The following is a 111,390-nucleotide window of genomic DNA, read 5'->3' as shown; positions in this document are numbered from 1 at the left end:
AAGGCGATCACCCGGTACCTGGAGCAGCAGCAGGAACTGCGCGCCTTCGGCGTCCGCAAGTCGCTCGAGCCCGCCTACACCCAGCTCGCCCTCAACGGCGCCGGGGGCATGCTCGCCGACGAGCGGGTCCGCCGGGCCGTCGCGCGGGCCCTGGACCGCGAGGAACTGGCCAAGGTCGTGCTGACCCCGCTCGGCCTGCCCGCCGTGCCGGTCGGCAGCCACCTCGCCCTGTCCGGGCAGGACGCCTACGCCGACGGCAGCGGCGCCCTGGGCGGCCCGGACGTCAAGGAGGCGCAGGCGCTGCTCACCGACGCCGGCTGGGTGGCCGGCGGGCCGGTGAAGGAGCGGAAGCAGGGTGAGAAGGCGGCCGGCGCCGAGCGCGGCAAGGGCGACCAGGAGAAGAAGTCCGACGGCGGCAAGGACGGCGAGTACATCGTCGGCGAGGACGACAACAAGGCCGACGAGCACGAGTCGGCCGAGGAGCGCCGGGAGAAGGGCGACGAGGGCGGCAAGCACCTCGCCCAGGACGGCCGGCAGTACTCCGGCAAGGACCTGAAGCAGGGCGGCGCCCCGGGCGCCTACGCCCCGCGGGGCACCGCCGCCCCGGCCGGCGCCGTGACCGCGCCGCTGGCGAAGGACGGCAAGGCGCTCGACCTGCGCTTCGTGCTTCCCTCAGGACCGGGGTCCCAGACGCTGGACACCGTGGCCGCCCGGATCTCGGCGATGCTGACGAAGGTCGGCATCCGCACGACGATCACCAAGGTCTCCGACGAGAGCTACTTCAAGGACCACATCGCCTCCGGCGACTACGACCTGGCCCTGTACTCGTGGCCCTCCTCCGCCTTCCCCGCCACCGACGCCCGGCCGATCTACGGCAAGCCGATCCCGGCTGCCGACGGCTCGGTGAACATCGAACAGAACTACACCCGGGTCGGCACCGACCAGGTCGACCAGCTCTTCGACCAGGCCGCGTCGACGCTGGACGAGGACGAGGCGCGCGACCTGATCCGCAAGGCGGACTCCCGCATCTGGGCCGCGGCCGCCTCCATCCCGCTCTACCAGCGGCCCGAGCTGGTCGGCGTGCGCAAGGACGTGGTCAACGCGGGCGCGTTCGGCTTCCGGACGCCGGTCTACGAGGACATGGGTTTCCTGAAGAAGGGCGCGAAGATCGCACCCGGCCCGACCGCCACGAAGTGAGGATCCCGGCTGTCCGGCGGGTGGACCGGAGCCCGTCCGGAACGTGAACACGGGCCGTCCGGCACCTGGCCCCGTGGCCCTGCGGAGGCCGTCACCCGCAGGGCCACGTACCATGGGGTGAGGCCGTGGCGTGTCCAGCCCGGCAGGGCCCGCGCATCAGCAAGACGTCCGCGCAGGGCAATCCTCATACTCCGGGAGTACGCCGCAATATGGCCACGCGCCACGACATCCGTAACGTCGCCATCGTCGCCCACGTCGACCACGGCAAGACCACCATCGTCGACGGCATGCTGAAGCAGGCCGGCGCGTTCGCCGCCCACCAGCTCGACCAGGTGGACGACCGGGTCATGGACTCGAACGACCTGGAGCGTGAGAAGGGCATCACGATCCTCGCCAAGAACACGGCGGTGAAGTACCACCCCAAGGACGGTGGGGACCCGATCACGATCAACATCATCGACACCCCCGGCCACGCCGACTTCGGCGGCGAGGTCGAGCGCGGTCTGTCGATGGTCGACGGCGTGGTGCTCCTCGTCGACGCCTCCGAGGGCCCGCTGCCGCAGACCCGCTTCGTGCTGCGCAAGGCCCTCCAGCAGCGCCTGCCCGTCATCCTGTGCATCAACAAGACGGACCGCCCGGACTCCCGGATCGACGAGGTCGTCAACGAGACGTACGACCTGTTCCTCGACCTGGACGCGGACGAGGACCAGATCGAGTTCCCGATCGTCTACGCCTGCGGACGTGACGGCGTCGCCTCGCTGACCAAGCCGGACGACGGCACGGTCCCGGCCGACAGCGACAGCCTGGAGCCGTTCTTCTCGACGATCCTGGAGCACATCCCGGCCCCCACCTACGACGAGGCCGCCCCGCTCCAGGCCCACGTCACCAACCTCGACGCCGACAACTTCCTCGGCCGTATCGCGCTGCTCCGCGTCGAGCAGGGCGAGCTGCGCAAGGGCCAGACCGTCGCGTGGATCAAGCGCGACGGCTCCATCAGCAACGTGCGCATCTCCGAGCTGATGATGACCGAGGCGCTCACCCGCAAGCCCGCCGAGGTGGCCGGCCCCGGTGACATCTGCGCCGTCGCCGGCATCCCGGACATCATGATCGGCGAGACGCTGGCCGACACCGAGAACCCGGTCCCGCTGCCGCTGATCACGGTGGACGAGCCCGCGATCTCGATGACGATCGGCACCAACACCTCGCCGCTGGTCGGCCGGGGCGGCACCGGCAAGGGCGCCGACGCGAAGGCGGCCGTCAAGGACCGCAAGGTCACCGCCCGCCAGGTGAAGGACCGCCTGGACCGCGAGCTGATCGGCAACGTCTCGCTGCGCGTGCTGGACACCGAGCGTCCGGACGCCTGGGAGGTCCAGGGCCGCGGTGAGCTGGCGCTCGCCATCCTGGTCGAGCAGATGCGCCGCGAGGGCTACGAGCTGACCGTCGGCAAGCCGCAGGTCGTCACCAAGGAGGTCGACGGCAAGACCTACGAGCCGGTCGAGCGCATGACGATCGACGTGCCCGAGGAGCACATGGGCGCCGTCACGCAGCTCATGGGCGTGCGCAAGGGCCGGATGGACAACATGTCCAACCACGGCTCGGGCTGGGTCCGCATGGAGTTCGTCGTGCCGTCCCGCGGTCTCATCGGCTTCCGTACCGAGTTCCTCACGCAGACCCGCGGCACGGGCATCGGCCACTCCATCCACGAGGGCTTCGAGCCCTGGTTCGGCACCCTGACGACCCGCAACAACGGCTCCCTGGTCGCCGACCGCTCCGGCGCCGTCACCGCCTTCGCGATGACGAACCTCCAGGAGCGCGGCGTGCTCTTCGTGGACCCGGGCACCGAGGTGTACGAGGGCATGATCGTCGGTGAGAACTCGCGCTCCGACGACATGGACGTGAACATCACCAAGGAGAAGAAGCTCACGAACATGCGGTCCTCGTCGGCCGACTCGTTCGAGGCGATCGTGCCGCCCCGCAAGCTCTCCCTGGAGCAGTCCCTGGAGTTCTGCCGCGACGACGAGTGCGTCGAGGTGACCCCGGAGGCGGTTCGCATCCGCAAGGTGAACCTGGACGCCCGCGAGCGCGCCCGCGCCGCGAGCCGCGCCAAGCACGGCTGACGCCGGCGCCCCGAGCCCACAGAACCCGGCCCTCCGCCTTCCGGAGGGCCGGGCTTTCGGCATGAATGGCGGCACTCCGCGCGGGGAGCGGTTCGGCGACCGGTTCGCCCGGACGGGCACCGGTGACAAGTGTTCGGATAGCGGGGACAAGCGCGTCAAGTTTCGGACATGTAACGAAAAAAAAGTCACGAGCTGTCCGATTTGCCGAGAACCCTTTGGTCGTGTCAAGCGCGCACAGGTGTCGATCTCTGCAATTTTTGCTCAAAATATTGACGGTAGGGAGATCCCTATGTCTTCCGCCCTTGACGCGCGTTGAACGCATTGGCGAAAGTTCCCCCAAACCGCAGAACTCTCCGGTATCTGCGCTGCGCTCAGCTCTCCAACCCCCCGGGGGAAGAACTCACATGTCCAGTCCTGCCAAGGCTGAAGGCTCCGGGCCGTCGGTTGCCCTGGAGCCCGAACTCGAGCCGGCTCCTGCGCCCGCGAAGGGCGAGACCACGCTCGAGGGTCGCTCTCCCGGTCAGTTGATGTGGCAGCGCTTCAAGCGTGACCGTACCGGTGTCATCTGTGCGGCGATAGTGATTTTGTACTTCGTCGTCGGCCTGGCCGCGCCGTTGCTGACGAAGCTCAGCGGGACGGATCCCTACACCCTGTACGGGCAGGACCCGACGTACCAGGACAGCCCGGTCCTCGACGACTTCGGTCTGCCGCTCGGCTACTTCGGCGGCCTGTCCGGTTCGCACTGGTTCGGCGTGGAGCCGCAGTACGGCCGCGACGTGTTCGCGATGCTGGTCTACGGCATGCGCACCTCGCTGTTCATGGCGCTGGGCATCACGGTCCTGATGATGGTCACGGGCGTCATCCTCGGTCTCGTCGGCGGCTACTTCGGCGGCAAGACCGACTACTGGATCGGCCGCGTCACCGACTTCTTCCTCGCCTTCCCGCAGCAGCTGTTCTTCATCGCCTTCATGCCCGTGGTGACCGCGTTCTTCGTGGACCCGCGCGAGGAGACGCCCACGTACCTGCGTGCCGTCGCGATGCTCATCGTGCTCTGGCTCCTCGGCTGGATGGGCATGGCCCGTCTGGTGCGCTCGACCGTGCTGTCCCTGCGCGAGCGTGAGTTCGTCGAGGCCGCCAAGGTCTCCGGCGCCTCGCCCTGGCGGATCGTCCGCAAGGAGATCCTGCCTAACGTGGTGACGCCCATCCTGGTGCAGTTCACGTACACGCTGCCCAGCACCATCCTCACCATCGCGTTCCTGTCCTTCGCCGGTGTCGGCTTCGTCGAGCCGACCCCGGACTGGGGGAAGCTGTTCGCCAACGGTGCCAAGTACACCGAGCAGGACCCGGCGTTCCTCTTCTTCCCCGGTCTCGCCTTGGTGATCTTCGTCCTTGCCTTCAACCTCCTCGGAGACTCGGTACGGGACGCGTTCGACCCCAAGTCCGGGCGGTAGATCGTCCACTTGTGGGGGGATGACTGCCACCCCCGGAGTCGGCCTACCAGCCGCGTCAGGCAGTACTCAGGAATATCAACCGACAGGTAGGTGCATTCGCCTCATGAAGTCGTTCAGCTCGCGCAGAGCGCAGGCCATCGTCGTCGCCCTCGCGGCCGGCTCCCTCGTGCTCACCGGATGCTCCGAGAACAAGGGCTCCGACACCGGCGCGGACTCCAAGAAGGACCAGCAGGAAGCCTCGGTCCAGTCGAAGGCGGTCACCTACGCCGACGCCGCCGGCTCCACCGGCCCGGCCGAGGACATAGCCGGCGCCCAGAGCGGCGGCACCATCACGGTCTACCAGGAGGCGGGCCTCTCGCACCTGGACCCGGGCCAGATCTACGTCTCCGACGCCGGCCAGGTCGCCAACCTGCTCTTCCGCCGCCTGACCCAGTTCAAGGAGGACGACAAGGGCAACGTCTCGGTCGTGGGTGACCTCGCGACCGACTCGGGCAAGTCCTCCGACGGCGGCAAGACCTGGACGTTCACCCTCAAGGACGGCATCAAGGACGCGAAGGGCAACGCCATCACGTCCGCCGACGTCCGCCACTCCGTCGAGCGCCTGTACGCGAAGTTCATCTTCGACGGCCCGACCTACCTGCAGACCTGGCTGAGCGGCGCCAAGTACCGCGACGCGCTGCCCAAGGGCGGCTTCGACGGCAAGCACCTGCCGAAGTCCGTCCTGGACACCCCGGACGACAAGACCGTCGTCTTCCACTTCGACACGCCGCGCCAGGACCTGCCGCAGACCCTGGCCATGGCCGGCTACGCGATCGTCCCGGCCAAGGACGACACGAAGGAGAAGTACGACTCGGCCCCGGTCGCCACCGGTCCGTACAAGGTCCAGACGTACAAGAACGGCAAGTCCCTGGTGCTCGTCAAGAACACCAACTGGGACCCGAAGACCGACTCCGTGCGTCACCAGTACGTGGACGGCTTCAACTTCCAGTTCGGCGTCACCGAGTCGACCCAGACCAAGCGTCTGATCGCCGACCAGGGCAACGACAAGAACGCCATCCAGTTCACCGGCGGCGTCGAGGCCACGCAGATCCAGGACGTCATCAAGACGCCGTCCGTCAACAAGCGCACGGTCAAGGGCTACCAGCCCTACGTCATGCAGCTGACGTTCAACCTGGACCGCGTGAAGGACCTGAAGGTCCGCCAGGCCATCGCCTACGCGGTGAACTCCAAGTCGCTCATCGCCGGTGAGGGTGGTGTCTACGGCGGCGACGTGGCCCCGAACTACTTCGCCCCGACGCTGCCGGGCTACGAGGCCAAGTACGACCCCTACGGCCGTCTGAAGACGCAGCAGGGCAACATCGCGAAGGCCCAGGAGATGCTGAAGGGCGTCCCGGCCGCCGAGAAGAAGGTCGTCTTCGCCTACCCGAACAGCGAGAACGGCCAGAAGCGCAAGGTCGCCATCGAGGACGCGCTGACCAAGGTGGGCTTCAACGTCGTCTCCAAGGAGGTCGACGCCGCGAGCTTCTACGAGCAGATCGGCAAGCTGAAGAACCCGTACGACATGTACATCACCGGCTGGGGCCAGGACTGGCCGTCGCCGTCGACGGTCGTCACCCCGATCTACGACGGTGACCAGGTCGCCGACGGTGCGTCGAACTACTCGCACGTCAACGACCCGAAGGTGCAGGAGCTGATCAAGAAGGCGCTGAACCAGAAGCCCGAGCAGGCCGCGGCCACCTGGAAGGAGGCGCAGCACTACCTGCTGGAGAAGGTCGTGCCGGCGGCTCCGCTGTGGTACACCAAGCAGTTCCAGCTCTCGGGCTCGAACGTGGGCGGTACCCGCTACAGCTCGGTGTCGAGCCTCCTCGACATCAACCACCTGTTCCTGAAGAAGTCGTAACTCTCTACGGCTGAACGCGGGGACGCGCACCAGGCGGAGCGCGTCCCCGCACCTCCGTGAAACCTCCCACTCGTCTCCGCAGAGAGCAGCCCTCCCGCCATGCTTCAGTTCATCCTCCGGCGCACGGTCGGTGCCCTGGTCACCCTGTTCCTCATCGGCGCCGTCACGTTCTTCCTCTTCGTTGCCGCGCCGTCCGATTACGCCTCCCTGGCCTGTGGCAAGGACTGCTCTCCCGCGCGACTGGAGGACATCCGCCAGGCCCTCGGTCTCAACCTCCCGATCGCCCAGCAGTTCTGGGACTTCATGTCGGGCATCTTCGCCGGCCGTGACTTCCCGGCCGGTCACTGCAGCGCTCCGTGCCTCGGCCAGTCGTTCTACTCGGGCGAGATGGTCTGGTCGACGATCCTGGACCGCTTCCCCACCACGCTGACGCTGACCGCCGGCGGTGCGGTCGTCTTCCTCGTGGTCGGCGTGGGAGCCGGCATGATCGCCGCGTACAAGCGCGGCTCCGTGGTCGACAAGGTCGCCACCGGCGCCTCGATGGTGCTCAGCTCGTTCCAGATCTACCTGCTCGGCCCGATCGTCCTGTGGATCTTCGTCTACAGCACGGGCTGGATGGAGAACCCCGCGTACGTCCCCATCACCCAGGACCCCTGGGGCTGGTTCACCGGCATGCTGCTGCCGACCCTGGTGATGGCCACGATCTTCACCGCGCAGTACACCCGTATGGCGCGCTCCTCGATGATCGAGCAGCTCGCCGAGGAGCACGTGCGCACCGCCCGCGCCAAGGGCATGTCGCGCAAGTACGTCTTCTTCCGCTACGCCTGGCGTGGCGCGCTCATCCCGATCGTCACCGTCCTCGGCATCGACCTGAGCAGCATGCTCGGCGGCGCCGTCGTCACCGAGCTGACCTTCTCCCTGCAGGGCATCGGTCGCCTGGCCGTGGACGGCGCGATCCACAAGGACCTCCCCATGACCATGGGCGTCATGCTGTTCGGTGCCTTCTTCATCCTGATCTTCAACATCCTCACCGACATCGCGTACGCCTGGATCGACCCGCGCGTCCGGCTCTCCTAGGAAGAACGAACCACCGTGACCACACTGACCAAGACCGAGGACGCGTCGGCCCCGACCGGTCCGGAGAGCTTCCTCTCGGTGCGCGATCTGAAGGTGCAGTTCTCCACCGAGGACGGCATCGTCAAGGCGGTCGACGGCCTCTCCTTCGACGTCGAGCGCGGCAAGACCCTGGGCATCGTCGGCGAGTCCGGCTCCGGCAAGTCCGTCACCAACCTGACGATCCTGGGCCTGCACAACCCGCGGACCTCCCAGGTCGACGGCGAGATCCTCCTCGACGGCAAGGAACTCGTCACCGCCGGTGAGCGGGAGCTCGAGCGGCTCCGCGGCAACAAGATGGCGATGATCTTCCAGGACCCGCTGACCGCGCTGTCGCCGTTCTACACGGTGGGCCGCCAGCTGTCCGAGCCGTTCATGAAGCACCGCGGCGCCTCCAAGAAGGAGGCCAAGGACCGGGCCATCCAGATGCTGGAGAAGGTCGGCATCCCGCAGCCGAAGGTCCGCTTCGACGACTACCCGCACCAGTTCTCCGGCGGTATGCGCCAGCGTGCCATGATCGCCATGGCGCTGATGTGCGACCCCGAGCTGCTGATCGCCGACGAGCCGACCACCGCGCTCGACGTGACGGTGCAGGCGCAGATCCTCGACCTGCTGAAGGACCTCCAGCAGGAGTTCGGCTCCGCGATCATCTTCATCACCCACGACCTCGGCGTCATCTCGCACATGGCCGACGACCTGCTGGTGATGTACGCGGGCCGGGCCGTGGAGCGCGGCAGCGTCCGCGAGGTGCTGCACGAGCCGAAGCACCCCTACACCTGGGGCCTGCTCAGCTCGATGCCGCGTCTGGACAGCGATCTCGACCAGCACCTGACGCCCATCCCCGGCAGCCCGCCCTCGCTGCTCAACCCGCCCACCGGATGCCGCTTCCACCCGCGCTGCGCGTTCCGGGAAGAGGTGGAGGGCAACCTCTGCTCGGAGGTGCGGCCGCCGCTGGGCGAGGGTCGTGCCGCCGCGTGCCACCTCACGGCGGAGCAGAAGCAGACCATCTTCATCGACAAGATCCAGCCCCGGCTGCGCTAGGGAGAACCGAGACATGAGCGACAACCTCACCCTCCCGGCACAGCAGGGCACCTCCGGCACCCCGGCGGAGGCGCTGCTCGAGGTCAAGGGCCTCACGAAGCACTTCCCGATCTACGGCGGCTTCCCGATCAAGCGGCGGGTCGGCGCGGTGCAGGCCGTCGACGGCATCGACCTGACGGTCGGTGTCGGCGAGAGCGTCGGCCTGGTCGGCGAGTCCGGCTGCGGCAAGTCGACGACGGGCCGGCTGATCACCCGGCTGCTGGAGCCGACCGCCGGCTCGATCACCTACGCCGGGCAGGACATCACGCACGCCTCGCGCCGGCAGATCGCGCCCGTGCGGTCCGAGATCCAGATGATCTTCCAGGACCCGTACTCCTCGCTGAACCCGCGGCAGACCGTCGGCTCGATCATCAAGTCGCCGATGGAGGTCAACGGGATCGAGCCGGAGGGCGGCCGGGAGAAGAAGGTCCGTGAGCTGCTGGAGCTCGTGGGCCTGAACCCGGAGCACTACAACCGCTTCCCGCACGAGTTCTCCGGCGGTCAGCGTCAGCGCATCGGCGTCGCCCGCGCGCTGGCCCTGAACCCGAAGCTGATCGTGGCGGACGAGCCGGTCTCCGCGCTGGACGTGTCCATCCAGGCGCAGGTGGTGAACCTGCTCCAGGAGGTCCAGAAGGAACTGGGCATCGCCTTCCTGTTCATCGCCCACGACCTCGCCGTGGTGCGGCACTTCTCGCAGCGCGTCGCGGTCATGTACCTCGGCAAGATCGTCGAGGTCGGTGACCGCGAGTCGATCTACAACCGGCCGCGCCACCCCTACACGCACGCCCTGCTGTCGGCCGTGCCGGAGGTCGGCGTCGACGGGGACACCGCGGACCGGGAGCGCATCCGGCTCTCCGGCGACGTCCCCTCGCCGATCCACCCGCCGTCCGGCTGCCGCTTCCGCACCCGGTGCTGGAAGGCGCAGGACAAGTGCGCGACGGAGGAGCCGCCGCTGGTGCAGCTCTCCGGCAACCGTGCCGGCCACCTGACGGCCTGCCACTTCCCGGAGGAGCCGACGACCGAGGCCCGCGACGAGGACATCGTCATGGACCCGGCGCTGCTGGCGCTGGAGGAGAGCGACACCCCGGAGGCCTAAGAAACCGCCCGGGCCACGGTGATGATCTCGGGGCCGGCGGGGGTCAGTGGCCCCCGCCGCCAGTCCCCGTAGCGCTCGGCGACGGTCAGTCCGGCCTCGCCGAGGAAGCCGTCAAGGGCGTCGGCGCCGAGGAACCGCAGGGTGCTGTGGCACACCAGCGGCCGGTCCCACCGCGCGCCCGCGTAGGTCTCCGTGAAACCGAGCCGGTCCCCGACGGGGGCCGGCTCGGCGTCGTGCCACACCTTCACGAGGCCGCCGTCCCCGTCGGGGATCTCGTACACCTTCTCCGGCGTCCAGCGCTCCCAGGCGCGGGCCGCCGGATTCCGCGTCTCGAAGACGAACCGGCCGCCCTCGGCGAGCGCCCGCCGGACCCCGCGCAGGCAGGCGCGCACGTCGTCGTCGCCGAGCAGTTCCTGGAAGGCGTGACCGGTCATCACGACCAGGTCGAACGCCCCCTCCCAGCGGTGCGTCGTGAGGTCCCCGAGCACCCACTCACCCGCCGGGTCGGCCCGCCGCGCCTGTACGAGCATGGCTGCGGCCGGATCCAGGCCGGTGAGCCGGCCCCGGTGTCCCGCGTCCCGGGCGGCGCGCAGCAGCCGGCCGGTTCCGCAGCCGACGTCCAGGACCGTCTCCGCCTCCATGACGAGCCCCAGGTAGAAGTCGTCGTCGGGGCCCCAGGCGTTCAACCTGTCGTACAGCGAGGCGAGTTCCATGTCGGCGAATGCGCGATCGACCATGCCGCGAGTCTGCCTGCTGATCCGCCGATCAGTAAGCGGATCGGGGAATCCGCCGCGAGGCGTGAGTTTTATCAGCCTTTTCACGTGATATGTCTGATTGTGTATCACGAGGAGGTGCCGATGCGCCCAACCGGGCACGCCCGACGGGCCGCGGGCGCGCTGGCCCTGGCTCTCGCCGCGACGGCCTGCGGGGGCGGCGTCGGCGGCGCGGGCGGCGCCGGGGTGCTGACCTCCTCCTGGGGCGACCCGCAGAACCCGCTGGAGCCGGCCAACACCAACGAGGTGCAGGGCGGCAAGGTGCTCGACATGATCTTCCGGGGCCTGAAGCGGTACGACCCGAGGACCGGCCAGGCGAAGGACATGCTCGCCGAGAGCATCGAGACCCGGGACTCCACGAACTTCACGGTCAGGGTCAGGGACGGCTGGACCTTCTCCAACGGCGAGAAGGTGACCGCGAGGTCCTTCGTGGACGCCTGGAACTACGGCGCGAGCCTGCGGAACAACCAGAAGAACGCCTACTTCTTCGGCTACATCGCGGGCTACGACAAGGTCCACCCCGACAGCGGCCGGCAGACCGCGGACACCCTGTCGGGCCTCAGCGTCACCGGCCCGCTGACCTTCACCGTCCGGCTCAACCAGAAGTTCTCCAGCTTCCCCGACACCCTCGGCTACGTCGCCTTCGCCCCGCTCCCGAAGGCGTTCTTCACCGACCACGCGGCCTGGGTGAGCAAGCCGGTCGGCAACGGGCCGTACCGGGTCCGTTCGTACACCAAGGGCTCGGCGATGGCCCTGGAGAAGTGGGACGCCTACCCGGGCCCGGACCGGGCCCGCAACGAGGGCGTCAGCCTGCTGGTCTACACGGACAACAACACCGCGTACACCGACGTGCTGGCCGGCAACCTCGACCTGGTCGACGACGTGCCCGCCACCCAGCTCAAGAACGTGCGGACCGACCTCGACGGCCGCTACATCAACACCCCGGCCGGCATCCTGCAGACCCTCGCCTTCCCGTTCTACGACCCCAGGTGGAACACCCCCGGAGCCCGGAAGGTGCGCACGGGCCTGTCCATGGCGATCAACCGCGCGCAGATCACCCGCACCCTCTTCCGCGGCACCCGCACCCCGGCCACCGACTGGACCTCCCCGGTCCTCGGCGCCAAGGGTGGCTACCAGTCCGGCCTGTGCGGCCACGCCTGCGACTACGACCCCGGCGGCGCCAGGAAGCTGATCCGGGAGGGCGGCGGCATCCCCGGCGGACGGCTGAAGATCACCTACAACGCCGACTCGGGCTCCCACAAGCAGTGGGTGGACGCCGTGTGCAACTCCATCAACAACGCCCTCGGCGACGACCGGGCCTGCGTCGGCAACCCGATCGGCACCTTCGCGGACTTCCGCAACCAGATCTCGCGGCACAAGATGCCCGGTCCCTTCCGGGCCGGCTGGCAGATGGACTACCCGTTGATCCAGAACTTCCTGCAGCCGCTGTACTACACGGGAGCCTCCTCCAACGACGGCACGTGGTCGAACAAGCAGTTCGACCGGCTCGTCGACCGGGCCAACGCCGAGACCGACACCGCCCGCTCGGTCGCGCTCTTCCAGCAGGCCGAGGGCGTGGTGCGGGACAACATGGCCGCCATCCCGCTGTGGTACCAGAACGGCAGCGCCGGCTACTCCGCGCGTCTGTCCCACGTCGCGCTCAACCCCTTCAGCGTCCCGGTCTACAACGAGATCAAGGTCGGCTGAGCCGTCATGGGGCGCTACGTGGTGCGGCGGCTGCTGCAGATGGTCCCGGTGTTCATCGGGGCCACGGCGCTGATCTTCCTGATGGTGAACGTCATGGGCGACCCCGTCGCCGGCCTGTGCGGCGAACGGAGCTGCGACCCGGCGACGGCGGCCCAGCTCAAGAGGGAGTTCGGCCTCGACAAGCCGATCCTGCAGCAGTACGGGACCTACATGGTGAACATCTTCACCGGGGACTTCGGGACGGCGTTCAACGGCCAGCCGGTCACCGAGCTGATGGCGGCGGCGTTCCCGGTCACCATCCGGCTGACGATCGTGGCGATCCTCTTCGAGATCGTCGTCGGCATCGCCCTGGGCGTGGTCACGGGGCTGCGGCGCGGCCGGCCCGTCGACACCTCGGTGCTCGTCGTCACGCTCGTGGTCATCGCCGTGCCCACCTTCGTCACCGGTCTGCTGCTCCAGTTGCTGCTGGGCGTCGAGTGGGGCTGGATCAAACCCTCGGTCTCCCCGGCCGCGTCCTTCGACGAGCTGATCGTGCCCGGCCTGGTCCTCGCCTCCGTCTCGCTCGCCTACGTCACCCGGCTGACCCGCACCTCCATCGCCGAGAACAAGCGGGCCGACTACGTGCGCACGGCCGTCGCCAAGGGGCTGCCCCGGCGCCGGGTGATCACCCGGCACCTGCTGCGCAACTCCCTCATCCCCGTGGTCACCTTCATCGGCACCGACATCGGCGCGCTGATGGGCGGCGCCATCGTCACCGAGCGGATCTTCAACATCCACGGCGTCGGCTACCAGCTCTACCAGGGCATCCTGCGGCAGAACACCCAGACGGTCGTCGGCTTCGTGACCGTGCTCGTGCTGGTCTTCCTGGTCGCCAACCTGCTGGTGGACCTCCTGTACGCCGTGCTCGACCCGAGGATCCGCTATGCCTGAACGGCGACCGGAGCAGGACGGTGCGATCGCCGGAACCGGCATGGGAGGCGCCATGGATTTCGCGACCAGTGAGGCGACGACGCTCGAGCCGGCCCCGGGCGGCCCCGGCGCCGGGGGCGCGGCGGACACCGGCCGGCCGCGCTCGCTGTGGTCCGACGCCTGGCGGGAACTGCGCCGCAACCCGGTCTTCCTGCTCTCCGCCCTCGTCATCCTCTTCCTGGTCTTCATCTCCCTGTGGCCCTCGGCGATCGCCCCCGGCAGCCCCCTGAGCTGCGACCTGGCCAAGGCCCAGGACGGTCCCGGCCCCGGCGCCCCCTTCGGGTACGACGGCCAGGGCTGCAACGTCTACACCCGGACCGTGTACGGCGCCCGTACGTCCGTCACGGTCGGCGTCTGCGCCACGCTCGGGGTCGCGCTGCTCGGGTCGGTGCTGGGCGCCCTGGCCGGGTTCTTCGGCGGAGTGTGGGACTCGGTGCTCTCCCGGGGCACCGACATCTTCTTCGCCATCCCGGTCGTCCTCGGCGGTCTGGTCCTGCTGTCCGTGGTCACCAGCAACACGGTCTGGCCGGTCATCGGGTTCATGGTGCTGCTGGGCTGGCCGCAGATCTCCCGCATCGCGCGCGGCTCGGTCATCACCGTCCAGCAGAACGACTACGTCCAGGCGGCCCGCGCCCTCGGCGCCTCCCACTCCCGGATCCTGCTGCGGCACATCGCCCCGAACGCCGTCGCCCCGGTGATCGTCGTCGCGACCATCGCGCTCGGCACGTACATCGCGCTGGAGGCGACCCTGTCCTACCTCGGCGTCGGCCTCAAGCCGCCCAGCGTCTCCTGGGGCATCGACATCTCCGCCGCCTCGCCCTACGTCCGCAACGCCCCGCACGCGCTGCTGTGGCCCGCGGGCGCCCTCGCCGTCACGGTCCTGGCGTTCATCATGCTCGGCGACGCGGTGCGCGACGCCCTCGACCCGAAGCTGAGGTGACCGGCCGCATGCTGCTCGAAGTGCGCGACCTGCACGTGGAGTTCCGGACCCGGGACGGGGTCGCCAAGGCCGTCAACGGGGTGTCGTACGCCGTCGACGCCGGGGAGACCCTGGCGGTGCTCGGCGAGTCCGGCTCGGGGAAGTCGGTGACCGCGCAGGCCGTGATGGGCATCCTCGACACGCCCCCGGGCAGGATCACGGGCGGGGAGATCCTCTTCCAGGGCCGGGACCTGCTGCCGCTGAAGGAGGAGGAGCGGCGCGCCGTCCGGGGCTCGGAGATGGCGATGATCTTCCAGGACGCCCTGTCCGCCCTCAACCCCGTGCTCAGCGTGGGCGACCAGCTCGGCGAGATGTTCGTGGTGCACCGGGGCATGTCGAAGAAGGACGCCCGGGCCGGGGCGGTCGAGCTGATGGACCGGGTGCGCATCCCGGCCGCCGCGCAGCGGGTGCGGGACTACCCGCACCAGTTCTCCGGCGGCATGCGCCAGCGCATCATGATCGCCATGGCGCTGGCCCTGGAGCCCGCGCTCATCATCGCCGACGAGCCCACCACCGCCCTGGACGTCACCGTGCAGGCCCAGGTCATGGAGCTGCTGGCCGAGCTGCGGCGCGAGTACCGGATGGGCCTGATCCTGATCACCCACGACCTGGGGGTCGTCGCGGACGTGGCCGACCGCATCGCGGTCATGTACGCGGGCCGGATCGTGGAGTCGGCCCCCGTGCACGACATCTACAAGGCGCCCGCGCACCCCTACACCCGCGGCCTGCTGGACTCCGTCCCGCGCCTGGACCTCAAGGGCAAGGAGCTGTACGCCATCAAGGGCCTGCCACCGAGCCTGACGCACATCCCGCCCGGCTGCGCCTTCCATCCCCGCTGCCCGATGGCACGGGACGTCTGCCGCACCGACGAGCCCCCGCTGTACCCCGTCTCCGCGGAGCGCGGCAGCGCCTGCCACTTCTGGAGGGAGTGCCTGGATGACCGCGACCACTGAGCCCGTCCTGGAGGTCGGCGGCCTCGTCAAGCACTATCCGCTGACCCGGGGCATCGTCTTCCAGAAGCAGATCGGCGCGGTCAGGGCGGTCGACGGCGTCGACTTCCACCTGGGCCGGGGCGAGACCCTCGGCATCGTCGGCGAGTCGGGCTGCGGCAAGTCGACGGTGGCGAAGATGCTGTGCAACCTGGAACGGCCGACCGCGGGCTCGATCCGGTTCAAGGGCGAGGACATCACCGGGCTGTCGGGCCGGGCCCTGAAGGCCGTCCGCCGCAACATCCAGATGGTCTTCCAGGACCCGTACACCTCGCTCAACCCCCGGATGACGGTGGGGGACATCATCGGGGAGCCGTACGAGATCCACCCGGAGGCGGCCCCCAAGGGCGACCGCAGGCGCCGGGTCCGGGAACTGCTGGACGTCGTCGGTCTCAACCCGGAGCACATCAACCGCTACCCGCACCAGTTCTCCGGCGGCCAGCGCCAGCGCATCGGCATCGCGCGGGGCCTGGCGCTGCGCCCCGAGGTGATCGTCGCCGACGAGCCGGTCTCCGCCCTGGACGTCTCGGTGCAGGCGCAGGTGATCAACCTCCTGGACCGCCTCCAGTCGGAGTTCGACCTCTCCTACGTGTTCATCGCGCACGACCTGTCGATCGTGCGGCACATCTCGGACCGGGTCGGGGTGATGTACCTGGGGCGCATCGTGGAGACCGGCACCGACACCGAGATCTACGAGCATCCGACCCACCCGTACACCCAGGCGCTGCTCTCGGCGGTCCCGGTGCCCGACCCGGACTCCAGGGAGGACCGCGAGCGGATCATCCTGTCCGGCGACGTGCCGTCGCCCACCGACATCCCCTCCGGCTGCCGCTTCCGCACCCGCTGCTGGAAGGCCCGGGAGCGGTGCGCCCGGGAGGTGCCGGCCCTGGCCGTGCCGGAGGCGTTCCGCCCGGGCAGCGGCCCGGCCGCGCACGACTCGGCCTGCCACTTCGCCGAGACGCTGCCCGTGAGGCGCCCCGGCGCCGACGGGACGCGGGAGGCCGGGCAGCCCGCCGGCAACGGCAGCGGGCCGGGATGACATGGCGCATCCCGGCCCGCTCACGGCACCCGCACGGCCGTACGCCGATCAGTCTCGCGCGTGCGTATATCGGCACCGCTTCCGCGAAGTTGCCTGTTCGTTAAGGCGCTTCACGCAGATTCGCCCGGCTGGGGCAGCGAACGGCGCAGGAAGTCGAGCTGCAGGCGCAGCAGGTTCTCCGCGACGGTCTCCTGCGGGGTCATGTGGGTCACCCCGGACAGCGGCAGCACCTCGTGCGGCCGGCCCGCGGCCAGCAGGGCGGAGGACAGCCGCAGGGAGTGGGCGACGACCACGTTGTCGTCCGCCAGGCCGTGGATGACCATCATCGGCCGGTGCGGCTCGGCCGCGTCGACCAGGCCCGCGTCGTCGATCAGAGAGTTGCGGCGGTACACCTCCGGCTGCTCGTCCGGCAGACCGAGGTAGCGCTCCTGGTAGTGGGTGTCGTACAGCCGCAGATCGGTGACCGGCGCGCCCACCACCGCCGCGTGGAAGACGTCCGGGCGGCGCAGCACCGCCAGCGCCGCCAGATAGCCGCCGAAGGACCAGCCCCGGACCGCCACCCGGCCGAGGTCCAGCGGGAAGTCCCCGGCGAGCGCGTGCAGCGCGTCGACCTGGTCCTGGAGCACGACGGCCGCGAGGTCGTCCCGGATCTCCTTCTCCCACGCGGGCGAGCGGCCCGGCGTGCCCCGCCCGTCGGCCACGACCACCGCGAACCCCTGATCGGCGAACCACTGCGAGGTCAGGTGCGCGTTGTGCGCGGCGACCACCCGCTGGCCGTGCGGGCCACCGTAGGGGTCCATGAGCACGGGGAGGGGAGTGTCACCGTGGTAGTCCGTAGGCATAAGCACGGCGCACGGAATTCGGCGTGCGCCCCCCTGGGTGAGCGTCACGCGGGGGGACAAACCGGGATCTTCGGCGTGAGAGGTGACAGTGGCCGTTCGTTTTCCGTCACGCAGCACCTGGACACGGGTCCCCGGACTGTCCAGCGTCGCCGACACCAGCACCGTCACGTCCCCGGCCCGCACGGCCGTGTGCACGCCCGGCTCCTGCGACACGCGCTCCACGCCCAGCTCGTTCACCCGGTAGACATGGATCTCGCCGATCTCCGGCGCCGCGGCCTCCTCGCCCGCCGAGGCCGTGACCAGCACGTCGTCGGCCGTCACGTCGAGGACCGAACGGATGTGCAACTGCGGCCCGGTCAACGGGCGTTCGCCCACGGTCAGCACCCGCGCGCCGCCCTCGTCCGCGATCCGGACGAGCTGCCCGGACGGGCTCCAGCAGGGCACTCCGCCGAACAGTTCCAGCCATGTTGGATCTTCGTCGGCGTGCACCATCCGGGTCGCGCCGGTGTCCGGGTCCACCGCCAGGAAGAGCTGGCTGCGCTGGTCCCTGGACTGCACCAGGATCAGCGGCGCCCCCGCCTCTGACCAGTGCACTCGCGCCAGATACGGATAGCGCCCCCGGTCCCACGCGACCTCCGTGCGCCCCCCGTCGAGGCCCAGGACGAAGAGCCGGACGTCCGCGTTAGGGGTCCCCGCCGCCGGGTACGCGACGTGGTTCGGGTCACGCTCCGGGTGGGCCGGGTCGGCGATCCACCAGCGCCGCACCGGCGTGTCGTCCACCCGCGCCACCAGCAGCCGGTCCGAGGCCGGAGCCCACCAGAAACCCCGGCTGCGGCTCATCTCCTCGGCCGCGATGAACTCCGCGAGCCCGTAGGTCACCTGCTCGGCCTCCGGCTCCGCCAGCGCCCGGTCGCCCTCGCCCTCGGCGCCCGTCACCCGCAGCGCGCCCCGCGCCACGTACGCGATGTGCCGTCCGTCCGGCGACGGCCGCGGATCGATCACCGGCCCCGGGACCTGCAGTTCGCGTGCGGTGCCGGCCCGCAGTTCGGCCGTGAAAAGCCGCCCTGACAAGGCGAAAGCCGCCAACTCCACGGCCGCGTCGGTGGCATGGCCGACGATGCCGGCCCCGCCCTCCCGGCTGCGCTCCCGGCGTGCCCGCTCCTCGGGCGGAAGCTCCTCGGAGGCGCCCTGCAGCAGGGCGGCCGGATCGGCCGCCAGGCGTTCCGAGCCGTCCGCCGGGTCCAGGACCCAGAGCGAATTGGCCCGGTCGGTACCGGAGTTGGAACGAAGGAACGCGACACGCGAACCGTCGGGTGCCACCGCGAACGCACGCGGCGCGCCGAGCGTGAACCGCTGCGTGCGGGCGTGCCGACGGGGGAAGGAGTGAGCCTCGGTCGTCATACCCCGACCATATTGGCCATGCGCCCCCTTGTGCGGCCGTGCGCCGAGCGATGCGCGAGCACGGATAGTTATGATCACTACCGCTGAGTGGGTATGAACCCGCTGGCGTCCGCATGGACTTGCCGTACGGATCGACGCCCGGCATACGACCGGGTCACAACCCCCATAGTCCGAACCCCCCGCGTCCCTGGGATTTTTGGAGGTGAGCCGCCGTGGCACTCTCGATTTCGGCGGTGGTGCTGCTGGCGATCATCGTCTTCTTGCTGATCAAGAAGTCGGGACTGAAGGGCGGTCATGCGGTCATCTGCATGCTGCTCGGGTTCTATCTCGCCTCCTCCACCGTGGCCCCCACGATCAGCGAGCTGACGACCAACGTCGCCAGCATGATCGGCAGCATCAAGTTCTGAGGGCTGCCGACGCCGGACAGCGGCGGCAGCGGCCCGGTCAGCCCTCGACCGCGTACGGCACGAAGCGGGACCAGGCGGCGGGGGCGAAGGCGAGGCGCGGCCCCTCGGCGTCCTTGGAGTCACGGACGTGCACGGTGCGGGGGGCTGTCGCGATCTCCACGCAGGAGTCGCCGTCGGGGCCGTCGCTGTAGCTGCTCTTGAACCACACCGGTTCGGCGTCGCCGGTAGTGGGCTTGCGGATCATGTCGCTCCCAGCAGTTGCTCGATGAGGGCCAGTGACTCCCCGGGCGGAAGAGCCTGGGCTCTGACGGTGCCGTAGCGCAGTTCGAGGATGCGCAGCTCCCTCAGGCTCGAGACCGGCCGCCCGTTGAACATGCCGTCGGCGCGTCCCACCGCCGTTCCGTCCTCGAACTTCAGCAACTCGATCCTGCCGCTCATGCCGGGGTGCGGTGCGCTGTCCAACGGCATCACCTGGAAGGTGACGTTGTTCAGCCGCCCCACGTCCAGCAGGCGTTCGAACTGCTGTCGCCGCACCATTGTGCAACCAACCCTGCGGCGCAGTGTCGCCTCCTCCAGGACGAAGCCCAGGGCGGGGGCGGGTGACCGCTCGAAGATCGACTGCCTGGCCATGCGGGCGGCCACCCGTCGTTCCAGATCCTCCGGTGAGTAGGCGGGAAGCCAGCTCTCCAGCAGCGCCCGAGCGTGCTCCGGTGTCTGCAGCAGGCCAGGGATGCTGCTGCACACGTACACCCCGATCTCGACGGCCCTGTCCTCCATCTCCGCCAGATCCCGCACCTTCTTCGGGTACCGGACCTTCCTCACGTCCTCCTTCATGGCCGCGACGAGGCCCCCGGCGTCCAGCACCTCGTCCGCCGTGTCCAGGAACTCGGGCCGGGGGATCCGCTTGCCGGCCTCGATCTTGTAGACGAGGTCCTCGCCGTAGCCGACCGCCGCCGCGAACTCGCCGGCCCGCATCCCGGCCGCCTCCCGGCGCAGCCGCAACTGCCTCCCCACGGTGGCCACCACGGCGAGCGCCCAGTCGTCGTCCGGATCCACCTCCCACCCCGCCTCATCGGCCTGCGCCGCCCCGGCCCGGACCCGCACCGCCTCACCGTCCACCGACATCCGCGCCCCTCCGTAGTTCCAGTGACCGTGCGCGACGGCGCGATCACTCATCAAGGTAGGGGTGGCCCGGCGCCATGGGGTGCGTGAATCGGGAAAATCGGGAGATCGCCGATGGGGGAGCCGGCTTCCGGACGACGCCGTGCGACGCCTCGTAGGGTGGTCCCATGACGGAACTGCCCGACCGGCGTCTGCTGCTGGTGCACGCGCACCCGGACGACGAGTCGATCAACAACGGCGCGACCATGGCCCGGTACGCGGCCGAGGGCGCCCATGTGACCCTGGTCACCTGCACCCTCGGTGAGCGGGGCGAGGTCATCCCGCCCGAGCTGCGGCACCTGACCGGCGCCGCGCTGGGGGCGCACCGCCGCGGCGAGCTGGCCGCGGCCCTGCGCGAGCTGGGCGTGACGGACTTCCGGCTGCTCGGCGGTGCGGGCCGCTACGGCGACTCGGGGATGATGGGCCTCCCCGACAACGAGGACCCCGGCTGCTTCTGGCAGGCCGACCTGGACACCGCCGCCGGGTCGCTCGTGGAGGTGATCCTGGAGGTCCGCCCGCAGGTCCTCGTCACCTACGACGACGACGGCGGCTACGGCCACCCGGACCACATCCAGGCCCACCGCGTCGCCATGCGCGCCGCCGAGCTGGCGGCCGAGCAGGGGCACCGGATCCAGAAGGTCTACTGGAACCGCGTCCCGCGCTCCGTCGCCGAGGCCGCCTTCGCCCGCCTCCAGGACGAACTTCCCGCGCTGCCGTTCGCAAAGGCCGCCTCCCTGGCCGACGTGCCCGGAGTGGTCGACGACGAGCGGATCACCACCGCCGTCGACGGCTCCGCGCACGCCCCGGCCAAGGCCGCCGCGATGCGTGCCCACGCCACCCAGATCGAGGTGGCCGAGCCCTACTTCGCGCTCTCCAACGAGCTGGCGCAACCGCTGTTCACCACCGAGTACTACGAGTTGGTGCGCGGTACCGCCGAGCCCGGGGAGACCGACCTGTTCGCAGGTGTCACCGGCAACGAGGAGGCGTCATGAGCACCGCCGGACGCGGTTCCGCGCTGGCCCAGCCGCTGCAGCGCCCCCCGGCCGGGCGGATGGCCGCCTACGCCGGGCTGTTCCTGCTCGGCGCGGTCGTCGGCCTCGCCGGGGCCCTGGTCCAGGGCGCCTGGTTCCCCGGCGGCCTGCTGCTCGCCCTCGCGGGCGCGGCCGGGCTCTTCCTCGGCGGCGCGTACGCGCTGCGCGGCCGGGGCGGGGCGGTGGCGCCGGTGGCCGGCTGGATCGTCGCCGTCATCCTGCTCACCGCCAGCCGCCCGGAGGGCGACTTCCTGTTCAGCGCCGGACTGGGCTCCTACCTCTTCCTGTTCGGCGGCATGGCAGTGGCTGTGATCTGCGCCACCCTTGCTCCGGGACGGCAACCCGGCGGCGGCGCTGCCCGACTTGGCAAGTGACGTACCACTTCGCCGTGCGGCGCGCGTGCGAGTCCGGTGTGCATTTCCTCGGCGGTCATGGGATACGCGCCAGAAGTGGCCAGTATGGTGGTGCGCGCCGCCGAACTGCCCGCTGAGGTCGTAACGGGCGGTGGAGCCAACCGGGAGAACCTGCCTTGAGTCGTGAAACTGACACTCCGTCCTCCGGGCCCAACGGGCGCGGCGGAGCCGCATACCCCTCCGGGACGCCTCCGTACGGAACCCCCGTCGCCTCCGAAGCCGGTGCGGACGCGGGCCGTTCGGCCGCGCAGCCGGAGGAACGCAAGACCGAGACCACGCTGACGACCCGGATCCGGATCAACATCCCCGGGTCCCGGCCCATCCCGCCGGTCGTGGTGCGCAAGCCGGTCGGCGACGCCGAGGGCGCCAAGGACGACACTGGTTCCGACCCGCGGCCGGCTCCGGCCGCCCCGGCGCCCGCCGCGGCCGAGAAGCCCGCCGAGCCCGCGCCGCAGGCCGAGGAGAAGACCAGCGACTGGTTCGCGCCCCGCAAGTCGTCCGCGCCCAAGGGCGGTCCGGGCGGCGGCGGCACGAACGGCGCCGGACTGCCCGGCGGTTCGGCGGCGCCGTCCGCACCCGCCGCACCCGCCGCACCGGCCGCCCCGGCCCCGCGGCCGGCCGCCGGCCGCCCCGGCGGTGTGGTCGGCGCCATGGGCGCACCGGGCGGCTCCCGACCCGCCGGCACCAACGGGGCCGGCCTGCCCGGCGCCACCGGCGGCCCGGTGGCCCCGGGCCACGGCGGCGGCACCGGCTCCTTCGACGTGACCGAGGCGCTGGCCGCGGGCTCGCGCGGCGGCGCCCGCCCCGGCGGCGCCGACGAGCCGAGCCGCGACGACCTGCCGTTCTTCTCGGACGGCGGACAGAACGGTCCCGCCGGCGCGGCGGGCGGTGCCGGCGGACCCGGCGGGCCGGGCGGCTTCAACGGCCAGGGCGGCCGCGGACCGAAGGGCCCGGCGGGCCCGACGAGCGGACCGGTCACCGGTGACGGACCGAGGATCCCGCCGCCCGTTCCCAGGAGCGCGCTCAGCGACCTCGACCGCGATCCGGGCGAGTCCTTCGGCGGCTACGGAGACACCGGCAGCCACGCGCTGCCCGGCGACACCGGCAGCCACCCCCGGCCGGGCGACACCGGCAGCCACCCCCGGCCCGGCGACACCGGCAGCCACTCGCTGCCCGGCGGCGCGAACGGCCAGGGCCGGCAGGGCGGCCCGCTGGCCCCCGGCGCCTTCGCCGGTCCCGGCGGCGGCCTCAGCGACGACACCGCGATCCTCACCCCGCAGAAGCCGGCCCCCGAACCGGGCACGCCCGGGTACCGCGCCGCCGGCAACGTCTCCGGGCAGACCGTCACCAGCGGCATCCCGGTCGTCCCGTCCGCCGGGAACTCGCCGTTCGGCCCCGGCGCGCCCACCGACGGACCGGTGCCGCACCAGGCGCCCAAGCTGCCCCACCCGGCCCCGCAGTCCAAGGCGCCCGCCAAGCCGAAGAAGAAGGGCCGCAGCAAGCTGGTGCTGCTCACCGTCGGCGTGGTCGTCGTCGCGGCCGGCGTCTACGGCGCCGGGCTGCTGATGAACCACACCGACGTGCCCAAGGGCACCACCGTGCTCGGCGTCGACATCGGCGGCGGCACCCGCGACGAGGCCGTCAAGAAGCTCGACGACGCCTTCGGCGGGCGCGTGAACAAGCCGCTGAAGCTGGCCGTGGGCGGCAAGACCGTGTCCATCGCGCCCGACAACGCGGGGCTGCAGTTCGACTTCGCGGCCACGGTGAGCGACGCGGCGCAGAGCGACTACAACCCGGTCTCCGTGATCGGCTCCGTCTTCGGGCAGAAGCGCGAGGTCGAGCCGGTCATGCCGGTGGACGAGGAGAAGCTGCAGGCGGCCCTCCAGCAGACCGGCGGCGGCTCCGGCTCCGTGGTCGAGGGCGGCGTCGAGTTCCGCTCCGGCAAGGCCGTCGCCGTCTACGGCAAGGAGGGCAAGGCCATCGACGCGGCCGGCTCGGCCCGGGCGGTCGCCCAGGCCTACCGCGCGCTGGTGGAGACCGATACCGCCACTCCCGTCTCCGTGCCGACCGCCACCAGGCAGCCGACGGTCACCAAGGCCGAGGTCGACCGGGAGATGAAGGAGTTCGCGGAGCCGGCGATGTCGGCCAACGTGACGGTGCGGACCGACGCCCTGCACTCGATCCAGATGAGCCCGCAGAAGTCGCTGTGGAAGTTCCTCCGGGTCGCGGCCACGCCCGACGGCAAACTCACCGACAAGCCGGACCTGGACGCCCTGAAGCAGCTCTACGGCCAGACCTTCGACGGGGTGCTCATCACCCGGGGCAACGGAAAGAAGACGCCGGTCACCCCGCAGGACGTGTACGTCGCCCTGCGCCAGGCGCTGACGAGCCGGACGAACCGGGTCGCGGTCATCGACACGAACCCGAGCTAGCCGGGCGGGAAAGGGGGGCGTCCGCGGGCCGGACGCCCCCCTTCGCCATGTCACCGGAACCCCCGTGGCGTCACCGCAACCGCATGACATCTGTCATCCGGCACCGAGGACCGCCGACACTGCCGGGCCGCCGCCCCCACCGGTCAGCATGGGGACATGACAACGACAGCGGCACCGGCCACCACCACCCCGGTGGTCGGGTTCGACCAGGTGACCAAGACGTACGGGGACGTGCGGGCCGTCGACGGCCTCTCGCTCCGGCTGTACCCGGGGGAGACCGTCGCACTGCTCGGCCCGAACGGCGCCGGCAAGTCCACCACCCTCGACCTCCTGCTCGGGCTCAAGCACCCCGACGGCGGCACGGTCGGCGTGTTCGGCGCCAGCCCGCGCGAGGCCATCGTCGCCGGGCGGGTCGGGGCCATGCTGCAGAGCGGCGGGCTGATGGACGAGGTCACCGTCGCCGAACTGGTGAAGCTGGCCTGCTCCCTGCACCCGAGGCCGTACAAGGCGGCCGACGTCCTCGCCCGCGCGGGCATCGCGCAGATCGCCGACCGCAAGGTCAACAAGCTCTCCGGCGGCCAGGCCCAGCGCGTCCGCTTCGCCCTCGCCACCGCCGGCGACAGCGACCTGATCGTCCTGGACGAGCCCACCACCGGCATGGACGTCTCCGCCCGCCAGGCCTTCTGGGCCACCATGCGCGAGCAGGCCGACCAGGGCCGTACGGTCCTCTTCGCCACCCACTACCTCGAAGAGGCCGACGCCATCGCCGACCGGGTGCTGGTGCTGCACCGGGGCCGGCTCCTCGCCGACGGCACCGCGGCCGAGATCAAGGCGCGCGCCGGAGCCCGCCGGATCTCCTTCGAACTGGAGGGGACCATCGACGAGGCGGCCCTGCGCGGGCTTCCGTTCCTCACGTCCTTCGACGTCTCGGGGCAGACCGTCCGCATCCAGTCGTCCGACGCCGACGCGACCGTCCACGGCCTGTACGGCCTCGGTGTCTACCCCCGCAACCTGGAGGTCGCCGGGCTCGGCCTGGAGCAGGCCTTCGTCGCCATCACGGAGGCCGAGGAGGCCAGGCAGTCATGAACTCGCTGATCAGACTGGAGCTGACCCGCTCCCTGCGGAACAAGAAGTTCCTGTTCTTCTCGGTGCTCTACCCCTCGTTCATCTACCTGATCTTCTCCAGCAGCGCCGGCTCCGGCGAGAAGGTCGGCGCGACCGGCCTGACCGTCGCCACCTACCTGATGGTCTCCATGGCGTCCTTCGGCGCCCTGACCGCCGTCCTCATGGGCAACAGCGAGCGCATCGCCAAGGAGCGCGAGAGCGGCTGGGTGCGGCAGCTCCGGCTGACCCCGCTGCCCGGTCGCGGCTACGTCCTCGCCAAGACCGCGAGCGCGGCCGTGGTGAGCCTGCCGTCCATCATCGTGGTGTTCCTCGTCGCCGCCGCCTTCAAGGACGTGCGCCTGGACGCCTGGCAGTGGCTGGCCCTCACCGGGGTCATCTGGGCGGGCAGCCTGGTCTTCGCGGCGCTCGGCGTCGCCATCGGCTACCTCGCCTCCGGGGACGCGGTCCGCCCGATCACGATGATCGTCTACTTCGGCCTGTCCATCCTCGGCGGCCTGTGGATGCCCTCCACCACCTTCCCGCGGATCCTGCAGGACATCGCCGAGTGGCTGCCGACGCACGCGTACGCTGCACTGGGGCGGGCGATCGAACAGAGCGAGGCCCCGCACACGACGGACATCGCCGTCCTCGCCGTCTACTTCGTCCTCTTCGCGGGCGGCGCGGCCTGGCTGTACCGGAAGGACACGCTGAAGGCGTGAGTGCCATGACGACCGAGGACCGACCGCACGGACCGCGCGGCCCGCGCGGGACGGGGCTGGGGCAGACGCCCCGCAACCGGCGGGAGCTGCTGCGCAAGCTCGTCTGGGTCGGCGTCTGGCTGGTCTTCATGAGCTCGCCGGTCCACGACCTGGCCGCCGGCCACCACACGCCCGCCGGCACCGCGGCCGGCTGGCTCGGCCTGACCGTGTTCGCCGGTGTCTACCTGCTGCTGGTCTTCCGGAACATGGGGCGGCCGATGCGCCGCCCCCTGGTCGCCGGCCTCATCGTCGTCCTCTGCCTGCTGGCCGTCGTGCTGTGCCTCACGCTCGGCGCCGCCTGGCTCGGCCTGTTCTGCTACGTCTCCGTCGCCTGCGGGGCGGCCCTGCCGCTCCGGGCGGCCTACTGGGCGGTCCCGGCGACCGGCGCGGTGATGATGCTGGTCGGCCTGGCCACCGACCTGGAGACGGCCTGGAACCTGGTGCTGGTGGTGGTGCTCATCGGATTCGCGATGACCGGCGTCGTCCAGCTCATCCGCACCACGGTCGAGCTGCGCGAGGCCCGGGCCACCGTCGCCCATCTCGCCGCCAACGAGGAGCGGTTGAGGCTCGCCCGGGACCTGCACGACCTCCTCGGCCACTCGCTGTCCCTGATCACGCTGAAGAGCGAGCTGGCCGGCCGGATGCTGCCCGGGCACCCCGACAAGGCGGCCCAGCAGGTCGCCGACATCGAACAGGTCAGCCGCCAGGCCCTGGTGGACGTCCGGGAGGCCGTCACCGGGTACCGGCGCCCCCGGCTGTCCGCCGAGCTGGCCGGCGCCCAGGTCGCGCTGACCGCGGCCGGGGTGAGCGCCGTGCTGCCCGCCGAGCCGGACCTCGCCGGCGCCGGGGAGGACAGCGAGGCGGCGCTCGCCTGGGCGCTGCGCGAGGCGGTCACCAACGTGGTCCGGCACAGCGGCGCCCGCCGCTGCGTCGTCCAGCTCCTGCACCGCCAGACCCTGGACGGCCCGATGCTCGAACTCTCCGTGGAGGACGACGGGTCCGGCGGCTCCGGCGGCGACCGGGGCAACGGCCTGACCGGCCTGACGGAGCGGCTGGAGAAGGCCGGCGGGATGCTGGAGGCCGGGCGTGCCCGGCAGGGCTTCCGGCTGGTCGCCCGTGTGCCGCTGACGCCCTGAGGGCACGTAGGATCCGGGCATGAGCAGCCCGATCAAGGTCCTCCTCGCCGAGGACCAGTCGATGGTCCGTGAGGCGCTGGCCGCCCTGCTCGGCCTTGAGGACGACATCGAGGTCGTCGCCCAGGTGGCGCGCGGCGACGAGGTGCAGGCGGCCGTCGGCGCGCACGGCGTGGACGTGGCCCTGCTCGACATCGAGATGCCCGGCTGCACCGGCATCGAGGCGGCGGCCCGGGTGCGCCGGGAGTTCCCCGACGTGAAACTCGTCGTGCTCACCACCTTCGGCCGCCCCGGCTACCTGCGCAGCGCGATGGAGGCCGGCGCCGACGCCTTCCTGGTCAAGGACGCGCCGGCCGCCCAACTCGCCGCCGCGGTGCGCAAGGTGCTCGCCGGGGAACGGGTCATCGACCCCACGCTGGCCGCCGCCGCCCTCGCGGAGGGCGCCAACCCCCTCACCGACCGCGAACGCGAGATCCTGCGCGCGGCGGCCGACGGATCCACCAACGCGGAACTCGCGGCGGCCCTGCACCTGTCCCAGGGCACGGTCCGCAACTACCTCTCCACGGCCATCCAGAAACTCGCGGTCCGCAACCGGGCGGAGGCGGTCCGCACGGCCCGTGAGAAGGGCTGGCTCTGAGACCCGGGCCGGGCCCGGCCTCCTAGTTGAGCATCGCCCGGGCGGTCCGGGCCTGGCGGCGCACCCGGTCGGCGGCCGGTTCGTCGACCACCTCGATCAGATGCGCGTACGCGTCCAGCTCCGTGGCGCCCTCCTCGAACTGGCCCCGCTGCACCAGCAGCTGACCGCGCTCGTAGCGCAGCCGGGCCGGATGCGCGGGCAGCAGCAGGCTCAGCTCCACCGCCCACAGCGCGACGTCCGACCGCTCGGGACGGGCGGAGGCCCACGCCCGGATGTTGTTGAGGATGCGCTGCACGACCTCCAGCGGGGGCGCGGGCTCCAGCATCGACGGCTGCAACGGCGCCCCGGTCGCCCCGGCCACCAGCAGCTCGGCGTCCGTACCGGTCAGCACCCGCCCGCCGTCGAACGGATCGGCCAGCACCTGCTCCCGCGCCGTCCCGAACCCGACCACGAAGTGCCCCGGAAGCGCGACCCCGTACACCGGCGCCCCGGCCCGCCGGGCGACCTCCAGCCACACCACCGACAGCAGGATCGGCAGCCCGCGCCGCCGCCGCAGCACCTCGTGCAGCAGCGAGGACTCCAGCCGCTGGTAGTCGGCGGGGACGCCGTGGAACGCCTCGCCCTCGCCCAGGAGCCGGCACACCGCCTCCGCCCACGCCCGCGGCCCGCCCGGCCGGTACGGCAGCCGCCCGGCCAGCCCGTCCAGCTCCTGCTGGGCCGCGTCGATCCCGTCCTCGCCCAGCGAGCCGTCCGCCTCCGCGCCGATCAGCAGGCACAGCGCCGACAGGTCCGGCCGCTCGGACCGGGCCTCGGCGCCGAACCGCCGCCGCAGCTCCGCCGACCGCTCCGGCGGGGGCGGGTACGGGGGCGGGAGTCGAGGGTGCCGCATGTCTGGGTCATGCCCTCCCACGGCGATCGCTACGGCCCTCCGGCGCCACCGGTGTCCGGCAGGCGGTAGTGGTGGTACGCGTGGTGGGGTGCGAGGCCCAGCCGGGCGTACAGCCCCCGGGCCCCCTCGTTGTCGCTCTCCACCTGCAGCCAGGCCGCCGAGGCGCCCTCGTCCAGGGCCCGCCGGGCCAGCGCGGCCATCACCTCGGTGGCGAGACCCTGCCGGCGGCGGGCGGGATCGACTTCCACCGCGGCGAACCCGGCCCAGCGTCCGTCCACCACGCACCGTCCGATGGCCGCCGGAGCCTCGCCGGCGGCGCCGGGCACGGTCGCGAACCACACCGAGGGGCCTTCCCCGCTCCCGGCCCCGCCCGGGCGGGAGGACCCCGACCCCAGCACCCGCAGGGCCGCCTCGCTCACCCCCTTGCGCTGGTACCGGGCGAGCCACGCCTCGTCCGCCTCCCGGGACAGCGCCACCCCGGCTCCCTCCGCGGCGTCCGCGAGCGGCGCCAGCGCCCCGGTCCACAGCTCGGCGGTCACCTCGCGCACCCAGCCGCGCCGCTCCAGCTCCGCGCACAGCAGCTCCTGCGTGCCCTCGGCGCCGGTGGCGGTCTGCACGTAGGCGGGCAGGCCCCGCTCGCCGTACCAGCGCCGCACGGCCTCCAGGGCGGCGTCGAGGCCGAGCCCCGGTTCGCCGAGCGGCAGCACGCTGTTGGCGCGCCGGGTGAACCCCTGGGCCGCGCGCAGCTCCCACTCGCCCAGCCGCTCGCTCTCCACCGGCCGCCACGCCCGGGCGGCGACCCGGGCCAGCTCCGCGTAGGTGGCGGAGGGGCCCCGGCGGCGGGCCGGTGCGGCCGGGATCACCTTGCCCGCGACCAGCGCGGACTCCGCGAACCGGACGTTCCGCCCGTCCCGCGATGTGATCATGAGCACGCCGTCGTCCCATGATGTGAGAACACCGACCGTGTCGGTGAACTTCTCCGGCCCCGTCCCGGGCTCGCTCAAACGCCGTACCGAGACGCGTTTTCCCACGTCAGCAGCGGTGATGCGGACCTCGAGGCGTCCGTGCGCCGAGATTTCCACTGGTCAGTTCACCCCTCCTGTTCGGATCTTGCCCCAGAACGGAGATACTAGGGGCGGGCATCGACGACGCCGCGCTCCCGCGCGCCAGGCGGCGGAGCCTACGGAGGCCCGCCAGCGCCCTATCGAGGAGGAACGACAGCGTGACCTACGTCATCGCGCAGCCTTGTGTCGACGTGAAGGACAAGGCGTGCATCGAGGAGTGCCCGGTCGACTGCATCTACGAGGGCCAGCGGTCCTTGTACATCCACCCGGACGAATGCGTCGACTGTGGTGCCTGTGAGCCGGTCTGCCCGGTTGAGGCGATCTTCTACGAGGACGACACTCCGGAGGAGTGGAAGGACTACTACAAGGCGAACGTCGAGTTCTTCGACGAGCTGGGTTCCCCCGGCGGGGCCAGCAAGCTGGGCCTGATCGAGCGGGACCACCCCTTCATCGCCGCGCTGCCGCCGCAGGCCTAGTGACCCGCTGGGCGGCGGCCCAGCGGCCCGCAGCGCGCCGCCCCGGTCCCGTACGGCCGATCACCTCGATCAGCGCCGTACGGGACCGTGGCGTTCTCCGAAGCAGAAAGTGAGCCAGCACCCGTGTCCGCAGTCTCCGACCGGCTCCCGGCCTTCCCCTGGGACAAGCTGGAGCCGTACAAGAAGACGGCCGCGGCCCACCCCGGCGGCATCGTCGACCTGTCCGTCGGCACGCCGGTCGACCCGGTCCCCGAACTGATCCAGAAGGCGCTGGTCGACGCGGCCGACTCGCCGGGCTACCCGACGGTCTGGGGCACCCCGGCGCTGCGCGACGCGATCACCGGCTGGCTGGAGCGCCGGCTGGGCGCGCGGGACGTCACCCACCGGCACGTCCTGCCGATCGTCGGCTCCAAGGAACTGGTGGCCTGGCTCCCCACCCAGCTCGGCCTGGGCCCGGGCGACAAGGTCGCGTACCCGCGTCTGGCCTATCCGACGTACGAGGTCGGCGCCCGCCTGGCCCGCGCCGGGTACGAGGTCTACGACGACCCGTGCGACCTGGACCCGGCGAACCTCCGGCTGCTGTGGCTCAACTCCCCGTCGAACCCGACCGGCAAGGTCCTGTCCAAGGGCGAGCTGACGGAGATCGTCGCCTGGGCCCGCGCCCACGGCGTGCTCCTGGTCTCCGACGAGTGCTACCTGGAGCTGGGCTGGGAGGCCGACCCGGTGTCGGTCCTGCACCCGGACGTCAACGGCGGCTCCTACGACGGCATCGTGGCCGTCCACTCGCTCTCCAAGCGGTCCAACCTGGCCGGCTACCGCGCCGCGTTCGTCGCGGGCGACCCGGCCGTGCTGGGCCCGCTGCTGGAGATCCGCAAGCACGGCGGCATGATGACCTCGGCGCCGACGCAGGCCGCGGTGGTGGCGGCGCTGGGCGACGACGAGCACGTGCGCGTCCAGCGCGAGCGCTACGCCGCCCGCCGCGCGCTGCTGCGCGAGGCCCTGCTCGGCCACGGCTTCCGCATCGAGCACAGCGAGGCCAGCCTCTACCTGTGGGCGACCCGCGACGAGTCCTGCTGGGACACCGTCGCCCATCTGGCCGGCCTGGGCATCCTGGTCGCGCCCGGCGACTTCTACGGCGAGGCCGGCGACCGGTTCGTGCGCGTGGCCCTCACCGCGACGGACGAGCGGGTGCGCGCGGCCGTGGAGCGCCTGGCGGTTTAGGCCGTCACCGCACACGCGAACGGGGTCCGGGAGCGTTTCCCGGACCCCGTCGGCCGTGCGCCGGTGACGGCGGAGCTCAGCCGCCGAGCGGGAGCTGCGCGGCCGGCAGGGACGACGTCGGCAGCCCGCCCTGGGTCAGCGAGCCTGTGGACAGCCCGCCCGCCGCACCGGTCGCGGTGCGCCCGATGACGCCGCCGGCCGCCCGGGCCGCGTTCCCGGCCGCGTCCTTCGCCGCGGGCGCCGCCTTCTTCACGGTGCCGGCGCCGGTCCTGGCCACGGACGGGCCCGCCTTCTTGACCGCCTTGCCGCCCGTGTTGCCGGCGATGCCGGTGACGTGCTGCGTCGCACCGTCGACGGTGCTGCCGACGTTGGCCGCGCTGTCCAGCGCGGTCAGGCCGCCCAGCTCCGGGGTGGCCACCGGCTGGTTCGTGGCCGCGCCGGCAGAGCCGGCCGCACCGACCCCGGCGGCCGCTCCCGCTGCGACGAGCAGCGCGGCACGGGCGATCCGGCGGGTCAGGGGGAGGGACATGATGCTCCATTCGACGGGAGGAACGGTGGTGAGCCCGGGCCGGGCCCGGACGCCGTGCTTACCGCTCGAGGCCGATGAAGGTTGCGGACGCCGAAGGTAAAGAATGCGCAACGCATCGCATTATCGTTTGTGGATAAAAACGGGCAAAGGTGGCCCCTCGGGGGTGGTGCAGAAACCTTACGGCCCTTGAATCCCAAGGGCCGTCGAAGAGCCGTCCGCCCCCGGCCGCGGACGCGCCCGCCGCGCGGCCGCGCAACCCGGCCGGGGGAGTCCCCGTACTACTGTCCGGCCACGATCCGGACCGACCCCGCGGACTTCTCCGCACCGCCGGCGCCGTCCGCGCCGACCCGGTGCCAGGTGCCGCCGCCGTCCCGCGCGGTCCACTCCCGGTCCGCGTAGGACACCCGCTGGATGTGCAGCGCCGAGGAGTTGGCCACCGCCCAGTGCGCCAGCTGCCAGCCCCGCTCGCGCTCCCGCTCGCCCGTCGCGCCCGCGGCCCCCCGCGCGCTCTCGGACACCGGCACGGTCACCGTCCGCCCGTGCGCGGTCGCCGTCACGCTCGGCGACGGCGACGGCGAGGGCACCGGCGTACCGCCCACCACGGCGTTCGTCTCCTGTAGCGCGTCCCGCCCGAAGTCCCGTACCAGCGCCGCCCGTACCGCGTCCGGGCCCGTCGCCCGCGCGGTGCGCTCCGGGCGGCCGGCGCACGTCAGCGAGGCCGCCGCGCGGCCGGTCAGCGCGGCCGCCAGCAGCTCGGCGTCCGGCTCGTGCTTGGCGTACGCCTCCGGGTAGCCGCTGCGCTGCACCCGCTGCGCGGCCACCGTCAGCGGCAGGCCGGCGTAGTCCGGCACCTTGGCCAGGTGGGCGTAGAAGATGCCCGCCGCGTAGGCCGGGTCCATGATCTGCCGCTCGGTGCCCCAGCCCTGCGAGGGCCGCTGCTGGAACAGGCCGATGGAGTCGCGGTCGCCGTGTTCGAGGTTGCGCAGGCCCGACTCCTGGAGGGCGGTCGCCAGCGCGATGGTTATGGCCCGCTCCGGCATGTTCCGCCCGGTGCCCACGGCGGCGATCGTCGCCGCGTTCACCGCCTGCTCGGGCGTGAACTCGTACGACGGCCCGTCGTCGCCGGCGGCGACCACCCTGCAGCCGCGGGCGCCCGGACCGCCGGTGACGTACTGCACCACGAGGTAGGCGGCGACGCCGCACAGGACCAACAGCGCGGCGCCGAAACGCAGGAGGCGGCCGCGACGCTTGGGACGGGTGGGGGACGGCTCTGGCACGCGTACAAGGTACTGGAGGCCCTACCGCCCCGGGCGGCGGGTTCCGCACAGCGCGGCGCGGACCCGTCCCGAGGCCATGGCCTAGGGTCGGGACCATGGCCGACACCTCGCTTGACCTCACGCTGGACGCCGCCGAGCTCACCGCCCGGCTCGTGGACTTCCCGTCCGAGAGCGGCACCGAGAAGCCCCTCGCGGACGCCATCGAGGCCGCCCTGCGCGCCCTTCCGCACCTGACGGTCGACCGCCACGGCAACAACGTGATCGCGCGCACCGATCTGGGCCGCGCGGAGCGGGTCGTGCTGGCCGGCCACATCGACACCGTTCCCATCGCCGACAACGTGCCGTCCCGGCTCGACGAGGACGGCGTGCTGTGGGGCTGCGGCACCTGCGACATGAAGTCGGGCGTGGCGGTGCAGTTGCGCATCGCGGCGACGGTCCCCGCCCCCAACCGCGACCTGACCTTCGTCTTCTACGACAACGAGGAGGTCGCCGCCGAGCTCAACGGCCTGCGGCACGTCGCCGAGGCCCACCCGGACTGGCTGCGCGGCGACTTCGCGGTCCTGCTGGAGCCCTCCGACGCCCAGGTCGAGGGCGGCTGCCAGGGCACGCTGCGGGTGCTGCTGAAGACCCGGGGCGAGCGGGCTCACTCGGCGCGCGGCTGGATGGGCTCCAACGCCATCCACGCGGCCGCCCCGATCCTGGCCCGGCTCGCCTCCTACGAGCCGCGGTGGCCGGTCATCGACGGCCTGGAGTACCGGGAGGGCCTCAACGCCGTGGGGATATCCGGGGGAGTGGCGGGCAACGTCATCCCCGACGAGTGCGTGGTGACGGTCAACTTCCGCTACGCCCCCGACCGCACCGAGGAGGAGGCGGTCGAGCACGTCCGCGAGGTGTTCGCGGACTGCGGGGTGGAGGAGTTCGTGATCGACGACCACAGCCCCGGCGCGCTGCCCGGCCTCTCCCACCCGGCCGCCGCGGCCTTCATCGAGGCGGTGGGCGGCACCCCGCAGCCCAAATACGGCTGGACGGACGTCTCCCGCTTCTCCTCGCTCGGCGTGCCCGCCGTCAACTACGGCCCCGGCAACCCGCACCTGGCACACAAGCGGGACGAGCGGGTAGAAGTGGCCAAGATCCTCGCGGGCGAGGAGCGGCTGCGGTCCTGGCTCACCGCGTAGCGGGGGCCACCGGGCGCCGCACGCCGGACATGCTCACGTCCCCCGTCCGAAACCCGCGTGGATCTAGGCTGGGGCCGTACTACCCGCAAGCGGAGGGAGCGCACATGGCGACCGGCAACCCCCTGGGGAAGAAGCAGCCGCCGGACGAGCAGCGGCTCGGACCGGTCCTCCGACGGCGGGACAAGGTGACGGCCAGCACGACCGACCAGCGGCTGCTGGACGAGCGCGCCCCCGCCGACTGGGTCCACACCGACCCCTGGCGGGTGCTGCGGATCCAGTCGGAGTTCGTCGAGGGCTTCGGCACGCTGGCCGAACTCCCGCCCGCGATCAGCGTGTTCGGCTCCGCCCGGACACCGGTGGACTCCGCGGAGTACGACGCGGGCGTGCGGCTCGGCCGCGGGCTGGTCGAGGCCGGCTGGGCGGTGATCACCGGCGGCGGCCCGGGCGCCATGGAGGCGGCCAACAAGGGCGCCTGCGAGGCCGGCGGCACCTCGGTCGGGCTGGGCATCGAGCTGCCCTTCGAGCAGGGACTGAACCCCTACGTCGACATCGGCCTGAACTTCCGCTACTTCTTCGTCCGCAAGATGATGTTCGTCAAGTACGCGCAGGGCTTCGTGGTGCTGCCGGGCGGCCTGGGCACCCTGGACGAGTTCTTCGAGGCCCTCACGCTGGTCCAGACCCAGAAGGTGACCCGCTTCCCGATCGTGCTGTTCGGCACCGAGTACTGGGGCGGGCTGGTGTCCTGGCTGAAGAACACGCTGGTGGCCCAGGGGAAGGCGACCGAGAAGGACCTGCTGCTGTTCCACGTGACCGACGAGGTCGAGGAAGCGGTGGCGCTGGTGTCCAAGGAGGCGGGGCGCTAGGCGCTGTGCCGGGGAGTGGCCGGGGCCGGGGCTGAGCCCCGGCCCCGCTTGCGCTCCGCCCTCGGCTACGCCAGGCCGCGGCGGGCCACCGCAGGGGGGCGGTGGCCGGCGATGGACGCGACCATGTCCAGCACCTGGCGGGTCTCGGCGACCTCGTGCACGCGGTACACCTGCGCCCCCAACCACGCCGACACCGCGGTCGTCGCCAGCGTGCCGATCAGCCGTTCCTTCACCGGCCGGTCCAGCGTCTCGCCCACGAAGTCCTTGTTGGACAGCGACACCAGCACGGGCCACCCCGTGGCGACCATCTCGTCCAGCCGCCGCGTCGCCTCCAGGCTGTGCCGCGTGTTCTTGCCGAAGTCGTGTCCGGGATCGATCAGCACCGACTCGCGGGGCACCCCGAGGGCGACGGCGCGCTCCGCCAGCCCCAGGGTCACCTCCAGGACGTCGGCCACGACGTCGTCATAGGCCACCCGGTGCGGGCGGGTCCGGGGCTCGGCCCCGCCCGCGTGCGTGCACACCAGCCCCGCGCCGTGCCGCGCGGCGACCTCCGCGAGGGCGGGGTCGACGCCGCCCCACGCGTCGTTCAGCAGGTCCGCGCCCGCCTCGCACACCGCCTCGCCGACCTCGGCCCGCCAGGTGTCCACGCTGATGACCACGTCGGGGAAGCGGCGGCGTACCTCGGCGACGAAGCCCACCGTCCGGCGTGCCTCCTCCTCGGCCGTGACCTCCTCGCCCGGCCCCGCCTTCACCCCGCCGATGTCGACGATCGCGGCGCCCTCGGCCACCGCCCGCTCCACACGGGCGAGGGCCGCCTCGTCCTGGAAGGTGGCCCCCTGGTCGTAGAAGGAGTCCGGGGTCCGGTTCACGATCGCCATGATCACGGGCTCGTGCGGCCCGAATTCCCGCTTCCCCAGCCTGAGCATCCCCTGTGACCTCTCCTCGTACGTGCCTCGGTACAGCCGCCTGCGACCCTAACCGCCCCGCTCGCATGGCACGATCGGAGCCTGACAGATTCGTCTTCCGGCACAGCGTCCGGTACCGAGCGTGGGGACCCCTGGCGATGCTGATGTTCTTGTTCCTGGTCGTCGCCCTGGCCGTCGTGGTGGCCGCGGTGACACTCGCCGTGGTCAGCGGCGGCGAGCGCGGCCCGTTGCCGGAGGCCGCCCCGGAGCGGCTGCGGGACCCCCTGCCCCCGGACCGCCCGGTCGGCGGCCAGGACGTGGAGAACCTGCGCTTCCCGCTCGCGCCGCGCGGCTACCGCATGTCCGACGTGGACGACGCCCTCGGCCGGCTCGCCGCCGAACTCGCCGAGCGGGACGCCCGGATCGCCGACCTGGAGTCCGCGCTGGCCGGCGCCCGCGCCGCCGCGCACACCCGGCTGGACAAGCCGGGCCAGGGGGACCAGCGATGACCGCCGGAGCCGCCCTGGCCGGGCCCGACGGCAGGGCACGCTGCCCGTGGGCCCTGTCCGCCGAGGACTACGTCTCGTACCACGACGAGGAGTGGGGCCGGCCGGTCCACGGCGACGACGCCCTCTTCGAGCGGGTCAGCCTGGAGGCCTTCCAGTCGGGCCTCTCCTGGATCACGATCCTGCGCCGCCGCCCGGGCTTCCGCGCCGCGTTCGCGGGCTTCCACATCGAGAAGGTCGCCGCGTTCACGGACGAGGACCGCGCGCGGCTGCTGGCCGACCCGGGCATCATCCGCAACCGCGCCAAGATCGACGCGACGCTCTCCAACGCGCGCGTGCTCGCCGGCTGGGCCGAGGGCGAGCTGGACGAGCTGATCTGGTCGCACGCCCCCGACCCGGCGGGCCGCCCGGTGCCGCGGACCCTGGCCGACGTCGCCGCCGTCACCCCCGAGTCCACGGCCCTGTCCAAGGCGCTGAAGAGGCGGGGCCTGAAGTTCGTCGGCCCCACGACGGCGTACGCGCTGATGCAGGCCTGCGGCCTGGTCGACGACCACCTGGAGGGGTGCGTCAGCCGCACCTCTCCGGTGGTCCGGCCGCTCGGTTAGGTCGTGTCCGCGAAGTCGCGTCGTTCGCCCGTGACGCATACGCGACTTTGCGGACCCGGCCTAGCGGGTCAGCGGCCCAGGTACTTCGGCTTCTCCTTGTTCACGAAGGCCTGGACCGCGATCGCGTGGTCCTCGGAGCTGCCCGCGCGGGTCTGCAGCTCGTCCTCCTTGTCCAGGGTCTCGGCGAGGGAGTGCGTCAGGCCGTAGGCCACCGCCTCCTTGATCGCCGAGTACGCCACCGTCGGGCCCTCGGCCAGGGCCCGGGCCACCTTCTCGGCCTCGGTCCGCAGCTCGGCGGCCGGCACCAGCCGGTTGGCGATGCCCAGCTCCAGGGCCTCCTGCGCGCTGATGTTGCGCGGGAAGAGCAGCAGGTCGGTGGCGCGGCCCGGGCCGACCACCCGGGGCAGCGTCCAGGAGATGCCCGAGTCGGCGGTGAGCGCGACGCCGGCGAACGAGGTGTTGAAGGCCGCGGTGTCGGCCACCACCCGGTAGTCGGCGGCCAGCGCGAAGCCGAAGCCGGCCCCGGCGGCGACCCCGTTCACCGCGGCGACCACCGGCTTCGCCGCCGCGGTCAGCGCCCGCACGATCGGGTTGTAGTGCTCCCGGACCGTGGTCATCGTCTGCCCGGACCCGGTCTCGCGGTCCGTCATCAGCAGCCCGATGTGCTCCTTGAGGTCCTGGCCCACGCAGAACGCCCGGTCCCCGGCCGCGGTCAGCAGGATCGCCCGCACGGCGTCGTCCCCGGCCGCGGATTCCGCCGCCTCCCGGAGGGCGACCTTGGTCGCGACGTTCAGCGCGTTCATCGCCTCCGGGCGGTTCAGCGTGATCGTCGCGAGTCCGTCGGTCACCTCGTAGAGAACGGTGTCGGCCATGGGGCATCTCCTCCGGTGAGAAGTGGTGAGAAGTGGTGACGTACCGCTCAGTACGCCACGGTCCGAAGGACAGCATGGCGGACTTCGCCGCCCGGGCGCTCTGCCGGAGGTGTGACCTGCGTCAAACAAAAAGCGGGCGGCGCCGCTCGCGGCAGGTCCGTGCGGTGGCGAAGTATCGCAGCCACATCGCCGAATTGGGTGGTTTTGCTCGCGCGCGTTGCGCAAGCGATGCCGACTGATGTTGGTCATCGGGTCCTGCGATGCGGGATAATGGCCTGGAAGCAATGTGTTCGATGCCGGTGTCGCGTGTCCGGTACTAGGACCGCGGGGTGCCCTTCGTGGGGCTTCGGCAGACGATGAGCCTGGTTTCAGGAAGGGGAACGAGCATGGCGGCCATGAAGCCGCGGACGGGTGATGGCCCGCTCGAGGTGACCAAGGAGGGGCGGGGCATCGTCATGCGCGTTCCGCTCGAAGGCGGCGGTCGACTCGTCGTCGAGCTGACCCCTGACGAGGCCGAGGCGCTCGGCGACGCCCTCAAGAAGGTCGTCGTCTGACGAGCCGGCGATCCTGTCCTTCCGTCCGCCCCGGCATCGTATGCGGTGCCGGGGCGGACGTGCGTCCGGACCCCCCGGGCGCCCGTCTCACCGCTTGACGGCGCAGAGCAGTCCGTCGCCCACCGGCAGCAGCGACGTCACCAGCTCCTGGCTCTCCCGCACCGTGCGCAGCAGCTCACGCAGCCGCAGCACCTCCGAGGGCTGCGGTCCCGAGTCGACGGTGCGGCCGTTGGCGAAGATCCCCTCGAAGACCACCAGGCCGCCCGGGCGCAGCAGGCGCAACGATTCAGCTAGGTAGTCCGAGTACTCCTGCCGGTCCCCGTCGCAGAAGACGAGGTCGTAGCCGGCGTCCGCGAGCCGGGGCAGCACGTCCAGCGCGCGGCCCGGGATGAACCGGGCCCGGTTGCTGGCGAAGCCGCAGGCCCGGAAGGCCTGCCGGGCGAACTGCTGGTGCTCCGGCTCCGGGTCGACCGTGGTGAGCACCCCGTCCGGGCGCATGCCGTGCAGCAGGTGGATCCCGGACACCCCGCAGCCGGTGCCGATCTCCGCGACCGCCTTCGCGTCCACGGAGGCGGCGAGCAGGCGGAGCGCGGCACCCGTGCCGGGCGACACCGAGCGCAGCCCTGCCTCGCGGGCCCGGTCGCGGGCCCAGCGCAGGGCTTCGTCCTCGGCGACATAGGCGTCGGCGAACGCCCAGCTAGTCTGCCGGTTGGCGGTAATGACGCTCTCCTGTCCCCGTGGGTGCCTGGGCGTGACTGTATCCGTTGGCGTCGGGAACCCGCAGATGGGACCGCGCGTTTACAGGGTTGAGACGAAGGGCCCGGACGCGATGGGGGGCGAGCGGTGGATCGGGACGCCGAGCACATGCTGACGCAGCCGTATGAGCCGTATCAGCCCAGATCAATTTCTCGTAAAACCGCTTATCCGGTCCTAACGGGCGAGGTGGCTATGGTAGGGGCTCCACTGGACACCACCAGAGCTGACAGGGGAGGTGCGGCTGCGCCTGTTGACCGGAGAAGGACGCTGAGGCGTCTTCTCGGGGCGGCGGGGAAGCCGAAATCCGTGACCGACACTGCTGCTGACCACAGCCGGACCGCCGGCACCGCCGGCGCCGCCCAGACCGCGACCTTCTCCACCGACGCGGACGGGCAGGCGTGGACTCCGCCCACCTGGGAGGAGATCGTCAGCACGCACAGCGGCCGGGTCTACCGCCTGGCCTACCGCCTCACGGGCAACCAGCACGACGCCGAGGACCTCACCCAGGAGGTCTTCGTCCGTGTCTTCCGCTCCCTGTCGACGTACTCGCCGGGCACCTTCGAGGGCTGGCTGCACCGCATCACCACCAACCTGTTCCTGGACATGGTCCGGCGCAAGCAGCGCATCCGCTTCGACGCCCTCGGCGAGGACGCGGCCGAGCGCCTGCCCAGCAAGGAGCCGACCCCGCAGCAGGTCTTCAACGACGCGCACTTCGACGCCGACGTGCAGCAGGCGCTGGACACCCTCGCGCCCGAGTTCCGCGCCGCGGTCGTGCTCTGCGACATCGAGGGACTGTCGTACGAGGAGATCGCCGCGACCCTCGGCGTGAAGCTCGGCACGGTCCGCTCCCGCATCCACCGCGGCCGCTCCCAGCTCCGCAAGGCCCTCGCCCACCGGTCGCCCGAGGCCCGCAAGGCCGAGCGGCGCTCCTTCGTGGCCCGTGTCCCCGCTCTGGGGGGAGGGGGCGCGACCGCGTGAACGGATCCCGTCCGAAACCCGCTCAGCCGCACCTCGCCGAGCAGCACCTGGGAGACCGCCTCTCCGCCCTGGTGGACGGGGAGCTGGGTCATGAGTCGCGCGAGCGCGTCCTCGCCCACCTGGCCACCTGCGCCCGGTGCAAGGCGGAGGCGGACGTCCAGCGCCGGCTGAAGAACGTGTTCGCCGAGGCGGCCCCGCCGCCCCCCTCCGAGAGCTTCCTGGCCCGTCTCCAGGGCCTTCCCGGCGGAGGCGACCTCGACGGCGGCGGCACGCCGGCGCCCGGGGGAGGCTTCCCCGTGCGCGGCTCCGACACCGGCGTCTTCGGCGTGCGGCGCGAGGAGCGCTTCGAGTTCGGCTACGTGCCGGCCCACGCCGCGGCCCCCGCCTCCGAGCAGCGCGGCTTCCGCATGCATCCCGTCGGCCGCGACGCCGACCGCTCCGCCTCGCGCGGACTGCGGTTCGCGGCGGCCGCCGCCGGGGCGGTGTCGCTGGCCGCGGTCGCGCTCGGCGGCGTCACCACCGCCATCCCCGGCGACCTGGCCGCGGACGCCCGCGGCGGCTCCGGCACCGGCAACGTGGTCCCGGCCCGCTCGGCGGGCGCGGGCGCGGGTGCCGGCGCGGTCACGCCGGACACGCAGCGCCGCCGTGCCGTGGGTCCGCTGCTCGCCCAGGGCGGCAGCCCGCTCGGCCCGGGTCCGGCGGCGCCGACCTCCCTGTCCGCCCCGCTGCTGCCCGGCGCCCAGCCGCCCCTCGCGGGGCAGGTCCAGGACGTCATGCGCGATCTGACGGCGCCCGTGATGGCCGGCGCCGCCGCGGTCTCCCCGCTGATACGCCCGCTGGACGACATCACGCCGCTGCCCCTGACGTCGTGGCCCGCGACGCCCCGGGTGAACGGTCCGGTCCCGCTGAACGCCCCCGTTCCCGACACGCCCTCGGCCTCCGTCACCCCCTCGGCCGTCTCCGAGCCGTCCTCCGGACGGAACTGACCCAAGTCTCACCACCGGGCGGTACCCGTCCGACAGGTGGGCCGGGTACCGTTGAGCGACCGAGGATCGCAAGGAGCGTCAGGTGTTCAATGACATAGGACCACTCGAGCTGGTGACCATCATTGTTCTCGCCGTGCTCGTCTTCGGTCCGGACAAGCTCCCCAAGGTCATCCAGGACGTCATGCGGACGATCCGGAAGATCCGCGAGTTCTCGGAGAGCGCCAAGCAGGACATCCGCACCGAACTCGGCCCGGAGTTCAAGGACTTCGAGTTCGAGGACCTCAACCCCAAGAACTTCATCCGCAAGCAGCTGGACAACGAGGACCTGGGGCTGAAGGAGATCCGCAACGGCTTCGACCTGAAGAAGGAGATGGCCGAGGTCACCGACGCGGTGCACAGCCGCGACGGCCAGGGCTCGTCCTCCTCGTCGGGCGGGCGGATCGACATGGCCAAGAAGCCCGAGGAGCCCGGCAAGGGCGCCCCTCCGCCGTTCGACGCGGACGCCACCTGATCCTAACCGGGCCGGAGTGACGCACTTCACAGCCCGTTCACGTCGCACAGGACCCCGGTGGGCCGTCCGCGCGACCCACGCGCCGGGCGGTTTCCCTGCTGCCCTCACCGGTGTGGATATGCTGCCGAGTTGTTGTGCGGACCGGACGAGTACGCCCGAAGGGGGGCGGGCCTCCCGGTCCGACGAGAGCGAGGAGGCGTCCGGGCAGATGGAGACGACAAGTCGGGTGGGCGCAGACGCGCCGGCCGCGGAGGGCGGGCAACCGGCCCCCTCCGCCCCGCGCACCATCGACGGGTACCTGCGGGCGCCCTTCCCCTGGTACGGCCTCGACGAGGCCTTCACGGGGCCGCGCTGGCTGATGCAGGTCGGTACGGCGGCCGACGGCGCCGTGGAGCACGGTTCGATCGGGCACGGCGACGAGCCCTCCGTGCGCAACGAGCACATGGCCGCGGCTGCGGACGAGCCGCGCGAGAAGTTCGCGGTCGTCGTCACCGTGGCCGCGAACCCGTCCCGCCGCAGCGCCGACGGCACGGGACTGCTGGAGGCGACGTCGGTCTCCTCGGCGGCCTGGCTCGCGGGCGTGGGGCTGCTGTCCTTCACCTGGCCCGGGCAGATGGACCACACCCTGCGCGACGACTGGCTGGACCAGCAGACCGAGACCGCCTGGGCGCTGGCCGACGACCTCGGGGGACCGGAGTGGTCCGGACTCTCGCTGCCGGTCGACGGGGTGCCCGTGCCCTTCTACTACCGGGAGTCCGAGTTCGGCTGGGTGCTGGCCGGCACCACCGGGTCCGGCGTGCACGTCGGCGCCTACGGGCGGGGCATGAGCGCGTACGGACTCGGCTTCGCGATCGTCAAGGACGTCGCCGCGTACGCCTGAGGATCCGGTCGGCGTGCGCCCGGGGAACCGGCCGCGTACGCCCGACGGACCCCGCGCACGGCAAAGGGGCGCCAGTACCTCCCGGCGCCCCTTCGTCCCGGGCCGTGCGGCCGCGGGAACGCTCGGAACTTTGGCGCCGTCTCCGGGTGGTCGTCGATGTTGAGCTTACCCACGGTGAGCCTGCCCTCGTACGCCGAGGCGATGTCGTCCAGCATCAGAGAAATCATCTTGCACGGTCCACAGGCAGCCCAGAAGTCGACCAACACTGGACCGGCCCAGGAGGGCCGAGAACGCAGCAGAGAGCCACGCGTCCCCCCCCGCGTGCCCGAAGAGGGGGTGCCCGACGGGGAACGGCGGGGAGTCATGGCAATCAGTGCGGAAACGCACAGGTCAGCGTCTCGCCAGCTCAGCCCGGATCCGCGTACGCGATCTTCCAAACTGGTGCTCCAGGAACGGGCCGGCGAGCTTGACCGGGTCGTTAAGCCTCCACCGCCCGCGCGGTACAGTGCCGCTCCTCATAGATGGAGAGGGCGAGCATGGACAACCCGTTCAGGGATGGCGGACCGGTGGAGAAGGCGATGCCCTATCTGAGCCTCATCGTCTCCGCGATCCTCTTGGCAGCGGGGGTGAAGATGCACCGTGAGGGAGCATCTCTGTTCTGGCCGCTCGCTGCCGGGCTCCTGATGCTGCCCGCCTGTCACGCGATCTACCGGCGGATGCGTTCCCAACGCGACCGCGCCTAGAGTGACGTGCGTGCGGCGGCTGACACCAGTGGCTGACACCAACAAGCGCGAACCGCAGCGGACGAAGCCGGACCTCAGTGAACGATCGGTCGATGCGCAGGGCTAGTTGGTTGACGTGGCCGACCCCTGTGATCGACCTGATGGGGATGCGGCCGGATCTCAAACTCTGCTTCCAGTACCAGCGACCCAGGTGCGATCCCAGAGCCATCCGGGAGCGGCGCGCTAGCATCCCGCATGCCCATTCCATGGAGATCTAGCGTGGACGTATTCGCGCGCATCTTGAGACAGCATGCGGTCGACCCCGATGCAGTACGCGACGTCGCTGCCGCCTGGGAGGCCTTCGGCGAGTTCCTCCAGATCGAGGTCCAAGGGATCGAGCGGCCTGAGAACGACGGTGACGGCTTCATCGTCGAGTGGGGCAAGTGGGGATGGAACGACAACCATCCTGCGCTGTCCTTCAGTCGACTGCTCGCGGTCAGCGAATCCGACGACCGAGATGACCCCGACTGGCAGCCGGAATACTGGAAGGTGGAACTGCAACTCATCTTCGCCGCGGACCCGGCATGGGCAGATCTCGACCGCCTCAGACACCAGGACACCGGGTTCGACTACGACGAGATCGGCGCGCCGAGGATCGCCGCGCTGGGAGAGATGCGCCAATTCATCGAGTCCTACCCCCAGCTGGCGGCCATGTGGCGAGCCGAGCCCACGCGCAGCGGCTTGGCTCTTGAACGAGCGGGCTAGCTGAGGGACCGTGGCGGGCTCCCCGGCCCGTGCCACTCTCGTGCCAGAACGGGCGGGGACTCACGGGGAACCAGGGTTCGGAACGACACTTCCGCCGCGAGCTGATCAGGCCGGAGGATGCGCAGGTCACGCAGTCTCTTGCCTCACCTCGCTCCTAAAGCGGTGGCCAGCGGCCGCCCCGTGCCCTTCGAACGCCCGCGGGACTTGCACAGCGGCGCTTGGCTGAGTCATTGAGACTCCGTTGAAGAGGCCCAGTCGCCGTCAGCCGGATGGAGCGGCTCGGAGTTTGGCCGGCGACGTGGCTGGTCACATTGTGATCATGCCCGATTCTCAGGGCTACGGACGGCGGCGCCTGCCGCGGCGCCGGAGCCCGCGTGTGCGTGCACCCCGGGTGGACCGACAGTCGCCATCGGCATCTCCATGGTGGATGTCCTTTCTTGACAAGGCGGCGCGCGTCCTCGCGCCAGGAACTCTCGTCATCGGCTTGCTCTACTTCTTCGGCAGCACGTACACGGATACGTACTACTCCTTCTTCCGCCGCGCGATCTCCAGTTCTCGGTGCAGGGATATCTGGTCAACAGCCCCCGGGCGATTTTTGTCCCGATGTGGGTCCTGTTCATTGTTGGCCTGGGCCTGGCAATGTTGCTGCTGCTGATAAACCATGTGCTGGCAGGCCCCCGAAAGGCGGCCCGGCGTCGTGTGGTGGCCAGGTGGTTCTACCTCCCCGGCATGGCTGTCGTGCTGTTGATCCCCTTGATCCTCCCGGAGTCGGTGGCGCAAGCACCGGGTCTGATCTTGACGGGGGAACCTCCTGGGCTGTGGGCGCCACTTGTCCTAGCTCTGGGAGCGACGCTGTCCCTGTTCGGTTTCCGGCTGAGTCCCGGAGATTGGGGTTCCCCGGACAAGCGTGCACCGACCGGCAGACGCGTGTGGTTCGTCGCTGAGGTGATGATGGGCGGGCTGGTGGTGGCCGCCTTGTTTACGTATGTGGCCTACTACGCGACATCCGCGGGCCGGACTGACGCCAGCATCGATGCAGACAAAGGCTTCCCGGGCAACCCAGGTGTTGTTATCCATTCGCGGGTCAAAATCGCTCATGATGTTCCAGGGATCACCTACAGGGACCAAGGCGGCGGAAGTGGCCCCTACCGCTATCGCTATACCGGCTTCGTCACCCTTGCGAAAACGTCGGCCCACTTCTATCTCGTCACCCGCAACTGGCGGTCCGGACAAGTGGTGCTCGTGCTGCCGGATGACGACACCATCCGGGTTGAGATGAAACCACGGGCCGACTAGAAGGCTCGCTGACCAATGGCAACGCTTGAGCACGGCACTGCGATGCCCGCTGATCGATGCCTTGATGGAAGAAGTCTCGGCGCCGCCGTGTGCTCAGGTGTGACGGGGAGGCGCCGGGCCGTCTCTGGGCCGTGCAGGGACGCTCAACGACGACCAACGCCGACGCACGTCGACGGCTCCGCCGCTGGTCAGAAGGTTGACCAAGGACGGAGCCGCAGCTCGCGGACGCGTGGTGTCAGAACTTGTTCTTGGGGGTCAGCCCCAGGGACAGGCCCGACAGGCCGCGCTGACGGCCGCCCAGCTTCCCCGCGATCGCTCGCAGGGCGGAGCCCGCCGGGGAGTCCGGGTCGCTCAGGACCACCGGCTTGCCCTCGTCGCCGCCCTCGCGCAGCCGGACGTCGATCGGGATGCTGCCGAGCACCGGGACCGACGCGCCCGTGGTGCGGGTGAGGCCGTCGGCGACCGTCTGGCCGCCGCCCGTGCCGAAGACGTCGACCATCTCGCCGCAGTGCGGGCAGGGCAGCCCGGACATGTTCTCCACCACGCCGACGATCTTCTGGTGGGTCTGCACGGCGATGGAGCCGGCCCGCTCGGCCACCTCGGCCGCCGCCTGCTGAGGCGTCGTCACGACCAGGATCTCGGCGTTCGGGACGAGCTGCGCCACCGAGATCGCGATGTCGCCGGTGCCGGGCGGCAGGTCCAGCAGCAGGACGTCCAGGTCGCCCCAGTACACGTCCGCGAGGAACTGCTGCAGCGCGCGGTGCAGCATCGGGCCGCGCCAGACGACCGGCGCGTTGCCCGGGGTGAACATGCCGATGGAGATGACCTTCACGCCGTTCGCCGACGGCGGCATGATCATGTTCTCGACCTGGGTCGGACGGCCGTCCGCGCCCAGCATGCGCGGCACGCTGTGGCCGTAGATGTCGGCGTCCACGACACCGACCTTCAGGCCGTCGGCCGCCATCGCCGCCGCCAGGTTCACCGTCACCGAGGACTTGCCGACGCCGCCCTTGCCGGAGGCGACCGCGTAGACCCGGGTGAGGCTGCCGGGCTTGGCGAACGGGACCTCACGCTCGGCCTGGCCGCCGCGCAGGGCGTTCGCCAGCTCCTTGCGCTGCTCGTCGCTCATCACGTCCAGCGACACGTCGACCCGGGTGACGCCCTCGACCCGGGAGACCGCCTCGGTCACCCGCTGCGTGATCGTCTCGCGCATCGGGCAGCCGGAGACCGTCAGGTACACGGTGACCGCGACCGCGCCGTCCTCCCCGATCTCCACCGATTTGACCATCCCCAGCTCGGTGATGGGTCGGTTGATCTCGGGGTCGTTCACCGTCGCCAGTGCCTCGCGCACCGCGTCTTCCGTAGCCATAGAGACGATGGTACGGCGCTCCGTGGGGCCCGCGGGTAGCCCCTCAGCGGTCTTCTGCGTCACGTCCGGGCGACCGTTCCGCCCGCTCTGCCGGGAATACGACATGCCCGTCGTGGCGCCGCCGTTCCTCCAGTTCCTTCACCAGGTCCTGCAGCTCCGAGCGGATCCAGTCCCGGGTGGCCACCTCGCCGAGACCGGTGCGCAGCGCGGCGACCTCCCGGGTCAGGTACTCGGTGTCGGCGATCGACCGCTCGTTCTGCTTGCGGTCCTGCTCGAGGTTGACCCGGTCGCGGTCGTCCTGCCTGTTCTGCGCCAGCAGGATCAGCGGGGCCGCGTAGGAGGCCTGCAGGGACAGCATCAGGGTCAGGAAGATGAACGGGTACTGGTCGAAGCGCAGCCCCACCGGCGCGGCGATGTTCCACAGCACCCACAGGATGATGACGACCGTCATCCAGACGATGAAGCGTCCCGTGCCGAGGAAGCGGGCGATCCGCTCCGACAGCCGGCCGAACGCCTCCGGGTCCCACTCGGGCAGGATCCGGCGCCTCGGCGGGCGCGGCTGGTCCAGACGCGGGGCGCGGGGCCGGGTGGCGGCCGTGGCGCCCACCGGGTTGCGCTCGCGGGTCGCGGTGTCGCGCTCAGGAGCCATGAGTGGCCGCCTCCTCTCCCTCGTCCAGATGGAACTCCGTCTCCCGCCAGTCGTCGGGCAGCATGTGGTCGAGGACGTCGTCCACGGTCACCGCGCCGAGCAGCGCGCCGGACTCGTCCACCACGGGGGCGGCCACCATGTCGTACGCGGCGAAGAACCCGGCGACGACCGGCAGGGCGGCGTCCGGGTCCAGGGTCTGCAGATCGTCGTCGACCATCGAGCTGACCAGGGTGTACGGAGGGTCGCGCAGCAGCCGCTGGAAGTGGACGGTGCCCAGGTACTTGCCGGTCGGGGTCTCGTCGGGCGGCCGGCAGACGTAGACCTGGGCGGCGAGCGCGGGGGAGAGGTCCTGGTTGCGGACCCGGGCGAGCGCGTCGGCGACGGTCGCGTCCGGGCGCAGCACGATCGGCTCGGTGGTCATCAGACCGCCCGCGGTGTGCTCCTCGTACGACATCAGACGCCGCATGTCGGCCGCGTCGGCGGGCTTCATCAGGCTCAGCAGCCGCTCCTTGTCCGCCTCCGGCAGCTCGGCCAGCAGGTCGGCCGCGTCGTCCGGGTCCATGGCCTCCAGCACGTCCGCCGCGCGCTCCTCGGCCAGCTTGCCGAGGATCTCGATCTGGTCGTCCTCCGGCAGCTCCTCCAGGACGTCGGCGAGACGGTCGTCGTCCAGGGCCGCCGCGACCTCGGCGCGGCGCTTGGCGGACAGGTGGTGCAGCACGTTGGCGAGGTCCGCGGGACGCAGTTGCTCGAACGTGGCGAGCAGGTTCTCGGCGCCCTGGCCGTGCTCCTCCAGGGAGAAGCCGGTCACGGACGACCACTCGACGGTCAGGGTCTCGCCCTTGGCCCGGCGGAAGGCGCCGCCCTTCCTCCCCCTGCGGACGAAGACGCGGTCGATCTCCCAGTCCCGGCGGGCGGGGAGCTGCTGCACGGACAGGTCGAGGACGGTGACCTCCTCGTCGCTCTCCACCAGGCGCACCCGCCGGTCCAGCAGCTCGCCGAAGACGAGCCGCTCGGTGGGCCGCTGCTCGAAGCGGCGCACGTTGAGCACGCCGGTGGTGATGACCTGGCCGGACTCGATACCGGTCACCCGGGTCATGGGCAGGAAGATCCGGCGTCGGGTGGACAGCTCGACGACCAGTCCGAGGACGCGCGGGGGCCGTCGCCCGACGCGCAGCATGACCACCAGGTCGCGTACGCGGCCCACCTGGTCGCCGGCCGGGTCGAAGACGGGGACCCCGGAGAGGTGCGAGACGAAGATCCGGGGGGCGCCGGCTGCCATGACTGTGCTTCCTTTGCTCGCCTTGCTGTGGGATTGCTGTTCTCTGCCCGCTCGCGTGCGCTTCAGGCTAGCCCGTACCGATCCGGTACGCCCTGGTGGGCGCTCCGGACGGACTGGCTCCGCCGAGCGGGCGGGGCCCCGGTACGCTGCCGTACGCCGCTCAGCCACCGTCAGAAAGGCAGCCCCACCTGTGACTGCGATGCCCCTGGGCCGTGTTCGCCGGGCCGCGCTGGTGACCGCGACATGCGCACTGGCCGTGACGGGAGCGACGGTGCTGACGGGGTGCAGCGACGACCCGGACGCCGGGACCAACGGGGTGGGGAAACTGCCCGCAGCCCAGATCCAGGCGAAGACCCGCGCCGCCGCCGACGCCGCTCCCGCGGTGCGGCTGGCCGGGACCGTGGTCACCAGCGGCCGCACGTACCGGCTGGACATGCGGCTGAAGGACGACGGCGGCACGGGCTCGGTCACCTCCCGGGGCGCCACCTTCGGCCTGCTGCGGGTCGGCACGCAGCTGTATCTGAAGGCCGACGCGGAGTTCTGGAACGGCGGCGACAAGTCCGCGGCGGGCAAGCTCGACGGCAAGTACGTGAAGGTGCCGCAAGGAGACCCCGCGTACAAGAAGTTCAGCGGCTTCACGGACAAGGACCTCCTCCTCGACGGTCTGCTGACCCTGCACGGTTCGCCGGCGACCGACGGCCACCACGAGACGGCGGGTACCCGCACCATCCGGATCACCGGCGACGACGGCGACGGCGGCACCCTGGACGTCTCCCTGGAGGGCAAGCCGTACCCGCTGCGCCTGGAGCGCGCCGGTTCCGCGGGCACGCTCACCTTCTCCGACTGGGGCAAGGACTTCACCGTGACCCGGCCCGCGAAGGGCGAGACGGTCGACTACGGCAGGCAGCTCCCGGCGTCGTAGCCCGGCGGAACCCCGCGCTACCTCTTCTTCCGCAGCCCGGCCAGCAGCCGCGGCAGGGCGGCCGGGACCGGCCGGCGCGTCGTCGCCGGCGAGGGCACCGGACGCTCCGCCAGGCTCCCGGCGGGCAACGGGAGCGGCGGTCCGGCCGGAGCCAGACGAAGCACCCTGCACTCACGGGCCCACCGCGCGGGCATCTCCTCGCCGTCGGGGGCGTTCAGCCGCTTGCTCTTCAGCTCGGCCACGGCGGCCTCCCACTCCGGCGAGCCGGGGGCCGGCTCGGACACGCTGGCCCGCCAGGTCACCAGCCGGCCGCCCTTGTCCTTGCTGCGCACGGTCACCTCGGCCGAGCCGCCGTCGGCCAGGCCGGGCAGCGGCTGCTCCCCGGGCCCGTCGCCGACCAGGCACACCGCGCCCTCGTGCCACACGTGCCACAGCGCACGCGCGGCCGGGGCCCCGTCGCCCCTGACCCAGATGAGGCCGGACTTCTTGGTGGCCTCCTCGACGAGGGCCTGGTCGAGCAGCTCGCTTGTCATGCGCCCAGCCTAACCAGGGCCTACAGCCAGCCGTTGCGCTTGAGGGTGCGGTGGATGCCCAGACACAGGGCGACCGTGACGCCCATGATCACCGGGTAGCCGTACCGCCAGTGCAGCTCGGGCATGTACTTGAAGTTCATGCCGTAGACCCCGCACACCATCGTCGGCACGGCGATGATCGCGGCCCAGGCGGTGATCTTGCGCATGTCCTCGTTCTGCGCGACGGACGCCTGCGCCAGGTTGGCCTGGAGGATGGAGTTGAGCAGTTCGTCGAAGCCCAGCACCTGCTCCTGGACGCGGGCGAGGTGGTCGGCGACGTCCCGGAAGTACTTCTGGATGTCCGGGTCGACCAGCCGCATCGGCCGCTCGCTCAGCAGCTGCATGGGCCGCAGCAGCGGGGCCACCGCCCGCTTGAACTCCAGCACCTCGCGCTTGAGCTGGTAGATCCGCGCCGAGTCCACACCGCGCGAGACACCGCCCCGGCGGCCCGGCGAGAAGACCTCGGTCTCCACCTCGTCGATGTCGACCTGCACCGCGTCGGCCACCGCGATGTAGCCGTCCACCACGTGGTCGGCGATCGCGTGCAGCACGGCCGAGGGGCCCTTGGCGAGCAGTTCGGGGTCGTCCTGGAGCCGGTGCCGCAGCGCCCGCAGCGAGCCCTGGCCGCCGTGCCGGACGGTGATGAAGAAGTCCCGGCCGGTGAAGCACATGACCTCGCCGGTCTCCACCACCTCGCTGGTCGCGGTGAGCCGGTCGTGCTCGACGTAGTGGATGGTCTTGAAGACGGTGAACAGCGAGTCGTCGTACCGCTCCAGCTTGGGCCGCTGGTGGGCCTGCACCGCGTCCTCCACGGCCAGCGGGTGCAGCCCGAACTCGCGTGCGATACCGGCGAATTCCGACTCGGTCGGCTCGTGCAGCCCCATCCACACGAACCCGCCGTCGCGGCGCACCAGCCGCATCGCCTCCTGCGGGCTCAGCGGCTCCGCGCTGCGCACCCGGGCGCCGTCGCGGTAGACGGCGCAGTCGACGACGGCCGAGGGCGTCGCGGGGTCGCGCGTGGTGTCGTACGGCGCGCTCTGCTCCTTGCGCAGCGAGACACGGGACGACGGGCGGACCACGGCGCGCAGGTCGCGGATCATCGACATGGGCAGGCTCCTTCGCGGGCGGGCAGCGAAAGCGCGTGTCGACGGGTGGAACCACCCGGAATGGGGACGTCCGGCGGAAGTCCTCCCGGCCTCCGGCGGGGAAGGATGTTTGGCACGTCCACAAAGCGGGGAGCACCGCACCGTCGCGGTGGCGACTTCGCTACTGATGCAGAACTGATTCAGGTCAGACAGATCAGGCAAAGCGAGACGAAGTGCTCTTCCGAACGACGACGCGAAAGGGAAGGCGGCGGCCAGCCGGTAACTAGATCAGCAGCCGGAAGAGCGAGTGGTACTGCACGGTCGACTTCGATCCATGACAGCCCCACCTCCTCCGGCCGGTCCCTCGTAAGGGAGTCTCAGCGTCGGGACTCGATAGCGACGCTTCTGCGTGCTGCCCCGAACCACCGGCTCAGCGTAGCAGCAGCGTGTGGTGTCAAGGCGCCGCTTTGCCCGGAGCTGACGAGTTCTATGCTCACCGCATGGTTGATGTTCTTCCTCTGGTCGAGGCACGGTTGAGCACCGCGCTGGGCGCACCGGACGCGCGGGCCGCGGTCACCTTCCTCGGTACCGACCGCATCGAGGTGCTCCGGTTCCACGAGGGGGACGTGGTCCGTTACGCCTCGCTCGGCATGTCGGCGCACCCCATGACCGACCCCACGGCGATGCTCGCCGACCCCGTCAAGGGCCCGCGCGCCGAGCTGGTCCTGTCGGTACGCGCCGGCCTGGCCGACACCGACAAGGTGCTCCGCGCGCTCGCCGTGCTCGCCGCCTCCCCGCAGGTGGAAGGTGTGGTCGTGGCGCCCGGGGCCTCGCTCGACGTCGGTGAACCGCTGTGGCCCGGCGCTCCGTTCAGCTCCGTGCTCGTGGGCGAGCCGGGCGGGCTCGTCGAGGACCTGGCGCTGGACGACCCGATGGACCCGGTGCGGTTCCTGCCGCTGCTGCCGATGACCCCCAACGAGGCGGCCTGGAAGCGGGTGCACGGCGCCCCGGCCCTTCAGGAGCGCTGGCTGGCGAACGGGACGGACCTGAGGGATCCCACCCGCAGGTCCGTCCCGCTGGACGCCGCACCCGAGTGAGCAAGCTCACCAAGGCCCGTCGCCGAGGCGTCAGTTGGCGAAGACGCCGACCCCGTCCTCGGTGGCGTGCCGCGGCTGGAGCTCCTCGGCCTCGTGCGTGAGCGCCCTGCGCCGTACGAGGACCACGACCGCGCCGAGCACGGCGGTGACCGCCGCGACCACGAACGGGACGTGGATGTCGGTCCACTCCTCGATCTTCGGCGCGAAGTAGGGCGCGGCGGCCGCCGCGAACCAGCGGACGAAGTTGTAGCCCGCGCTCGCCACCGGGCGCGGCGCGTCCGACACGCCGAGGGCCAGTTCGGTGTAGACCGTGTTGTTCACGCCGATGAAGGCGCCGGACAGGATCGTGCAGACGACGGCCGTCGTGTGGTCGCCGTAGCCGAGCACGAGCACGTCCACCGCGAGCAGCACCAGCGAGCCGCCGAGCACCTTCAGCGAGCCGAACCGCTTCTGCATGCGCGGGGCCACGATCACCGAGAAGACGGCGAGCAGCAGGCCCCAGGCGAAGAACACGGCGCCCGAGCGGTACGGGGTCATGTTCAGCACGAACGGGGTGAAGGCCAGCACGGTGAAGAACGTGTAGTTGTAGAAGAACGCCGAGACGGCCGCCGAGGCCAGGCCGCCGTGGCCGAGGGCCTTGATCGGGTCCAGTATCGAGGTCTTCCGGGCGGGCTTCGGCTGCTCCTTCAGGAACACCGCGATGCACAGGAAGCCGATCGCCATCAGGGTGGCGGTGCCGAAGAAGGGGTAGCGCCAGCTCGCGTTGCCGAGCAGCGCGCCGAGCAGCGGGCCGCAGGCCATGCCGAGGCCGAGGGCGGACTCGTAGAGCAGGATCGCCGCCGCGCTGCCGCCGGCCGCCGCGCCCACGATCACCGCGAGGGCGGTGGAGACGAACAGCGCGTTGCCGAGGCCCCAGCCCGCGCGGAAGCCGACGAGCTGCCCGACCGAGCCGGAGGTGCCGGCCAGGCCCGCGAAGACGACCACGAACGCGAGGCCGACCAGCAGGGTCCTGCGGCCGCCGATGCGGCTGGAGACGAAGCCGGTCAGCAGCATCGCCACCGCCGTGATCAGGAAGTACGAGGTGAAGAGCAGGGACACCTGGCTGGGTGTGGCGCGAAGGCCCTGCGCGATGGACGGCAGGATCGGGTCGACCAGGCCGATGCCCATGAAGGCGACGACGGAGGCGCCGGCCGTGGCCCACACCGCCTTGGGCTGTCGCAGGATGCCGCCGGCTCCCGCGTCGAAGGAGTCCATGTGCCTCTCCCGTCCCGGCTAGATAGTTGGTTTATGCACATACTAAGTTAGCCGAGCTAATTAATGCAAGGTGCACCTAGTTTCTCCTGGTGGGGCGGGCGCGCGGCTTCCGTCCGGACGGGTGATCGTCCTTGACGCGGGCCGGTCCGGGTAGGACCGTGGGGCCCTATGAGGGGCGAACCCAGTTGCCCGAAGTGTGGTGGCCGGGTCAGGGCTCCCGGCCTCTTCGCCGATTCCTGGCAGTGCGACGCGCACGGGACGGTGTATCCGCTGCAGCCCGTGATCCCGCCCAGCGTCGAGGCGCTCAACGTCGTCGTGCACCGCACGCAGGTCCCGGTGTGGATGCCGTGGCCGCTGCCCGTGGGGTGGCTGTTCACGGGCGTGACCTACGCGGGGGACGACCGCAGCGGCGGCCGCGCCACCGCCGTGGCGTGCTCCGGTCCCGGTCCGCTGGGCGGCATGGGCGAGCTGATCCTCGTCGCCGAGGAGCTCGGTGTCGGACTCGGCGCGCACTACGCGGGCATCGACGGCCCGGACCCGGGCCCTTACATGAACGTCGAGAAGCCGCCCCAGGCCAAGGTCCTGGCCGCCGGGCGCCCGACCCCGCTCTGGCACGTCTCCGGCGGTCCCGACGACCGCGCGGTGTTCGCGGGCGAGGCGCTGGGGCTGTGGCTGTGGGCGGTGGTGTGGCCCGAGCAGTCGGGCCTGCTGATGTACGACGAGCTGGTGCTGGCCGATCTGCGGGACGCGGGCGCCGAGATAGACCTCGTGCCGTGCGGCGCGCTGTCGCCGAGGCTGCTCGAACCCTGAGTGCCGGCTGTAGGGGGCGCCGGGCGGTTACGGGTGTGACAGGGCATCCGGTTCCTGCCGCTATCCTTAGGTGTCCCCACCGTCCCGTCACCGCCTGGAGCAGCCGTGCGCATCGACCTGCACTGCCACTCCACGGCCTCCGACGGCACGGACACCCCGGCCGAGCTGGTCCGCAACGCCGCCGCGGCCGGCCTGGACGTCGTCGCGCTGACCGACCACGACACCACCCGCGGGTACGCCGAGGCGATCGCCGCGCTGCCCGCGGGGCTCACCCTGGTCACGGGCGCCGAGCTGTCGTGCCGGGTCGACGGCGTCTCCATGCACATGCTGGCCTACCTCTTCGACCCCGAGGAGCCCGGTCTGCTCGCCGAGCGCGAGCTGGTCCGGGACGACCGGGTGCCGCGCGCCCAGGGCATGGTCGTCAGGCTGAACGAGCTGGGCGTGCCGGTCACCTGGGAACAGGTGGAGCGGATCGCCGCCGGCGGTTCCGTGGGGCGGCCGCACGTCGCCACCGCGCTGGTCGAGCTGGGCGTCGTGCCGACCGTGAGCGACGCGTTCACCGAGGAGTGGCTCGCCGACGGCGGCCGGGCCTTCGTCGAGAAGCACGAGACCGACCCCTTCGAGGCGGTCCGGCTGGTCAAGGGCGCGGGCGGGGTGGCCGTCTTCGCGCACCCGGCCGCCGTCAAGCGCGGCCGCACGGTGCCGGAGTCGGTCATCGCCGAACTGGCGGCCGCCGGTCTGGACGGCATCGAGGTCGACCACATGGACCACGACGCCGACACGCGGGCCCGGCTGCGCGGCCTCGCCGGGGAGCTGGGACTGCTGGTCACGGGGTCCTCGGACTACCACGGCAGCCGCAAGACCGTCTCGCTGGGCGCGTACACGACCGATCCCGAGGTCTACGGCGAGATCACCCGCCGGGCCACCGGGGCGTTCCCGGTGCCGGGGGCCGGCGGAGCCTGAGGCGGCCGGCCCGCCTCACCCGATCGTCCCCGTTTCTCTCTTCAGCAAGGCCTGTAGCACCACCATGTTCGACCTCGCCGTCTTCGGCTCCCTGTTCCTGACCCTTTTCGTCATCATGGACCCCCCGGGGATCACCCCGATCTTCCTCGCCCTGACCGCCGGCCGTCCGGCCAAGGTGCAGAAGCGCATGGCCTTCCAGGCCGTGTGCGTGGCGGGCGGGGTCATCGCCACCTTCGGCGTCCTGGGCCACCAGATCCTCGACTACCTGCACGTGTCCGTCCCCGCGCTGATGATCGCGGGCGGTCTGCTGCTCCTGCTGATCGCGCTGGACCTGCTCACCGGCAAGACCGACGAGCCGAAGCAGACCAAGGACGTCAACGTCGCCCTGGTGCCGCTGGGCATGCCGCTGCTGGCGGGGCCCGGCGCCATCGTGTCCGTGATCCTCGCCGTGCAGAAGGCCGGCAGTGCGGCCACGCAGGTCTCGGTGTGGGCCGCGATCCTCGCGATCCACGTGGTGCTGTGGCTGGTGATGCGTTACTCGCTGCTGATCATCCGGGTCATCAAGGACGGCGGTGTGGTCCTGGTGACGCGGCTCGCGGGCATGATGCTCTCCGCGATCGCCGTGCAGCAGATCATCAACGGGGTCACTCAGGTGATCCGGGGGAGCTGAGAAGCGGGCCTCGGCTCCCCCGGAAAGCTTGAGTGAGCGCCGGGTGTTATGAGGCCGGGCTCTCGGCCGGGCGGATCCAGAGGCGCTGTCCTACGGCTGCGGCCTGCTGAACGATCCGGTTGACGGAGGCGGCGTCCACGACGGTGCTGTCCACGGTGGTGCCGTCGACCTCGTCGAGTCGCATGATTTCGAAGCGCACGGGCTTCTCCCTTCGTCTGGTCATCCTCCTGCGGAGAACTACTGGGGTGACGTGCTGTCGTAGGTATCCAACGCGCTGCGTGTTACAAACATTCCCTACACTAAATAAATTTTTCGAACGACTAATTACTGACCGGTAAGCGGCGTTGGCGGGACTGACCGAGAGCGGTTGTGTTCGCAGCGTGATCGCCAGGACAATGGAGGCGATGAACGACGACCTGGCGGACCTCGCCGCCCGCATCGACCACACCAACGAGCTGCTGCAGCGCATGCTCGCCGAGGTGGCGAAGACGCCCTCGACCCACGCGATCTTCGTCGACGCGGGATACCTCTACGCGGCCGCGGGCCGGCTCGTCGCCGGGACAGAGGACCGGCGCGCCTTCGACCTCGACGCCGAAGGCCTGATCGACGCCCTCATCGACAGGGCCCGCACGATCTTCGCCGACAGCCGGCTGCTGCGCGTCTACTGGTACGACGGCGCCCGCCGCCGCATCCACACGGCCGAGCAGCAGACCATCGCCGAACTGCCCGACGTCAAGGTCCGCCTCGGCAACCTCAACGCCAACAACCAGCAGAAAGGCGTCGACTCCCTCATCCGCAGCGACCTGGAGTCACTGGCCCGGCACCGCGCCATCAGCGACGCGGCCCTGCTGGGCGGCGACGAGGACCTGGTGTCCGCGGTCGAGGCGGCTCAGGGCTACGGCGCCCGCGTCCACCTCTGGGGCATCGAGGCCCCCGAGGGCCGCAACCAGGCCGAGCCGCTGCTCTGGGAGGTCGACAGCCAGCGCACCCTCGACCTCGAGTTCTTCAAGCCCTACGTCTCCCGCCGCACGGCCGCCGCCTACGAGCCCGCCACCGGAACCCGGCCCACCCGCGAGGACGTCCGCTTCGTCGGCGCCCGGATCGCGGCCAAGTGGCTCTCCGCACGCGGCCGCGAGGCCCTGGTCGAGCTGCTCCCCGGCCACCCCTACCTCCCGGGCTCCGTCGACCAGGACCTCCTCGTCGAGGCCGAGGGCATGCTCCAGTACTCCCTGCGCGGCCAGGCCGACCTGCGCCGCGCCCTCCGGGACGGCTTCTGGGAGCACCTGCAGACGCAGTACTAGCCGGCCGCCCACGACGCCGGCCCCGAGCCGCCGGTCCGCCCGGCCGGGTGCGTGCCGTCGGTCAGGCGGTGGGGGCGGGGTGAGTGTCCCAGAAGTCGGCCAAGGCGCGGGCCGTGGCGAGGGGCTGGTCGGTGTTGGGGGAGTGCTCGGCGCCTTCGACCACCGTCCGCCGGGCCCCCAGCCGCACCGCCATGTCGTCGAGCAGGGCCAGCGGCCAGGTGTCGTCCAGCGCGCCCGACAGCACGTGGAACGGCAGCGGCACGGCCGCGAGTTCGGCGACCCGGTCCGGCTCGGAGCACAACTGGCGTCCGGTGGACAGGAGTTGGGCGGGCTTGTTGCCCATCCAGCGGCGCCGCAGGTCGGCCCGGTTGTCGAGGCCGCCGTCCAGTCCGCCGGTGGCGGTCTCCTCCGGCGCCTCCATCGCCTGGATCGCGTCCCACACCTCGGCCATCGTCATCACCGCGAGCGCGTCCCGCAGCAGCTTCACGCGCTGCTGCTGGGAGACCGAGATCTGCGCGGGCCCCGAGGCCATCAGGGTGAGCGAGGCGAAGGGGGAGTGGTCGAGCAGCACGGCGGCGCGCGAGACCTGCCCGCCCAGCGAGTGCCCCAGCAGATGCACCGGCGCCGCCCCGAGGGCCGCCGCCTGCGCGAGTACGTCCTTCGCCAACTCCTCCTGGGCGTAGGCCGTTTCGTCGTGCTCGGGACCGTCCGTCTCGAACTGCCCGCGCCCGTCCACGGCCACGGTCCGGTACCCGCGCTCGGCCAGCGGCACGTGCAGCGGGTTGAAGTCCTCCTTGCTGCCGGTGAAGCCCGGCAGCAGCAGCGCGACCCCTCGGGGTTCGACCCCGTCGGCGACGGGCGCGTCGACCACGGCGAACTCGCCGCGCGCGGTCCGCAGGGAGTACGCGCGGGCACCGGCGGGCGGGGCGAAGGTGGCAGGCCTGCTCATGGGAAGAGGCTAACCGGCGTCGCCGCCCGGCGGGTGACGGGCCGTGTGCCGGGCGGAGGCGGGGAGGGAACGCCGACGGCCCGGCCCACCGAGGTGGGCCGGGCCGTCCGGTCGATGCCGTCGTGCCGTCCGGCTGGTGCGCCGGTACGCCGATCAGGCTTCGGGAGCCTCCGCTGCGGCCGCCGTCTTCCGGGTCCGGCGCGCCTTCGGAGCCGCCTCGGCGGACTCGGCGGCGGGCGCCGTCGCCTTGCGGGTGGTCCGGCGGCGCGGCTTGGCCTCCGGCTCGGCGGTGGCCTGTGCCGGAATCTCCGGGACGGCCGCCTCGGCGACGGCCTTGCGGGTCCGCCGTGCCTTGGGCGCGGCCACCTCGGCCCCGTCCACCGCGGCCTCGGCGGCGGCGGCGGTCTTGCGGGTCCGGCGCGGCTTGGCCTCGGCCTCGGCCGCTTCGGCGGTCTCCGGAGCGGCGACCGCCTTCTTGCGGGTGCGGCGGGGCTTGGCCTCGGTGGCTTCCGCGGTGTCCACGGCGGCCTCGGCGGCAGCGGCGGTCTTGCGGGTCCGGCGGGGCTTGGCCTCGGCCTCGGGCGCTTCGGCGGTCTCCGGAGCGGCGACCGCCTTCTTGCGGGTGCGGCGGGGCTTGGCCTCGGTGGCTTCCGCGGTGTCCTCGGCGGCGGCGGCGGCGGTCTTGCGGGTCCGGCGGGGCTTCGCCTCAGTCTCCGTCTCCGTCACCTCGGGTGCGGCGGCGGTCTTGCGGGTGCGGCGGGGCTTGGTCTCCGTGGCTTCCGCGGTGTCCACGGCGGCCTCGGCGGCCGGTTCCGCCGTCTTGCGGGTCCGGCGGCGCGGCTTCGGCTCGGCGGCCTCGACCACGGCCTCGGGCGCTGCCACCACGGGGGCGGACTCCGCCACGGGCGTCTCGACCGCGGGCGCCTCGGCAGCGGCGGTCTCGGCCGGCTGTGCGGCCTTCCGCGTGCGGCGGCGGCGCGGCTTCTCCGGGGTGTCCACGGTGGCCGGGCCCTCGGCCGTGTCCACCGTCGCGACGGCGGCCGGCTCGACGGCGGCCGGCTCGACGGCGGGCGTCGCGGCGGCGGGCGTCTCGACGGTCGCGGCAGCGGCCGTCACCGGCTCGGCCGCGCTCCCGCCGCGCGTGCGGCGACGACGGCGCGGGGTACGGGCTCCCGTGGGCTCCTCGGCGGTGCCGGACTCGGCGGCCGGCGCCGGAGCGGTGGAGGCGTCCGTCGGGGCCCCGCCGCGCGTGCGGCGGCGACGGCGCGGGGTACGGGCCGGGCGCTCACTCTCGGCCGACGGGGCGGCACCGGACTCGGCGCGGCCGCCACGGCCACCCCGGCCCCGGCCGCGCGCTCCGCGGCCGCCGGTCTCGCCCAGGTCCTCCAGCACCTCCGCGTCGAGCCCGGCGCGGGTCCGCTCCGAACGCGGCAGTATGCCCTTGGTGCCCTCGGGGATGCCGAGGTCGGAGAACAGGTGCGGGGAGCTGGAGTACGTCTCCGCCGGGTCGCTGAAGCCCAGCTCCAGCGCCTTGTTGATGAGCTGCCAGCGCGGGATGTCGTCCCAGTCGACGAACGTGATCGCCGTGCCCTTGGCGCCCGCGCGGCCGGTGCGGCCCACGCGGTGCAGGTACGTCTTCTCGTCCTCGGGGGACTGGTAGTTGATGACGTGGGTCACGCCCTCGACGTCGATGCCGCGCGCGGCGACGTCGGTGCAGACGAGGACGTCGACCTTGCCGTTGCGGAAGGCCCGCAGGGCCTGCTCGCGCGCGCCCTGGCCGAGGTCGCCGTGGACCGCGCCGGAGGCGAAGCCGCGCCGCTCGAGCTGCTCGGCGATGTCGGCGGCGGTGCGCTTGGTGCGGCAGAAGATCATCGCGAGCCCGCGGCCCTCGGCCTGCAGGATGCGGGCGACCATCTCGGCCTTGTCCATCGAGTGCGCGCGGTAGACGAACTGCTTGATGTTCGCGACCGTGGCGCCCTCGTCGTCCGGCGAGGTGGCGCGGATGTGGGTCGGCTGCGACATGTAGCGGCGCGCGAGGCCGATGACCGCGCCCGGCATGGTCGCGGAGAACAGCATGGTCTGGCGCCTGGCCGGAAGCATGTTGATGATCTTCTCGACGTCGGGCAGGAAGCCCAGGTCGAGCATCTCGTCGGCCTCGTCGAGGACCAGGCTCTTGATGTGGTTCAGGTTCAGCTTCTTCTGGCCCGCGAGGTCCAGGAGCCGGCCCGGGGTGCCGACGACCACGTCGACGCCCTTCTTCAGGGCCTCGACCTGGGGCTCGTAGGCCCGGCCGCCGTAGATCGCGAGGACGCGCACGTTGCGCACCTTGCCGGCGGTGAGCAGGTCGTTGGTGACCTGCTGGCAGAGCTCGCGCGTGGGAACGACGACGAGCGCCTGCGGGGCGTCGGTCAGGGCCTCGGGGGCGGCGCGGCCGGCCTCCACGTCGGCGGGGACCGTCACGCGCTCCAGGAGCGGGAGGCCGAAGCCCAGCGTCTTGCCGGTGCCGGTCTTGGCCTGGCCGATGACGTCCGTGCCGGACAGGGCTACGGGAAGCGTCATCTCCTGGATGGGGAAGGGAGTGACGATGCCGACGGCCTCCAGGGCCTCGGCCGTCTCGGGAAGGATTCCGAGGTCTCGAAACGTCGTAGTCAGGGTGCTGCCTCTTCTGTGTGGCGCGGCGCGAGGCGAGCGCGGGGGTCTTTGACGGACCGTGCCGGGGGACGTCGGTTGCCATACGGGCGAACCACTCGGGTCAGCCGTAAAGCACGGGACCTCTGCCGACGCTCTAGCGCTCGTACCGCTGAGGGTGTCCCTCCGGTCGACGTACGTATGTGCCGTACGGCCGGGGAGGGCTGTCGGGTCGGAGCCGATCGGGCCACCGACCGGGCATCCTCATGCGTGCGGCCTGTCGGGACGCGTCGAACATCGTCGACGCACTCAGCCAGGCGCATTACCACCATACCCCGGAATCGCGCACATGCGATGGCCGGTTTGCTCACGTAGTCGTCGTCACACTGCTCGGCCATGGGCTTCCGGGGCAGGACGAGCGGACTATTCTGCGCCTCATGACTAGCTCTGACAAGCCTGAGAACGCGTCCGCCGCCGCGGCCGGACCCACCGGCATCGCCGCCCAGGACTGGACCCGGGCCTCCGCCGACCCGCAGTACCGCGCCGCGGTCGTGGACCTGCTCGGAGCGCTCGCGTACGGCGAGCTCGCGGCGTTCGAGCGGCTCGCGGAGGACGCCAAGCTGGCGCCGACGCTCGCGGACAAGGCGGAGCTGGCCAAGATGGCGTCGGCCGAGTTCCACCACTTCGAGCGGCTGCGCGACCGGCTGACCGAGATCGGCGAAGAGCCGACCGCCGCGATGGAGCCGTTCGTGGCGGCCCTGGACGGCTTCCACCGGCAGACGGCGCCGTCGGACTGGCTGGAGGGCCTGGTCAAGGCCTACGTCGGCGACTCGATCGCCAGCGACTTCTACCGGGAGGTCGCGGCCCGCCTGGACGCCGACACACGCGAACTGGTCCTGGCCGTCCTCGACGACACCGGGCACGCCGGCTTCGCGGTGGAGAAGGTGCGCGCCGCGATCGACGCGGACCCGCGCGTGGGCGGGCGGCTGGCGCTGTGGGCGCGGCGGCTGATGGGCGAGGCGCTGTCGCAGTCGCAGCGCGTGGTCGCCGACCGGGACGCGCTGTCCACGATGCTCGTGGGCGGTGTGGCCGACGGGTTCGACCTCGCCGAGGTGGGCCGGATGTTCTCCCGTATCACCGAGGCGCACACCAAGCGGATGGCCGCGCTGGGCCTCGCGGCCTGAGGCCGCGGCCCGGCGTCCGAGGCGGCTGCGGTCGGCGGGCGGTACGCGCCCCCTCGGCGGCGCGGCCCGCTACGCCGGGATCGATCGTCGGCGCAGCCGGCGGCCGGCCGGGCGGAGCAGCAGGGACAGCGAGGCCGCCGAGACGACCGCCGCGCCCAGCAGGCTCAGCAGGGCCGTGCCGGGACCGAGCGCGCTGTGGGTGACGAAGTCGCCGAAGAGGGCGCCGGCGACACCCGTCGCGAAGACCAGGGCGGGGGCGGGAAGCCGGTGGGCCAGCCGCTGCGTCGCCGCCCAGGCGAGGAGCAGACCGACCAATGCCGATCCGAGTGCTTCCAGGATCATCTCCGGGTCCCTCCCACGGCCGGCCGGTGCTTCGCGGTCGTAGCCCGTCCTACCCGTGACCTGCGGAGTGCAACCCTCCTCTGTGGACGACTTGTGCTCCATCCGTGCGCGGACGGAAGGCGGAAGGGGCCCGGCGGCACATGCCGCCGGGCCCCTTCCGCAGAACGAGACCTACAGGGTGCCGAAGCCGACCTTGCGGACGGTCGGCTCGCCGATCTCCACGTACGCCAGACGGTCCGCCGGCACCAGGACCTTGCGGCCCTTCTCATCCTCGAGGCTGAGCAGCGGCGTCTTTCCGGCCAGGGCCTCAGCCACCACGCGCTCGACCTCGGCGACGCTCTGACCGCTCTCCAGAACGATCTCGCGGGGCGCGTGCTGCACGCCGATCTTGACCTCCACGGCTATGTCCCTCCGACGGTCAGTGCTGTGCGCGATCTTCCGCGCCGTACCAGCACACATTAGCCCGGTGAGGGGACGTAGACGCCGCGGGCCGGAACGCCATCAGCGAACACCGTGGGGGAACAGATGAACGTCAGTGGTGATCGAGGCCGTGCAGCGGGAAGCCTGCGATGCCCCGCCAGGCCAGTGAGGTCAGCAGCTGCACCGCCTGGTCGCGCGGCACGCTGCGGTCGCTGTGCAGCCAGGAGCGCGCCACCACCTGGGCGAGTCCGCCGAGACCGGAGGCCAGCAGCATCGACTCCGCGCGCGAGAGACCGGTGTCCTCGGCGATGACGTCGCAGATGGCCTCGGCGCAGTCGTTGGTCACCTTGTCGACGCGCTCGCGCACCGCGGGCTCGTTCGTCAGGTCCGACTCGAACACCAGGCGGAAGGCGCCGCCGTCGTCCTCCACGTAGGCGAAGTAGGCGTCCATGGTGGCGCGGACGCGCTGCTTGTTGTCGGTCGTCGAGGCGAGCGCGTTGCGCACCGACTGGATCAGCGCCTCGCAGTGCTGGTCCAGCAGCGCGAGGTAGAGGTCCAGCTTGCCGGGGAAGTGCTGGTAGAGCACCGGCTTGCTGACGCCGGCCCGCTCGGCGATGTCGTCCATCGCCGCGGCGTGATAGCCCTGAGCGACGAAGACCTCCTGGGCGGCGCCCAGCAACTGGTTCCGTCGGGCTCGGCGTGGCAGCCGTGTGCCACGTGGGCGTGCCGCCTCAGTCTGCTCGATGGCTGTCACGCCGCCTCCCAAAGTCGTCCACGTGCGGCGTAGGCCGCGCGGCCATCGTACTTTTCGGTAACCGTGCTGTGCGCGGTGCGAGCGCAGAATTTCACGGACCGGACGGCGATGAAAGCGGTTGACGTCCCCCTGGCGCGGCCGAACGGGTTCCGCGGGCCGGCCGCGAGGTCAGCGGTAGTCGTCCTCGTCGAGGGAGACGACGCGCCGCTGCTCGACGAGATCGGCCTCGTTGCCGCGGGCCGGGTCCACGTCCGTCAGGGGGTCGTCGTGCTCCGGTGCGATGTCCCTGTGCTGCTCGGCGGAGTCCACCTCGGGGGCCTCGACGTCGATGTCCGGGGAGTCGTCGTTCTCCCGGTCCTCGATCGCCTCGGGCTCGATCGGGTCCTCGATGGAGTCGTGGGTCATGGTGGGCTCCCTTCCTACGAACGTCCCTGGAACCGGCAGGGGCCACATCCGGGTGCCCTCTGTACGAGCCTAGGAGACACCTGATCCCGGTGCCATGCCATGGACGTCGGTCGGCCGTGTGATCGCGCGGGTCCGGAAGAGGGCGTCACCTCGTCCGGGTCCGCGCCGCGTTCCCGGTCCTGTGTCCGTGACGCACCGGTGCAATCTGTGACGGCGAACACATGAGCCGCTATGTGATCGTCTCGTAACATTGCCGCATGTCTTCGACCGAGTCGCCGTCCGTTCCGGCCGCAAGTGTCCTTCCCAGGGTCGCGCCCGTCCGGGTCGGCGAGGGCGAGCGGCTGCGGACGGTGGGACTGCCGGGGGTCACCCTGTCGCTGCGCTCGCGGCCGCCCGCGCGCGCGGGGCTGCCGCCGGCGTTCTTCGTCCACGGACTCGGCGGTTCCTCGCAGAACTGGTCCTCGCTGATGGCGGAACTGGACGGCGTCGTCGACGGCGAGGCCGTGGACCTGCCCGGCTTCGGCGACTCCCCGCCTCCGGACGACGGCGACTACTCGATCACCGGGCACGCGCGCGCGGTCATCCGCTGTCTGGACGCCGCCGGCCGCGGCCCGGTGCACCTCTTCGGCAACTCCCTCGGCGGCGCGGTCGCCACGCGCGTGGCCGCCGTACGGCCGGACCTCGTCCGCACCCTCACCCTGGTGTCGCCCGCCCTGCCGGAGCTGCGGATCCAGCGGACCGCGGTGCCGACGGGGCTGCTGGGCGTCCCCGGCATCGCCGCGCTGTTCACCAGGCTCACCCGGGAGTGGACGGCCGAGCAGCGGGTGCGCGGGGTCATGGCGCTCTGCTACGGCGACCCGGGGCGCGTGTCGCCCGAGGCGTTCGGGCACGCCGTGGAGGAACTGGAGCGGCGGCAGCAACTGCCGTACTTCTGGGACGCGATGGCGCGCTCCGCGCGCGGTATCGTCAACGCCTACACCCTGGGCGGACAGCACGGGCTGTGGCGCCAGGCCGAGCGTGTGCTCGCCCCCACCCTCCTGATCTACGGTGGTCGCGACCAACTGGTCGGCTTCCGCATGGCCCGCAAGGCCGCCCGCTCCTTCCGCGACTCGCGTCTGCTGTCGCTGCCGGAGGCGGGGCACGTGGCGATGATGGAGTATCCGGAACTGGTCGCGGGGGCGTTCCGGGAACTCCTCGCGCAGGCCGGGACACCGGGCGGCGATACGGCCGCCGACACGGACACGGAGAGCTGAGGGCTGGTGGGACGCCACAGTCGCCGCGGAGCGGCCCCCAAGGGCGACTCCGTGGACACAAACGCACAGGGAGAGACGCGGGGCGCGGCCCCCGCGGCCGGCCGCGAGGCGGAAGGACGCGAGGTCCGGCTGCCCGGCCAGCGGCAGGCCCCGGCGGGCGGCCCGGGCGCCCAGGGGGCCCCGCCGCGTCCGGCGCCGGGGACACCCGCCTTCCCGCCAGGCACGGCCCCGCGTGGTGTGCGCCGTTTCCCGGACGGGACTCCCGCGCAGGGCGTGCCGCGCCTTCCGGACGGCACGCCGGCCCAAGGAGTGCCTCGTCTCCCGGGTTTCCCGGACGGGACACCGGCTCACGGTGTGCCGCGGTTCCCGAACGGGACACCGGCGCAAGGAGTACCGCGCTTCCCGGACGGGACTCCCGCGCACGGCGTGCCGCGCCTTCCGGACGGCACGCCGGCCCGTGGGGTGCCGCGGCTGCCCGACGGGACGCCCGCCCAGGGAGTGCCGCGGGTCGGCGGTGGCGCCTTCCGGGCCCGTGGCGGACATCCCGAGCAGCGTGAGGCCGGGGGCGGCTGGGGCGAGTTCAAGGGGGCGGCCGGCGATGCCGGGACCGCTCCCGGCGGGCGGCCCGGGGCCCCCGGCGGACCGGCGGCCTCCGCGGCAGCCGGCGTCAGGCGGGGCCCGGCCGGCCCCGGCGCGGCCCTCCCGCGGCAGCGGCGCAAGGGCGGCCCCCGGCAGGACTACCTGGACGCCTTCGACGAGGACATAGACGTCTTCGAGCCCGGATCCGGCCGCCGTGCCGATCAGGGCGGCGGCCAGGGGCCGCACGATTCCGACACGGACCGGGCCGCTGCCGGGGCGGGTTCCGGTCCCGGCGGCGACGGGCCCGAGACCGCCGTGCCCGCGCCGCGGTCCGGCGGCAGGAGCCGGACCTTCACCGGTATCGCGGCCGCCGCCGTCACCACCGCACTGGCGATCGTCGTCGCCGGGCAGGTCGCCGACGGCCACGAGGACAGCGGCGTCCAGGCCCGGTCCACGGCCGGCCGGGCGGGCGACGCCGCCCCCGGCGGTACCGCGCCCGGCGCCGCGCCCCATGTGGCGGCGCTGACGTACGACCAGAAGATGGCCCGGACGTATCCGCTGAGCGCCAAGCTGAAGGGCTCGGGCAAGTTCGACGCGGTCCCGGGCCTCGACAGGGCGCCCGGCAAGGGGCAGAAGTACACCTACCGGGTGGACGTCGAGCAGGGGCTCGACCTGGACGGCGCGCTGTTCGCCGAGGCCGTGCAGAAGACGCTGAACGACGACCGCAGTTGGGCCCACGACGGTGCCCGTACCTTCGAGCGGGTCTCCTCCGGCAAACCGGACTTCGTGATCACGCTGGCCAGTCCGGGCACCACCGCCGAGTGGTGCGCCAAGTCCGGCCTGGACACCACGGAGGACAACGTCTCCTGCGACTCGGCGTCCACCGAGCGCGTGATGATCAACGCCTACCGATGGGCGCAGGGCAGCGAGACATACGGGGACAAAATCCATGCGTACCGGCAAATGCTCATCAATCACGAAGTGGGTCACCGGCTCGGCCACGGCCATGTGACCTGTGACAAGGACGGCGAACTCGCGCCGGTCATGCAGCAGCAGACCAAGTTCCTCGACCACGACGGCATTCACTGCAGACCCAACCCCTGGCCGTATCCCAGGAGTTGACGGGAAGCGCTTATGTCACTTTGACATGAGTCGCATGTTCGTTCATATTTCTCGGCATGTGGTCCCGTCACACCGTCTCGCGCAGCGCAGCCATCGAGCTGGCGCTGTTCGGTGTGACCGCGCTCTGCGTGGCCGACATCCACTGTCGCTGACGCCGCCTCCCTGGCGTTCGCGTCGCGACTTCTTCCCTTTTTCCCGTCCGTGACCGTGTCACGGGTGTCTTCGACGACCCGACGCCGGGGCCGACGTCTGTCCGCAGCCGTCTCACTCCTCGTTCATCCGTCTCACTTGTCGAGAAATCCTCGATCAGCCCCGAGAGGTCGTCATTCCGATGCGTCAACCGTCCGTCACAGCGCGCCGCGTGGCAGCGGCATCCGTCAGCCTGGTCGTGGCAGCGGGCGTCGCCGCCTGCGGTCCGCAGGACACCGATGCCAAGGGCTCGGCCGGCGACTCCGCGCCGCACAAGGGCGGCACCCTCACGGTGCTGAACTCGAACCCGCAACAGGACTTCGACCCCGCCCGCCTGTACACCTCCGGCGGCGGCAACGTCCCCTCGCTCGTCTTCCGCACCCTCACCACCCGCAACCGCGAGAGCGGCGCGGCCGGCGCGAAGGTCGTCCCCGACCTCGCCACCGACACCGGGCGGCCCAGCAAGGGCGCGACCGTGTGGACGTACACGCTGCGCAAGGGCCTCAAGTACGAGGACGGCACCCCGATCACGTCCGCCGACGTCAAGTACGGCATCGAGCGCTCCTTCGCGCCCGAACTGTCCGGCGGCGCGCCCTACCTGCGGGACTGGCTGGTCGGCGCCGCCGGCTACCAGGGTCCGTACAAGGACAAGAAGGGCCTGTCGGCGATCGAGACGCCGGACGAGCGGACCATCGTCTTCCACCTGAACAAGCCCGAGGGCGAGTTCCCGTACCTGGCCACCCAGACCCAGTTCACGCCCGTGCCGAAGGCCAAGGACACGGGCACGAAGTACGAGGAGCACCCGGTCTCGTCCGGCCCCTACAAGGTCGTCAGCAACGAGAACGACGGCGAGCACCTCGTCCTGAAGCGCAACACCCACTGGTCCACGGCCGTCGACGCCGAGCGCAAGGCCTACCCGGACACCATCGACGTCCGCTCCGGCCTCGACTCCTCCGTGATCAACCAGCGGCTGTCCGCGTCCCAGGGAGCGGACGCCGCCGCCGTCACCACGGACACCAACCTCGGCCCCGCCGAACTCGCCAAGGTCACCGGCGACAAGGACCTGGCCGCGCGCGTGGGCACCGGCCACTTCGGCTACACGAACTACATCGCCTTCAACCCGAAGGTGAAGCCCTTCGACGACCCCAGGGTGCGGCAGGCGATCTCCTACGCCATCGACCGGTCCTCGGTGGTCAACGCGGCCGGCGGCAGCGCGCTCGCCGAGCCCGCCACCACCTTCCTGCCCGACCAGAAGTCCTTCGGGTACACGCCCTACGACCCGTTCCCGGCCGGCAGGTCCGGCAACGCGGCCAAGGCCAGGGAACTGCTCGCGCAGGCCGGCCACAAGAACGGCCTCACCGTCACGCTGACCCACTCCAACAGCAAGGACTTCGAGACCAGCCCCGAGATCGCGACCGCGATCCAGGACGCCCTGAAGAAGGCCGGCATCACGGTCAGGCTGCAGGGCCTGGAGGAGAACGACTACGCGGACAAGATCCACAGCGTGAAGACCGAGCCGGGCTTCTTCCTCGCCCACTGGGGTGCCGACTGGCCCTCCGGCGGCCCCTTCCTCGCCCCCATCTTCGACGGCCGGCAGATCGTGAAGGACGGCGCGAACTTCAACACGGGCCTGCTCGACGACACGTCGGTCAACGACGAGATCGACGCGATCAACAAGCTGACCGACCTCGACGCGGCCGCCGAGCGGTGGGGCGCGCTGGACAAGAAGATCGGCGAGAAGGCCCTCGTGGTGCCGCTGTTCCACCCCGTCTACAAGCGCCTGTACGGCGAGGACGTCCGGAACATCGTCATCAGCGACTGGACCGGCGTGCTCGACATCTCCCAGGTCGCGGTGAAGTGACGCCGTGAGCGAGGCACTTGCCGCCACCCAGGCCCCCGGGACGGACACCGCCGTCCCGGGGGCCTCGGGGGCCCGTCAGTTCTGGCGGCGGCTGCGGTCGCAGCGCGCCGCACTGGTCGCCGCGGCCGTCGTCGCGCTGCTCGTCCTGGTCGCGCTCGCCGCGCCGCTGCTCACCGCCCTGGAGGGCCAGGACCCCACCACCTACCACCCGTCGCTGATCGACTCCGCGCGCGGGGGCGTGCCCGTCGGCTCGTTCGGCGGCGCCGGCGGCGGCCACTGGCTGGGCGTGGAGCCGCAGACCGGACGCGACCTGTTCGCCCGGCTGGTCTACGGGGCCCGGGTGTCGCTGGGGGTCGCGCTCGCCGCGACCGCGATCCAGGTCGCCCTCGGCGTGCTGATCGGCGTCGCCTCGGCGCTCGGCAGCCGGCTCGTCGACCAGCTGCTGAGCCGGCTCACGGACATCATCGTCGCCCTGCCGCTGATGATCATGGCGCTGGCGCTGCTCGCCATCGTCCCGACCAGCTTCCCCCGGCCGGTGCTGGTCACCTTCGTGATCGGCCTGATCGCCTGGGGCAACATCGCGAAGATCACCCGCGCGCAGACCCTCACCCTCAAGGGGCTCGACCACGTGGCCGCCGCCCGGCTCAGCGGCTGGGGCACCTGGCGGATCGCCCGCCGCGAACTGCTGCCCGGGCTCGCCGCGCCCGTCATCACCTACGCGGCCCTGCTCGTCCCCATCAACATCTCGATCGAGGCGGCCCTGTCGTTCCTCGGCGTGGGCGTGAAGCCGCCCACGCCCTCCTGGGGGCAGATGCTCACCGCCGCCGACGTCTGGTACCAGGCGGCGCCGCAGTACCTGCTGCTGCCCGCCGGGGCCCTCTTCGTCACCGTCGTCGCGCTGACCGTCCTCGGCGACGGGGTGCGCACCGCGCTGGACCCGCGCGCGGCCTCGCGGCTGCGGGTCGGCACCGGCGCCAGGGGCGAGGGCAGGGCGGCGGCCGGGACCGGCGGGGCCGACGACGGCACGGCCGGAACCGGCGACCACGCCGGTGCTGCGGCCGGATCCGGCAAGGAGGGCGCCGCGTGAACGGGTTCGGCGGTTTCGTGCTGCGCCGCACCGTCGGCGCCCTGATCACCCTGCTCGCCATCTCGGTGATCATCTACGTCGTCTTCTACGTCACCCCCGGCAACGTCGCCCAGATCAGCTGCGGCCCGCGCTGCTCGCCGGCCCAGGTCCAGCAGGTCGCCCAGCAGCTCCACCTGGGCGACCCCCTGTACCTGCGCTACTGGCACTTCCTGCAAGGCATAGTCGTCGGCCAGGACTACTCGACCGGCACCTCGGTGGCCCACTGCCCGGCGCCCTGCCTCGGGCTCTCCTACCAGAGCGACCGGCAGGTCACCGACGTCATCCTGACCAAGCTCCCGGTCAGCCTGTCACTGGTGACGGGCGCGATGGTGATCTGGCTGGTCCTCGGCGTCGGCACCGGGGTGCTCTCCGCCTGGCGGCGCGGCCGGTTCACCGAGCGGGCGCTGACCGCGGTCACCCTCGCGGGCACGGCCACCCCCGTCTTCGTCATCGGCCTGGTCCTGATGATCGTGGTCTGCGGTGAGCTGCGGCTGCTGCCGTTCCCGCAGTACGTGAAGTTCACCGACGATCCCGAGCAGTGGGCGTGGAACCTGCTGCTGCCCTGGCTCTCGCTCGCCCTCATCGAGGCCGCGGCCTTCGCCCGCCTGACCCGGGCGGCCATGCTGGAGACCCTCGCCGAGGACCACGTACGGACCTTCCGCGCCTACGGCGTCTCCGAGCGCGCGGTCGTCGGACGGCACGCCCTGCGCGGGGCGCTCGCGCCGGTCATCGCGCTGAACGCCAACAACTTCGGCGGAGCCGTCGGCGGGGCCGTCCTCACCGAGACCCTCTTCGGGCTCCCCGGCATCGGGCAGGAACTGGTCCACGCGGTCAAGGTGGTCGACCTGCCGGTCGTCGTCGGCATGGTCCTGGTCATCGGCTTCTTCGTGGTCATCGCCAACGCCGTCGCGGACGTCCTGTACGCGGTGGCCGACCGACGGGTGGTACTCGCATGAGCCTGGTCGAAGTCACGGACCTGACGGTCGAGTTCGGGTCCCTGCGGGCCGTGGACGGCCTGTCCTTCCGGCTGGAACGGGGCGAGGCCCTCGCGCTGGTCGGCGAGTCCGGTTCCGGCAAGTCCACGGTCGCCGGCGCCCTGCTGGGCCTGCACCGGGGCACCGGGGCACGGGTCGGCGGCTCGGTCCGCGTCGCGGGCACGGACGTACGGCAGGCCTCGGACGAGGAACTGCGCCGGCTGCGCGGCGCCGGGGCGGCCATGGTCTTCCAGGACCCGCTGTCCTCGCTCGACCCGTACTACTCGATCGGCGACCAGATCGCCGAGGTCCACCGCGTGCACACGCGCGTGTCGCGTCGCGCCGCACGCGCGCGTGCCGTCGAGGTGCTGGACCGGGTCGGCATCCCGGACGCGGCACGGCGGTCCCGCTCCCGCCCGCACGAGTTCAGCGGCGGCATGCGCCAGCGCGCCCTGATCGCCATGGCGCTCGCCTGCGAGCCGGAACTGCTGATCGCCGACGAGCCCACCACGGCACTCGACGTCACCGTGCAGGCCCAGATCCTCGACCTGCTGCACACGCTGCGCGCGGAGACCGGCATGGGCCTGCTGCTCGTCACCCACGACGTCGGGGTCGCCGCCGAGAGCGCCGACGAGGTGCTGGTCATGCGGCACGGCAGAGCCGTCGAACACGGCCCGGTCGGCACGGTCCTGGCGTCCCCCGGGCAGGCGTACACCCGCGAGCTGCTCGACGCCGTCCCGCGGGTGGACGCGCCCCGGGCCGCCGCACCGGCGGCCGGGGAGGTCGTACTGGAGGCCGCCGGCCTGCGGCGCGAGTTCGGGCGCGGCAAGCACGCGTTCACGGCGGTGGACGACGTCTCGCTGACCGTCCGCCGGGGCGAGACCCTGGGCGTCGTGGGGGAGAGCGGCAGCGGCAAGACGACGCTCGGCCGCATGCTGGTCGGGCTGCTGGAGCCGACCACCGGCTCGATCCGCCGCACCGGACGCCCGCACACCGGTGTGGATCCGGCCGTGCAGATGGTCTTCCAGGACCCGGTCTCCTCGCTCAACCCGCGCCGCAGCGTGGGCGAGTCCGTCGCGGACCCGCTCCGCGCGCGCGGGGAGCGCGACGAACGGCGCATCCGGGGGCGGGTGAGCGAACTGCTGGAGCGCGTGGGGCTGGAGGCGGCGCACTACGACCGCTACCCGCACGAGTTCAGCGGCGGCCAGCGCCAGCGCGTGGGCATCGCGCGGGCGCTCGCCGCGGACCCGCGCGTCATCGTCCTGGACGAGCCGGTCTCCGCGCTCGACGTCACCACGCAGGCGCAGGTGGTGGCGCTGCTCGGCGAGCTGCAGCGGGAACTCGGCCTCGCGCTCGTGTTCATCGCGCACGACCTCGCCGTGGTCCGCCAGGTCAGCGACCGGGTCGCGGTGATGCGCAACGGACGGATCGTGGAGTCCGGTCCCGCGGACGAGGTCTACGACGCCCCGCGCGAGCCCTACACCAAGCAGCTCCTGGCCGCCGTGCCCGCGCTCGACCCGCGGCTCGCGGCCGAACGGCGTGCGATCCGGCGCGAGTTGGCCGCGGCGTAACGTTTCATGCGCGGAGGATCACCTTCCGCAGTCATAGCGCGACGGAACGCGACCCGCACCGGAAAGTTACGCCCGTTCACCCCTTTTGGTGGCGCGATGGACAACCGTCCATCGCGCCACCGCCTTGTCCGCATACGTTCGTCCCGCTGCGAGCCGCCGGGACGAAGGCGGCTTCCCACTCGCGGAGATCGGGGGTGCACACGTGCGCATCGGACTGCTTACGGAGGGTGGCTACCCGTATGTGGGCGGTGACGCCGGGCTCTGGTGCGACCGGCTCGTGCGCGGGCTCGCCCAGCACGAGTTCGACGTCTACGCGCTCAGCCGCGGCCGGCAGCAGGAGGCCGCCGGCCGGTCTCCGCTCCCGCCGCAGGTCGGCCGGGTGCGTACCGCTCCGCTGTGGAAGGCCGAGGACGACGGCGTCGCCCACGGCAGGCGCGCGCGCCGGCGCTTCACCGAGTGCTACGGCGAGCTGGTCGAGGCCCTGAGCGGCGGACCCGGCGCGGCCTCGGGCTCGGCCGCCGGACCCGGGGCCGCCCCCCAGACGGACCGTTTCGGCAACGCGCTGTACGGCCTCGCCGAACTCGCCCGCGACGAGGGCGGACTGGTCGGCGCACTCCGCTCCGACACCGCCCTGCGCACCCTGGAGCGCGCCTGCCGCGCCCCCGGCGCGCCGCGCACGGCGCGCGAGGCGCGCGTGGCCGATCTGCTCACGGTCACCGCCCACCTCGAACGTGCCCTGCGCCCCCTCTCCCTGGACTGGTACGGCGACGACGGCCTCGGCGCCGCCGACCTCTGCCACGCCACCGCCGGCGGCACGGCCGCCCTGCCCGGACTGCTCGCCCGGCACCTGTGCGGAGTGCCCCTGCTGGTCACCGAGTACGGCGTACAGCTCCGCTCGCACTACCTGGCCCTCGGGCCGGACACCGCCGCCCCCGCCGTACGCGCCCTGCTCGCCGCCTTCCACGCCCTGCTCGCCACCGAGGTCTACCGGCGCGCCACCCTCCTCACCCCGGGCAACGCGCACGCCCGCCGCTGGCAGGAACGGTGCGGCGCCGACCGGGCCCGGATCCGCACCGTGCACCCCGGCATGGACGCCTCCTGCTTCGCCGAGGCCGGCGAGTCCCCGGACCGCGCCGATCCGTACACGCTCGGCTGGGTGGGACGCGTCGAACCGGCCAAGGACCTCGTGTCGCTGCTGCACGCCTTCGCCGAGGTCCGCAGGGAGGAGCCGAAGGCCCGGCTGCGGATCGTCGGCACGCCGGCGGGTCCCGAGGGCGAGGCCTATCTCGGGCACTGCCGGGTGCTCGCCGCGCAGCTCTTCCCGGACGAGGCGGAGGGCGTGCACGCGGTCGGCGACAACCCGGTCTCCTTCGAGGAGATCGGCGGACCCGAGGTGCCGACCCTGCCCGACGCGTACGCGGGCGCCGCCGTCGTCGTCCTCTCCAGCGTCGTGGAGGGCTTCCCGAACACCCTGGTGGAGGCCATGTTCAGCGGCCGCGTCACGGTGTCCACCGACGTCGGCGCGGTGGTAGAGGTCATCGGCGGCACCGGCCTCGTCGTACCGCCGCGCAACCCCCGGGCGCTCGCCGAGGCGTGCGTGGCGCTGCTGCGCGATCCCGAGCGCCGTGAGCGCCTCGGTGCCGCCGCCCGCGCCCGCGCACTCGAACTGTTCACGGTCGAGCAGAACATCGCGGCGTTCAACGGCATCTACCTGGAGATCGTCTCGCGCTGCCCGGTGCGCCGGATCGCCCTCGACGAGACGGGCGACCCGCTGCCGTTCGCCGCCCCCGCCGAGACCCACGTCCCCGTCCACTGGACCGGCACCACGGCCCGGGGACGCACCCGGGAGGCGTCCGGCCGGGCGTCCGGCGACCCGGTCCGCGCGACCTCGGGAGCGGCATGGGGAGCGGCTTCGGAGGGGGCGCTGTGAGCGGCACCGAAGGCGGCGCGCGGAGCGGTCCCGGCTGGGCGGAGAGCCTCGACGGCGCCAGGGACGCCGTGCGGGCGTCGCACGGCACGGACGCGCCGAGCAATGGCGACGAGCCGGACCGCGCGGACGCGCCGGGCGGTCGAAACGAAACGCACGGCGCGGACGCGCTGGACTTCATGGACCGGCTGGGCGAACTGGACCGCCCCGGGATGCCGGCCGGCGGCACGGCCTGGGACGAGCGGTCGCGTGAGGTGCTCACCGGTGCCGTGGCGCACGCCGGAACGGCCGCGGAGGGCCGCGCGGACCCGGTCGGCGCCGGTACGACGCCCGCGCCCCCGGCCCGGAAGGGCGCGGACGCCGCGCCCGGCGGAACCCGCACGGCCCCGTTCCGGCGCGGAAACGCCGACCCGGTGAAGAGCCTGCTGCACCGGCACCGTGAACTGTGCGAGCGGGCCGTGGACCCGCTGGAGATCGCCGCCGGACTGGAGGCGCGCGGCGTCACCGACCGGACCGCCGCCCGGTTCCGCCACCGCGACGTCTTCTCGCTCGCCGAGGAGCTGTACGCGCGCGTGCCGCGCGACGGCGCACCGGTCCCGAGCCCCGCGTCCGCACGGGGACCCCGCGTCCGGACCGGCTGGGTCCTGCTCACCCTTCTGCCCGGAGCGCTCGCCGCGGCCACCCTGACCGGACTGCGCCTGGTCCACGGCGAGCCCCGGTTGCCGGTGACCGCCGCCGGCCTGCTCGCCCTGGCCGCCGCGACGCGCGCCGCCCTGCGCCGCGGCCCCCTCGCCGCGGTGCCCGGCCCGGTCCCGTGGCGCACGGCGGCCGGCACGCGCGCGTGGACCCTCTGGCTGCTCGGCTACGCGCTGCTCGGCGACGGACTCCTGCGGACCGTCGTCGCCGGCGGTCCCGACGCACCACCCACCGGCGCTCCCGACGGCCCCTGGCCGATGACCGCCGCCCCCGTGCTGGCGCTCGCCCTGGCCTGCGCCCCGGCCGCCTGGTGCGCCCACCTCCTCGCCGCCGGCGCCCGCCGCAGGCTCGCCGGCAGCCGGGGACTCGAGGACTTCACCAGCGCCGCCCGGCCCCTGCTGGCCGGTGTCCTCGTCCTGTTCCTCGGCGCCCTCACCGGCCTGCTCGCCCTGTGCGGCACGGTCCTGCACGAGAGCGCGGCCTACCCGCAGGGTCTCGCCCTGGGCGCGCTCCTGCTGCTCGCCCGCCTGCTCGTCGCGCACCGCCGGCGCCACGCCCCCGTGCTCGCCCTCGGCGCGGCAGCGGTCGCCGAGGCGACCGCGCTCGCCCTGCTGCTGGCCACCCGGCTCCCCGGCTGCGCCTTCCTCGCCACGCCCGTGCAGACCGTGGTGGACACCTGGGGCCCGGGCGCCGTGCCGGCGCTCGCGTGCGGCGCGGCCGCGCTCGCCCTGCTGGTCCACGCGCTGCGCACCCTCACCAGGGCCTCGGCCCATGCCCCGGCGGGAGCACCCGAGTGAACCTTCCGCCACCTGCCCCGCCCGCGTCCGCCGCCACCCGCCCCGAGCGGGCGGCGGCACCCGGCCCCGGCCACGGCGTCCGGCCCCCCACCGCAGGCCACCGCATCACCCCTTCTAAGGAGAAGACCAGATGACCACCTCCCGACACGGAACGCCCGGAGCGTCCGGAGCCTTGGGAGCCGCCGGAGCGCACACCCCGGGAGCCGTCCGATGAGGGTCCTGCTGATCGGAGCCAACGGATACATCGGCCGCTTCGTCGCCGACCGCCTGCTCGCCGACCCGGCCGTCCAGCTCACCGCGCTCGGCCGCGGCGACGACGCCGACGTCCGGTTCGACCTCGCCTCGGGCAGCCCGGGGGCGCTCACCCGCTTCCTGGACGCGGTCCACCCCGGAGTGGTCGTCAACTGCGCCGGCGCCACCAGGGGCGGCGCCCGCGACCTCGTCCGGCACAACACCGTCGCCGTCGCCACCGTCTGCGAGGCGCTGCGCCGCAGCGGTTGCGGGGCCCGGCTGGTCCAGGTCGGCTGCGGGTCCGAGTACGGCCCCAGCCAGCCCGGTTCCTCCACGGCCGAGGACGCCGTGCCCCGCCCCGGCGGCCCCTACGGCGTCAGCAAGCTCGCCGCCACGGAGCTGGTCCTCGGCTCAGGACTCGACGCCGTCGTGCTCCGCGTCTTCTCGCCCGCCGGACCCGGGACCCCGGCCGGCTCCCCGCTCGGCAGGCTCGCCGAGGCCATGCGCCGGGCCATGCAGTCCGGTGACGGCGAACTCAAGCTCGGCGGACTCGGCGTCCAGCGCGACTTCATCGACGTCCGCGACGTCGCACGCGCCGTGCACGCCGCCTCCCTCTCCGCCGCGCAGGGCGTCATCAACATCGGCTCCGGCCGCGCCGTCCGCCTCCGCGACGCCGCCGCCGTCCTCGCCAGGGTCGCCGGGTACGGCGGCGCCCTGCACGAGCTCGACGCGCCCCCCGGGCCGCTGCGCAGCCCCATCGGCCACCCCCGCGCCGACTCCGAGCACGCGGCCCCGGTCGCCTACCCGTATCCCGACGGCTGCGGCAGCTGGCAGCAGGCCGACGTGCGCACCGCCCGCGACCGGCTCGGCTGGCGCCCCCGCATCAACCTCGAGGAATCCCTGGCCGACATCTGGATGGAGGCGGCATGCCGCATCTGACCAGCACCACAGCGAGCACCGCCGGTACCGGCGTCCGTACCGGCCTCGGCGTCCCCGGCTACGCCCATCCGCTGGTCGCCCCGGCCCAGTGGGCCGCACTCGCCCGCCCCGGCACACCGCTGGACTGGGTGGTGCTCAACGTCGCCTCCGGGCCCGGCAGCCGTCCCGACCCGCACTGCCTGGAGGCCGCGGGCCGGCTGCGCAACGGGGGCGTGCGCGTCCTCGGGTACCTGAACCTCGCCCACGGCGCGCGCCCCTTCGGCGACCTGCTCTCCGACGCGCACCGCCACCTCGAGTGGTACCGCGTCGACGGCTTCCTGCTCGACCGGTGTCCCACCGCGCGCGGTGGGCTGCCCGAGGTCCGCCGGGCGATCGGCACCCTGCGGGCGATCAGTGACTCCGCCCACATCGTCCTGGGCCACGGCAGCCACCCGCATCCGGGATACGCGGAGAACGCCGACCAGTTGGTGACGTTCGCGGGCCCCTGGGCCGACTACCGCTTCTCGCAGGCCGCCGAGTGGACCGCCGACTACCCGCCCGACCGCTTCTGCCACTTCGTGCACGGTGTGCCGCGCGGTCATCTGGAGGAGGCGCTGCGCATCGCCCGCTGGCAGGGCGCGGGCACGATCTACCTCACCGACCGCACCGACCGCGGCGGCCGGGCCGACCCCTGGGAGACGATGCCCGGCTACTGGGACGAGATCGTCTCGCGGATCGGAACAGGTGTCTCGGAATGAAGAAGGCCGTGGCAGTGTTACAGGGAGAACAACCGTAGTGATCGACCGACCAACGGAGTCCCCGTGTCGCTGCCACCCCTGGTCGAGCCAGCCTCTGAGCTCACCGTAGACGAGGTCCGCCGGTACTCCCGCCACCTGATCATCCCCGACGTGGGGATGGACGGGCAGAAGCGGCTGAAGAACGCCAAGGTGCTCTGTGTGGGCGCCGGCGGCCTGGGCTCGCCGGCGCTGATGTACCTGGCCGCCGCGGGCGTCGGCACGCTCGGCATCGTGGAGTTCGACGAGGTCGACGAGTCGAACCTGCAGCGCCAGATCATCCACAGCCAGGCCGACATCGGCCGCTCCAAGGCCGAGTCCGCCCGCGACAGCGTCAAGGGCATCAACCCGTACGTGAACGTGGTCCTTCACGAGGAGCGGCTCGAGGCCGACAACGTGATGGACATCTTCAGCCAGTACGACCTGATCGTCGACGGCACGGACAACTTCGCGACCCGCTACCTGGTCAACGACGCGTGCGTGCTGCTGAACAAGCCGTACGTGTGGGGTTCGATCTACCGTTTCGACGGCCAGGCCTCGGTCTTCTGGTCCGAGCACGGCCCCTGCTACCGCTGCCTCTACCCGGAGCCCCCGCCCCCGGGCATGGTCCCCTCCTGCGCCGAGGGCGGCGTGCTGGGCGTGCTGTGCGCGTCCATCGGCTCCATCCAGGTCAACGAGGCCATCAAGCTCCTCGCCGGCATCGGTGAGCCGCTGGTCGGCCGCCTGATGATCTACGACGCCCTGGAGATGCAGTACCGCCAGGTCAAGGTCCGCAAGGACCCGGACTGCGCGGTCTGCGGCGAGAACCCGACCGTCACCGAGCTCATCGACTACGAGGCCTTCTGCGGCGTCGTGTCCGAGGAGGCCCAGGCGGCGGCCGCCGACTCCACGATCACTCCCAAGCAGCTCAAGGAGTGGATCGACGACGGCGAGAGCATCGACATCATCGACGTCCGCGAGCCGAACGAGTACGAGATCGTCTCCATCCCCGGCGCCCGTCTGATCCCGAAGAACGAGTTCCTCATGGGCACCGCCCTGGAGAGCCTTCCGCAGGACAAGAAGATCGTCCTGCACTGCAAGACGGGTGTCCGCAGTGCGGAAGTCCTCGCGGTCCTGAAGTCCGCGGGCTTCTCGGACGCGGTGCACGTCGGCGGCGGCGTCATCGGCTGGGTCAACCAGATCGAGCCCGACAAGCCGGTGTACTGACCACCCCTCCCGCCTGCCGGCGGACCTGACGAAGCCCACGGCTCTGACCAGCTCAAAGCCGTGGGCTTCGGGTTTTTCCGGGGTGTGCGGTGGGCGTGGCACTCTCCCGGGCGAGTGCCACGCCCACCTGTTCAGCGGGAACGAGGGTCAGCGTTCACCGGCTCGCGGGAGACGGTCAGCGGCGGGTGCGGTGGTCACCGTCGCGGTGGTCGCGGTCGCCGCGGTGGTCGCGGTCACGGTGGTCGCGGTCGCGGTGGTCGCGGCCCCACGAGGCGTCGTCGACGAAGCGGCCGCGGTCGTTGCGCAGGGTCGCCGTGTCCGAGCGGTCCCAGACGGACCGGTTGCGGTCCTGGAACAGGTCGCGGCGGGTGTCGTGGCCGTAGCCGGTGTGGACGCGGACGGTGGAGCGGCCGTCCAGCCGGTAGTGGTGGAAGGTGTAGGTGTGGCCGTCCCGGTCGGAGAGGGTCCAGCCGCTGAGGTTGACCGGGCGGCGCGAGTTGTTGGTGATGTCGACCCACTCCCGGTTCAGGGCGCGGCTGGAGCGGTCGTCGCGTCCCGGGGCGTCGTGCCGCACGCTGCTGATGTACACCGCGTCGCGGTGGTGCCGGCCGGGGTAGTGGTCGGCGGCCGCGGCCGGCAGGGCCACGGCTCCCACGGCGGCGGCCGACACGGCGGCGACGGCGGTCATGCGGCGCACGGATGCGGAAATGGTCACGAGGATCCCCCTACAGGAGTCCATGGCACCCCCCTTACGGATCTGCGGAGGTGAGAACGCCGCAGGCCAGTGGTGGTGCGTTGTACGAGCGGCGGCCGGCTGGCCGCGCACTCACACTGTGCAAGCCATGCGCCCGGTTTGTGGGGGAGATGTGCGCGGCATTACGGCTTCAACATATTCCTGTGACTCTCTGCTGCATCGTCCATGTATGACTCCAACACGTCGAATTGAACGTTCGTCAGGAAAAGAGCCGCTTCAGCACTGGCTTGTCCGTCACGCGGCAGTGCCCAGGCGTCCTGCCGGGGTGAGCCGGTGTCACCCGAAAGTGAGTAACAGGAACGCCCCCTACCGATCGGACTAGTCCGCCACGGCACGGCCGTGTCCCGTGCCGGAACGCCTGTTCAGGACACCGCCCGCGTCAGGAGCAGACCTTGCCGTCCCGCGGCACCGTCCCGTCGAGCAGATAAGCGTTCACCGTCGAGTCGACGCAGTCGCTGCCGTTGCCGTACGCCCCGTGTCCCTCGCCCTTCCAGGTGAGTTCGACGCCGACGCCCTCGCCCAGCTCGTCGGCCATCCTGCGGGCGCCCTCATAGGGGGTCGCCGGGTCCCCGGTGTTCCCGACCAGCAGGATCGGCGCCGCGCCCGGCGCGCTCACCCGCGGGGTGTCGTACTGCCCGGCGACCGGCCAGTCGTGGCACCAGCCGGCCGTGTCCCAGCCGAGGTAGTCCCCGAAGACCGGCGATATCCGCTCGAACTCGGGCAGCAGTCTCTTGGTCCGCGCGAGCGTGGGCCGCTGCTTGTCGTCCAGGCACGATATGGCGCGCTGGGCGTGGCTCCTGGTCCCGTAACGGCCGGATGACTTCCGCTCGTTGTACTGGTCCGCGAGGGCGAGGAGTCTCGAGCCGTCGCCCTGCCCGGCCGACTTCAGCGCCTCGGTCAGCCTGGGCCAGCCGGCCTCGCTGTACAGCGGCAGGATGATGCCGGTGAGGGCGAGCGTCTGGGTCAGCTTCCGTCCGGACGCGGTCGGCAGGGGTCTGGCGTCGATGCTCCTCAGCAGCGCCGCGATCCTCCGTGTGCCCCGCTCCGGGTCCTGGCCGGTGGACCTCAGATAGTCCTCCAGCGCCCGCTGGAAGCCCCGCGCCTGGTTCTTCGCGTGGCCCACCGTGTCCGCGGTCGGGTCCACCACCGCGTCGAGGATCATCCGGCCCACGCGCCGGGGGAACAGGTGGGCGTAGACGCCGCCGAGTTCGGTGCCGTAGGAGATGCCGAAGTAGTGCATCGTCCGGTCGCCCAGCACGTGGCGCAGCAGATCCATGTCACGGGCGGTGTCGGTGGTCGAGAGGTGCGCCAGCAGCCGTCCCGCGGCCCGCTCGCACCCCTTCCCGAAGTCGGCGGCGTCCTGGAAGTACGCCTTCTCCTCGGCGGGATCGTCAGGCGTGGCGTCCACCGCCTCGGCGGCCTCGGTGTCCCGGTCGCCGCGGCAGCGCACGCCCTCGCTGGCGCCGACCCCGCGCGGATCGAAGCTCACCAGGTCGTAGCGCTCGCGCAGCTCGGAGGCGAGGGCTCCGTAGTACGGCATCGTCGACACCCCCGAGCCGCCGGGGCCGCCGAAGTTGAACACCAGGGAACCGATCCGGTGGTCCCCGGTCGCGCGGGCCCGGATGAGGGCGAGGCCGATCGTCGCACCACCGGGCTTCGACCAGTCCAGCGGCGCCTTGAGCGTGGCGCACCGCCACTCGTCACCGGGTGCCGCGGAGTCCTCGGCGGCCCCGCACCGGCGCCACTGGAGCCGCTGCGAGGTGAGCGACGAGGGTGGATCCGCAGCGGACGGCACGGCCGTCGCGGAAGCCTCGCCGGGCCGGCCGGCGGGGCTCGTCCCCTTGGCCTCGTCAGGGCCGCCGCCCGAGCCGCCGCCACCGCACCCGGCCACCAGCAGCGCCGCGGCCACCCCCGCCGTCCACCGCAGAACCCGAAGCATGCGCACCCCCCTCGCAGGCCCCCCGCGTCGTCCCGCGGCAGGCGTTCACGTCATGGTAGGCGGCGGGGCGCAAACCCGTTGCAGGCTGTGGATAAGCCTCTGACCTGCATATCTGCCATGGCCGGCCCGTGCTTCAGGAGCAGACCGTGCCGGCCTTCGGCACCTTCCCGTCCAGCAGGTATCCGTTCACCGCGCTCTGCACGCACTTGTTCTTGCTGTCGTACGCGCCGTGCCCCTGGCCCTTGTACGTCAGCTCGACTCCGACGCCCTTGCCGAGCGCGTCCACCATCTTCCGCGCGCCCTCGTAGGGGGTGGCCGGGTCGCCGGTGTTGCCGACGACGAGGATCGGCGCCGCCCCCGGTGCGCTGACGTCGGGATGGTCGGCGGCGCCCGGCACCGCCCAGTCGGTGCAGCTCAGCATGCCCCAGGCCAGATAGTCCCCGAACAGCGGCGAGGCGGCCCGGAACTGCGGCAGCCGCTGCCGGACCTCGTCCGCGGTGTAGCGCTGCTTCTCGTCGGCGCAGTTGATGGCGATGTTCGCCGCGGCGATGTTGCTGTACTCGCCGTTCTCGCTGCGCCCGTTCATCGAGTCGGAGAGCAGCATGAGGATCTTGCCGTCGCCCTCGTAGGCCTGCTGCAGCCCCTCGGTGAGGTACTCCCAGAAGTCCTTCGAGTACAGGGCCTGCGCGATGCCGTTGGTCGCGGCGGTCTGGGTGAGCTGCCTCGGGAAGGCGCCGGGGATCGGCTTCTTCTCCAGATCCGCGAGCAGCTTGGCGATGCGGTCCTTGACGTCCTGCGGGGTGTCCCCGACCGGGCACTCCTCCGTCTTCGACGTGCAGTCCGCGGCGAAGTTGTCGAGCGCCAGCTGGAACCCCTGGGCCTGGCCGAGCGCGCTCTGCGCGGGGTCCTTGGTGGGGTCGACGACCGCGTCCAGGACCGCGCGGCCGACGTGCCCGGGGAACAGGTGGGCGTAGACGCCGCCGAGTTCGGTGCCGTAGGAGATGCCGAAGTAGTGCAGCTTGTCGTCGCCGAGCACCTGGCGCATGAGGTCCATGTCGCGGGCCGCGTCGGTGGTGCGTACGTGCGGCAGCATCTTCCCGGAGTGCTTCTCGCAGTTCGCGTTGAACTCCCTGGTGCGGTCGACGAGCTGCTTCTGCTCGGCCTTGTCGTCGGGTGTGGCGTCCTGCTGGAAGTACTGGTCGAGCTGGGCGTCGCTCTCGCACTCCACGGGCCCGCTCCGGCCGACTCCGCGCGGATCGAAGCTGACCAGGTCGTACCGGGTGTTGAGGGTGGCGTAGTCCTGCCCGAACGCGGGGAGCGTGGTGACGCCGCTGCCGCCGGGGCCGCCGAAGTTGAAGATCAGCGAGCCGATCCGCTTGCCGGGGTCGCCGCTCGCCCTGGCCCGGATCAGCGCGATGTCGAGGGTGTCGCCCTTGGGCCTGCTCCAGTCCACGGGGGCCTTCATCGTGGCGCACTGCCACTGGGTGCCGTCCGGCAGCGGCGACGGTGAGGAGCCGCCGCCCTCCGCGGCCGAGGGGGCCGGGCAGTCCTTCCAGTCCAGTTTCTGCGCCGTCGGGTCCCCGTTCCCGGCACCGTCGCCGCACCCGGCCAGCAGGGCGGCCAGCAGCACGGCGCTGGTGGTCAGGGCAGCGGCACGCAGCCTGGAGGGGTTCGCCATGCTTCCATCGTGCGCGTGTGCGGGCCGGGCCGCGCGGGGCACGGGCCGTACGAGCGACGGCCGGGCCCCGGCCCGCGGGGAGCGCCTACAGGGCGCCCTTGCGGGTGAGCTGGTTGAACGCGAGCCAGCCGGGCAGCACCGGCAGCCACAGCGTGAGCAGCCGGTACAGCAGGACGGCCGGTGCGGCGACCTCCTTGGGCAGGCCGACGGCGATCAGGCCGAGCGTGAGGCTCGCCTCGACCGCGCCGACGCCGCCCGGGGTGGGCGCCGCGGAGCCGAGCGCGTTGCCGGCGAGGAAGACCACGGCCACGCTGGCGATGCTCAGCGAGGTCGAGCCGTCGCCGAAGGCGCGGATGGAGGCGTCCAGGCACATCACGAAGCAGGCGGTCAGCAGCAGCATGCCGCCGATGCCGGTGACGAGCTTCTGCGGACGCTGGAGCACGTCGAGCATGCGCGGCACGACACCGGCGAACAGCGACCTCACGCGCGTGACGACGAACTTCCGCAGGAACGGCACCGACGTCACCACCAGCACCAGCACCGCCACCGTCAGCAGGCCGGCGATGACCGTCCGGGACGGCGACAGCGAGGGCGTCTTCTCGGTTCCCGTCAGGTAGCCGAAGGACAGCAGCATCAGGATGTGGCAGCCGAGGCCGAACAGCTGCGAGGCGCCGACGCTGGCGACCGCGAGCCCCGGGCGCACTCCGGCGCGCTGCAGGAAGCGCGTGTTGAGGGCCACTCCGCCGACCGCCGCCGGCGCCACGATCTTCACGAACGATCCCGCGACCTGGGCGCCCACGGTCCTCGGCAGCGGCACCCGCTCCGGCACGAAGCCGAGCAGCGCCATGGCGGCGGCCACATAGCTGAGCGCGGAGAAGAGCACCGCCGCCAGCACCCAGCCCCACTGGGCGTTGGCGACCAGCGGACCGAACTCGATGTGGGTGAGCTGCGTCAGCAGGTAGTACGCGCCGATCGCGCCGGCGATGAAGCTGATCAGCGTGCGCGGCCGCACCCGCTCCAGCCGGGCCGGCTCCACGGGGGCCTGGGGCCTGATCCGCAGCACCTCGTGCCGGATCTGGGTGAGCAGGTCCTCCTCGCGGGCCTCGTCCAGGGCCTCGTCGATGGCCCGCTTCTCCGCCCGCTGCTCGGCCCGGACCGTCTTCTTGTCGGGCTTTCCGGGTGCGGGGCCGGCCGTCGCGGAGGCAGTCTCCTCCGCCCGGGCCAGCTTGGCCTGCCGGGAGGCCTCGAGCACCGCCTCGCGTTCGCGCTGGGCCCGCTCGCGGCCGAGACGGCGCAGCGTCGCGCGGGTGGCGCGGGTCAGGGCGATGGGCTGCAGCATCGGCAGGCAGTCCGCGACCGCGTCCGGGCCGAGCACGCCGACGGCCGAGGCCACCGCCCGTTCGGCGCCCGCCCGCAGGCCGAGCGTGGTGATCAGCTGGGCGACGTCCATGCGCAGCAGCAGGTCGCCGGCCGCGATCTCGCCGCCGCGCAGCTCGGTGAGGATCACTCTGCCGGAACGATCCACCAGAATCGCGTCGCCGGCCAGCCTGCGGTGCGCGATCCGCCGGGACTGCAGCGCCTGCGCCTGACGCCAGATGTTGCGCAGCAGCTCGTCGGTGATCTCCTCGTCCGCGAGCGAGTCCAGCGTGCGCCCGCCGGTGTGCTCGTAGACGAGCATGACCGCGTCCGGACCGAGCTCGGAGGTGGCGATCAGCTTCGGCGCGTTGGCGCCGGCCGCGATCGCCGCGTACGCCAGCAGCGCCTCCTGCTCCAGGGCCTGGCGCAGGGACTGCAGGCTGGAGCGGGTGGCGAAGCCCCGCAGGGTCAGGTTGCGCCAGGCCCGGTAGAAGAAGCCCTGGGCCTGCTGCTCCCGGTCGACGACCGTGACGTCCAGCGGACGGCCGTCCTCCAGGGTGACGAAGTAGCGCCGGCCGCGGTCGCCGTTCTCCGACTCCGCGGTCTCCTCGCGGGCCGCGGCGACCGGGTGGAAGCCGACGTGCCTGAGGCCCGCCATGAGCGTCCGCCCGGTGGGGCGGACGTTCGGCGAGCCGACCGCGTACAGCGTGCCGTAGGCGACGGTCCAGCCGATCAGCACGGTCAGGATGATCGAGAAGGGCGTCGTGTAGCCGGTGACGAGCATCGAGAACGCGTCGAGCAGCAGCACGATCCACAGCACCGCGCGCCATCGGGGTCTGCGGGACATCCCCACCGCCGTCATGTAGGCGATGACGGGTGCGAGATAGCCGTGCACCGGGTCGGTGAGGGCGTGGATGTCGCCCGGCGAGGGCTGGGTGAGCGCCTCCTGGATGGAGCCGGGCGCGGCCCGGGCCACCCACAGGTCCGTGGCGAGGGTCACTCCGTGCGCGAGGACGGCCGCGAGCACGCCGTCGGCGATCCGCAGCCCGTCCCGTTTGATCAGCCGTTCGATCGCGAAGGCGACCGGCACCAGCAGGATCGCGATGCTGGAGGCGAGCCCCGCGATCTTGATCAGCAGGTCGGGGGCCTGCCCCGTGCCCTTGTTGATGTCCTGTTCGAGGCCCGAGGTGGTCCCGTGCGCGAACGCCGCGACCGCGAGCAGCACGACGATGGCGAGCACGCCCACCAGCAGCCGCATGAGGTCGGAGGGACGGTGCACGCGCGCGGGAAGCAGCGGTTCGTCGCCTTCCACCTCCTCCGGGTGAGCCTCGTCACCGGCGCTCGCGTCCGGCCCCGGGGCGCCGGGGAGCGTCCCCTCGGCGGCCTCCGCGCCGTCCTCACGCGCGCGCGTGGCGTCCTCGCGCGTCCCCTCGCCGGTCGCGGCGCCGCCGTCCCGGCCCGTCGCGCCGGTGCCCTCCGGTGCGGAGGCGGCGGCGTCGGGACGCGCGGACGCGTCAGGGGTGCCCGCCGCGCCTTCGGGGTGCACACCCTGCTGCTTCATGGTCTCTTCTTGGTCTCGTATCACCGGTCACCGCCCGCACGATGGTGGCATGCCCCACCGGCACTCGCGGGCATCAGGGTGCAGATGCGGGGTCGGACAGTCTGCCGGAAGCGCCGCCCGAGGGCGAGGGGCCCCTGCCCGGCCTTCCGCGCCGCGTTGTCGGTGGGGTGCGGCAGGATGGGGCGAATGAGCGAGCGGAGCCCTGCCGAGGACACCCGTGACGGATGCGAGGACGCGCTGCCCGAGTACGCGGAGCGGGTCCTCGAGGTCGCCGAGCAGATCCCGCCGGGGCGGGTCATGACGTACGGCGACGTCGCCGAGTGGCTGGAGGAGGGGGGACCGCGCCAGGTCGGCCGGGTGATGTCCCTCTACGGGGGCGGCGTGCCGTGGTGGCGCGTGGTCCGCGCCGACGGCGTGCTCCTGCCCGGCCACGAGCTCGGCGCGCTCGCCCACTACCGGGCGGAGGGCACCCCGCTCAAGGCGGCGGGCAGGAGCGCCGAGGGCCACCTGCCGCGACTCGACATGAGACGGGCGCGATGGGACGGCGGCACGGGCACGGACGGTCACACCTGACAGCTTCCGCCATCGGATGCCCCCGAGGGGAATCGGTGGCCCGTACGAGGGACACCGGGGACGTTCGTTGCATGACGTACGTTCGTTGGTCGAGGGACACGCGTGACACCGGGGCTCCGAGGGGCCCGGGAGTCGCACGGGAAGAAGCGGAAGCCCTGCTTCCGCCCGATGTGGCGGCGTAGCGTCGGCTGCACGTGTCCCCCTCACCCCGCGGCCACCGCCTCGCACGCGTGACCGCCCGCCCACCAGCACGACCACCAGGACCGGCGAACCACGTGAGCTCCTCCTCCACCACCAGCCGTCTGCCGCACCCTCCGGTGCGGCAGGGGAACCGTGGCGCCTACCGGCTGGTCCGTAACCCGCCCGCCGCGATCGATCCCCCTCGACTGGACGCCGCCCAGCGCGCCGTGGTTGACCACACCGCCGGCCCGCTGCTCGTCCTCGCCGGTCCCGGCACCGGGAAGACCACCACCCTGGTGGAGTCCGTGGCCGCGCGCGTCGCCCGCGGCGCCGACCCCGAGCGCATCCTGGTGCTGACGTTCAGCCGCAGGGCCGCCGTCGACCTCCGCGACCGCATGGCCCAGCGCATCGGCGCGGCCCGCGCCCCCCGGGCGACCACCTTCCACTCGTACTGCTACGCCCTGCTCCGCGCCCACCAGGACAGCGGTCTGTTCGCGGAGCCGCTGCGCCTGCTCTCCGGACCCGAGCAGGACGTCACCGTCCGCGGGCTGCTCGCCGGGCAGCCCGACCTGGAGCGGCTCGGCCTGAACCACGTGCGCTGGCCCGACGAGCTGCGCGCCTGCCTGACGACCCGCGGCTTCGCCGACGAGGTCCGCGCCGTCCTCGCCCGCAGCCGCGAGCTGGGCCTCGGCCCCGGCGCCCTGGACGCCTTCGCCCGCCGCATCGGCCGCCCCGACTGGCGCGCCGCCGCCGCCTTCCTCGCCGAGTACCTCGACGTCCTCGACCTCCAGGGCGTCATCGACTACGCCGAACTCGTCCACCGCGCCGTGCTGCTCGCCCGCCGCCCCGAGGTCGCGGCCCGGCTCGCCGCCCAGTACGACGCCGTGTACGTCGACGAGTACCAGGACACCGACCCGGCCCAGGTGCGCCTCCTGCACGCCCTGGCCGGCGGCGGCCGCACCCTGGTGGCCTTCGGCGACCCCGACCAGTCGATCTACACGTTCCGGGGCGCGGACGTGAACGGCATCCTGGACTTCCCGGCGGCCTTCCCGCGCACGGACGGCCGGCCCGCGCCCGTCGAGGTGCTGCGCACCGCCCGCCGCTCCGGCGCCGCCCTGCTGGCGGCCACCCGCCTGATCACCCGGCGCATGCCGCTGACCCGCCTGCCCGCCGAGAAGGTGCGCGCACACCGGGAGCCCGAGGCCGTGCGCGACGGCGGCCGGGTCGAGGTGCAGACCTACCCGACGCCCGGCGCGGAGACCGACAACATCGCCGACATCCTGCGCCGCGCCCACCTGGAGGACGGGGTCCCCTGGCGCGAGATGGCCGTCCTGGTCCGCGCCGGCTCCCGGAGCATCCCGACGCTCCGCCGGGCCCTCACCGCGGCGGGCGTCCCCCTGGACATCGACGGCGACGACCTGCCGCTGCGCCACGAACCCGCGGTGGCCCCCCTGCTCACCGCCCTGCGCACGGTGGCCACGGCCGAGTCGCGGCAGGGACCCGCGGAGGAGGCCGAGGCCACGTCCTCCGGCGCGGAAGCGGACGACGAGAAGCGCGACGCCTCCTGGCTCGACGCCGAGACCGCGCTCACCCTGCTCGCCTCCCCGCTTGCCGGCATGGACACCGCCGACCTGCGCCGCCTCGGGCGCGCCCTGCGCGAGGAGGAGCGGGCCGCCGGGAACCCGCTGCCGGCGCCCTCCGACGAACTCCTCGCGCGGGCGCTCGCCGAACCCGAGCGCCTCGTCGCCCACGACCCGGCCTACGCGCGCGGTGCGCAGCGGCTGGGCGCGCTGCTCCGCACGGCGCGCGAGCGCCTCGCCGCCGGCGGCACGGCCGAGGAGGCGCTGTGGGACCTGTGGCAGGGCACGCCCTGGCCCGGCCGGCTGGAACGCGCCGCCCGGCGCGGTGGCGCGGCCGGCCGCAACGCCGACCGCGACCTGGACGCGGTGTGCGCGCTGTTCGCCACCGCCGCGCGCGCGGAGGAGCGCGTCGGCGGCCGCGGCGCCCTGAACTTCCTGGAGGAGATCGAGGCCCAGGACATCGCCGCCGACACCCTCACCCGCCGGGCCGTACGCCCCGACGCCGTCCGCCTGATGACCGCGCACCGCGCCAAGGGCCTGGAGTGGCGGCTCGTCGTCGTGGCGGGCGTCCAGGAGGGGCTGTGGCCCGATCTGCGCCGCCGCGGCTCCCTGCTGGAGGCCGACCGCATCGGCCGCGACGGACTGGCCGAACCGCTCACCCCGGGCGCGCTCCTCGCCGAGGAACGCCGCCTGTTCTACGTGGCCGCCACGCGCGCACGTGAACGTCTCGTCGTCACCGCCGTGAAGGCGCCGGCCGACGACGGCGACCAGCCCTCCCGCTTCCTCACCGAGCTGGGCGTCGAACCGCGGGACGTCACCGGCCGCCCCCGGCGGCCGCTGTCCGTGGCCGCGCTCGTCGCCGAGCTGCGCGCCACCACCGTCGACCCGGACGCCTCCGCCGCGCTGCGGGAGGCGGCCGCACACCGCCTGGCGAGGCTCGCCGCCCTCGCCGACGAGGACGGCCGGCCCCTGGTGCCGTCCGCCCACCCGGACCGCTGGTGGGGCATGTTCGAGCCGACCGAGAGCAAGGTGCCGCTGCGCGACCGCGACCAGCCCGTCGTGCTCTCCGGCAGCGCCCTCGACCAGCTCGCCAACACCTGTGCCCTGCAGTGGTTCCTGGGCCGCGAGGTGAAGGCCGACGCGCCCGCCACCGCCGCCCAGGGCTTCGGCAACGTCGTCCACGTCCTCGCCGACGAGGTCGCCTCCGGCCGCACCCCCGCCGACCTCGACGTCCTGATGGAACGCCTGGACTCGGTGTGGAACGCGCTCGCCTTCGACGCGCCCTGGAAGTCGGCCCAGGAGAAGGACAACGCGCGCGCGGCCCTGGAACGCTTCCTGAACTGGCATGTGCTGGACCGCACCGGCCGCACCCCGGTGGCGAGCGAGCAGGACTTCGACGTCACCCTCGGAGCGGGCGACTACCAGGTCCGCATCCGCGGCCAGATGGACCGGGTCGAGGCGGACGGCGAGGGCCGCGCGTACGTCGTGGACTTCAAGACCGGCAAGCAGGCGCCCAGCGGCGCCGAGGTGGCCCGCCACCCGCAGCTCGCCGTCTACCAGCTCGCCGTCCGCGAAGGCGCCGCCGACGACGCCTTCGACGGCGTGCGCCCCGAGGCGGGCGGCGCCGAACTCGTGCACCTGCGGCAGGGCGCGAACCGACGCGACGGCGGGGAGACCCTGCCCAAGGTGCAGAGCCAGGAGCCGCCGGCGGGGGAGTGGGTCGGCGAGCTGCTGGCCACCGCCGCCGGGAAGGTCCTCGACGAACGCTTCACGCCCACCACCGGCCAGCACTGCGCCCACTGCGCGTTCCGCGCCTCGTGCAGCGCCCGGCCGGAGGGCCGGCACGTGGTCGAATGACTCCCACGAGGCACCGTGACGCACGGCACCACACGCGCTGACCTGCGGTTCTTCCTGGCCGGACAGTCGGCGCGGTCCCGGTTGTCAGTGCTCGCCGCTAGCCTCTGACGACATGCCCGCCCGTATCACCGACCCCGAGCAGCTCAAAGAGCTCCTCGGCATCCCGTTCACCCCGGAGCAGACGGCCTGCATCACCGCGCCGCCCGCCCCGCAGGTGATCGTGGCCGGAGCCGGCTCGGGCAAGACCACGGTGATGGCGGCCCGCGTGGTCTGGCTGGTCGGCACCGGCCAGGTCGCCCCCGAGCAGGTGCTCGGCCTGACCTTCACCAACAAGGCCGCGGGCGAACTCGCCGAACGCGTCCGCACGGCGCTGATCAAGGCCGGCGTCACCGACCCCGACGCCCTCCCGGCGCCCGGCCTCCACCCCTCGCCGGCCGCGCCCGCCGGCCCCGCGTGGCCGGACCCGGAGAACCCGCCGGGCGAGCCGGTCATCTCGACCTACCACGCCTTCGCCGGCCGGCTGCTGACCGACCACGGCCTGCGCATCGGTCTCGAACCCACCTCCCGGCTGCTCGCCGACGCCACCCGCTACCAGCTCGCCGCGCGCGTGCTGCGCGAGGCCCCGGGCCCCTACCCCGCGCTCACCCGCTCCTTCGCCGACCTCGTCAGCGATCTGCTCACCCTCGACTCCGAACTCGCCGAACACCTCGTCGAGCCGGAGGAACTGCGCGCCTGGGACACCGGCCTGCTGCACACCCTGGCCGGCGCCAAGCTCACCAACGCCGATCTGCGCAAGGTCCCCGAAACCGCGGCCGCCCGCCGGGAGCTCGCCGGCCTCGTCCTGCGCTACCGGGCCGCCAAACGCGAACGCGACCTGCTCGACTTCGGCGACCAGATCGCGCTGTCCGCGCGTCTCGCCGGCGTCCCCGAGGTGGGCCGCATGCTGCGCGAGGAGTTCCGCGTCGTGCTCCTGGACGAGTACCAGGACACCTCCGTCGCCCAGCGCGTCCTGCTCTCGGGCCTGTTCGGCGGCGGCACCGGCCATCCCGTGACCGCCGTCGGCGACCCCTGCCAGGCCATCTACGGCTGGCGCGGCGCCTCCGTCGCCAACCTCGACGACTTCCCCGAGCACTTCGCGCGCGGCGACGGCCGCCCCGCCACCCGCCAGGCGCTCAGCGAGAACCGCCGCAGCGGCGGCCGTCTCCTCGATCTCGCCAACGGCCTCGCCGAACCGCTGCGCGCCATGCACGCGGGCGTGGAGGCCCTGCGCCCGGCCCCCGGCGCCGAGCACGACGGCACGGTCCGCTGTGCCCTGCTGCGCACCCACGCCGAGGAGACCGAATGGATCGCCGACTCCGTCGCCCACCTCGTCCGCACCGGCAGGGCGCCCGGCGAGATCGCCGTGCTGTGCCGCACGGCCACCGACTTCGCCGAGATCCAGGGCGCCCTCGTCGCGCGTGACGTACCCGTCGAGGTGGTCGGGCTCTCCGGGCTGCTGCACCTGCCCGAGGTCGCCGATCTCGTCGCCGTCTGCGAAGTCCTCCAGGACCCCGGGGCCAACGCCTCCCTCGTCCGCCTGCTCACCGGTCCCCGCTGGCGCATCGGGCCCCGCGACCTGGCCCTCCTCGGCCGCCGCGCCCGCCTGCTGGTCGCCCACGCGCGCGGGGACGGCGCCGACGACCCCGACCGCAGGCTCGCCGAGGCCGTCGAGGGAACCGACCCCTCCGAGGTGATATCGCTCGCCGACGCCCTGGACACGTTCCTGGAGTCGCCGCTGCGCGAGGACGACCGGGACGACGACGCACTGCCGTTCTCAGCGGACGCGCGCGTGCGCTTCGCCCGCCTCGCCGCGGAGCTCCGGGACCTGCGCCGCTCGCTGTCCGACCCGCTCATGGACGTCCTGCACCGCGTCCTCGCCGTCACCGGCCTGGAGGTGGAGCTGTCCGCCTCCCCGCACGCGCTCGCCGCCCGCCGCCGCGAGACCCTGTCCAACTTCCTCGACATCGCCGCCTCCTTCGCGGCCGGCGACGGCGAGGCCACCCTGCTGGCCTTCCTCGGCTACCTGCGCACCGCCGCCCAGTACGAGAAGGGCCTCGACAACGCCCTGCCCGGCGGCGAGAACACCGTCAAGGTGCTCACCGCGCACAAGTCCAAGGGCCTGGAGTGGGACGTCGTGGTGGTCCCCGGGCTGGTGAGCGGCACCTTCCCGAGCGCCCAGGGCCGCGAGAAGTGGACCGCGCAGGCCAAGGTGCTGCCCCATGACCTGCGCGGCGACGCCGACACCCTCCCCGACGTCGGGTCCTGGGACTCCCGGGGCTTGAAGGCCTTCCACGAGGCGATGAAGGAGCACCAGCACACCGAGGAACTCCGCCTCGGATACGTCACCTTCACCCGCCCCCGCTCCCTGCTCCTCGGCTCCGGCCACTGGTGGGGGCCCAGCCAGAAGAAGCCGCGCGGGCCCTCCGACTTCCTCCAAGCCCTGTACGACCACTGCGCCGCCGGCCACGGCGAGATCGAGGCCTGGGCCGACGAGCCCGCCGAGGACGAGGAGAACCCGGCGCTGCACACGGCCGGCGCCGAACAGGCGTGGCCGCTGCCGCTGGACGACACCGCCCTGGCCCGGCGCCGCGCGGCCGCCGGGACCGTCCGCGCCCACCTGGACGCCCTGGCCGCCCGGCCGCCCGCCGACCACGGCTCCGGCACCGTCGACGACCCGGACTGGCCGACACCTCCGGACGACGAGGACTTCCCGTACGACGAGGAGACCGCCTACGAGGAGATCGCCCACGAGGAGGACCTCCCGTACGGCGAGGACCCGTACGACGACATGCCCCACGAGGCCGGCTTCTCCCCCGACGAGCCGGCGCTCGCCCCCGGCGAGCCCGGCGGCTGGGACTCCTGGACCGCCGAGCGGCCGGCCGTGCCCCACCAGGCGCCCGCCCCCGACGAGCGCACGCACCGGCGCGCGCACACCCACCCCGGCGAACCGGCGGACCCCGCACCCCGCGCCTCGGACGAGATCCGTGTCACACCCGAGGAGGCCCGCGCCATCGCCTCCTGGGACCGCGACCTCGACGCGCTCACCGGCGAGCTGCTGCGGGCCCGCCGCGGCATCACCGACGTCCCCCTGCCGGCCACCCTCACCGCGACCCAGCTCATGCGCCTCGCCCAGGACCCCGACGGGCTCGCACAGGAACTCGCGCGCCCCATGCCCCACCCTCCGCGACCCGCCGCACGCCGGGGCACCCGCTTCCACGCCTGGGTCGAGGCCCGCTTCGAGGCACTCACCCTGCCCATGCTCGAACCGGACGAGCTGCCCGGCAGCGATGCCGAGATCACCGACGAGCGCGACCTCGAAGCCCTCAAGGAGGCCTTCGAACGCACCGAGTACGCCCACCGCACCCCCTACCGGATCGAGGCCCCCTTCCAGCTCACCCTCGCCGGCCGGGTCGTACGCGGCCGCATCGACGCCGTCTACAGGCACCGCGACGGCGACCGGACCACCTACGAGATCGTCGACTGGAAGACCCACCGCGCCCACACCGCCGACCCCCTCCAGCTCGCCGTGTACCGGCTCGCCTGGGCCGAGCAGCAGGGCGTACCGCCCGAGTCGGTCACGGCCGCCTTCCTCTACGTGCGCACCGGCGAGGTCGTGCACCCCGAGGCCCTGCCGGACCGCGCCGCCCTGGAACGGCTGCTCACCGACGAGCGCCCGGACCACCCGCGCGAGACGGCCTGGAGCGCCCGAGTGTGACGAAGAGCCCGCCGAGGATGCCCCCGCGGGCCGATAGGCTCGTGAGCATGAGCCAGACCCCGGACAGCGCCGTCCGCACGTACATCGAAGAGCACCGCGCCGCCTTCCTCGACGACCTCACCGCCTGGCTGCGCATCCCCTCCGTGTCGGCCCAGCCCGAGCACGCCTCCGATGTACGGCGCAGCGCCGAATGGCTCGCCGCCAAGCTGGCGGAGACCGGGTTCCCGACCGCCGAGGTCTGGCCGACCCCGGGCGCCCCGGCCGTCTTCGCCGAATGGCCCTCCGGCGACCCCGAGGCCCCCACCGTCCTCGTCTACGGCCACCACGACGTGCAGCCCGCCGCCCGCGAGGACGGCTGGGACAGCGAGCCGTTCGAGCCCGTCGTCCGCGGAAACCGCCTCCACGCGCGCGGGGCCGCCGACGACAAGGGCCAGGTGTTCTTCCACACACTCGGGGTCCGCGCCCACCTCGCCGCCACCGGCCGCACCGCCCCCGCGGTCAACCTCAAGCTGCTGATCGAGGGCGAGGAGGAATCCGGCTCGCCGCACTTCCGCGCCCTCGTGGAGGAGCGGGCCGAACGGCTCGCCGCCGACGCCGTCATCGTCTCGGACACCGGCATGTGGTCCGAGGACACCCCGACCGTCTGCACCGGGATGCGCGGCCTCGCCGAGTGCGAGATCCGCCTCCACGGCCCCGACCAGGACATCCACTCCGGCTCCTTCGGCGGCGCCGTGCCCAACCCCGCCACCGCAGCGGCCCGGCTGGTCGCCGCCCTGCACGACGAGCACGCGCGCGTGGCCGTCCCCGGCTTCTACGACGGCATCGTCGAGCTGACCGACCGCGAGCGCGAGCTGTTCGCCCAGCTCCCCTTCGACGAGGCGACATGGCTGCGCACCGCCAAGTCGCGCGCCGCCCACGGCGAGGCCGGACACACCACCCTGGAACGCATCTGGGCCCGCCCCACCGCCGAGGTCAACGGCATCGGCGGCGGCTACCAGGGCCCCGGCAGCAAGACGATCATCCCGTCCTCCGCCGTGGTGAAGCTCTCCTTCCGCCTGGTCGCGGGCCAGGACCCGGACCACGTCGAGAAGGCCGTCCGCGCCTGGGCCGCCGAGCAGGTGCCCGCCGGCATCCGGTACGAGATCGACTTCGGCTCCGCCACCCGCCCCTGCCTCACCCCCCTCGACCACCCCGCGCTGCAGTCCGTCGTGCGCGCCATGAGCCGCGCCTTCGAAGGGCCGATCCGCTACACCCGCGAGGGCGGCTCGGGACCCGCCGCCGACCTCCAGGAGGTCCTCGGCGCCCCCGTCCTCTTCCTCGGCATCTCCGTCCCCTCCGACGGCTGGCACGCCCCCAACGAGAAGGTGGAGCTCGACCTCCTCCTCAAGGGCGTCGAGACCAGCGCCTACCTGTGGGGCGACCTCGCCGGGAACTGGCGGCACGCCCCCTGACCCCGGCAGGCGCCGCAAGGGACGGCACCGCGCGCGGGGCACACTGGACGTACCGCCCGCACGCCCCGCCCGCGTCCCGGCCCGGTGCCCGCACGCCCCACGTCCGCCGAACCACCCGCCGAAACGAACCGTTGCACCTTGCTCTGGGGGAGTTGGAAGCACCCGTGACCACCTGGACCGACCAAACCGCCGACCGCCCCGTCTCGCTGACCGCCCCGAGCGGCATCGACCGCGCCGCCCACCACCGGCTCGACGAAGCCTGGCTCGCGGCGGCGTGGAGCCACCCTACGACCCGCTGCTTCGTGGTCTCCGGCGGCCAGGTCCTCATCGACGAGACGCCCGACGGACGCACCGAACTCGTCATGACCCCGTCCTTCGAGGCGCCGCTCACCGAGGCCCACCGCTACTTCCTCGGCAACGACGCGGAGGGCGTCAGCTACTTCGCGCTGCAGAAGGACGCCCTGCCCGGCCGTATCGACCAGTCCGCCCGCCCCGCCGGCCTGCGCGAGGCCGGACTGCTGCTGTCGCCGCGGGACGCGGGCCTCATGGTGCACGCCGTCGGCCTGGAGAACTGGCAGCGCACCCACCGCTTCTGCTCCCGCTGCGGCGAACGGACGGTCATCGCCGCCGCCGGTCACATCCGCCGCTGCCAGGCCTGCGGCGCCGAGCACTACCCGCGCACCGACCCGGCGGTGATCATGGCCGTCACCGACGAGGAGGACCGGATCCTGCTCGGCCGGCAGGTCCACTGGCCCGAGGGCCGCTTCTCCACGCTCGCCGGCTTCGTCGAGCCCGGCGAGTCCATCGAGCAGTCCGTGTGCCGCGAGGTCTTCGAGGAGGTCGGCGTCCACGTCGGCCCGGTCGAGTACGTCGCCAGCCAGCCCTGGCCCTTCCCGTCCAGCCTCATGCTGGGCTTCATGGCCCGCGCCACCTCCACCGAGATCAACGTCGACGGCGACGAGATCCACGAGGCCCGCTGGTTCTCCCGCGACGAGCTGCGCACCGCCTTCGAGACCGGCGAGGTGCTGCCGCCCTACGGCATCTCCATCGCCGCCCGCCTGATCGAGATGTGGTACGGCATGCCGCTGCCGACGCGCAGCTTCGTCTGAGGCAGCGGGCGGGCCACCGTCCACGACCCCGTCGGCCCGTCGAGGCAGGCGGGGTCGCGTCGTGTCAGGGGAGCAGGGGGCGCCCCTCCCTCGCGGCCTCGAAGTGCTCGTCCTTGAGCGCGTCGTATCCGTGCTCAGCGGCGAACCGCTCGATGCGGCCGAGCGGGGAGTCGGGCGGGGGCGGCTCCTCGCTGATCGTGAAGCCGAGGAGCTGCGCCCAGAACGCGGCGGCCACGTCCTGCGGGTCGTTCATGTCCATGCCGCGCACGGTAGCCCTGGGGTCTGACAATCCGATCGGCGCGGAGGGCGACACACGAAACCCCCGAGCGGCCGTGGAAGCCGTCGGGGGCGTGTGAAGCGAGGGTCAGGCGCCGAGCGCCTGCTTCACCTGGGCGAGGCTCGGGTTCGTCATCACGACCTCCGTGCCACCGCCGGAGGGAACCACCTGGACGGTCGGGACGGTCTGGTTCCCGCCGTTCGCCTTCTCCACGAAGGCCGCGGACGCCGGGTCCTGCTCGATGTTGATCTCGGTGTACGCGATGCCCTCCCGGTCCATCTGGCTCTTCAGCCGACGGCAGTAGCCACACCAAGTCGTGCTGTACATCGTCACAGTGCCCTGCATGTCTCTCGCGCTCCTCAGGCAGCTCGGGAAGGTCGTCCAGGGAGAGAACGCGAGGGAGAGGGCGGGCATTCCCCGCCCGGCCGGGGGCCGCCGTGCGGCCGCTCACGGGGCCCGGCGTCCCACCCGTGTCCGTGACACCTGCCGCATTGGTACGACCGCGGGCCCCCGCCTGTGGACAACCGGCACGGTGGTCCCGGGCGACCTGGCAGCATGGCAATGTGACAGCAGCAACGCACTCCACCCTCTTCCCGCAGGTACCGGACACGGCCGACGCGGTGCTCGAAGGGCTGGACCCCGAGCAGCGCGAGGTGGCCACGGCCCTGCACGGACCGGTGTGCGTCCTGGCCGGAGCGGGCACCGGCAAGACCCGGGCGATCACCCACCGCATCGCCTACGGGGTCCGGGCAGGCATCCTCCAGCCGTCCAGCGTGCTCGCCGTCACCTTCACCAACCGCGCCGCCGGAGAGATGCGCGGGCGTCTGCGCCAGCTCGGCGCCCAGGGCGTCCAGGCCCGCACCTTCCACTCCGCGGCCCTGAGGCAGCTCCAGTACTTCTGGCCGAAAGCCGTCGGCGGCTCCATGCCCCGGCTCGTCGACCGCAAGATCCAGCTCGTCGCCGAAGCGGCCGCCGCCTGCAACCTCCGCCTCGACCGGGGGGAGCTGCGAGACGTCACCGCCGAGATCGAATGGTCCAAGGTCACCCAGACGGTCCCCGCCGACTACGCGTACGCGGCCGCGAAGGCCGGCCGGGAGGCCCCGCGCGACCAGGCGGAGATCGCCCACGTCTACGCGGCCTACGAGGACCTCAAGCGGAACCGCGCGGTCATCGACTTCGAGGACGTCCTGCTGCTGACCGTCGCCGTCCTGCAGGACCGGCACGACATCGCCGATCAGGTACGCGCCCAGTACCAGCACTTCGTCGTCGACGAGTACCAGGACGTCAGTCCGCTGCAGCAGCGGCTGCTGGAACTCTGGCTCGGCGACCGCGACAGCCTCTGCGTCGTCGGGGACGCCAGCCAGACGATCTACTCGTTCACCGGAGCAACGCCCGACCACCTCCTCGACTTCCGCACCCGCCACCCGCGCGCCACCGTCGTCAAACTGATCCGCGACTACCGCTCCACCCCGCAGGTGGTCCACCTGGCCAACGGTCTGCTCACCCAGGCCCGCGGCCGCGCCGCCGACCACCGGCTGGAACTGGTCTCCCAGCGGGCGCCCGGACCCGAGCCCGTCTACAGCGAGTACACGGACGAGCCCGCCGAGGCCGAAGGCGCCGCCCGGCGTATCCGCGAGCTCATCGACGCCGGCGTCCCGGCCTCCGAGATCGCCGTCCTGTTCCGTACGAACTCCCAGTCCGAGACCTACGAGCAGGCCCTCGCCGACGCCGGAGTGCCCTACCAGCTGCGCGGCGCCGAGCGGTTCTTCGACCGGCCCGAGGTCCGCAAGGCGGGCGTGGCCCTGCGCGGCGCGGCCCGCTTCGGCGGCAACGACTCCCTGCTGGACGACGTCGTCGACCTGCCCTCGCAGGTACGCGCCGTGCTGTCGGGGGAGGGCTGGACCAGTGCGCCGCCGGCCGGCTCCGGCGCCGTCCGGGAGCGCTGGGAGTCCCTGGCCGCCCTGGTCAACCTCGCCCACGACTTCTCCGCCGCCCGTCCCGGCGCCACCCTCGGCGACTTCGTCGCCGAACTGGACGAGCGGGCGGGCGCCCAGCACGCCCCGACCGTCCAGGGCGTCACCCTGGCCTCGCTGCACGCGGCCAAGGGCCTGGAATGGGACGCCGTCTTCCTCGTCGGCATCGCCGAGGGGATGATGCCGATCACCTACGCCAAGACCGACGAACAGATCGAGGAGGAGCGCCGCCTCCTCTACGTCGGCGTGACCCGCGCCAGAGAGCGGCTCCACCTCTCCTGGGCCCTGTCCCGCGCACCGGGCGGACGGCCCAACCGCAGGCCCAGCCGCTTCCTCGCCGGCCTGCGCCCCGGCACCGCCGCCACCGCCGCCCGCGCAGGCGCCGGAGCGGCAGGCGGCGGCATCGAGCGCGGCGCGGCCGCCCGCACCCCGGCCGCCGTCCCCCGGCGCACCCAGCGCACCGTGGCCCGCTGCCGGGTGTGCGGCCGCACCCTCACCGACGCCGGTGAGATGAAACTGATGCGCTGCGAGGACTGCCCCTCCGACATGGACGAGGGGCTCTACGAGCGGCTGCGCGAATGGCGCGCGGTCCAGGCCGAGCGCAGCGGGCAGCCGGACTTCTGCGTCTTCACCGACCGCACCCTGATGGCCATCGCCGAGGCGTGCCCCGAGGACCCCGCCGGACTCTCCCGCATCCCCGGTGTCCGCGCCCGCAAGCTGCAGCGTTATGGAGCCGATGTTCTGGCCATCTGCGCAGGTCGGGAGATCGGGGCGGACGACGGGCGCGACTGATGCGAACTCGTCGAAAAAATAGTTTGCGCATGCCCCGGCAATCCCCATAGGTTCTAGGCACGGAAGCGGCGGCCTTCTCCAAGGTCCTGACTCCGTGTTGTACTTGCATATCCGTGCGGATCGGTTCACCCCGGTCCCCAAGACGCCGAGAGGAGGCGAGTCCAGTGATCAGCATCGAGACCAACATCAGCGCGGCCAAACTGACCGATCGCTCGGCCGTCTCCACGTGCATGCTCGGCGCCTCGAACCAGGGCACCGGTCTGTCCGGCATTCGTGCCGTCCGTCCGGCGTCCTCCCCTGCTCTCGCGGTCCTTCCCGTCCGTGAGCGCAATGAGCGACCGACGAAGGCACTGGAAGCGGTAGCGGCACAGGCACATGCCTATGCCTTTGCGGCGGCCGGTGCCGGATTCCGGAAGCAGACGACGCAGCACCACCTGATGTGGGCCTTCCGTGGGCCAGAACCCTGGAGTGATCCAGCCTGATCGCCGATCAGGCCGGCGCCTTCAGGGCCGCGGAACCCCACCCGGGATCCGCGGCCCTTCTGTTTTCCCCGAACGGGGACGACGGAGCGAAGGGGCCTCGGGACAGGAACAGAACCCGGTACCAAGCCGACGCCCGGTCAACAGGCCGGAACGACCAGACGAGGAAGACCGAACCGTGCAACTCGAAGCGCACGCCCCGTCAGTACCGCCTTCACGAACGATCCCCCCGCCCGGCCTCACGGAGGACCCCACCTTGATCCCCCTCACCGCGCTCACCGCGCTCGACGACGCCATCGAGAACCTCGGCGTACCCGTCCCCTGCCGTTCCTACGACCCCGAGGTCTTCTTCGCCGAGTCGCCGGCCGACGTCGAGTACGCCAAGTCCCTCTGCCGTACCTGCCCGCTGATGGAGGCGTGCCTCGCCGGGGCCAAGGAGCGGCGTGAGCCCTGGGGCGTCTGGGGTGGCGAGCTGTTCGTCCAGGGTGTCGTCGTCGCCCGGAAGCGGCCGCGTGGCCGCCCGCGCAAGAACCCGGTCACAGCATGAACATCACAGGAACCATCGACCGTCCCCTCACGCACGACCCCAAGAAGCAGGCCCCGATGAAGCCGTCCACCAGCGAGCCCGCGGGCTCCGCGACCCCAGACTTCACCACCACCGGCGCGAACGACTCGCGTCAGAACAGGACCCGAGAGATGCAACTCATCCCAGAAGCCCTGGCTCGTGCGCATATGCACGACATGCTGCAAGGCGCCGAGCAGGAGCGCCGGGCCGCCCGTGTGGCGACCGCCCGCCGCATGCAGCGCCGGGCGGAGCGCGCCTCGATGCGCGCCCGCCGTGCGCTGGCCATGGCCGTCATGCAGTGATCCAGCACACCTGAAGCGGTGGCCTCCCGGTGCGGGGAGGCGAAGCCTTCACCACGGGGGCCGGTCCGTCCGAACGGACCGGCCCCCGCCGTGCGTCACGGCACTACGCCTCGGCCGCCGGCTCCTCCTCGTCCAGTTCATCCGCCGGGACGAAGCCGGGCAGCCACTCCTCCAGCTCCTCACGGAGCCGCACCGTGGCCCCGAGCTGGCAGAGCACACCGATGGTGCTCAGCGTCACCCGGTGGATCAGCAGGTAGGCCGGCGGCAGATTGAGCTGCTTGCCCAGCTGGTAGGCGGGGGAGCGGACGTCGGCGATGCGGGCGGCCTGGCTGCGCATCCAGGAGCGGGTGAAGGTGAACGCCTCGACCCGGGCCGGTTCGATGATCGGCAGCAGGTAGTCGAGGACCGCGTCGGGGTCCAGCTCTATGGACTCCTTGACGAACCCCTCCGTGCACAGCAGCTCGTAGACCGGGTCCGCTTCGCCGTCGAGAGTCATCCGCAGCGAGACGCCTATCGGCTCGGGCAGGCCGCCCGGGAGCCGGTCGACGGTGCCGAAGTCCAGCACGCCCAGGCGCCACTCGCCGCCACCGTCCGGATCGCCGGGCAGCAGACGGAAGTTCCCCGGGTGCGGATCGGCGTGCAGCAGACCGGTGCGGGCCGGGCCGGAGAAGAGGAAGCGGGCCAGGAGCTGGCCGGCCCGGTCGCGCTGCTCCTCGGTGCCGTGGTTGATGATCTCCGACAGCGGGATCCCGTCGATCCACTCCGTGACCAGGATCTGGTCGCACTGGTGCACCACCGCCGGGACCACCACGTCCGGGTCGTCCGCGAACTCGTCCGCGTGCGCCTGCTGGGCCTGCGCCTCCAGCGCGTAGTCCAGCTCCTCGGAGACCCGGTCCCGCATCTCCGCGATCAGCGGCTTGATGTCCATGCCCGGGATCAGCGGCCCCAGCAGCCGCGCGAAGCGGCTGAGCTGGGTCAAGTCGGACAGCAGGGCCTCTCCCGCGCCCGGGTACTGCACCTTGACCGCCACCTCGCGGCCGTCGTGCCACACCGCGCGGTGGACCTGCCCGATGGAGGCCGCGGCCGCCGGCTTGTCCTCGAACTCCAGGAACAGCTCGCGCCACTCCGCTCCCAGCCGCTCCTCGAGCACCGCGTGCACCGTGCGGGTCGGCATCGGCGGCGCCGCGTCCTGGAGCTTGGTGAGCGCGGCGCGGTAGGGGCCGGCGATCTCCTCGGGCAGGGCGGACTCGAAGACGGACATCGCCTGCCCGAACTTCATGGCCCCGCCCTTGAGCTCGCCGAGGACCTTGAACAGCTGCTCCGCGGTGCGCTGCTGCAGTTCCCGGCCGACGATCTCCGCTGACTCGCCCACTATCCGCTTGCCCAGCCCCCAGGTCGCCCGGCCGGCGAAGCCGAGCGGGAGCGCGGCGAGCTTGGCGGTACGGGTGACCGCCTTGCGCGGAAGATCAGACATGCGCCCTCCAAGTCTCGGTCGGCCGCAACGCGCCTGCTTTGCGTCGTTGCTCCGGCGACGGCCGTCGCACCGCCATTGTCTCGCGCGGCTCCCCGTCCGTGGAGGAGTGCTTCCCCACACCTCTCTCCGCCGCCCCGCATCCGCATGCCGGGTGCGGCCGGATCGGCCGGGAGTGCCAGGTCAGACCGGGTAGGGACGCCTCCCAGCGGGCGCCGGCGCTGGACGGTGACTCCCCGTCCAGGAAGGCGAGGGCGTGGGCCGCGGCCAGTCCGGCGACCGCCGTGGCGAGAGCCAGATCACACGCCCCCACCCGGCGGGCGTTGCCGGAGCGCCACTGGGCGACCAGCCGGGGCCAGACCGGGTCGCGGTCCGTGCGGGCCTGGTGCATGCAGCCCGCGCAGCCCGTCCCGCCCGGCAGGACGAGGGGCCCGACGACGCCCGTGCCCTCGACGACCCCCGCGTACAGATGAGGCGTGCCGGAGGCCATGAGCGGTTCGGCGGTGAACGGGTCCGGTGCGTGCACCGCGACGTCGTCCCGCGAGGCGAGGATCACGAGGGACACACCGGGCTCGTCGGTTCCGGTGCCCGCGGTGGCCGCGGCGCGAGCGGAGCGGGTGCGGCGCGCGGGCCGGCCCGGGGCCGCGCGGCGGACCGCCGCCCGCGCCGCGTCCTGCCTGCGTTCGCGCAGCGAGTCGGCGGGGAGCCCGCCCGGGGCCACGTCCCACGGCTCGACACGCCCCACGTCGCGCACGTCGACCTCCCCGACACCGGCTCCCGACAACACCGACGCCAGCACGGCCCCGACCCGGCCCGCCCCTCTCACCTGAACGCGCAGCGAGCCGCGGGCGGCGAGCCGGGCGAGCGCGGCGCCCGGTTCCGCAGTGGTCAGGGACAGCGAGGCGAGGTCGGGGCGCAGCCGCTCCAGGACGTCCGTCCGCTCCCGCAGGGCGTCCGCGGCCGGTCCGCCGCCGCGTGTGTCGTCCAGCAGGCCGGCTCGGGTCAGCCGCTCGAGCAGCGCGTCGACCTGGCCTTCCGGCAGGTCCATACGCCGGCCCTCGTCCCGCAGCAGAGGCAGGCCGCGAGTGCCGTTGAGCAGGTCCATGAAGCTGCCGGTCGCCGTGTCCATCGGTCCCAGTGTCATCGCGTGCGCCGGGGTCATCCCGAACTGCACGGTGTTGAGGTCGCGCCAGCCGCGCCGCAGCGCGGGTTTCACCATCGGATGCATGACAGTCCCCGTGTCCGTCGCATTCTCCTGAATTGTTCCCCGGGTAGGCAAACGTCCCGTGGCCGGGGCGTCCCGTGTCCCGTGGGCCGGTGAAGTCGGTCACGCTGCACCCGCCTCCGCCAGCATGCCGGGCGATGCCGTGGTGGTGCCCGAAGTTGTCCACAGGCCGGGGGTGTTAGTCATACCGATCGGCGGCGCGACTCGGGCATATCGGTCGTACAAATCAAACACATGGTGGAGCACCGGCATCCGGGCGCCCCGGAGCCGGGACTTCGGCCCGCCCCAGCGGGTAACGTCGGGGCGTGCCCGCCGACCCCCTGCACCGCGCCGGAAAAACACAGCGCAGCACGACGAGCCAGCCGCCGAGCGGCTCGGGGGCGAGCGCGATCGAGGTCCGCAGGAGTACCCGGCGCCGCCGGACGGTCTCCGCGTACCGCGAGGGCGATCGCACCGTCGTGCTGATCCCCGCCCGGATGTCCGAGGCGGAGGAGCAGCGCTGGGTGACCCTCATGCTCGCCAAGCTCGCCGCCCAGGAGAGCAAACGGGTGCTGGGCGACGCCGAGCTGACCGAGCGTGCCGAGCGGCTGTCGGCCCAGTACTTCGGCGGCCGGGCGCGTCCCGCCTCCGTGCGCTGGGTCACCAACCAGAACACCCGCTGGGGTTCGTGCACCCCGGCCGAGGGCAGCATCCGCCTCTCGCACCGGCTGCAGGGGATGCCGGAGTACGTCATCGACTACGTCCTGTGCCACGAGCTGGCGCATCTGCTGGTGCCCGGTCACGGGGCCGACTTCTGGCGGCTGCTGGAGTCCTATCCGCGCACCGAGCGGGCCCGCGGCTACCTCGAAGGGGTGGTGGCGGCCGCGCGGCTGCCGCACGTGCCCGGCGCGCGCGGCGAGTGACCGGACCGCGCGCGGGGCGCGCGGCCGGTTGTGTACCGGGTCTGTACCGACTCGCACCTGCCGCGTCCTTTGCCGAAATTTGCGGTTAGCCTGTCGCGACGCACTCACATTCGGGATGGGGGACGGTCGTAACGCATGGCCAGGGAATTCCAACGCGGCCACAAGGCCAGGATCAGTGACCTGACGGCGGGCACCGATCTGTACGTAGGCGTGCAGATCTCGGCCCCCGGACTGACCTTCGACATCAGCTGCTTCGGTCTGGACGCCGACGAGCGCCTCTCGGACGACCGTTACTTCATCTTCTTCAACCAGCCGAAGTCCCCGGAGGAGTCCGTCCAGCTGCTGGGCGCCCAGGCCGGCGACACGGAGTCGTTCCGCGTCACGCTGGACCGCGTCCCGGAAGCCGTCCGGAAGCTGTCCTTCACGGCGACCGTCGACGGGGCCGGGCAGATGTCGCAGATCGGCCCCGGCTACCTGCGCATCGTGGCCGGCGGCGAGGAGGTCGCTCGGTACTCCTTCGACGGCTCGGAGTTCTCCACCGAGCGGGCCGTCATGCTCGGTGACTTGTACTTCAAGGACGTCTGGCGCTTCGCCGCGGTCGGGCAGGGCTTCGACGGCGGTCTCGAGGCGCTGCTGAGGAACTTCGGCGGCGAGGTGCTGGAGGAGGAGGCGCCGGCTGCCCCGCAGCAGCCGCAGCCGACGGCCGCCCCCGGCTTCGCCCCACCCGCCCAGTCCGCCGCCCCGCCCGCGTTCGGCGCCCCCGCCGCCCCGGCGCCCGCACCCGCACCCGCACCGGCCCCGCAGGGCTTCACCCCGCCCCCGGCCCCCGCGCCCGCCCCGAACGTGCACGGCGCGCCGACGGTCATCGCGCCGCTGGCCCCGCCCGCCGGTGGATCCGTGCCGCCCCCGGCTCCGGCGCCCGCGCCCTACGGCCAGCCGCCGCAACCGCCGTACGGCGGTCAGCCCAGCGCCCCGATGCCCCCGGGCTACGGCCAGCAGCCCTCCCACGGCGGACAGCCCGGCGCGCCCATGCCTCCCGGCTACGGCCAGCAGCCGCCGTACGGCCAGGTCCCCGGCCAGCAGGGCGCCGGCTACGGCGTCCCGCAGGGCGCCCCCCAGGGCGGCGCCGGAGTGACGGCCGCGCTGCAGAAGTTCCGGGAGACGCCCACCGGGCAGCGCTGGACTGCGCAGAACTCCAAGCTGATCCGCGTCGACCTCGGCGTCGGCGGCCAGCCCGTGCTGGCCCGGCAGGGCAGCATGGTGCTCTACCAGGGCAAGGTCGACTTCAGCTACAAGGGCGCCGGGTTCGCCGGGCGGATCGTGGGCAACGCGACCGGCCAGGAGATGCAGTTGATGCGCTGCACCGGCCAGGGCCAGGTGTTCTTCGCCGAGAACTCCACCCACGTGCACCCCGTCGAGCTCCAGGGCGACGCGATCTGCGTCTCCGCGGAGAACGTCCTCGCCTTCGACGAGAGCCTCCAGTACGAGGTCCGGCGGATCGAGGGGCACGGCATCCCCGGCGGCGCGCTGTTCACGATGCAGTTCCAGGGCACCGGCACGATCGTCGTCAAGACGCACGGCACGCCTGTCGTGCTGCCGGTGACGCCGACGACGTTCGCCGACTGCCACGCCGTGGTCGCCTGGTCGGCGGCCTCCCAGGTGATCGTCTCCAGCCAGGTGCGGATGCGCCGCAACGCCTATCCGGGCGACACCGGCGAGAGCGTCAACCTGCAGTTCCGGGGCGCTCCCGGCAACTTCATCGTCGTCCAGCCGTACGAGGTCTGAAGGAGCCCGTCATGAACCAGCCGCTCGCGGGCTACGCCCCCGCACCCGTCACCGCCCGCATGGATAACCACGGCAACCACATGCTGAAGGTCGCCATGCAGACCGGCAACGACCTCCTCGCGCGCGTGGGATCGATGGTCGCCTACGAGGGCTTCATCCAGTACGAGCCCAACCCGCCCGCCGTCCGCCAGATCGCCCGCGACTGGATGACCGGCGAGGGCGCCCCTCTGATGAAGTGCTCCGGCGACGGACTGCTCTACCTCGCCGACTACGGCGCCGACGTCGTCGTGATCAACCTCAACGGCGACGGCATCTCGGTCAACGCCACCAACCTGCTCGCCTTCGACGCCCACCTCAGCTGGGGCGTGGAGCGGGTCAAGGGCCTCGCCAAGTTCGCCGGGCAGGGTCTGTGGAACACGAAGATCTCCGGCCAGGGCTGGGTCGCGCTGACCTCCCGGGGCAAGCCGATCGTGGTCGACTGCGGCGGCGGCGAGGACGAGACGTACGTCGACCCGGACGCGCTCGTCGCCTGGTCCCCGAACCTGAAGGTGAAGGGCAAGCGCAGCTTCAAGGCGCAGTCCCTGATCGGCCGGGGCAGCGGTGAGGCCTACCAGATGGCCTTCTCCGGACAGGGCATCGTCGTCGTCCAGCCCAGTGAGGACAGCACCGACCGCCTTCGGTTCCGGGGCTGAGGGGGAGTCAGAACATCATGCAGAGCCCGCTTTTCGCCCACAACGACCAGCAGACCCAGGAGCGCTGGAGCCTGCAGAACAAGCAGATGCTCCGCGTCACCCTGGAGGGCCACGACGACCTCCTCGCCCGCAAGGGCAGCATGGTCGCCTACCAGGGCCTGGTCGAGTTCGACGCCGAGTACCGCACCAACGGCCAGGCACGCGCGCGCAGGCACACCGGCGAGGGCCTGGACCTGATGCGCTGTCACGGACAGGGCACCGTCTACCTCGCCAACCTCGCCCAGTACGTGCACGTCATGGACGTCGAGCAGGACGGGCTGACGGTGGACAGCGCCTACGTCCTCGCCATGGACTCCACGCTGCACCACGAGGTCATCGCCGTCGACAGCGTGTACGGCATCTCCGGCTCCGGGAAGTACCAGCTCAACATCACCGGGCGCGGCAAGGTCGCCCTGATGACCTCGGGCGCGCCGCTGCTGATGCAGGTCACGCCCGACAAGTACGTCAACTGCGACGCCGACGCGATCGTCGCCTGGTCCACCGGGCTGCGGGTGCAGATGCAGGCCCAGACGCACTCCTCCGGCGTCTGGCGGCGGCGCGGCAGCACCGGTGAGGGCTGGGAGCTGAGCTTCATGGGCTCGGGCTTCGCGCTGGTGCAGCCCAGCGAGCTGCTGCCGCCGCAGAACGCGCAGATCGGCCAGGGGATCGCCGCGCAGTTCGGCATGGGACAGCAGGGGGCGCGCGGACAGAACCAGGGCAACGTCTGGAGCTGACCGCGGGCGAACCGGCGAGGGGTGACCGCCCGGGCGGTCACCCCTTCCGCGTTCAGAGCCGGGCGCGGGCCGCCTCCAGCAGGCGTACGACGGACTCGTCGGCCACGCCGGCCACCTCGTCGTAGGCGAACCAGCGCAGGTCGAGGGACTCGTCGCTGATCTCCTGGACGGCGCCGGGCGGGGCCAGCACGGTGTACTGGACGTCGAAGTGCCAGTGGCAGGGCGCCGGGATCGGATGCCGGTCCAGCCGGACCGGACCGCCGGGCACCAGGGACAGCCCCGCGATCCCCGACTCCTCCGTCGCTTCCCGCAGGGCGGCGTCCCGCAACGTGGCGTCCCCGGGCTCGCAGTGGCCGCCCATCTGCAGCCACATGCGCAGCTTCCGGTGCAGCGTCAGCAGGACCCGGCCGCGCTCGGGGTCGATCACCAGCCCGCTCGCGGTGAGATGACCGTCACCGCACGCCTTCCACATGCCGTCCGGGTGGGCAGCCAGATGGTCCAGGTAGGCCTGGCGCAGCTCTGCCTGGCCCTCGTACTCCTTCAGCACGAGGACCGCGTCGTCGTACAGGCTCACTCGGTGTCGTCGCCCTCGGCCTCGTCGTCCTTCTTCAGGTTCGGCTTCCCGCCGGTGCCGCCCGCCGCCTCGCCGAGCATCTTGTCCAGCTCGGAGAAGTCGAGCTGCTCGCGGTGCACGAAGCCGTCGGGGTCGTCCAGGTCGGTGGCCGTCGGCAGCATGTCCGGGTGGGCCCACAGGGCGTCCCGGCCGTCCACTCCGCGCGCGTCCGTGAGCGAGGCCCACAGCCGGGAGGCGTCGCGCAGCCGGCGCGGGCGCAGCTCCAGGCCGATCAGCGTGGCGAACGTCTGCTCCGCCGGGCCACCGGTGGCGCGGCGGCGGCGCAGGGTCTCGCGCAGGGCGTCGGCGGACGACAGACGCGGTTTCGCGGCCGCGTGCACCACCGCGTCCACCCAGCCCTCGACGAGCGCCAGAGCGGTCTCCAGGCGGGCCAGGGCCGCCTTCTGCTCGGGCGTGTCCTCCGGCTGGAACATGCCCTGCTGAAGGGCGTCCTGAAGCTGCTCGGGGTTCTGCGGGTCGAACTGCCCGACCACGTCCTCCAGCTTCGCCGTGTCGACCTTGATGCCGCGGGCGTAGCCGTCGACCGCGCCGAACAGGTGCGAGCGCAGCCACGGCACGTGCGCGAACAGGCGCTGGTGAGCCGCCTCACGCAGGGCCAGGTAGAGCCGGACCTCCTCCTGGGGCACGCCGAGGTCCTTGCCGAACGCCTCCACGTTGGCCGGGAGCAGCGCGGCCTTGCCGGCCGGGCCCAGCGGCAGGCCGATGTCGGTGGAGCCCACGACCTCGCCCGCGAGCACGCCCACGGCCTGCCCGATCTGCGTGCCGAACATGGCGCCGCCCATCGAGCGCATCATGCCGATCAGCGGGCCCGCCATGGCCTGCATCTCCTCCGGCAGGACGTCGCCCATGGCCGCGCCCACCCGCTCGGCGACCGGGTCGACGAGCTCCTGCCACGCGGGCAGGGTCGCCTCGACCCACTCCGCGCGGGACCAGGCCACCGCGGAGGCCGCGCCCGACGGCAGGGACGTCGCGTCGTCCAGCCACAGGTCGGCCAGCCGGACGGCCTCCTGGACCGCGGAGCGCTCGGCGCCGCCGACACTCGCGTCCTTCACGCCGTCCGGGGTGCCCTGGGAGACCGTCTGGCGGGCGATCTGCTTGGCCATGTCCCAGTTCACCGGGCCGCCCTCGTAGGAGAGCATCTGGCCGAGCTGCTGGAACGCGGCGCCCAGGTCGGTGGGGTTCAGGGATCCGAACATCGCTGCGAGCGGGTTGTCGGCGCCGGGGCCGCCAAAGCCTCCGGCTCCGGGCAGCCCGAAACCGAACGGGTTGGCCGGTCCCTGCTCACCACCGCTCTGCTGGTCCTTCTTCTTGCCCTCGTCGCCGTCTTCCGGCTCCTCCGGCGGAAGGCCGAAACCGAATGGGGTGTCACTCACGGGATTCCTCGGCTGGTAAGGCCACCGGTTCTCTCCGGCGGCGCGGCTGCCCGACGTCACCACCCAGCGTAGACACCCGGACCCGATCGGGCCTCGGTGCTTCGCCCACGGAAAGCCTGCGGCAGGATGGATGCACCTGGTACGTGCGCCTCACTCGCGCCCGTACCGAAGACAACCGCTGGAGACGCCCGGTGAGTTCCCCAGATCCACAGGTTCGCGCAGCGCGAAACCATACAGACCGCCCGTCGACCGACCACAGCCCCTCGGCCACGGCGCGCCGCGCCGACGGCACGACCGCCGTGCGCGGGCCCGTCGTCGCGGTCACCGGCGCGGCCGCCGGGGTCGGCGCGATGCTCACCGAGCGGCTCGCGGCCGCCGAGGAGATCAAGCAGGTCATCGCCATCGACGAGCGGCGCGGGGAGTGTGCGGCCGCACAGTGGCACATCCTGGACGTGCGCGACCCGGCGATCGCGGACAAGCTGCGGGGCGCCGACGTGGTGGTGCACCTCGCGCTCGACCTCGACCTGGAGACCGACCCCGCGGCCCGCACCGCGTACAACGTCCGGGGGACGCAGACCGTGCTGACCGCCGCCGCGGCGGCCGGGGTGCACCGGGTGGTGCTGTGCACCTCCGCGATGGTCTACGGGGCGCTGCCGGACAACGAGCTGCCCCTGTCGGAGGACGCCGAGCTGCGCGCGACGGCCGAGGCGACGGGCGTCGGGGACCTGCTGGAGATCGAGCGGCTGGCCCGGCGCGCCCCCCGCGCGCACCCGGGGCTGAACGTGACCGTGGTGCGGCCCGCGGTGCTGGTGGGAGGCACCGACACCGCGCTGACCCGGTACTTCGAGTCGCCCCGGCTGCTCGTGGTCGCCGGGTCGCGGCCCGCCTGGCAGTTCTGC

Annotated in this window: 103 protein-coding genes (2 of these 103 running past the window's edge); 68 read left to right on the top strand and 35 right to left on the bottom strand. The window is 72.4% G+C overall.

The features are described 5' to 3' along the window. The 7 genes from ACZ7JA_RS01580 to ACZ7JA_RS01550 form a co-directional block, all read left to right on the top strand. Positions 1-1,197 carry the 3' portion of an ABC transporter family substrate-binding protein gene (locus tag ACZ7JA_RS01580; RefSeq protein WP_389446172.1) on the top strand. It extends 996 nt beyond the left edge of the window, so the window shows 1,197 of its 2,193 coding nt (coding positions 997-2,193); the start codon falls outside the window, past its left edge; it ends in the stop codon at positions 1,195-1,197. Between the two features lie 209 nt (positions 1,198-1,406). Further along, positions 1,407-3,314, top strand: a complete 1,908-nt coding sequence (gene typA, locus ACZ7JA_RS01575) for a translational GTPase TypA (protein WP_450752281.1) — start codon at positions 1,407-1,409, stop codon at positions 3,312-3,314. Positions 3,315-3,718: 404 nt separating this feature from the next. Then, the gene (locus ACZ7JA_RS01570; protein ID WP_470806797.1) at positions 3,719-4,765 is read left to right on the top strand and encodes an ABC transporter permease; all 1,047 of its coding nucleotides are present in this window, start codon (positions 3,719-3,721) and stop codon (positions 4,763-4,765) included. A 103-nt stretch (positions 4,766-4,868) separates the two neighbouring features. Beyond that, complete coding sequence (locus ACZ7JA_RS01565) at positions 4,869-6,665, top strand: ABC transporter substrate-binding protein (RefSeq protein WP_470806796.1); 1,797 nt, start codon at positions 4,869-4,871, stop codon at positions 6,663-6,665. A gap of 99 nt (positions 6,666-6,764) precedes the next feature. Continuing rightward, the gene (locus ACZ7JA_RS01560; RefSeq protein WP_401132075.1) at positions 6,765-7,742 is read left to right on the top strand and encodes an ABC transporter permease; all 978 of its coding nucleotides are present in this window, start codon (positions 6,765-6,767) and stop codon (positions 7,740-7,742) included. 15 nt (positions 7,743-7,757) lie between these two features. Further along, the gene (locus tag ACZ7JA_RS01555) at positions 7,758-8,819 is read left to right on the top strand and encodes an ABC transporter ATP-binding protein (protein ID WP_470806794.1); all 1,062 of its coding nucleotides are present in this window, start codon (positions 7,758-7,760) and stop codon (positions 8,817-8,819) included. Positions 8,820-8,832: 13 nt separating this feature from the next. Further along, on the top strand, positions 8,833-9,954 hold the full coding sequence (locus ACZ7JA_RS01550) for an ABC transporter ATP-binding protein (protein ID WP_351662385.1): 1,122 nt from the start codon (positions 8,833-8,835) through the stop codon (positions 9,952-9,954). Here ACZ7JA_RS01550 and ACZ7JA_RS01545 read toward each other — a convergent pair. Next, complete coding sequence (locus ACZ7JA_RS01545) at positions 9,951-10,691, bottom strand: class I SAM-dependent methyltransferase (protein ID WP_470806792.1); 741 nt, start codon at positions 10,689-10,691, stop codon at positions 9,951-9,953. The genes ACZ7JA_RS01550 and ACZ7JA_RS01545 overlap by 4 nt on opposite strands. 120 nt (positions 10,692-10,811) lie before the next feature. Here ACZ7JA_RS01545 and ACZ7JA_RS01540 point away from each other — a divergent pair, with 120 nt between their 5' ends. The 5 genes from ACZ7JA_RS01540 to ACZ7JA_RS01520 are packed head-to-tail and all read left to right on the top strand — an operon-like array spanning position 10,812 to position 16,410. Further along, positions 10,812-12,434: a peptide ABC transporter substrate-binding protein gene (locus ACZ7JA_RS01540; protein WP_470806790.1), complete on the top strand. Its 1,623-nt coding sequence runs from the start codon at positions 10,812-10,814 to the stop codon at positions 12,432-12,434. Between the two features lie 6 nt (positions 12,435-12,440). Continuing rightward, on the top strand, positions 12,441-13,364 hold the full coding sequence (locus ACZ7JA_RS01535) for an ABC transporter permease (RefSeq protein WP_351662391.1): 924 nt from the start codon (positions 12,441-12,443) through the stop codon (positions 13,362-13,364). Beyond that, on the top strand, positions 13,357-14,343 hold the full coding sequence (locus ACZ7JA_RS01530) for an ABC transporter permease (RefSeq protein ID WP_351662394.1): 987 nt from the start codon (positions 13,357-13,359) through the stop codon (positions 14,341-14,343). The genes ACZ7JA_RS01535 and ACZ7JA_RS01530 overlap by 8 nt, the downstream gene beginning before the upstream one ends. Positions 14,344-14,351: 8 nt before the next feature. Then, entirely contained in the window at positions 14,352-15,335 is a 984-nt protein-coding gene (locus ACZ7JA_RS01525; protein WP_351662397.1) for an ABC transporter ATP-binding protein, read from the top strand. Then, positions 15,319-16,410: an ABC transporter ATP-binding protein gene (locus ACZ7JA_RS01520; protein ID WP_351662399.1), complete on the top strand. Its 1,092-nt coding sequence runs from the start codon at positions 15,319-15,321 to the stop codon at positions 16,408-16,410. Before ACZ7JA_RS01525 ends, ACZ7JA_RS01520 begins: the two co-directional genes overlap by 17 nt. 110 nt (positions 16,411-16,520) lie before the next feature. Here the strand turns inward: ACZ7JA_RS01520 and ACZ7JA_RS01515 are convergent, their stop codons facing one another. Then, the gene (locus tag ACZ7JA_RS01515) at positions 16,521-18,653 is read right to left on the bottom strand and encodes a S9 family peptidase (protein ID WP_404024093.1); all 2,133 of its coding nucleotides are present in this window, start codon (positions 18,651-18,653) and stop codon (positions 16,521-16,523) included. A 212-nt stretch (positions 18,654-18,865) separates the two neighbouring features. Here ACZ7JA_RS01515 and ACZ7JA_RS01510 point away from each other — a divergent pair, with 212 nt between their 5' ends. Next, positions 18,866-19,060, top strand: coding sequence for a hypothetical protein (locus ACZ7JA_RS01510; RefSeq protein WP_020942059.1), 195 nt, complete (start codon positions 18,866-18,868; stop codon positions 19,058-19,060). 37 nt (positions 19,061-19,097) lie between these two features. On the opposite strand, the gene ACZ7JA_RS01505 is transcribed toward ACZ7JA_RS01510, so the two are convergent. After that, positions 19,098-19,304 carry a DUF397 domain-containing protein gene (locus ACZ7JA_RS01505; RefSeq protein WP_351662404.1) on the bottom strand — a complete coding sequence of 69 codons (207 nt, stop codon included), beginning with the start codon at positions 19,302-19,304 and terminating at the stop codon, positions 19,098-19,100. Further along, a complete protein-coding gene (locus tag ACZ7JA_RS01500) occupies positions 19,301-20,185 on the bottom strand; it encodes a helix-turn-helix domain-containing protein (protein WP_403675881.1) in 885 nt (294 codons plus the stop codon). The genes ACZ7JA_RS01505 and ACZ7JA_RS01500 overlap by 4 nt, the downstream gene beginning before the upstream one ends. 164 nt (positions 20,186-20,349) lie before the next feature. Between ACZ7JA_RS01500 and mshB the strand changes: the two genes are divergently transcribed. The 7 genes from mshB to ACZ7JA_RS01465 all read left to right on the top strand — a co-directional run bounded on the left by mshB (position 20,350) and on the right by ACZ7JA_RS01465 (position 27,729). Then, the gene (gene mshB / locus ACZ7JA_RS01495; protein WP_450743126.1) at positions 20,350-21,213 is read left to right on the top strand and encodes an N-acetyl-1-D-myo-inositol-2-amino-2-deoxy-alpha-D-glucopyranoside deacetylase; all 864 of its coding nucleotides are present in this window, start codon (positions 20,350-20,352) and stop codon (positions 21,211-21,213) included. Next, complete coding sequence (locus ACZ7JA_RS01490) at positions 21,210-21,626, top strand: DUF6113 family protein (protein ID WP_351662408.1); 417 nt, start codon at positions 21,210-21,212, stop codon at positions 21,624-21,626. The genes mshB and ACZ7JA_RS01490 overlap by 4 nt, the downstream gene beginning before the upstream one ends. Before the next feature lie 155 nt (positions 21,627-21,781). After that, the gene (locus tag ACZ7JA_RS01485; protein ID WP_470806787.1) at positions 21,782-24,097 is read left to right on the top strand and encodes a hypothetical protein; all 2,316 of its coding nucleotides are present in this window, start codon (positions 21,782-21,784) and stop codon (positions 24,095-24,097) included. Positions 24,098-24,253: 156 nt separating this feature from the next. Then, positions 24,254-25,183 carry an ABC transporter ATP-binding protein gene (locus tag ACZ7JA_RS01480; RefSeq protein WP_470806785.1) on the top strand — a complete coding sequence of 310 codons (930 nt, stop codon included), beginning with the start codon at positions 24,254-24,256 and terminating at the stop codon, positions 25,181-25,183. Next, on the top strand, positions 25,180-25,920 hold the full coding sequence (locus ACZ7JA_RS01475) for an ABC transporter permease (protein ID WP_351662416.1): 741 nt from the start codon (positions 25,180-25,182) through the stop codon (positions 25,918-25,920). Before ACZ7JA_RS01480 ends, ACZ7JA_RS01475 begins: the two co-directional genes overlap by 4 nt. Positions 25,921-25,925: 5 nt before the next feature. After that, a complete protein-coding gene (locus tag ACZ7JA_RS01470) occupies positions 25,926-27,095 on the top strand; it encodes a sensor histidine kinase (protein WP_470807131.1) in 1,170 nt (389 codons plus the stop codon). A 19-nt stretch (positions 27,096-27,114) separates the two neighbouring features. Next, the gene (locus tag ACZ7JA_RS01465; protein WP_351662419.1) at positions 27,115-27,729 is read left to right on the top strand and encodes a response regulator transcription factor; all 615 of its coding nucleotides are present in this window, start codon (positions 27,115-27,117) and stop codon (positions 27,727-27,729) included. Between the two features lie 22 nt (positions 27,730-27,751). On the opposite strand, the gene ACZ7JA_RS01460 is transcribed toward ACZ7JA_RS01465, so the two are convergent. After that, complete coding sequence (locus tag ACZ7JA_RS01460; RefSeq protein ID WP_470806783.1) at positions 27,752-28,618, bottom strand: transglutaminase family protein; 867 nt, start codon at positions 28,616-28,618, stop codon at positions 27,752-27,754. Positions 28,619-28,647: 29 nt separating this feature from the next. Continuing rightward, a complete protein-coding gene (locus ACZ7JA_RS01455) occupies positions 28,648-29,700 on the bottom strand; it encodes a GNAT family N-acetyltransferase (RefSeq protein ID WP_470806781.1) in 1,053 nt (350 codons plus the stop codon). 140 nt (positions 29,701-29,840) lie between these two features. Here ACZ7JA_RS01455 and fdxA point away from each other — a divergent pair, with 140 nt between their 5' ends. Next, positions 29,841-30,158 carry a ferredoxin gene (gene fdxA, locus ACZ7JA_RS01450; RefSeq protein ID WP_004926152.1) on the top strand — a complete coding sequence of 106 codons (318 nt, stop codon included), beginning with the start codon at positions 29,841-29,843 and terminating at the stop codon, positions 30,156-30,158. A 123-nt stretch (positions 30,159-30,281) separates the two neighbouring features. Beyond that, entirely contained in the window at positions 30,282-31,379 is a 1,098-nt protein-coding gene (locus tag ACZ7JA_RS01445; protein ID WP_470806779.1) for a bifunctional succinyldiaminopimelate transaminase/glutamate-prephenate aminotransferase, read from the top strand. Between the two features lie 76 nt (positions 31,380-31,455). On the opposite strand, the gene ACZ7JA_RS01440 is transcribed toward ACZ7JA_RS01445, so the two are convergent. Both ACZ7JA_RS01440 and ACZ7JA_RS01435 read right to left on the bottom strand, forming a co-directional pair. Then, positions 31,456-31,908: an ATP-binding protein gene (locus ACZ7JA_RS01440; protein ID WP_351662431.1), complete on the bottom strand. Its 453-nt coding sequence runs from the start codon at positions 31,906-31,908 to the stop codon at positions 31,456-31,458. A gap of 278 nt (positions 31,909-32,186) precedes the next feature. Then, positions 32,187-33,185: a heavy metal transporter gene (locus ACZ7JA_RS01435; RefSeq protein WP_351662433.1), complete on the bottom strand. Its 999-nt coding sequence runs from the start codon at positions 33,183-33,185 to the stop codon at positions 32,187-32,189. 95 nt (positions 33,186-33,280) lie between these two features. Here ACZ7JA_RS01435 and dapE point away from each other — a divergent pair, with 95 nt between their 5' ends. After that, positions 33,281-34,360: a succinyl-diaminopimelate desuccinylase gene (gene dapE / locus ACZ7JA_RS01430; protein WP_351662436.1), complete on the top strand. Its 1,080-nt coding sequence runs from the start codon at positions 33,281-33,283 to the stop codon at positions 34,358-34,360. Positions 34,361-34,464: 104 nt separating this feature from the next. Then, the gene (locus tag ACZ7JA_RS01425) at positions 34,465-35,223 is read left to right on the top strand and encodes an LOG family protein (RefSeq protein WP_351662438.1); all 759 of its coding nucleotides are present in this window, start codon (positions 34,465-34,467) and stop codon (positions 35,221-35,223) included. 65 nt (positions 35,224-35,288) lie between these two features. Here the strand turns inward: ACZ7JA_RS01425 and folP are convergent, their stop codons facing one another. Continuing rightward, positions 35,289-36,149, bottom strand: coding sequence for a dihydropteroate synthase (gene folP, locus ACZ7JA_RS01420; RefSeq protein WP_351662440.1), 861 nt, complete (start codon positions 36,147-36,149; stop codon positions 35,289-35,291). A 137-nt stretch (positions 36,150-36,286) separates the two neighbouring features. Here folP and ACZ7JA_RS01415 point away from each other — a divergent pair, with 137 nt between their 5' ends. Further along, complete coding sequence (locus ACZ7JA_RS01415; protein ID WP_351662442.1) at positions 36,287-36,637, top strand: DivIVA domain-containing protein; 351 nt, start codon at positions 36,287-36,289, stop codon at positions 36,635-36,637. Next, a complete protein-coding gene (locus ACZ7JA_RS01410; RefSeq protein ID WP_389446199.1) occupies positions 36,634-37,239 on the top strand; it encodes a DNA-3-methyladenine glycosylase I in 606 nt (201 codons plus the stop codon). Before ACZ7JA_RS01415 ends, ACZ7JA_RS01410 begins: the two co-directional genes overlap by 4 nt. A gap of 68 nt (positions 37,240-37,307) precedes the next feature. Here ACZ7JA_RS01410 and chcB read toward each other — a convergent pair whose 3' ends face one another. After that, positions 37,308-38,111: a 2-cyclohexenylcarbonyl CoA isomerase gene (gene chcB, locus ACZ7JA_RS01405; RefSeq protein ID WP_389304040.1), complete on the bottom strand. Its 804-nt coding sequence runs from the start codon at positions 38,109-38,111 to the stop codon at positions 37,308-37,310. Between the two features lie 74 nt (positions 38,112-38,185). On the opposite strand from chcB, the gene ACZ7JA_RS01400 reads away from it, so the two are divergent. Further along, complete coding sequence (locus tag ACZ7JA_RS01400; protein ID WP_470806777.1) at positions 38,186-38,350, top strand: hypothetical protein; 165 nt, start codon at positions 38,186-38,188, stop codon at positions 38,348-38,350. A 147-nt stretch (positions 38,351-38,497) separates the two neighbouring features. Then, complete coding sequence (locus ACZ7JA_RS01395; protein WP_018544333.1) at positions 38,498-38,665, top strand: DUF3117 domain-containing protein; 168 nt, start codon at positions 38,498-38,500, stop codon at positions 38,663-38,665. 87 nt (positions 38,666-38,752) lie between these two features. On the opposite strand, the gene ACZ7JA_RS01390 is transcribed toward ACZ7JA_RS01395, so the two are convergent. Beyond that, positions 38,753-39,451 carry an O-methyltransferase gene (locus tag ACZ7JA_RS01390; RefSeq protein ID WP_351662982.1) on the bottom strand — a complete coding sequence of 233 codons (699 nt, stop codon included), beginning with the start codon at positions 39,449-39,451 and terminating at the stop codon, positions 38,753-38,755. 162 nt (positions 39,452-39,613) lie between these two features. Between ACZ7JA_RS01390 and sigE the strand changes: the two genes are divergently transcribed. The 4 genes from sigE to ACZ7JA_RS01370 all read left to right on the top strand — a co-directional run bounded on the left by sigE (position 39,614) and on the right by ACZ7JA_RS01370 (position 42,776). Continuing rightward, entirely contained in the window at positions 39,614-40,399 is a 786-nt protein-coding gene (gene sigE / locus ACZ7JA_RS01385; RefSeq protein ID WP_351662449.1) for an RNA polymerase sigma factor SigE, read from the top strand. Next, the gene (locus tag ACZ7JA_RS01380) at positions 40,396-41,385 is read left to right on the top strand and encodes an anti-sigma factor family protein (protein WP_470806776.1); all 990 of its coding nucleotides are present in this window, start codon (positions 40,396-40,398) and stop codon (positions 41,383-41,385) included. The genes sigE and ACZ7JA_RS01380 overlap by 4 nt, the downstream gene beginning before the upstream one ends. A gap of 82 nt (positions 41,386-41,467) precedes the next feature. Continuing rightward, entirely contained in the window at positions 41,468-41,896 is a 429-nt protein-coding gene (locus tag ACZ7JA_RS01375; protein ID WP_351662453.1) for a sec-independent translocase, read from the top strand. A 208-nt stretch (positions 41,897-42,104) separates the two neighbouring features. Beyond that, complete coding sequence (locus ACZ7JA_RS01370; RefSeq protein WP_470806775.1) at positions 42,105-42,776, top strand: hypothetical protein; 672 nt, start codon at positions 42,105-42,107, stop codon at positions 42,774-42,776. Here the strand turns inward: ACZ7JA_RS01370 and ACZ7JA_RS01365 are convergent. Beyond that, positions 42,707-43,141: a thioredoxin domain-containing protein gene (locus tag ACZ7JA_RS01365; protein ID WP_470806773.1), complete on the bottom strand. Its 435-nt coding sequence runs from the start codon at positions 43,139-43,141 to the stop codon at positions 42,707-42,709. The genes ACZ7JA_RS01370 and ACZ7JA_RS01365 overlap by 70 nt on opposite strands. A gap of 171 nt (positions 43,142-43,312) precedes the next feature. Here ACZ7JA_RS01365 and ACZ7JA_RS01360 point away from each other — a divergent pair, with 171 nt between their 5' ends. From ACZ7JA_RS01360 to ACZ7JA_RS01350, 3 genes are all read left to right on the top strand, one after another. Beyond that, positions 43,313-43,519 (top strand): hypothetical protein, encoded by a 207-nt coding sequence (locus ACZ7JA_RS01360; RefSeq protein ID WP_470806772.1) that lies wholly within the window; start codon positions 43,313-43,315, stop codon positions 43,517-43,519. A 258-nt stretch (positions 43,520-43,777) separates the two neighbouring features. After that, on the top strand, positions 43,778-44,263 hold the full coding sequence (locus tag ACZ7JA_RS01355; RefSeq protein ID WP_470806770.1) for a hypothetical protein: 486 nt from the start codon (positions 43,778-43,780) through the stop codon (positions 44,261-44,263). A gap of 558 nt (positions 44,264-44,821) precedes the next feature. After that, positions 44,822-45,559 (top strand): hypothetical protein, encoded by a 738-nt coding sequence (locus ACZ7JA_RS01350; protein WP_470806769.1) that lies wholly within the window; start codon positions 44,822-44,824, stop codon positions 45,557-45,559. 235 nt (positions 45,560-45,794) lie between these two features. On the opposite strand, the gene ACZ7JA_RS01345 is transcribed toward ACZ7JA_RS01350, so the two are convergent. The 3 genes from ACZ7JA_RS01345 to ACZ7JA_RS01335 are packed head-to-tail and all read right to left on the bottom strand — an operon-like array spanning position 45,795 to position 48,856. Beyond that, entirely contained in the window at positions 45,795-46,928 is a 1,134-nt protein-coding gene (locus ACZ7JA_RS01345; protein ID WP_351662457.1) for an Mrp/NBP35 family ATP-binding protein, read from the bottom strand. Between the two features lie 43 nt (positions 46,929-46,971). Next, positions 46,972-47,577, bottom strand: a complete 606-nt coding sequence (locus ACZ7JA_RS01340) for a DUF1003 domain-containing protein (protein ID WP_401132111.1) — start codon at positions 47,575-47,577, stop codon at positions 46,972-46,974. Further along, the gene (locus tag ACZ7JA_RS01335) at positions 47,567-48,856 is read right to left on the bottom strand and encodes a magnesium transporter MgtE N-terminal domain-containing protein (protein WP_351662461.1); all 1,290 of its coding nucleotides are present in this window, start codon (positions 48,854-48,856) and stop codon (positions 47,567-47,569) included. Before ACZ7JA_RS01335 ends, ACZ7JA_RS01340 begins: the two co-directional genes overlap by 11 nt. Positions 48,857-49,055: 199 nt before the next feature. Here ACZ7JA_RS01335 and ACZ7JA_RS01330 point away from each other — a divergent pair, with 199 nt between their 5' ends. After that, the gene (locus ACZ7JA_RS01330) at positions 49,056-49,778 is read left to right on the top strand and encodes a hypothetical protein (protein WP_351662985.1); all 723 of its coding nucleotides are present in this window, start codon (positions 49,056-49,058) and stop codon (positions 49,776-49,778) included. Between the two features lie 17 nt (positions 49,779-49,795). Here the strand turns inward: ACZ7JA_RS01330 and ACZ7JA_RS01325 are convergent, their stop codons facing one another. Together ACZ7JA_RS01325 and ACZ7JA_RS01320 are read right to left on the bottom strand one after the other, a co-directional pair. Next, the gene (locus ACZ7JA_RS01325) at positions 49,796-50,311 is read right to left on the bottom strand and encodes a hypothetical protein (RefSeq protein ID WP_470806768.1); all 516 of its coding nucleotides are present in this window, start codon (positions 50,309-50,311) and stop codon (positions 49,796-49,798) included. Between the two features lie 20 nt (positions 50,312-50,331). Beyond that, positions 50,332-51,456: a magnesium and cobalt transport protein CorA gene (locus ACZ7JA_RS01320; RefSeq protein WP_351662465.1), complete on the bottom strand. Its 1,125-nt coding sequence runs from the start codon at positions 51,454-51,456 to the stop codon at positions 50,332-50,334. Positions 51,457-51,935: 479 nt separating this feature from the next. On the opposite strand from ACZ7JA_RS01320, the gene ACZ7JA_RS01315 reads away from it, so the two are divergent. Then, positions 51,936-52,532 carry a suppressor of fused domain protein gene (locus ACZ7JA_RS01315; protein WP_351662467.1) on the top strand — a complete coding sequence of 199 codons (597 nt, stop codon included), beginning with the start codon at positions 51,936-51,938 and terminating at the stop codon, positions 52,530-52,532. Between the two features lie 30 nt (positions 52,533-52,562). Here ACZ7JA_RS01315 and ACZ7JA_RS01310 read toward each other — a convergent pair whose 3' ends face one another. Next, complete coding sequence (locus ACZ7JA_RS01310) at positions 52,563-53,786, bottom strand: MFS transporter (protein ID WP_351662468.1); 1,224 nt, start codon at positions 53,784-53,786, stop codon at positions 52,563-52,565. Positions 53,787-53,954: 168 nt separating this feature from the next. On the opposite strand from ACZ7JA_RS01310, the gene ACZ7JA_RS01305 reads away from it, so the two are divergent. The 3 genes from ACZ7JA_RS01305 to ACZ7JA_RS01295 all read left to right on the top strand — a co-directional run bounded on the left by ACZ7JA_RS01305 (position 53,955) and on the right by ACZ7JA_RS01295 (position 56,229). After that, positions 53,955-54,596 carry a DUF6758 family protein gene (locus tag ACZ7JA_RS01305; protein ID WP_351662470.1) on the top strand — a complete coding sequence of 214 codons (642 nt, stop codon included), beginning with the start codon at positions 53,955-53,957 and terminating at the stop codon, positions 54,594-54,596. Positions 54,597-54,701: 105 nt separating this feature from the next. Next, on the top strand, positions 54,702-55,559 hold the full coding sequence (locus tag ACZ7JA_RS01300) for a PHP domain-containing protein (RefSeq protein ID WP_470806765.1): 858 nt from the start codon (positions 54,702-54,704) through the stop codon (positions 55,557-55,559). A gap of 64 nt (positions 55,560-55,623) precedes the next feature. Beyond that, positions 55,624-56,229, top strand: coding sequence for a MarC family protein (locus tag ACZ7JA_RS01295; protein WP_351662473.1), 606 nt, complete (start codon positions 55,624-55,626; stop codon positions 56,227-56,229). Between the two features lie 46 nt (positions 56,230-56,275). On the opposite strand, the gene ACZ7JA_RS01290 is transcribed toward ACZ7JA_RS01295, so the two are convergent. Continuing rightward, positions 56,276-56,428, bottom strand: a complete 153-nt coding sequence (locus ACZ7JA_RS01290; RefSeq protein ID WP_174266095.1) for a hypothetical protein — start codon at positions 56,426-56,428, stop codon at positions 56,276-56,278. Positions 56,429-56,624: 196 nt separating this feature from the next. Here ACZ7JA_RS01290 and ACZ7JA_RS01285 point away from each other — a divergent pair, with 196 nt between their 5' ends. Further along, positions 56,625-57,530, top strand: a complete 906-nt coding sequence (locus ACZ7JA_RS01285; protein WP_351662988.1) for an NYN domain-containing protein — start codon at positions 56,625-56,627, stop codon at positions 57,528-57,530. Between the two features lie 61 nt (positions 57,531-57,591). Here the strand turns inward: ACZ7JA_RS01285 and ACZ7JA_RS01280 are convergent, their stop codons facing one another. Together ACZ7JA_RS01280 and ACZ7JA_RS01275 are read right to left on the bottom strand one after the other, a co-directional pair. After that, positions 57,592-58,479 carry an alpha/beta fold hydrolase gene (locus tag ACZ7JA_RS01280; protein ID WP_470806763.1) on the bottom strand — a complete coding sequence of 296 codons (888 nt, stop codon included), beginning with the start codon at positions 58,477-58,479 and terminating at the stop codon, positions 57,592-57,594. A 153-nt stretch (positions 58,480-58,632) separates the two neighbouring features. Further along, positions 58,633-61,038 carry a DEAD/DEAH box helicase gene (locus tag ACZ7JA_RS01275; protein WP_470806761.1) on the bottom strand — a complete coding sequence of 802 codons (2,406 nt, stop codon included), beginning with the start codon at positions 61,036-61,038 and terminating at the stop codon, positions 58,633-58,635. A 497-nt stretch (positions 61,039-61,535) separates the two neighbouring features. On the opposite strand from ACZ7JA_RS01275, the gene ACZ7JA_RS01270 reads away from it, so the two are divergent. Beyond that, the gene (locus tag ACZ7JA_RS01270; protein WP_351662991.1) at positions 61,536-62,291 is read left to right on the top strand and encodes a ferritin-like fold-containing protein; all 756 of its coding nucleotides are present in this window, start codon (positions 61,536-61,538) and stop codon (positions 62,289-62,291) included. A gap of 69 nt (positions 62,292-62,360) precedes the next feature. On the opposite strand, the gene ACZ7JA_RS01265 is transcribed toward ACZ7JA_RS01270, so the two are convergent. The 4 genes from ACZ7JA_RS01265 to ACZ7JA_RS01250 form a co-directional block, all read right to left on the bottom strand. Beyond that, positions 62,361-62,633, bottom strand: coding sequence for a hypothetical protein (locus tag ACZ7JA_RS01265; RefSeq protein ID WP_351662479.1), 273 nt, complete (start codon positions 62,631-62,633; stop codon positions 62,361-62,363). 171 nt (positions 62,634-62,804) lie between these two features. Then, positions 62,805-63,032 (bottom strand): DUF3107 domain-containing protein, encoded by a 228-nt coding sequence (locus ACZ7JA_RS01260; RefSeq protein WP_351662481.1) that lies wholly within the window; start codon positions 63,030-63,032, stop codon positions 62,805-62,807. Positions 63,033-63,165: 133 nt separating this feature from the next. Further along, positions 63,166-63,807 carry a TetR/AcrR family transcriptional regulator gene (locus ACZ7JA_RS01255; RefSeq protein ID WP_199211900.1) on the bottom strand — a complete coding sequence of 214 codons (642 nt, stop codon included), beginning with the start codon at positions 63,805-63,807 and terminating at the stop codon, positions 63,166-63,168. A 168-nt stretch (positions 63,808-63,975) separates the two neighbouring features. Then, positions 63,976-64,212 (bottom strand): hypothetical protein, encoded by a 237-nt coding sequence (locus tag ACZ7JA_RS01250; protein WP_470806758.1) that lies wholly within the window; start codon positions 64,210-64,212, stop codon positions 63,976-63,978. 257 nt (positions 64,213-64,469) lie between these two features. Here ACZ7JA_RS01250 and ACZ7JA_RS01245 point away from each other — a divergent pair, with 257 nt between their 5' ends. From ACZ7JA_RS01245 to moeZ, 12 genes are all read left to right on the top strand, one after another. Then, positions 64,470-65,465 carry an alpha/beta fold hydrolase gene (locus ACZ7JA_RS01245; RefSeq protein WP_389304060.1) on the top strand — a complete coding sequence of 332 codons (996 nt, stop codon included), beginning with the start codon at positions 64,470-64,472 and terminating at the stop codon, positions 65,463-65,465. Positions 65,466-65,471: 6 nt separating this feature from the next. Further along, on the top strand, positions 65,472-67,166 hold the full coding sequence (locus ACZ7JA_RS01240) for a DUF3152 domain-containing protein (RefSeq protein WP_470806757.1): 1,695 nt from the start codon (positions 65,472-65,474) through the stop codon (positions 67,164-67,166). A 56-nt stretch (positions 67,167-67,222) separates the two neighbouring features. After that, on the top strand, positions 67,223-67,318 hold the full coding sequence (locus tag ACZ7JA_RS01235) for an Ms4533A family Cys-rich leader peptide (protein WP_351662488.1): 96 nt from the start codon (positions 67,223-67,225) through the stop codon (positions 67,316-67,318). Between the two features lie 179 nt (positions 67,319-67,497). Next, entirely contained in the window at positions 67,498-69,216 is a 1,719-nt protein-coding gene (locus ACZ7JA_RS01230) for an ABC transporter substrate-binding protein (protein WP_351662490.1), read from the top strand. A 4-nt stretch (positions 69,217-69,220) separates the two neighbouring features. Beyond that, complete coding sequence (locus ACZ7JA_RS01225) at positions 69,221-70,303, top strand: ABC transporter permease (protein WP_351662492.1); 1,083 nt, start codon at positions 69,221-69,223, stop codon at positions 70,301-70,303. Further along, positions 70,300-71,298 carry an ABC transporter permease gene (locus tag ACZ7JA_RS01220; protein WP_351662494.1) on the top strand — a complete coding sequence of 333 codons (999 nt, stop codon included), beginning with the start codon at positions 70,300-70,302 and terminating at the stop codon, positions 71,296-71,298. The genes ACZ7JA_RS01225 and ACZ7JA_RS01220 overlap by 4 nt, the downstream gene beginning before the upstream one ends. Continuing rightward, entirely contained in the window at positions 71,295-72,887 is a 1,593-nt protein-coding gene (locus ACZ7JA_RS01215) for a dipeptide ABC transporter ATP-binding protein (protein ID WP_470806753.1), read from the top strand. Before ACZ7JA_RS01220 ends, ACZ7JA_RS01215 begins: the two co-directional genes overlap by 4 nt. A gap of 202 nt (positions 72,888-73,089) precedes the next feature. Further along, positions 73,090-74,817 carry a DUF3492 domain-containing protein gene (locus ACZ7JA_RS01210; RefSeq protein WP_470806751.1) on the top strand — a complete coding sequence of 576 codons (1,728 nt, stop codon included), beginning with the start codon at positions 73,090-73,092 and terminating at the stop codon, positions 74,815-74,817. Between the two features lie 176 nt (positions 74,818-74,993). Next, complete coding sequence (locus ACZ7JA_RS01205; RefSeq protein ID WP_470807127.1) at positions 74,994-76,307, top strand: hypothetical protein; 1,314 nt, start codon at positions 74,994-74,996, stop codon at positions 76,305-76,307. 210 nt (positions 76,308-76,517) lie between these two features. Beyond that, on the top strand, positions 76,518-77,477 hold the full coding sequence (locus ACZ7JA_RS01200; protein ID WP_351662500.1) for an NAD-dependent epimerase/dehydratase family protein: 960 nt from the start codon (positions 76,518-76,520) through the stop codon (positions 77,475-77,477). After that, positions 77,465-78,214 carry a spherulation-specific family 4 protein gene (locus ACZ7JA_RS01195; RefSeq protein WP_351662502.1) on the top strand — a complete coding sequence of 250 codons (750 nt, stop codon included), beginning with the start codon at positions 77,465-77,467 and terminating at the stop codon, positions 78,212-78,214. The genes ACZ7JA_RS01200 and ACZ7JA_RS01195 overlap by 13 nt, the downstream gene beginning before the upstream one ends. 63 nt (positions 78,215-78,277) lie before the next feature. After that, entirely contained in the window at positions 78,278-79,456 is a 1,179-nt protein-coding gene (gene moeZ, locus ACZ7JA_RS01190) for an adenylyltransferase/sulfurtransferase MoeZ (protein ID WP_351662504.1), read from the top strand. Between the two features lie 175 nt (positions 79,457-79,631). On the opposite strand, the gene ACZ7JA_RS01185 is transcribed toward moeZ, so the two are convergent. The 4 genes from ACZ7JA_RS01185 to ACZ7JA_RS01170 form a co-directional block, all read right to left on the bottom strand. Further along, entirely contained in the window at positions 79,632-80,144 is a 513-nt protein-coding gene (locus ACZ7JA_RS01185) for a lamin tail domain-containing protein (protein WP_470807125.1), read from the bottom strand. A 445-nt stretch (positions 80,145-80,589) separates the two neighbouring features. Then, positions 80,590-82,149 (bottom strand): alpha/beta hydrolase, encoded by a 1,560-nt coding sequence (locus ACZ7JA_RS01180; RefSeq protein WP_470806747.1) that lies wholly within the window; start codon positions 82,147-82,149, stop codon positions 80,590-80,592. Positions 82,150-82,282: 133 nt separating this feature from the next. Then, entirely contained in the window at positions 82,283-83,827 is a 1,545-nt protein-coding gene (locus ACZ7JA_RS01175; protein ID WP_351662508.1) for an alpha/beta hydrolase, read from the bottom strand. Between the two features lie 85 nt (positions 83,828-83,912). Further along, positions 83,913-86,744, bottom strand: coding sequence for a lysylphosphatidylglycerol synthase transmembrane domain-containing protein (locus tag ACZ7JA_RS01170; protein WP_351662510.1), 2,832 nt, complete (start codon positions 86,742-86,744; stop codon positions 83,913-83,915). 186 nt (positions 86,745-86,930) lie between these two features. On the opposite strand from ACZ7JA_RS01170, the gene ACZ7JA_RS01165 reads away from it, so the two are divergent. From ACZ7JA_RS01165 to nudC, 5 genes are all read left to right on the top strand, one after another. Further along, positions 86,931-87,317 (top strand): MGMT family protein, encoded by a 387-nt coding sequence (locus ACZ7JA_RS01165; RefSeq protein WP_393437131.1) that lies wholly within the window; start codon positions 86,931-86,933, stop codon positions 87,315-87,317. A gap of 275 nt (positions 87,318-87,592) precedes the next feature. Continuing rightward, positions 87,593-90,934 carry an ATP-dependent helicase gene (locus ACZ7JA_RS01160; protein WP_470806744.1) on the top strand — a complete coding sequence of 1,114 codons (3,342 nt, stop codon included), beginning with the start codon at positions 87,593-87,595 and terminating at the stop codon, positions 90,932-90,934. A 112-nt stretch (positions 90,935-91,046) separates the two neighbouring features. After that, the gene (locus ACZ7JA_RS01155; protein WP_470806742.1) at positions 91,047-94,688 is read left to right on the top strand and encodes a UvrD-helicase domain-containing protein; all 3,642 of its coding nucleotides are present in this window, start codon (positions 91,047-91,049) and stop codon (positions 94,686-94,688) included. Positions 94,689-94,735: 47 nt separating this feature from the next. Continuing rightward, positions 94,736-96,139 (top strand): dipeptidase, encoded by a 1,404-nt coding sequence (locus ACZ7JA_RS01150; protein WP_470806741.1) that lies wholly within the window; start codon positions 94,736-94,738, stop codon positions 96,137-96,139. A gap of 164 nt (positions 96,140-96,303) precedes the next feature. Next, the gene (nudC, locus tag ACZ7JA_RS01145) at positions 96,304-97,248 is read left to right on the top strand and encodes an NAD(+) diphosphatase (RefSeq protein ID WP_470806739.1); all 945 of its coding nucleotides are present in this window, start codon (positions 96,304-96,306) and stop codon (positions 97,246-97,248) included. A gap of 64 nt (positions 97,249-97,312) precedes the next feature. Here the strand turns inward: nudC and ACZ7JA_RS01140 are convergent, their stop codons facing one another. Both ACZ7JA_RS01140 and ACZ7JA_RS01135 read right to left on the bottom strand, forming a co-directional pair. Further along, entirely contained in the window at positions 97,313-97,507 is a 195-nt protein-coding gene (locus tag ACZ7JA_RS01140; protein WP_470806738.1) for a hypothetical protein, read from the bottom strand. A 105-nt stretch (positions 97,508-97,612) separates the two neighbouring features. Next, entirely contained in the window at positions 97,613-97,870 is a 258-nt protein-coding gene (locus ACZ7JA_RS01135) for a mycoredoxin (protein WP_351662530.1), read from the bottom strand. Between the two features lie 131 nt (positions 97,871-98,001). Here ACZ7JA_RS01135 and ACZ7JA_RS01130 point away from each other — a divergent pair, with 131 nt between their 5' ends. From ACZ7JA_RS01130 to ACZ7JA_RS01115, 4 genes are all read left to right on the top strand, one after another. Continuing rightward, entirely contained in the window at positions 98,002-100,290 is a 2,289-nt protein-coding gene (locus ACZ7JA_RS01130) for an ATP-dependent DNA helicase UvrD2 (RefSeq protein WP_389304138.1), read from the top strand. A gap of 164 nt (positions 100,291-100,454) precedes the next feature. Continuing rightward, positions 100,455-100,772, top strand: a complete 318-nt coding sequence (locus tag ACZ7JA_RS01125; RefSeq protein ID WP_351662536.1) for a hypothetical protein — start codon at positions 100,455-100,457, stop codon at positions 100,770-100,772. Between the two features lie 175 nt (positions 100,773-100,947). Then, positions 100,948-101,316 carry a WhiB family transcriptional regulator gene (locus tag ACZ7JA_RS01120; RefSeq protein WP_351662539.1) on the top strand — a complete coding sequence of 123 codons (369 nt, stop codon included), beginning with the start codon at positions 100,948-100,950 and terminating at the stop codon, positions 101,314-101,316. Beyond that, on the top strand, positions 101,313-101,636 hold the full coding sequence (locus tag ACZ7JA_RS01115) for a hypothetical protein (protein ID WP_351662542.1): 324 nt from the start codon (positions 101,313-101,315) through the stop codon (positions 101,634-101,636). Before ACZ7JA_RS01120 ends, ACZ7JA_RS01115 begins: the two co-directional genes overlap by 4 nt. A gap of 103 nt (positions 101,637-101,739) precedes the next feature. Here the strand turns inward: ACZ7JA_RS01115 and ACZ7JA_RS01110 are convergent, their stop codons facing one another. Together ACZ7JA_RS01110 and ACZ7JA_RS01105 are read right to left on the bottom strand one after the other, a co-directional pair. After that, positions 101,740-103,110: an ABC1 kinase family protein gene (locus ACZ7JA_RS01110; RefSeq protein ID WP_351662545.1), complete on the bottom strand. Its 1,371-nt coding sequence runs from the start codon at positions 103,108-103,110 to the stop codon at positions 101,740-101,742. After that, positions 103,103-104,335, bottom strand: a complete 1,233-nt coding sequence (locus ACZ7JA_RS01105; protein ID WP_470806735.1) for a TOMM precursor leader peptide-binding protein — start codon at positions 104,333-104,335, stop codon at positions 103,103-103,105. Before ACZ7JA_RS01105 ends, ACZ7JA_RS01110 begins: the two co-directional genes overlap by 8 nt. A gap of 302 nt (positions 104,336-104,637) precedes the next feature. On the opposite strand from ACZ7JA_RS01105, the gene ACZ7JA_RS01100 reads away from it, so the two are divergent. The 4 genes from ACZ7JA_RS01100 to ACZ7JA_RS01085 all read left to right on the top strand — a co-directional run bounded on the left by ACZ7JA_RS01100 (position 104,638) and on the right by ACZ7JA_RS01085 (position 108,484). Beyond that, the gene (locus ACZ7JA_RS01100) at positions 104,638-105,234 is read left to right on the top strand and encodes a M48 metallopeptidase family protein (protein ID WP_351662551.1); all 597 of its coding nucleotides are present in this window, start codon (positions 104,638-104,640) and stop codon (positions 105,232-105,234) included. A gap of 135 nt (positions 105,235-105,369) precedes the next feature. After that, entirely contained in the window at positions 105,370-107,019 is a 1,650-nt protein-coding gene (locus tag ACZ7JA_RS01095) for a TerD family protein (protein WP_389304088.1), read from the top strand. Between the two features lie 11 nt (positions 107,020-107,030). Then, a complete protein-coding gene (locus tag ACZ7JA_RS01090; protein WP_351662557.1) occupies positions 107,031-107,711 on the top strand; it encodes an AIM24 family protein in 681 nt (226 codons plus the stop codon). Between the two features lie 17 nt (positions 107,712-107,728). After that, entirely contained in the window at positions 107,729-108,484 is a 756-nt protein-coding gene (locus ACZ7JA_RS01085; RefSeq protein WP_351662560.1) for an AIM24 family protein, read from the top strand. Positions 108,485-108,536: 52 nt separating this feature from the next. Here the strand turns inward: ACZ7JA_RS01085 and ACZ7JA_RS01080 are convergent, their stop codons facing one another. Then, positions 108,537-109,058, bottom strand: coding sequence for an NUDIX hydrolase (locus tag ACZ7JA_RS01080; RefSeq protein ID WP_470806733.1), 522 nt, complete (start codon positions 109,056-109,058; stop codon positions 108,537-108,539). Next, on the bottom strand, positions 109,055-110,491 hold the full coding sequence (locus tag ACZ7JA_RS01075; RefSeq protein ID WP_351662566.1) for a zinc-dependent metalloprotease: 1,437 nt from the start codon (positions 110,489-110,491) through the stop codon (positions 109,055-109,057). Before ACZ7JA_RS01075 ends, ACZ7JA_RS01080 begins: the two co-directional genes overlap by 4 nt. 191 nt (positions 110,492-110,682) lie before the next feature. Here ACZ7JA_RS01075 and ACZ7JA_RS01070 point away from each other — a divergent pair, with 191 nt between their 5' ends. Next, a protein-coding gene (locus ACZ7JA_RS01070; RefSeq protein WP_403675050.1) for an SDR family oxidoreductase crosses the window boundary here: on the top strand, positions 110,683-111,390 show its 5' portion. It continues 453 nt past the right edge of the window; only the first 708 of its 1,161 coding nucleotides appear in the window; it begins with the start codon at positions 110,683-110,685; the stop codon falls past the right edge of the window.

This window comes from Streptomyces sp. NPDC038135, assembly GCF_055601245.1.
The sequence above is the reverse complement of the archived record's forward strand: the minus strand, read 5'-3'. Positions and strand labels throughout refer to the sequence as shown.

What these genes read in the sequence shown, in the direction of transcription:
- typA (WP_450752281.1), top strand. Translation starts at nt 1,407, where the DNA reads ATGGCCACGCGCCACGACATCCGTAACGTCGCCATCGTCGCCCACGTC.
- ACZ7JA_RS01570 (WP_470806797.1), top strand. Translation starts at nt 3,719, where the DNA reads ATGTCCAGTCCTGCCAAGGCTGAAGGCTCCGGGCCGTCGGTTGCCCTG.
- ACZ7JA_RS01565 (WP_470806796.1), top strand. Translation starts at nt 4,869, where the DNA reads ATGAAGTCGTTCAGCTCGCGCAGAGCGCAGGCCATCGTCGTCGCCCTC.
- ACZ7JA_RS01560 (WP_401132075.1), top strand. Translation starts at nt 6,765, where the DNA reads ATGCTTCAGTTCATCCTCCGGCGCACGGTCGGTGCCCTGGTCACCCTG.
- ACZ7JA_RS01550 (WP_351662385.1), top strand. Translation starts at nt 8,833, where the DNA reads ATGAGCGACAACCTCACCCTCCCGGCACAGCAGGGCACCTCCGGCACC.
- ACZ7JA_RS01545 (WP_470806792.1), bottom strand. Translation starts at nt 10,691, where the DNA reads ATGGTCGATCGCGCATTCGCCGACATGGAACTCGCCTCGCTGTACGAC.
- ACZ7JA_RS01540 (WP_470806790.1), top strand. Translation starts at nt 10,812, where the DNA reads ATGCGCCCAACCGGGCACGCCCGACGGGCCGCGGGCGCGCTGGCCCTG.
- ACZ7JA_RS01535 (WP_351662391.1), top strand. Translation starts at nt 12,441, where the DNA reads ATGGGGCGCTACGTGGTGCGGCGGCTGCTGCAGATGGTCCCGGTGTTC.
- ACZ7JA_RS01530 (WP_351662394.1), top strand. Translation starts at nt 13,357, where the DNA reads ATGCCTGAACGGCGACCGGAGCAGGACGGTGCGATCGCCGGAACCGGC.
- ACZ7JA_RS01525 (WP_351662397.1), top strand. Translation starts at nt 14,352, where the DNA reads ATGCTGCTCGAAGTGCGCGACCTGCACGTGGAGTTCCGGACCCGGGAC.
- ACZ7JA_RS01520 (WP_351662399.1), top strand. Translation starts at nt 15,319, where the DNA reads ATGACCGCGACCACTGAGCCCGTCCTGGAGGTCGGCGGCCTCGTCAAG.
- ACZ7JA_RS01515 (WP_404024093.1), bottom strand. Translation starts at nt 18,653, where the DNA reads ATGACGACCGAGGCTCACTCCTTCCCCCGTCGGCACGCCCGCACGCAG.
- ACZ7JA_RS01505 (WP_351662404.1), bottom strand. Translation starts at nt 19,304, where the DNA reads ATGATCCGCAAGCCCACTACCGGCGACGCCGAACCGGTGTGGTTCAAG.
- ACZ7JA_RS01500 (WP_403675881.1), bottom strand. Translation starts at nt 20,185, where the DNA reads ATGTCGGTGGACGGTGAGGCGGTGCGGGTCCGGGCCGGGGCGGCGCAG.
- mshB (WP_450743126.1), top strand. Translation starts at nt 20,350, where the DNA reads ATGACGGAACTGCCCGACCGGCGTCTGCTGCTGGTGCACGCGCACCCG.
- ACZ7JA_RS01490 (WP_351662408.1), top strand. Translation starts at nt 21,210, where the DNA reads ATGAGCACCGCCGGACGCGGTTCCGCGCTGGCCCAGCCGCTGCAGCGC.
- ACZ7JA_RS01480 (WP_470806785.1), top strand. Translation starts at nt 24,254, where the DNA reads ATGACAACGACAGCGGCACCGGCCACCACCACCCCGGTGGTCGGGTTC.
- ACZ7JA_RS01475 (WP_351662416.1), top strand. Translation starts at nt 25,180, where the DNA reads ATGAACTCGCTGATCAGACTGGAGCTGACCCGCTCCCTGCGGAACAAG.
- ACZ7JA_RS01470 (WP_470807131.1), top strand. Translation starts at nt 25,926, where the DNA reads ATGACGACCGAGGACCGACCGCACGGACCGCGCGGCCCGCGCGGGACG.
- ACZ7JA_RS01465 (WP_351662419.1), top strand. Translation starts at nt 27,115, where the DNA reads ATGAGCAGCCCGATCAAGGTCCTCCTCGCCGAGGACCAGTCGATGGTC.
- ACZ7JA_RS01460 (WP_470806783.1), bottom strand. Translation starts at nt 28,618, where the DNA reads ATGCGGCACCCTCGACTCCCGCCCCCGTACCCGCCCCCGCCGGAGCGG.
- ACZ7JA_RS01440 (WP_351662431.1), bottom strand. Translation starts at nt 31,908, where the DNA reads ATGTCCCTCCCCCTGACCCGCCGGATCGCCCGTGCCGCGCTGCTCGTC.
- dapE (WP_351662436.1), top strand. Translation starts at nt 33,281, where the DNA reads ATGGCCGACACCTCGCTTGACCTCACGCTGGACGCCGCCGAGCTCACC.
- ACZ7JA_RS01425 (WP_351662438.1), top strand. Translation starts at nt 34,465, where the DNA reads ATGGCGACCGGCAACCCCCTGGGGAAGAAGCAGCCGCCGGACGAGCAG.
- folP (WP_351662440.1), bottom strand. Translation starts at nt 36,149, where the DNA reads ATGCTCAGGCTGGGGAAGCGGGAATTCGGGCCGCACGAGCCCGTGATC.
- ACZ7JA_RS01415 (WP_351662442.1), top strand. Translation starts at nt 36,287, where the DNA reads ATGCTGATGTTCTTGTTCCTGGTCGTCGCCCTGGCCGTCGTGGTGGCC.
- ACZ7JA_RS01410 (WP_389446199.1), top strand. Translation starts at nt 36,634, where the DNA reads ATGACCGCCGGAGCCGCCCTGGCCGGGCCCGACGGCAGGGCACGCTGC.
- chcB (WP_389304040.1), bottom strand. Translation starts at nt 38,111, where the DNA reads ATGGCCGACACCGTTCTCTACGAGGTGACCGACGGACTCGCGACGATC.
- ACZ7JA_RS01400 (WP_470806777.1), top strand. Translation starts at nt 38,186, where the DNA reads ATGGCGGACTTCGCCGCCCGGGCGCTCTGCCGGAGGTGTGACCTGCGT.
- ACZ7JA_RS01395 (WP_018544333.1), top strand. Translation starts at nt 38,498, where the DNA reads ATGGCGGCCATGAAGCCGCGGACGGGTGATGGCCCGCTCGAGGTGACC.
- sigE (WP_351662449.1), top strand. Translation starts at nt 39,614, where the DNA reads ATGGTAGGGGCTCCACTGGACACCACCAGAGCTGACAGGGGAGGTGCG.
- ACZ7JA_RS01370 (WP_470806775.1), top strand. Translation starts at nt 42,105, where the DNA reads ATGGAGACGACAAGTCGGGTGGGCGCAGACGCGCCGGCCGCGGAGGGC.
- ACZ7JA_RS01365 (WP_470806773.1), bottom strand. Translation starts at nt 43,141, where the DNA reads ATGACTCCCCGCCGTTCCCCGTCGGGCACCCCCTCTTCGGGCACGCGG.
- ACZ7JA_RS01360 (WP_470806772.1), top strand. Translation starts at nt 43,313, where the DNA reads ATGGACAACCCGTTCAGGGATGGCGGACCGGTGGAGAAGGCGATGCCC.
- ACZ7JA_RS01345 (WP_351662457.1), bottom strand. Translation starts at nt 46,928, where the DNA reads ATGGCTACGGAAGACGCGGTGCGCGAGGCACTGGCGACGGTGAACGAC.
- ACZ7JA_RS01340 (WP_401132111.1), bottom strand. Translation starts at nt 47,577, where the DNA reads ATGGCTCCTGAGCGCGACACCGCGACCCGCGAGCGCAACCCGGTGGGC.
- ACZ7JA_RS01335 (WP_351662461.1), bottom strand. Translation starts at nt 48,856, where the DNA reads ATGGCAGCCGGCGCCCCCCGGATCTTCGTCTCGCACCTCTCCGGGGTC.
- ACZ7JA_RS01330 (WP_351662985.1), top strand. Translation starts at nt 49,056, where the DNA reads ATGCCCCTGGGCCGTGTTCGCCGGGCCGCGCTGGTGACCGCGACATGC.
- ACZ7JA_RS01325 (WP_470806768.1), bottom strand. Translation starts at nt 50,311, where the DNA reads ATGACAAGCGAGCTGCTCGACCAGGCCCTCGTCGAGGAGGCCACCAAG.
- ACZ7JA_RS01320 (WP_351662465.1), bottom strand. Translation starts at nt 51,456, where the DNA reads ATGTCGATGATCCGCGACCTGCGCGCCGTGGTCCGCCCGTCGTCCCGT.
- ACZ7JA_RS01315 (WP_351662467.1), top strand. Translation starts at nt 51,936, where the DNA reads ATGGTTGATGTTCTTCCTCTGGTCGAGGCACGGTTGAGCACCGCGCTG.
- ACZ7JA_RS01310 (WP_351662468.1), bottom strand. Translation starts at nt 53,786, where the DNA reads ATGGACTCCTTCGACGCGGGAGCCGGCGGCATCCTGCGACAGCCCAAG.
- ACZ7JA_RS01305 (WP_351662470.1), top strand. Translation starts at nt 53,955, where the DNA reads ATGAGGGGCGAACCCAGTTGCCCGAAGTGTGGTGGCCGGGTCAGGGCT.
- ACZ7JA_RS01295 (WP_351662473.1), top strand. Translation starts at nt 55,624, where the DNA reads ATGTTCGACCTCGCCGTCTTCGGCTCCCTGTTCCTGACCCTTTTCGTC.
- ACZ7JA_RS01285 (WP_351662988.1), top strand. Translation starts at nt 56,625, where the DNA reads ATGGAGGCGATGAACGACGACCTGGCGGACCTCGCCGCCCGCATCGAC.
- ACZ7JA_RS01280 (WP_470806763.1), bottom strand. Translation starts at nt 58,479, where the DNA reads ATGAGCAGGCCTGCCACCTTCGCCCCGCCCGCCGGTGCCCGCGCGTAC.
- ACZ7JA_RS01275 (WP_470806761.1), bottom strand. Translation starts at nt 61,038, where the DNA reads ATGACGCTTCCCGTAGCCCTGTCCGGCACGGACGTCATCGGCCAGGCC.
- ACZ7JA_RS01265 (WP_351662479.1), bottom strand. Translation starts at nt 62,633, where the DNA reads ATGATCCTGGAAGCACTCGGATCGGCATTGGTCGGTCTGCTCCTCGCC.
- ACZ7JA_RS01250 (WP_470806758.1), bottom strand. Translation starts at nt 64,212, where the DNA reads ATGACCCACGACTCCATCGAGGACCCGATCGAGCCCGAGGCGATCGAG.
- ACZ7JA_RS01245 (WP_389304060.1), top strand. Translation starts at nt 64,470, where the DNA reads ATGTCTTCGACCGAGTCGCCGTCCGTTCCGGCCGCAAGTGTCCTTCCC.
- ACZ7JA_RS01235 (WP_351662488.1), top strand. Translation starts at nt 67,223, where the DNA reads ATGTGGTCCCGTCACACCGTCTCGCGCAGCGCAGCCATCGAGCTGGCG.
- ACZ7JA_RS01230 (WP_351662490.1), top strand. Translation starts at nt 67,498, where the DNA reads ATGCGTCAACCGTCCGTCACAGCGCGCCGCGTGGCAGCGGCATCCGTC.
- ACZ7JA_RS01215 (WP_470806753.1), top strand. Translation starts at nt 71,295, where the DNA reads ATGAGCCTGGTCGAAGTCACGGACCTGACGGTCGAGTTCGGGTCCCTG.
- ACZ7JA_RS01205 (WP_470807127.1), top strand. Translation starts at nt 74,994, where the DNA reads ATGGACCGGCTGGGCGAACTGGACCGCCCCGGGATGCCGGCCGGCGGC.
- ACZ7JA_RS01200 (WP_351662500.1), top strand. Translation starts at nt 76,518, where the DNA reads ATGAGGGTCCTGCTGATCGGAGCCAACGGATACATCGGCCGCTTCGTC.
- ACZ7JA_RS01195 (WP_351662502.1), top strand. Translation starts at nt 77,465, where the DNA reads ATGCCGCATCTGACCAGCACCACAGCGAGCACCGCCGGTACCGGCGTC.
- ACZ7JA_RS01185 (WP_470807125.1), bottom strand. Translation starts at nt 80,144, where the DNA reads ATGACCGCCGTCGCCGCCGTGTCGGCCGCCGCCGTGGGAGCCGTGGCC.
- ACZ7JA_RS01180 (WP_470806747.1), bottom strand. Translation starts at nt 82,149, where the DNA reads ATGCTTCGGGTTCTGCGGTGGACGGCGGGGGTGGCCGCGGCGCTGCTG.
- ACZ7JA_RS01175 (WP_351662508.1), bottom strand. Translation starts at nt 83,827, where the DNA reads ATGGCGAACCCCTCCAGGCTGCGTGCCGCTGCCCTGACCACCAGCGCC.
- ACZ7JA_RS01170 (WP_351662510.1), bottom strand. Translation starts at nt 86,744, where the DNA reads ATGAAGCAGCAGGGTGTGCACCCCGAAGGCGCGGCGGGCACCCCTGAC.
- ACZ7JA_RS01165 (WP_393437131.1), top strand. Translation starts at nt 86,931, where the DNA reads ATGAGCGAGCGGAGCCCTGCCGAGGACACCCGTGACGGATGCGAGGAC.
- ACZ7JA_RS01155 (WP_470806742.1), top strand. Translation starts at nt 91,047, where the DNA reads ATGCCCGCCCGTATCACCGACCCCGAGCAGCTCAAAGAGCTCCTCGGC.
- ACZ7JA_RS01150 (WP_470806741.1), top strand. Translation starts at nt 94,736, where the DNA reads ATGAGCCAGACCCCGGACAGCGCCGTCCGCACGTACATCGAAGAGCAC.
- ACZ7JA_RS01140 (WP_470806738.1), bottom strand. Translation starts at nt 97,507, where the DNA reads ATGGACATGAACGACCCGCAGGACGTGGCCGCCGCGTTCTGGGCGCAG.
- ACZ7JA_RS01135 (WP_351662530.1), bottom strand. Translation starts at nt 97,870, where the DNA reads ATGCAGGGCACTGTGACGATGTACAGCACGACTTGGTGTGGCTACTGC.
- ACZ7JA_RS01115 (WP_351662542.1), top strand. Translation starts at nt 101,313, where the DNA reads ATGAACATCACAGGAACCATCGACCGTCCCCTCACGCACGACCCCAAG.
- ACZ7JA_RS01110 (WP_351662545.1), bottom strand. Translation starts at nt 103,110, where the DNA reads ATGTCTGATCTTCCGCGCAAGGCGGTCACCCGTACCGCCAAGCTCGCC.
- ACZ7JA_RS01105 (WP_470806735.1), bottom strand. Translation starts at nt 104,335, where the DNA reads ATGCATCCGATGGTGAAACCCGCGCTGCGGCGCGGCTGGCGCGACCTC.
- ACZ7JA_RS01095 (WP_389304088.1), top strand. Translation starts at nt 105,370, where the DNA reads ATGGCCAGGGAATTCCAACGCGGCCACAAGGCCAGGATCAGTGACCTG.
- ACZ7JA_RS01090 (WP_351662557.1), top strand. Translation starts at nt 107,031, where the DNA reads ATGAACCAGCCGCTCGCGGGCTACGCCCCCGCACCCGTCACCGCCCGC.
- ACZ7JA_RS01085 (WP_351662560.1), top strand. Translation starts at nt 107,729, where the DNA reads ATGCAGAGCCCGCTTTTCGCCCACAACGACCAGCAGACCCAGGAGCGC.